Here is a 112,348-nt window from a genome sequence, read left to right as displayed (position 1 = left end):
TCCTAGCCTCGCTGTTCAGCGCCACCCCCGCTTCGGCAGCATCGCCGGCCAACAGCAGATCGGGCGGGCAGCCAACGGCCGTGCAGGCCAAGGCGACGCCTGCGGCGAAACCCACCGTTACCTTGGCCTCGGCCAATCCGGCTGAAAAGCCGGTGCAGTTGGTGTCGACCGGCGATACCAGCCATTTCACGACCGATGCGCTGCCCGGAGTGCGCCAGACGGCGTTGTTCGAGATCAAGCGCAAATCCGGCCTCGACGATGAGAGCGACGTCGATCTCAACGAAGACGAAGGTTCGGGTGGTGCCTACCAGGTCGCCTCCGCCGCCGGCCTCGCCAGGCTCGCGCCCAACGGCCTCCTGAAACAGAACGAAAGCGTCGATGTCGCCTGCTTGAAGCCGTCGCTGGTTCGCGTGCTGAAGACGATCGAAGGCCATTACGGCCGCAAGATGACGGTCACCTCCGGCTATCGCGACCCGGCCCGCAACCGCCGCGCCAACGGCGCCAAGAATTCGCTGCACATGTACTGCGCCGCCGCCGACATCCAGGTCCCCGGCGTCTCGAAATGGGAACTGGCGAGCTATATCCGCACCATGCCGGGCCGCGGCGGCGTCGGCACCTACTGCCACACCGAATCCGTCCATGTCGATGTCGGCCCCGAGCGCGACTGGAACTGGCGTTGCCGCAGGCGCGGCTAGGGAGAGGTTCTTCGGCCACAGCGAAGTCCCCTCGGCGACGTTGCAGCATGCTGCAAAACCACCTTGGCTGTCGGAAAGACGCGGTTTGGAGCCAAAGGAAAAAAGTTGTCGCAGCCGGCGGCAGACGGGTTGCCGGTTTGCCGCGACGCAACTATAAGCGCTCACATCTGAGCGCGCCCATCGTCTAGCGGTCAGGACACCGCCCTTTCACGGCGGTAACAGGGGTTCGATTCCCCTTGGGCGTACCAGCAATTTCAACTCGGCATATGTCTATCGCCAGCGTGACGCTGGCAAACTTGGCCGGACCCCACCCACTCTGATGGGGGTGTCAGCAAAGGGCGAAGACAAACTGCGGATTGTGCCCAGGGCTCCCTACGCCCGCAGCCCCCTCGCCTCGCCGCCGCGCTTGCGCGGAGGAACCATCATGTCCCTGGCAAGCAGGCCGCTCACCCGGCAAAAGGCCATGAAGGCCCGCCATGCGTCTTCGGTCTCGACGATGTCCACCGTGGCGCCAAAACAGGCATTGAACGCAGCCTGGTAGGTTGGCCCCTTCCGGCGAACCGGCCACGTTTGCAGGAAATCGAGCGCCTGCTCGACACTGTAGATTTCCTCGACCGGCTGGCTGGGCACAGGCGCGATACGCACCGGCACCGCAAATTGCAGTCTGTCCATTCGACCTCTCCCGAACCGACACCCCCGCAGCAACATCGTTCGGCATAAAAAGTTGCCGTGGCGGCTTCATGCTTGGGCCGACTTCTCGCCTAGAAATGTGTCGTCACTGCGGTAGCCAAATGAACCGGTCGGGAGCATGGGCAGCTACAGGCAAGGAGAGTGCCCCAAAGACCTGAATATCGCCGGTCTTCGGTCGTCGCCGGCAGTTCGTCCTTGAACCTTGCGCCTTCCAGTGCCAAATCTGGGGAGATTTCTCTGGCGGGGGCTCATCCAGCCCTCGCATCCCTGCAAGACGGACAAAAATGGTCACCTATCTCGACGCCGCCACGGCACCGCTCAGAAACACCGGCCAGATCCGTCTTTACGACGAGGAAGGCTTTATCGGCATGCGCAAGGCTTGCGATCTCACCGCGCGCTGCCTCGACGAACTGGTATCGATGGTGGCGCCCGGCGTCACCACCGAAGCGATCGATCGCTTCGTCTTCGAGTTCGGCATGGACCATGGCGCGCTTCCGGCGACACTCAACTACCGCGGCTACACGAAATCATCCTGCACCTCGATCAACCACGTCGTCTGTCACGGCATACCCGACAGCAAGCCGTTGAAGGATGGCGATATCGTCAATATCGACGTCACCTATATACTCGACGGCTGGCATGGCGACTCCTCACGCATGTATCCGGTGGGCACGATCAAGCGTGCCGCGGAGCGGCTGCTCGAAGTCACGTATGAGTGCCTGATGCGCGGCATCGCGGCAATCAACCCGGGCGCCCGCACCGGCGCCATCGGCGCCGCCATCCAGACCTACGCCGAAGCCGAGCGTTGCTCGGTGGTGCGCGATTTCTGCGGCCACGGCGTCGGCCGGCTGTTTCACGACGCGCCGAACATCCTGCATTACGGCAGCGCCAGCGAAGGCGTCGAGATGCGGCCGGGCATGATCTTCACCGTCGAGCCGATGATCAATCTCGGCCGGCCGCATGTGAAAGTGCTGTCGGACGGCTGGACCGCGGTGACGCGTGACCGTTCGCTTTCGGCGCAGTACGAACACACGATCGGCGTCACCGAAACCGGCTGCGAGATCTTCACGCTGTCGCCAAAAAACCTCGACCGCCCCGGCCTGCGGGCCTAGTGTCTGGCAGATCGGGCGTTACCTTGCCCGGCAAATGCTGGGTGGGCAGCCATGAACGGTGACGACGACGAGCGGGCCTTCTTTCCCGAAAGGCCGGTGCGATCGCCTGCGAAGGCGGTGGCCGCCGACAAGCCGCATTATCTCGGCCATCGCGACCGCTTGCGCGAGCGCTTCGCCGCCAGTCCTAACACCCTCCCCGACTACGAACTGCTCGAGCTTCTATTGTTCCGGCTGATCCCGCGCGCCGACACCAAGCCGGTCGCCAAGGCCTTGCTGGCACGCTTCGGTACATTGGCCGAGGTCCTCGGCGCGCCCGTCGAGCGCCTGCAGGAAGTGAAGGGCATCGGCCCGATGGTGGCGCTCGACCTCAAGGTGGTTGCGGCAACGGCGCAACGCATGGCGCGCGGCGAGATCGCCGGCCGCGAGCTGTTGTCGACCTGGACGCAGGTTCTCGAATACTGTCGGTCGGTGATGGCCTTCGAGGAGCGCGAGCAGTTCCGCATCCTGTTCCTCGACAAGAAAAACGCGCTGATCGCCGACGAAGTGCAGCAGGTCGGCACCGTCGACCACACACCGGTCTATCCGCGCGAGGTGGTCAGGCGCGCCCTGGAGCTCTCTGCCACGGCGATCATTCTGGCGCATAATCATCCGTCGGGAGACCCGACGCCGTCGCGCGCCGACATCGAGATGACCAAGCTGATCATAGAGACGGCCAAACCGCTTGGCATTGCCGTTCACGACCACATCATCATCGGCAGGAAAGGCCACTCCAGCATGAAGGGCCTGCTGCTGATCTGAGGTTTGGCGTTGTTTTCAGCTTTGTCCGCTGTGCGCCTATGTACCGCAACCTCAAGGCGGTCGGCTCGATAAATTCTGGCGCCGAGGCTCAGCTGGCCGTGCGCAGGCGCCGCGATCGGACAAATGTCTTAAGTCCCTCGGAGTCTAACGGGTGGCCGAAGGCATAACCCTGCAATATGTCGCAGCCCAGGCCCTTGAGTAGCCGTGCGTGCTGCATCGTCTCGACGCCTTCCGCCACGACCTCGATACCCAGCGATTTGCCGATTTCGATGATCGACGAGACAACCTGCCTTCTCTGCGGCGATTTGACGATTGGGGTGACCAGCTGCCGATCTATCTTCAGCCGGCGCGGCTGCAACTTCAGCAAACTGACCATCGAAGCGTAGCCGGTACCAAAATCGTCTATTTCGATGTCAATCCCCAGTTCTTTTATTTGCTCGATGTTCCACGTGACAAGATCGTCGTTCTCGTCCAGGAAAATCGACTCAACAAGCTCGAACGAAACTGTTCCTCTCTTGATATCTTGTTCTCGCAGGCTCTTGATAAGCTCCTCGTCTTGAAGGCGCCTCGCCGAGACATTGACCGACACCCGTGGAATGTTAAGTTTTGCAGCGGACCACTCTTCGAAATCCGAAAGCGATTGCTTCAATATGGCTTGGTCGATGATCGAGACGACGTTCAGTTCTTCCGCAATCCTCAGGAAGATGTCGGGTGCCAAAATACCCTTTACTGGATGTTGCCACCTCGCCAGCGCCTCAACCCCAACGATTTCGAGCGTCTTTGCGTCAAATTGGGGCTGGTAGAACGGGATGAACTCGTTGCGCTCGAGGCCGCCGAGAATTTCGTCGGCAATCCGTTTTGTATCGACGATTTCGCTTTGCATCGCGTCAGTGAAGAATTCGTATCGATTGCGCCCTCGGCTCTTTGCTCGGTAAAGCGCGATATCTGCGTTCACCAGCAGGTGTTTGGCTTCGACATCTTTTCCGTTGTCGACAGCTATACCCACGCTGACGCCAAAACGGCACCGGTGGCCCTGATAATAGACGGGCTCGCGCATCTGGCTGATGACCCGATCGGCAAGCAGCGCCAGTTGCTTGGTATCGTCGCGTACCACGCACAGAACGATGAATTCGTCTCCTCCAATGCGGGCGACGAATCCTTCGTCGCCGACCTTCGATCTGAGGACTGTCGACGCGTGAACCAGCATCGCGTCACCGGCGGCGTGGCCCAGCGTATCGTTGATGTGCTTGAACCGATCCAGATCGATGTGAAGCAGTGCCGCACGCCCGCCTGAGCGCCTGGCGTTTGCCGCGTAGTCTTCCAGTACCTGGTCGAGGTAACGCCGGTTGGGCAAGCCGGTCAGCGAGTCATGAAGCGCAATGTGCTCTATGCGCGCCTTGGCCGACTCGAGTTCTGCATTTTTCGACTCCGACAGCTGTTTTGCGCGAACCAGATCCTTGTTCAGCAGGACGTCGGCAGTCACGTCCCATTCCGCGCCGATCATTTTTGGGGTGTCGTTTGTGGCCCGGTAAAGGATCGCCTTGGACCGGACATGACGGACCTCGCCATTCGGGCGCACAATCCGGTACTCCGACAAATATGGTCGTCCGCTGGTCACCGCCGTATCGAAATCTGCGTTGGCGCCAGCCAGATCATCTGGATGGATCGCTCCCGCCCAGTCTGTGTAGCCCCGGTGCTCCCCCGCTGGTTTGCCATATATTTCATTGACGCGTTCATCCCATGTAAGCTCGTTGGTCGCGAGATCGTGTTCCCAAACCCCGATAGCCGAAGCTTCCAGAGCGAGTTCAAGGCGTCGTGACAATCGGCGCAATTCCGCATAATTGCGCTGTCTTTCGCCTATCAGACGACCAGTGACCAGGAAAGGGAACACAACCAAGGCCCCGGCCGTCGCCATGATCGCGCGCAACAACCATGCGTTACTTGGCGTCGAAGGCCAGCCGTTCTTGGGAATGGCAGCGAGCTGCCACGAGCCGGAAGGAAGCAAAACGTCAGCCGTCACCGGATCGCTTTTGCTGATCTCCTCATTGCCGTAGAATTGACCACCTCGGTGACCGAGGGCGTCCCTGCCGATCAGCGCGATGTCGATCCCGAGATCGTCGTCAAGCATGCCGCTCGCTTTGTAAAGGCGCTGCACGTCGACAACGGCGGAAATAATGCCCCAGAACCTTTCCGTGTTGCCCGCGCTGGGCACGAAAACCGGAAAGCGGCCGATGAAGCCCTGTCCTCCCTGCTTCAGCTCGACGGGACCCGCAAGCACCAGCTTGCGTTCGTCTCGCGCCCTCAGCGCAGCCGCACGCTGCCGCTCGTTCTTGCGGTAGTCCAGGCCCATCGCCTGCTCGTTACCCTCCATCGGGTACATCAGGGAAACGACCAGATCGGGCGCGCCGGCAATATTGTTCAATTGCGAGTCGGCGCCAAACAGATTGCTCGCCAGCGAGGCGAAGCGTTGCTGTCCCATATAAGGCTCGGTCACGACCGCGGCGACCAATCCACGCACGAGTTGAAGGTTTCCGTTGATATTGCCTTCGAGCTTGGCGCGGATGAGATTGACCTTGGTCAGCACGTCCGCACGGACGGCCTGGTCCGAGACGACTTTGTTCTGGTGCTCCGCGAACGCTGCGCTGATAAGTATGACGACAAGCGCGATCGCCGCCGGAATATTTGCCGACGAAAAGACGACTTCCTTGATGCCGCCGAACTTAGCGCGGAAAAAAGCCAATAGGCGATTCCTCAAGTGCCATTTCAGGTTCCCGGGTCGACCCGATGAGGAACATTAGCTTTCAATGTTTAATGTCACCTTCACGCCCCTTAGAGCTTTTGCGCTTTCCGACCCGTTGCTGATGCTGCAGGCCCGAGCGGCTGGAGCCAGCTGCCGATTTCCACTGACATCGTCCCACTGATTGAGTTGAGATGCGCTGGCGCCGGCGATCCTTCGGAAGATCGAGGAGCGCGAGCGATTGCAAACTTCGACGCTCCGACCCGAGTACTCAGGAGCGTCGACCTGGACTAGTGCCCCTCGATCGCCTTGGGAGACACAAGGTATGGTATCTTGCCGATGCTGCGCTTCGTCGCGCCAATGGAATAGGCCATCGGTATCTTGGGAGAGTTCTCTGGCAGGCCGTACATATCCTTGCCGGCCCGCACGGCAAATGAAAAGTGCTGCCACGAAACAGTGTCATGCTCATTGAGAAAATCAAGCGTCAGACCAGCTGAAATCAACGCATTCACCACGTCACTGATCGGGTGGATCCATTCATAATAGCGAGGATGCTTCAGGATGCGGTCATCGCCGGTGTAGGTCAGCTCCTCGTTCCAGGCGAGCGGCCGAGCTATCGGCGTTCGCCAGTCGTGCTTCAATTCCAGGGCCGCGGCCTTTCGATCGCACTGAAACATCAATGGATGGCCCTCGGCCATGTAGAGACGGCCGCCGGGTCTCAGGAGGTCGGCAACCACCCGCGCCCAACGGAACACGTCGTCCAGCCAGTTTACCGAGCCCCATGTAACGTAAGCGATGTCAAAGGTCCGACCGAGCGCTTCCACCGCTTCGAACAGTGGCGCTTCCACGAAGCGCACGTCGGTGCCTGCCTTCGCAGCAAAATCCCGCGCCGCCGCGATCGCCGCCGGTGAAAAGTCGAGCCCCGTCACACTGCCTGCGCCGAGATTCTTCAGGCTGATTGTGTCGAGGCCGATGTGACACTGCAGGTGGACGATATCCTTGCCGGCAATATCGCCGACCTCGCGCGTTTCCAGCTCGTAGAGATTGGATCCGCCGGCCAGCACATTCTCGATGTGGTAGCTGCCCGTTGTGTCGGTCGAGTGCAGTTCGGCCCGATCATCCCAATTAAGGCGGTTCGCACCCAAAAACCGTTCCAAATTCCCCCCACCCCTGACTGACGCATGGTAAACAAGTCGTTAAACTACCTTTGCAGCGAAAGTATCGCGCGTCAATCCGGACCGGGCGGCAGTTTGCCACCGTTCGCGGACACCATAGCTTCTGGAACGCTTGCCGCAGATCAAAGGCTTCTGGCGCAGTCGCCGCGCTTGGCAATAAGACCCTGCAGGCGCACCTGACGCCATCCTCGTGGTCTGCCTGTGGATTAGTCGGTTCCTCGGCCCCCCACGGCCACCATCGCGATGTTTCTGGAGATCTCGTTTGTGGGGTCAACTGCGTCTGCCATGCCGCTCGTGAGTGCTCGGTAGAGTGCCACATAATCGCTGCACATGCGCTCGACCGTGAACCGCTTCTCGAACGTCTGCCGCACTCGTGCGCGATCGAGGCTGTCGATGCGCCGGAGCGCGCCCACAGCTTCCTCCACCGTATCCACGATCCATCCGGACACACCGTCATCGATGATCTCCGGGACGGCGCCACGCCGGAACGCAATCACCGGCGTACCGCAGGCCATTGCTTCGATCGTCACGAGCCCGAAGGGTTCCGGCCAGTCGATCGGGAACAAAAGCGCTTTCGCATTGCCCAGAAAATCCGCCTTTTGCCGCTCATCGATTTCGCCAATGAACTCCACGTTCGAATGCCGCAGCACTTGCGGCTCGACCCTTTCCTTCCAGAACGACTGGTCCACCTTGTCGATCTTGGCGGCGATCTTCAGGGGAAACCCCGCCCGCACTGCTATTTCTATGGCCGCTTCCGGCCCCTTTTCCGGCGAGATACGACCGAGAAACGCAAGATAGCCAGAGGTGTTCGGGTGGAATGGCAGAAGATCGCGGGGCAGGCCATGATGCACGCTTCCAACCCAATTGACGGGCGGCATGGGCCGGCGCTGGTCGAAGGAGATCGAGACCAGGGGAACGTCGTCGAACATCGCATAAAGCTGCGCCAGATCGGGCAGGTCGAGCCTGCCGTGAAGCGTGGTAACCGTTCGTCTGGCAAAATCCCGAATGATGGGGAAGTGCAGAACATCGACGTGGAAATGCAAAACGTCGAACTCATCGGCTCGCCGGCGCACCCGTTCAAGCATCATAACGTGGTGCGCACCACCGTCCTGGACCCTGGGGTTCAGGCGCAGCGCGACGTCGCAACACGGCACCAGCTTGGCTGAGGTACGAGAATCGGCGCTGGCGAACAGCGTCACCTCGTGGCCCTGTCGGACAAGTTCTTCGGTCAGATACGAAACAATTCGCTCTGTTCCACCGTAGGTTCGGGGCGGCACGGATTCGGTTAGCGGCGCGATCTGGGCTATTTTCATTTAGAAAATCTTTTCGGCGGCGACCGCCGTCTTTCAAACAAGCTTCGGCGGCAACCAAGACAAGCGAGAGCTTCTCGCTGCGAAGTATTCTATGCAGAGCATATTTATAGTTGTGCCGTCCGTGCTCCTCCCGTGCAATCAGGTTGCCCTTATTCAACTCCTCTGGATCCAAGAACTGCGATCCATGAGAAATGTTTCACCGGCTCGATAAAAAGACAGAATGAGCTACGCGCCGCCGCCCCGCCGCCCCCTGACAGGCAGCTGTGGATCGCTCGATCACCACCAAGTGATCCAGGCGTGCCGGTGCCGAATGGAACATAAAGCCCGGAATTCAGTTAGATAGCCGGATTTGGCTGGAGTACCGCCAGATGCGGAATTCCAGCTGGGCAGGGCACTACCGTGACACGGAGTGAGCGGCTTCGGGCGCATCTCGCCGAACTCAGGCACCACCTTGCCGAACTCGGGAGCCATAAACGCTCCCCATGGAGGATGCCATGAACCAGTGGACAAACGCCAGGCTCTGTGACGTAGCCAACCTGATCCTTGGGGCAATTCTGTTCTTCTCTCCCTGGATCTTCACGTTTGCGGCAGGCCCGCAGACGCAGAACGCCCTCGGCAGCGGAATCTTGATCGTCGTGCTGTCGGTTGCCGCCCTCGCAGCATTTGCCGTGTGGGAAGAGTGGGTGAACCTGGTCGTCGGACTGTGGGTTCTCGTATCGCCCTGGGTGCTTGGATTCCAAGCGACAACGGCGATGACCGTGCATGTCGTGATCGGCATTCTGGTCGCCGTGCTTGCGGCGATCGAGCTCTGGATGATGTATCAGAACCCGCCGACCCAGTCGGCCGCCTAGCACGCGCAGCCAGCCAGCGCCCTTTTTGGGCCTGACAGATCGATCGGTCGTCTGCCGGCCTCTCGGCAACAGCCGCCGGAGGCCGGGTAGGCGGTTGTCTGGACGAGAACCAAGAAGGATGGCGCATCATGGTCGGTGACAATCCGCGTTCGACGGCCAGGATTGCAGGACATCCTATTCATCCGATGCTGGTGCCGTTTCCGATCGCCTGCTTCGTCGGCACCCTGCTGACGGATCTGGCCTACTGGCGAACAGCGGAGATGATGTGGGCTGACTTCTCCGCTTGGCTGGTTACCGTCGGCGTGATCATGGGCTGCCTTGCAGCGATCGCGGGGCTGATCGATTTCCTGGCCAATCCGCTGGTAAGAGCACAGCCCCCCGCCTTGCCGCACGTGCTAGGCAATCTGCTGGCGCTGGCGTTGTCCATCATCAACATGCTCGTGCACACCCGCGATGCATGGACCTCCATCGTTCCTACCGGCTTGATCCTCTCGGCGGTTGTCGTGCTCATCCTCATCTTCACCGGTTGGCTGGGCTGGTCCATGGTTTACCGGCATCACGTCGGAGTGGCGGATTGATGCGCGTAGAAAGCTCCATCAGACAAGCCGGGCGCATCGCGGCGTCCATCTTTACTTGCACTGCGGCGATCGCTCTTGCAGCGTGCAGTGGCAACGACCCGGATCCCAGCAGTCAGATAGGGCCGAATCCAAACCTGCCCGAGCCGATCCAATATTTCTTCCCGCCCATGCATCTCGCTTCCGTGGTCGGGTGGAAGAACGACGAAAAGCCGACCGTCGCGCAGGGGCTCCAGATCCAGGCCTTTGCCAACGGCTTGCAGCATCCGCGGTCGCTTTATGTGCTGCCCAATGGCGATGTCCTGGTGGTCGAGTCCAAGGCGCCGGGCGGCGAACCGATCAAACGGCCCAAGGATTTGGTGATGGGCTGGATCGAGTCCTGGGTCACCTCGGGCGGCGACAGCGGCCCGAGCAACCGCGTTACGCTGCTGCGCGACGCCGACGGCGATGGCAAGCCGGAGCTGACCAGCGTCTTCCTCGACCACCTGAGCTCCCCCTTCGGCGTGGCGCTGGTGGGAAGCGATCTCTACGTCGCCAATACCGATTCCATCGTCCGCTATCCCTACAACACCGGTGAAACCAAGATCACCGCGCCCGGAACGCCGCTAACCGCCCTGCCCGGCGGCCCGATCGACCACCATTGGGCGAAGAGCCTGGTGGCAAGCCCCGACGGCTCGCTGCTCTATGTCGGCATCGGCTCGAACAGCAACGTCGCCGAAAACGGCATCGAGGCCGAGAAGAACCGCGCCGCCATCTGGCAGGTGGACAGGGCCACCGGCCAGTCGCGCATTTTCGCCAGCGGTTTGCGCAATCCAAACGGCCTGAGCTGGGAGCCGCAGACCGGGGCGCTCTGGGCCGTGATCAATGAGCGCGACGAGCTCGGCCCCAATCTCGTGCCGGATTATCTGACCTCGGTAAAGGATGGCGGCTTCTACGGATGGCCCTACAGCTATTATGGCCAGCATCTCGATCCCCGCGTCATGCCCCAGCGTCCGGACCTGGTCGCGAAAGCGATCGTTCCGGATTATGCGCTGAGTTCCCACGTCGCCCCTCTGGGACTGGCCTTCTATACGGCAAACAGCCTCCCCGAGGCATATCGCGGCGGCGCTTTCGTTGGCGAACACGGCAGCTGGGACCGCACGCGCTTCAATGGCTACAAGGTGGTGTTCGTACCATTCAGCGGCGGCCATCCTAGCGGCGTCGCTACCGACGTGGTGACCGACTTCCTGGACAAGGACAACAAGGCGCGCGGCCGGCCTGTCGGCCTGGCTGTCGACAAAACCGGGGCCCTGCTCATAGCCGACGATGTCGGCAACACAGTTTGGCGGATGACATCTGCCGGCCAATAAAGTGGCCCGCTCCCTTCGTCGAGCTGTCGGTCGAGCAGGTGGAAGGGATCCCCGACGATCGCCGTTCCGTGGTTCTGCCAGGCGCATTCGGTGTGCTCGCCATTGCCTGCCGCTGTCACCGCCGACCGAAGGACCGCCAGCGCCGCGAAATGGTATTTTTGCCCTTCCCACAGCCGGCTCTAGAATTTTCATCGCAAATCAAGTTATGATGCACTTGGTATTTCCCGGGACGGCTTGCGCCGCTTGGAATACCGGGAGGAACCGGGACATGGCCGTTGCGCTTGTACTCGTTCTGATAGTCGTGGGCTCGGTGTTGTTCCACTTCCTGAGCCCATGGTGGTGGACGCCGATTGCCTCGAACTGGGACTATATCGACAACACCATCATCATAACTTTCTGGATCACCGGCGTCGTCTTCGCCGCCGTGGTTCTTTTCATGGCCTATTGCGTCTTCCGCTTCCGTCATCGGGAAGGCAATCAGGCGGCATATGAACCTGAGAACAGGCGGCTCGAATCCTGGCTGACGGTCGTCACCGCGGTTGGCGTCACGGCATTGCTCGTTCCTGGCCTGTTCGTCTGGAGCCGGTTCGTTAACGTTCCAAGCGACGCAACAGAGGTCGAAGTCGTCGGCCAGCAGTGGCAATGGAGTTTCCGCCTGCCCGGCAAGGACGGCAAGCTCGGCACATCCGACACTCGCGACGTCAACGCTGAAAATCCACTCGGCGTCATCGCCACCGATGCCAACGGCCAGGACGATGTCGTAGTGGAAGCGGCCGACCTGCACCTCCCGGTTGGCAAACCGGTCAAGATGCTGCTCCGCTCGATCGATGTGCTGCACGATTTCTACGTGCCGGAATTCCGCGCCAAGATGGACATGATCCCGGGCTCGGTCACCTATTTCTGGTTCACTCCGACCAAGACCGGAACCTTCCAGGTCCTGTGTGCCGAACTCTGCGGCCAGGGACATCCGATGATGCATGGCGTGGTCATGGTCGATACGCAGGAAGACTATCTGGCGTGGCTTGGCCAGCAGCAGACTTTTGCGCAGCTGTCCGCGCCCCAACAGATGGGCTCGGCAGAGTAGGAAACCGAAACGACGGTGCGCCGTCGGGATTGAAAATAGTGCGGCAAGCCCGAACTGTCGGGCTGGCCGAAGAGGGCACGGAGGTGTTCCTATGGTCGATATCACACCTGCAGATGCGGTACCGCCGGCCGAAGTCGCAGAAATGGAACTCTACCATCCGCACAGCTGGTGGACGAAATACGTTTTCTCGCAGGACGCCAAGGTCATTGCCATCCAGTATTCGGCGACGGCGACAGCGATCGGCATGGTCGCGCTGGTGCTTTCCTGGCTGATGCGGCTGCAACTCGGCTTCCCCGGCACATTCGACTTCATCACCCCGGAAGCCTACTACCAGTTCATCACCGTGCACGGCATGATCATGGTGATCTACCTGCTCACCGCACTCTTCCTGGGCGGCTTCGGCAACTATCTGATCCCGCTGATGGTTGGCGCTCGCGACATGGTCTTTCCCTATGTCAACATGCTGAGCTACTGGATCTATCTGCTGGCCGTGCTGGTTCTGGTGTCGAGCTTTTTCGCGCCCGGCGGACCGACGGGTGCCGGCTGGACGCTCTATCCGCCGCAGGCGATCATGACCGGTACGCCCGGCGGCCAGGACTGGGGCATCATCCTGATGCTCGTCTCGCTGATCCTGTTCATCATCGGCTTTACCATGGGCGGCCTGAACTATGTCGTGACGGTGCTACAGGGCCGCACGCGCGGCATGACGCTGATGCGCCTTCCGCTCACTGTCTGGGGTATTTTCACCGCCACCGTCATGGCGCTGCTCGCCTTCCCGGCGCTGTTCGTCGCCTGCGTGATGATGCTTCTCGACCGGGCGCTCGGCACCAGCTTCTTCATGCCGGCGATCGTTGAGATGGGCGAACAGTTGCAGCACGGCGGCGGCAGCCCGATCCTGTTCCAGCATCTGTTCTGGTTCTTCGGCCACCCGGAGGTCTACATCGTTGCGCTTCCGGCCTTCGGCATCGTGTCCGACCTGATCAGCACCCATGCGCGCAAGAACATATTCGGCTACCGCATGATGGTCTGGGCCATCGTCGGCATCGGCGCGTTGAGCTTCGTAGTCTGGGCGCACCATATGTATGTCAGCGGCATGCATCCCTATTTCGGCTTCTTCTTCGCCACCACGACACTGATCATCGCCGTTCCGACCGCCATCAAGGTCTACAATTGGGTGCTGACGCTGTGGCGCGGCGATATCCACCTCACCATTCCAATGCTTTTCGCCCTCGCCTTCATCGTCACCTTCGTCAATGGCGGGTTGACCGGCTTGTTTCTCGGCAATGTCGTTGTCGACGTTCCGCTGTCGGACACCATGTTCGTCGTTGCCCATTTCCATATGGTCATGGGGGTCGCGCCGATCCTCGTGATTTTCGGGGCGATCTACCACTGGTACCCAAAGGTCACCGGCCGGATGCTGAACGAGACACTGGGCCGGTTCCACTTCTGGATCACCTTCCTCGGCGCCTATCTGATTTTCTTTCCCATGCACTATCTCGGCTTGATGGGCGTGCCGCGGCGCTACAACGAATTGACCGACATGACGATCATGACGGAATCGGCCCACCACCTGAACTCGTTTATCAGCATCATGGCTTTTATGGTCGGTTTTGCCCAGATTGTGTTTCTGTTCAATCTCATCTGGAGCATCCGCCATGGCCGTGAGGCTGGCGGCAATCCGTGGCGGGCAACGACGCTCGAGTGGCAGACGCCGCAAACACCGCCCGCCCACGGCAATTTCGGCAAGGATCTGCCGATCGTCTATCGCTGGGCCTATGACTACAGCGTACCGGGAGCCAAGGAGGACTTCATACCACAAAACGTTCCGGGCTCCTTCGCGCCCTCCAGGGAGCCGGCATGAGCGTAATCCTGGTCTTCCTGCTCGTGATCGCCGGTATTGCTGGGTGGTGGCTTTCCCATCAGCGGCTAATGACGAAGCCGTGGCTCGAGCAAAGCATGGCCGGGGATTTTGTCGCTCTGGACCGATCGGCGCTGCCGACCGCAAAGATCGGTCTCGGCGTCTTCCTTGCCGTCGTCGGCTGCCTGTTCGCGCTGTTCACCAGTGCTTACTTCATGCGCATGGCGCTGTCGGATTGGCGGCCTCTGCCCATCCCGCCCCTGCTCTGGCTTAACACCGGCGTACTGGTCTTGAGCAGCATTGCGATACAGTGCGCTTCGCTCGCGGCGCGCAAGGGTCAAGTGGACATGGTCAGGCTCGGCCTCGCCACAGCTGGACTCACGGCGCTCGTCTTCCTGATTGGACAGCTTGTGGCATGGCGGGAACTGAGTGCGGACGGCTATTTTCTGGCATCCAATCCGGCCAACAGCTTCTTCTACCTGCTAACGGGAATGCACGGCCTGCATATACTGGGAGGACTGGTCGGGCTGGGCAGAACGAGCGTCGGCGCCTGGAACGGAGCGCAGCCGCAGCGGCTTCGCCTCAGTGTCGAGCTGTGCGCGATGTACTGGCATTTCCTGCTTTTCGTCTGGCTCGCCATCTTTGCGCTTCTGGCCGGCTGGGCTTCGACTTTAATCGACATTTGCCGAGGGTTGCTGACCTAGGAGGAACGGGCGGATGGCAGAGACGACACTGGCCCACATCGGCCGAACAGAGCCGCGACCCGCAGGCTGGCAAGGCATCGCCGCCGACTGGTCCTCGGATCAGCGGGCGTTCAAAAACGTGTCCTGGGGCAAGGCCATGATGTGGATCTTCCTGCTCAGCGACACGTTCATCTTCGGCTGCTTCCTGCTCTCCTACATGACCGCGCGTATCTCAACACGCGTGCCGTGGCCCAATCCGAGCGAGGTTTTCGCCCTGCGCATCGGCGGCTCCGACATTCCACTGATCCTTATCGCCATCATGACCTTCGTGCTGATCTCTAGCAGCGGAACGATGGCCATGGCGGTCAATTTCGGCTACCGCCGCGACCGCCGCAAGACGGCAGTCCTGATGCTCTTGACCGCAGCACTCGGCGCGACCTTCGTCGGCATGCAGGCCTTCGAATGGACCAAGCTGATCACCGAGGGCGTGCGGCCTTGGGGCAATCCCTGGGGCGCTGCACAGTTCGGCGCATCCTTTTTTATGATTACCGGCTTTCACGGCACGCATGTGACGATCGGGGTGATCTTCCTGATCATCGTGGCGCGAAAGGTCTGGCGCGGGGATTTCGATGTCGGACGGCCCGGCTTCTTCACCAGCCGGAGGGGGCGCTACGAGAACGTCGAAATTATGGGGCTCTACTGGCATTTCGTCGACCTGGTCTGGGTGTTCATTTTCGCATTTTTCTATCTTTGGTGAGAGGCAGGACATGGCTGAAGCAACCGCAAACGGCCTGGGACAACACGCACTGGACAGCGCCCATAGGCATGATGCGACGACGACCGGCGTTACCCCGGCGGAGGTTCATCAGGAGCACCCGATCAAGCTCTATCTGGTGGTGTGGGCGTGGCTGTTCATCCTCAGCACCTGCTCCTATCTGGTCGACTATTTCGGTCTCCATGGCTATCCCAGATGGTCGCTGATCCTGATCTTCATGATGCTCAAGGCCGGACTGATCGTCGCCATCTTCATGCACATGGCCTGGGAACGGCTGGCGCTGACATATGCGATCATCCTGCCGCCGGTGCTGGTGCTGGTGTTCGTGACGATGATGGTCTTCGAAGCGGACTACACGCTTCTCACCCGAATGGCGTTTTTCGGGGCCGGGCCCTGACATGCAATCCGGATCCACGCGGTCCGGTCCTGGAGCCTTGAAACAATCCACGGCTGGTCCATTTCTGTTGGTACTGGAGACGACAGGCGATGCCGGCGTTTCCACATGCGTCGCGAACACCAGCAAGGGGCGCCCAAGATGACCATCGCAAACAGATTGAAGGACTTCATCGATAGGAAAGGAATTTCCTACGACACCGTCGAGCATCACCGCACCGCGACAAGCAGACAATCCGCCATTGCGGCACATGTGCCCGGCAGCATAATGGCCAAATCGGTGGTCGTTCACCACGACCGTGGCTACGCGCTCGCCGTGGTTCCAAGCACGCACAGGATAGAACTCGCGACATTGCAGGATGTCATGGAGAAGCCTCTTGGGCTGGCGTCCGAAGACGAGGTGGTCTCGTTATTCGGCGATTGCGACGTCGGCGCTGTGCCGCCGATCGGCGCTGCCTATGATGTGCCGGTGGTTCTCGATGAAAGCCTCGGCGACGCTCCCGAAATCTATTTCGAGGGCGGCGACCACAAGACGCTTGTGCATGTGAGCGGCAAAGATTTCCGCGACCTGACAAAGGACGCGCGCCAGGCCCGTTTCAGCCACCCCGCCTATTGAAAGCTCTGCCTCACCCTGCCCGCACCGGCACTTTCGCCGGTGCGGGCAGAGTGCATTTTTTCAGCTCACGGTCTGGTCGCCGGCGGCGATTCCACAACTTTCCGGTAAACATGCCAGGTGGCATGGCCAAGGATCGGCAGCACGACTGCCAACCCGGCGAACACTGGCAGCGATCCGATGATCAGGGCGACGGCGACAATAAGGCCCCACACCGCCATCACGATCGGGTTGGCCAGGACAACGCGCACCGAGGTGTGGATGGCTTCGTAGGCGCCGACATCGCGGTCGAGCAACAACGGGAATGCGACGACCGTGGTGCACAACACAACCGCGGCGAACACGAAGCCGATGGCGTGACCCAGGATGATGAGCGTCCAGCCGCGTCCCGTGGCGAATATTTCACTGATGAAGCTGGACAGCGATTGCGGCGGCGCCGGGCCGAACAGGGTCTGGTAAAATATCTGGGCCGTCAAAAGCCAGGCGATGAAGATGGCAAGCAGCATGACGCCGACCGCTGCAATAGCCGGCAGCGCTGGAGAACTCCTGACCTCAAAGGCGTGTCTCCATGAGGCGTCGAGCCCGGCTTCCCGCCGCCGGCTGATCTCATAAAGGCCGATCGCCGCGAACGGACCAATCAGCGCAAAGCCGGACACAAGCGGAAACAGCAACGGCAGCGTGTTGTTGCCTGATGTCCAGACAGCAAGCACGACTCCGGCAATCGGATAGATCAGGCAGAGAAATACGATGTGCGACGGCTTGACCATGAAATCATCGACGCCACGCCTGAGCGCATCAAAAAGATCGGAGACGCCGATTTTTCGAATTCTCGTATGTTCCAGCGTCTCGCTGGCGCCTGCTATCACGTGAAAGCTTGCCATGACCATTCCTCCAGACCAGGTCCGGTAAGGTCGCGTTTTACGGTGCTGCCGTTCTGCATGATTGGCCCACGCAAACCGCGACCTGCACCATGATCAATATACTCTCATGCGGGGGACTTGTCGCGCTTTGTAGGAAGGCCCGGGAGTAGGAGGTCCCGGGTAGCCCGACTAGCTACGGACGTGGTTCTTCGATATGCTCTTCTAGTCGAAGGTGAAGGTCATGGACGGAAGGACAGTTCTCATACTCGGCCTTGGCGTCGTTATTCTGCTGTTGCTGGGATTTTGTGCTCCGCCAACGTGATTTTTTGAGCCGGGGTTAATAGCCGGCTGAAGCGATCACTCGCATTACAATGGTGTCGGCAAGCAACGCCGCAAATATTGCGAAAAGATAGACAATCGAATACGCAAACAGCGCCTTTGCCGGCTTCATCTCCTTGTCGGCGACGAGAACCTTCCAGGCCTGCCAAATGAAACCTGCACCCAACGCGGCTGAAGCAGTGCCGTAGTATCCGCTCGCGAAGCCGAAGCCCCAAGGCAGCACGCCGATTGGCGCCAAGAGCAACGAATAGGCGAAGATTTGTTTTCTGGTCGAGTGCTGGCCGGCCACATTCGGCATCATCGGGATGCCAGCCGCGGCATAGTCGCCGACCTTGAAAAGGGCCAGCGCCCAGAAATGAGGCGGCGTCCAGAGGAAAATAACCAGAAACAGAATGAGACTTTCAATGCCGATTGCGCCTGTTGCGGCCGCCCACCCGATCACCGGAGGAAGGGCGCCTGCCGCGCCGCCTATGACGATATTCTGTGGCGTCGAGCGCTTCAGCCACATTGTGTAGATAACGACATAGAAAAAGATGGTGAACGCCAACAACGATGCGGCAAACCACCCCACCAGCACGCCGAGCGTCATGACCGACAGTGCGGAAAGCACCAGACCGAAGCCGAGAGCTTCGCCAGGCGTGACGCGACCGGACGGAATTGGTCGCTTGGACGTGCGAGACATCAAGGCGTCTATGTCTGCGTCGTACCACATATTGAGCGCGCCGGCGGCTCCCGCTCCAACCGCGATTGCGCCGATGGCGATTACGGCGATAACTGGATTCATCACGCCGGGCGCCACCATCAGGCCGACGAAGGCAGTAAACACGGCAAGCGCCATGACCCGAGGTTTCAAAAGCGCAATGAAATCACCCGCCGTCGCCTCCGAGAGGCGGATGCCGGTATCCTTGAGACGGCTTTCTTCAGTCGACATTCAGACGACCACCGATGGGAACGGCAGCCTAGCCGGCCAATGTCTTTTTTGCAACGAGCCGCCCTCCCCACCGACACTGCCGGCAGATTGCGGCCGAGGCTATGCCTCGAACTGTTTGCGATACCAAGATCCGGCGGAAGAGCCGCGCTATTTGGAGAATTGCTTCAGGTAGGCAATGACATTGGCGATATCCTCGTCTTTCTTGAGGCCGGGAAACGCCATCTTCGTGCCTTTGACCATCGCCTTGGGATCGCGAAGGTAGGTCGTCAGCGTGGCTTCGTCCCATTTGACGCCCGACTTGCCGGCCTCGGTCATGGCCTTGGAATAGCTGAACCCCGGATGCGTGCCGGCCGTTCGGCCGATGACGCCGTTCAACGACGGACCGACCTTGTTCTGGTCCTTGTCTGCGATGTGGCAGACCTTGCATTTGGCGAAGACCTTCTCACCCGCCGCGGCATCCTGTGCCCGCGAGGGGCCGGCAACGACGGTCGCGACGGACATGACGATAAAAAACACAATGGCACGCATGGCATTTCCTCCCTGATCGCCAATTTGCCCTGGCTGACCTGCGCAGGCCGACATTTAGTCCGCTGGCATGCGCTCTTGAATGGCAGAACGGATATCCACTGCTTGGAGTTGCGGCACCTACATACCACGGAACCCGGCCGGCAGGTAGAGTTCGATCATGCAATGGATTAATGCGGACAATCCGCTCAAGGCAATTTGGTGTTGCAGGTGGTGGCGATCCGGCCGACCGCCTCTTCAACTCCGGCGAGGTCAAACTCGGCTTTGCCGCGCCCCGACAGCAGCCCGAACCGCCAGGACAGCAGCAACCGGTCCGCGGAAATCAGTCGCCTGATGCCATCGGCACCGTCGCGGACCAGCATCCTGCTGTGCGGCCCGACCGACCAGCTTTCGTTGAGCTTGGCGGATTGGTCGACAGTCACCGACATGGCGATGGTTCGGCTGGCGGAAACGGTGTCGCTCAGCTGCAGCCATTCGCTCCAACGCGGTTCGCCGGCGGTCCGGCAGGCGATCGTCAACACCGGGCTGTAGCTCAACGCGCCGCCGCCGGTGATGAGCTTGTTGGTCGCGTAAAGCGAAGCGGTGACAAGGCCATCGCTGCTCTTGTCGAACCGCCAGTTGTCGAGAACCGTATCAGCCTGGGCAATGCCGAAGACCGACGCAAGCAGGAACGCCGCCGCCGCCACGCTTCCGATACCGAAGAACTGTCTCAACGATGCCTCCAACAACCGCTGCGATTTCGCAACCCAGCGCAGATAATCATCAAAGCTTCGTATCGCTACCTCGACCGCCAGATACGTGAAATCCGTTGCGTCTGCGCCACAACGAAAAAGGCCGCCTCGAGAAGGCGGCCTTTCGGAATTCAACAGGAACGTTATTCAGCGTCCTTGGCGGCCTTCTTCTTCGGCGCGGCCTTTTTCTTCGGCTCTTCGGCGTCGTCGTCGGCCTTCTTTGCGTCCGCTTTTTTCGCAGCCGCCTTCTTCGCCGGCTTGGCCTTGGTTGTCTCCGTATCCTCGTCGTCGGCCAGCAGCTCTTCCTTGCTGACTTTGACATCGGTGACCGAAATCTGGCCGAGCAGATGGTCGACCACCTTCTCTTCGAACATCGGCGCGCGCAACGTGTTCAGCGCTTCGGGATTGTTGCGATAGAATTCGAAGGCTTCCTGCTGCTGGTTGGCCGGATAGCGGCGTACCTGCTCGAACAGGCCGCGCTGCAGTTCCTCGTCCGTCACGGTGACGCCGGCCTTCTCGCCGATTTCGGCGAGAACCAGGCCGAGACGCACGCGGCGCTCGGCAAGCCGCATATATTCAGCACGCGCTTCTTCTTCCGTCGTCTCTTCGTCGGCAAAGGTGCGCCCGGCAGCTTCGAGATCGCGATTGACCTGGTTCCAGATGTTGTTGAACTCGGCCTCGACGAGCTTGGACGGCGCCTCGAACGAGTAGGCAGCGTCGAGCTGGTCGAGCAACTGCCGCTTGACTTTCTGGCGCGTTATCGAGCCGAACTGGTTCTCGATCTGACCGCGCACCACCTCGCGCAGGCGCTCCAGAGATTCCAGGCCAAGGTTTTTGGCCATCTCGTCGTTGATCTCAAGTTCGCCGGGCTTCGACACTTCCTTGACGGTCACGTCGAAAGTGGCTTCCTTGCCGGCCAGATGCGTCGCCTGGTAGTTTTCCGGGAAGGTAACCGTGACCTGCTTCTCGTCGCCGGCCTTGCTGCCGACCAGCTGGTCCTCGAAGCCGGGGATGAATTCCTTCGAGCCGAGCACCAGCGGCTGATCGGTGCCGGCGCCGCCGTTGAAGGCTTCGCCGTCGATCTTGCCGACGTAATCGATGGTCACGCGGTCGCCCTCGGCGGCCTTGCCGGTCTTCGGCTCGTAAGTGCGGGCGGATTCAGCGACACGCTTGACCTGCTCATCGATCTCTTCATCCGGCACGTCGAACACCTGGCGCGTCACCTTGATCTCGGAGAAATCCTTGATCTCGATCGGCGGAATGACCTCATAGTTCAGGCGGAACTCGAAGTCGGCACCGCCTGCCAGGATCTTCTCGGCTTCCTTCTCGTCCTCGGTCATGATCACTTCGGGCTGCATGGCAGCCTTTTCGCCGCGCCCGGTGATGATCGAACGGGTCGAATCGTTGAGGATCTCGTTGACCACTTCGGCCATGAACGACTTGCCGTAGACTTTGCGCAGATGCTGCACCGGCACCTTGCCGGGGCGGAAGCCGTTGATGCGGACCTTGTTCCTGGCATCGGAGAGCCGCGCCATCAGCTTGGCTTCCATGTCACCAGCCGGCACGGTGATCTTGATCTCGCGCTTGAGACCGGAGTTGAGCGTTTCGGTGACCTGCATCATAAAACCTTTGTTTCCACCAATGAGGCCGTCAAACGGCCCCTGCCGCTTACAGCCTGCCGGTATGATCTTGCCGGGAATGGCTTTTGGTGCGGGACTTGGCGATCTGTCCGCTCAAGGCGGCACAAATCCTCCAGAAATACGCTCCAAAATGTGAATAAGTCTTTGTTTTTCCTACTTCTTATCACATTCTGCAGAAGCGGATCGTCGCGTCCCGTCACATTCGACACGCCTTTTGTCACAGGCGACGCTGATTTTCAACCATCTTTGCATTCCGGCCAAGGATACCGATGTGAGCTCTGACATTGACAGAATGATGGCTACATGGGATTGGCCGGGCAATGCGGATGTGGCGGAATTGGTAGACGCCCTGGATTTAGGTTCCAGTGCCGAAAGGCGTGGGGGTTCGAGTCCCTTCATCCGCACCATCCCTTCGCTCTTCGAGCTTCGGGTGGCAGGCCACTCGAAGCTCCTCCGAAGCCCTGGCGAAGGAGGGTCATTGGCAAGGCAGTAGCGCGATCTAATAAAGCGGTTCCTCGAACAGTGTCTTGTCGCCGTCCACCAGCGCCTTGATCTGCGCCGTGCCGTTGGCCGCGATCGCCACGCGGATGCCGAACGGCCGCACCCGCATGTCGTTCTGGATCGCTATCCCCTCGCCTTCCGGCAGATAGAAGCGCTCGATGCCGTACTCCGGCGCGATCGTCGTTGCTCCCTGGCTGATATCCCAGCCCTCGGAAACGTGTCCGACGATATCGGCTTCGCCGGACGCTGCCGGCGCCGGCGCTTGCCCGAACCAAGCCGCGGTCGGCCCCCAATAGCCATCGGCGCCCTGCTTCAGCCTGACCACGATCGACGTTTCCTCGCTGGAAAGCTTGCCGGCCGGAATGTTGCCGATCAGTTTCACCGGTATGCGCGAAATGTCGTAGCCGAGCAGAATGTAGTCACCGCGCAAGAGATCGCGCGGATCGATCGGCTCGACCCTGAGCAGGACCTGCTTGCCATCGCGCAGGATCGCCGCGCGTCCGGCGATGATCCAGCTCAGAAAGCCGATCTGGACGAGCGCCAGGACCAGCGCCGAGATGATCAGTCTTTTGCCGGTCATCATGCCGCCGCTCCTGTCATGTTCGAGGCGTTCATGCGCTTTTCTATGCGGATGATCATGAAAGCAAGAACGGCGAGAAGCACCGCCGCCGCAAGCAAGAAGCCTGCCGTGTCCAGCATTGATTGCAGCATCACCACATAAATGATGGCGAGTTCGAAGGCGAAGCCCGCATAGGCAACCCAGCGCAGTCCCCGGCTCTCGCGGCCGCCCAGCACGATCGCCCCGACGATGCCGGCCAGCGCAACAGCCGAGGCAATGGCGAAGCCGCCATTGTAGCTGCTTTCATCCGCCAGTTCGAATTGAATCATCGCCAGGCCGGTGAGAAAGCCGATCAGCGCGTGCAAGGGTAACCTGCCGCCGAGTTGCAAAACCCTCTCGACCGGCCCGGCAGCAAAGATCGCAGCGGTAAAAAGCAGCACCGACGCGGCAACGAGCGGGATGGCGACTTGCAGCGTGTCGTATTCCATGGCCAACAGCACGAGATAGAAAAGGACCGACAGGATGATCAGGTGGCGCGCCGCCTGGCTGCGCGTCCAGAACGAAACGGCGAACACAATTAGCGCCATGACCACGAAGAGATGCGGAAATTCCGTGCGCCGGAAGTAGTCGAACCCTCTCAGGAACAGCCAGGCATCGGCGATGCCGACGGCAGCGACGGTCAGCGGGTTTGAGCGCAGCGCCACCGCCGCCAGCGCCGTGCCGGCGCCCCAGGTGATCAAGGCCGAGGCCTCGTCGCCCGACAAATGATACATCTGGCCGATCAGCGCGATCGATCCGCCGAACGCTGCTGCCGCGACGATCCACAGCGCCTCGCCGATCGCCGCATGGTCGCGCATCTTCAGCACCGCCCCGCCGACATAGCCGGCAAGGATAACGGCAAAAAGTGCCGCGACCCGCACCAACCGCGGGATAACTTCCCAGTTGGCGGCGATGAAGATCAGGATAGCGGCGCCGAACAGCAGCGCCGCCATCATCGCCAGGATCGAGCCGAAACTCAGCGATTTGCGTTCGTTTGCCTCGACGTCGCGCGTCAGCGCATCGGCTGTCGGCGCGTCGATCAGGCCGGCCTGTTGCCATCGTGCGATATCCGACCTGACCCGTGACGAATAGCTCGCCATGCCCCTCCCCCTTTGCTTGGTCCTTTTAGCTTGTCCGGCCAAGCGTTTGACCTAACGGCATTTTTCCGATCTGGGCGGAAAACCGGACGCGCGTTAATGTTGCATTGCACAAATTGCATTGCTGCCATGCACCAATAGCGCTTTTAAATCGATATGACCCCACCTATTTTCACGGTGCACACAAAGACGGAATGATCCGAAAGAAAGACGAAACGAGACTACCATGAACCTGATCCGCAACTATCGCAACTGGCGCCGCTATAGGGACACCGTGTCCGAGCTGAGCCGCCTGAGCACCCGTGAACTGACCGATCTCGGCATCAGCCGCAGCGACATTCACTACGTCGCCCGCAAGTCGGTCTAATCCTTCGGGCCGCAAATGGTCCGAACCAGTTTGAAAAGAGAACGACAATGAACCTGATCCGCAACTACCGTAACTGGCGCGTCTACCGCGAGACGGTTACCGAGCTGGGTCGCCTGTCGAACCGCCAGCTCAACGATCTCGGCATCGTCCGCGACGAAATCAAGATGATCGCTCGCAAGGCGATCTAACCACAAGAATTTCGCCAGGGTCGACCTCCTCCCCGACCCTGACGGATACGGTCAGCCTTCACCTCCTCCCGAGGGTTGACCACAAAAACGGCGCCCGCCGGACCTCCTCCCCCGGCGGGCGCTGTTTCCAGGTTGTTTCTAAAAGGGTTTCGCGCCCTTCAAATGGCGAAAAGAATTTCGTCAAAGCCGACCTCCTCCCCGGCAATGACGAATACGGTCGATCTTCACCTCCTCCCGAGGATCGACCAACAAAACGACACCCGCCGGACCTCCTCCCCCGGCGGGTGTTGTTGTTTTGAGGCGGCTTCCCCCGTCAGCCATTCTCCCGCGTGGCAATTGCAATCCTTGCGCTAAGCGACTATTTCGGCGCTCATGAGCAACAATCCCATTCACGTCATCGGCGGCGGTCTCGCCGGCTCCGAAGCCGCCTGGCAGGCGGCCGAAGCCGGCGTTCCCGTTGTCCTGCATGAAATGCGTCCCGTCCGCGGTACCGACGCGCACAAGACCGACGGACTGGCCGAGCTCGTCTGTTCCAATTCCTTCCGCTCCGACGATGCGCAAACCAATGCCGTCGGCCTGCTGCACGCCGAAATGCGGCTGGCCGGTTCACTGATCATGAGCGCCGGCGATGCTCACAAGGTGCCGGCCGGCGGTGCGCTTGCCGTCGACCGCGACGGGTTTTCTGACGCGGTGACCAGAACGCTCGAAACCCATCCGCTCATCACCATCCAGCGTGAGGAAGTGCCCGGCCTGCCGCCGACGGAGTGGGACCAGGCGATCGTTGCCACCGGACCGTTGACAGCGCCGTCGCTCGCCCAGTCGATCGCGGAAGCAACCGGCGCCGACGCGCTCGCCTTCTTCGACGCCATCGCGCCGATCGTCCATTTCGACACGATTGACATGGACATCTGCTGGTTCCAGTCGCGCTACGACAAGGTCGGCCCCGGCGGCACCGGCAAGGACTACATCAACTGCCCGATGGATAAGGAGCAGTACCTTGCCTTCGTGCAGGCGCTGGTCCACGGCCAGAAAACCGAATTCAAGCAATGGGAAGGCACGCCCTATTTCGACGGCTGCCTGCCGATCGAAGTGATGGCCGAGCGCGGCGTCGAGACATTGCGCTACGGGCCGATGAAGCCGATGGGACTGACCAATGCGCATAATTCGTCTGTAAAGGCGTATGCCGTCGTTCAGCTTCGCCAGGACAATGCGCTGGGCACGCTCTATAACATGGTCGGCTTTCAGACCAAGCTGAAGCACGCCGAGCAGGTGCGCATATTCCGCACCATCCCCGGGCTGGAAAACGCCGAGTTCGCCCGCCTCGGCGGCCTGCACCGAAACACCTACATCAATTCGCCGACGCTGCTCGACGCTTCGCTGCAGTTGAAGTCGCGGCCCGGCTTGCGTTTTGCCGGCCAGATCACCGGCTGTGAGGGCTATGTCGAGAGTGCCGCCATCGGCCTGCTCGCCGGGCGTTTCGCCGCCGCCGAAAGGCTTGGCCATGCGCCGTCCCTGCCGCCCTTGACCACCGCTTTCGGCGCGCTGCTCAACCACATCACTGGTGGCCATATTGTCTCTGACGACGAGCCGGGAAAGCGCTCTTTCCAGCCAATGAATGTCAATTTCGGCCTGTTCCCGCCCGTGGAGGCGCCAAAGATCGAAGGCAAGCGGCTGCGCGGCAAGGACAAGACGGTCGCCAAGCGGCACGCGGTGACATCGCGCGCGCTCGCCGACTGCCGCGAATGGCTGGGGCTGCCTGCAACAGCGCAAGCTGCGGAATAGATCTCGGTTTTTGCGGATTTCGCGGCGGAGAAGTAGGATAATATCCTACTTTGTATCGCGAGCCAAATCCCATGGAATCCGCTGAGAAACTGTCCGTCACCGTAACACCCGCCATGGCGCGAATGATCCGCGAAAAGGTCGAGGACGGCTCCTACGGATCGGCGAGCGAGGTCGTCCGCGCGGCTCTTCGCGCCTTCCAGCGCGAAGAGGAAGAACATGCCGAGCGCATGGCCTCGATCCGGGCGCGCGTGAAGGCCTCGATCGAGGACACAAGGCCAAACCTTTCAGGCGAAGAAGTTCGTGCCCGTCTTAGGGAATTCGTCGCGCAGTATTCGAGCCGCGCCGATGATTCGGCGCCTTGAGGTCGAATATCGCGAAGACGCCCAAAATAATTTGGCCGATATTTTCCGGCATATTGTTGAGACTGGTGGAAATCCTGACGTTGCATTGAAATCGTCCTGCGCATCGAAGATCGATGTCAAAACATCGGCAATGCACCGCGTGGCGGCCAGCCGCGCGGCGACATTGCGCCAGGATTGCGAACGGTGCCGTTCGAGCACTCGGCTATCACCCGCCTATGTTGTCGACGATGATGTCGTCCGCATCGTCAACATCTTCTATGGCGGTCGCGACTATGAAATGCTGATGCGCGATGGCGGATCAAGTGATCCATCATGATGGAAACTACTCAGCCGGGCCGATGCTCGCCGCAGGCCGGATTTCCTCATTAGCAATCAGCCTTCACACAGCCGGCCAGCCTTGCGTCGCACGCCGGAACAAGAGCCAATGCCGGCGCAAGGCCGAAAGCCGTACCGCGCCATCAAGCGGTGAATGGCGGGAGCCGTCCATCTGGTCGAGATAGGCGCGCGTCAGAGCCAGCGGCAGAAAGGCCGGGCGCAGTGAAACCGGCAGAGCGAACGCCCCCTGCTCGAAAGCGGAAAGATGCTCGCGTGCCAGCGCGATCATCGCGGCGACCGCGCGTTCCGCGCCCGGCCCGCCGTCACCTGTAACGAACTCTTGCGGCGACGATCCCGCCGCAGCCAAAATATCGGCCGGGACAAAGCACTGTCCCCGCTTGCGATGCAGCGGCAGCAGAAGCAGGAGACCGGTCATCGCCTGCGCACAACCTGCCCTGCCGGCAAGATCGGCAAAGCGCGGCGCTTGGACCGGATCGAGCACCATCGCCGCAAGCTGGATGAGTGCTGCGGCAGTCTCGCCGCAATAGCCTTCGAGGTCGGTGCGTGACGGCATCGGATCGTCATAGAGATCGAAGATGCGCGCTTCGAGCATATTGTCGAAAGCGGCCTTAGGCAGGCGGTGAGCGGAAATCGCCGTCCTCAGCGCGTCCGCCACGGGATGGCCGATCTGAGTCCGATCCTCTTCGGCGGCGATGACGTCGCGCCACCATTGCAGCCGCACCTCGCCCGGCAGCGCCTCGTGGATGCGATCGCGTACGCCGGCGATTTCGGCGTTGAAGGCATAGAGCGAAAACAGCGCGTCACGCTTGTTCTCGGGCGCATAGAGCACGCTGAGATAGCGGTCATGGTCGGCGGCACGCACCGTCTCCATGACGAGTTTGGTGTTTTCGGCCACGTCAGTCGACGGCGATGAGCGCTGCGGCCACGGCGCGATCTTCCGCCAGCAGCACATTATAGGTCCGCACCGCCGCCCCCGTCGACATCGGATCGGCGGAAATGCCCGCTTCTTTCAGTGCCGTACGCAGCGCGGCAGGCAATGGTCTCAGATCCTTGCCGCTGCCAACCAGCAGGATCTCAACCTTGGCGGCCTCGTTGAACAGCTTGGCGAAATCCGCTGCCGTCAGCGCCAACGGATCGGCCGGCTCCCAGCCATAGATGCCCGAAGGCAGGCACAGCAGCGAGCCGCGATGCGACATGTCGGCAAAGCGGAAACCGCCATTGCCGTAAGCCTCGATCGGTGCGCGGCCCGGGAAATGCGCCTCGCGGATGACGATGCCCTTGGCCACTTTTGAGGCAAGCCGTCAGGTAGCTATGGCTTTGCCGCCGCCCACCGGCTTTTCCTCATCGGACGCTGTGGCCTGCGGCCGCAGCTTGAACAGGATAAGCAGTGGCGCGGCGATAAAGATCGACGAATAGGTGCCGAACACGACGCCGAACAGCATCGCCATGGTGAACGAGCGGATCACCTCGCCGCCGAACAGCACCAGCGCCAGCAACGCCAGGATCGTCGTCACCGAGGTCAGCGTCGTCCTCGACAGCGTCTCGTTGATGGCGTTGTTCAGCAGTTGCGGCAGCGGCATTCGCTTGTATTTTCGCAGATCCTCGCGAACGCGGTCATAGACGACGATGGTGTCGTTGAGCGAATAACCGATGATGGTAAGGATCGCCGCCAGCGACGACTGGTTGAATTCCAGGCCGGTGATAACGAAGAAGCCGATCGTCATGACCACGTCGTGCACGGTCGCAACGATGGCGCCGACCGCGAACTGCCATTCGAAGCGGAACCAGACATAGATCAGGATGCCGAGCAGCGCGATAAGCATGGCGATGGTGCCTTGCTTGGCAAGCTCGCCCGAGACCGTCGGCCCCACCACTTCGACGCGGCGGAAATCATACTGATCCTGCAGCTCGCCGCGCACCTTGTCGATGACGGTCTGCTCAGCGTTCTCGCCGCCCGCCTGCGTGCCGACGCGGATCAGCACGTCGTTCGGTTCGCCGAACTGCTGAACCTGCACCTCGCCGACATTAAGTTCCGTCAGCCTGCCGCGGATGTCGGCCAGATCGGCATTGCCGACCTTGGACTGCACCTCGATCAGTGAGCCGCCCTTGAAATCGATGCCGTAATTTATGTCGATGGTCATGAAGCCGATGACCGACAGCACCGAAAGCACGCTGGACAGTGTGAACGTCCAGCGCCGGATACCCATGAACGGAATTTTCGTGCCTGGTGGAATGAACGTCACAGGCGCCCGCGGCAACTCCTTCGGACGGGCGCGGCGAAGCCAGATCGACACGAGCAGGCGTGTGAAGGTGAAGGCGGTGAAGACCGTGGTCAGGATGCCGATGGCATAGGTGACGGCAAAGCCCTTCACCGGCCCGGTTCCGAGCCAGAACAGCACCACGGTCGCGATCAGTGAGGTCACGTTGGAATCGACGATGGTCGCCAGCGCCTTGCTGAAACCGGTATCGATTGCCTGAATGACCGAGCGGCCGGCACGTCGCTCCTCGCGGATGCGTTCATAGATGAGAACGTTCGAATCGACCGCCATGCCGATGGTCAGCACGATACCGGCGATACCGGGTAGGGTCAGTGTCGCTCCAAGCAGCGACAGCAGCCCGACGATCATCGCCACATGCACCGCCAGCGCGATGTTGGCGAGGAAGCCGAGGAAACCGTAGGCGACGAACATGAATGCCACCACCAGGATCGACCCGATGATGCCGGCGACCTTGCCGGCATGGATGGAGTCCTGGCCAAGTCCCGGCCCCACCGTCCGCTCTTCGATTACCGTCAGCGTCGCTGGCAAGGCGCCGGCGCGCAGCAGCACGGCGAGATCGTTGGCGCTCTCGGCGGTGAAATTCCCCGATATCTGTCCGGTGCCGCCCGGGATCGGTTCACGGATCTGCGGCGCCGAAATCACCTGATTGTCGAGGATGATGGCAAACAGCTTGCCAACATTCTGTGCCGTCGCCTGGCCGAACCGCTGCGCCCCTTTCGAATCGAACCGGAACGAAACAACCGGCTCGTTGGTCTGGGAATTGAACGTCGCCTGGGCATCGACCAGGTTTTCGCCGGAAACGATGACGCGGTTCTCGATCAGGTACGGAACCGGCGGGTCGTCCTGCGAATACAGCACCGAGGATCCCGGCGGCGGGCGGCCGTTCAGCGCATCCTGCACCGGCATCGACTGGTCGACCATCTGGAAGGTCAGCTTGGCAGTCTGGCCAAGAATTTCCTTCAGCCGTTGCGGATCCTGCAGACCAGGCACCTGCACCAGGATACGGTCGTCGCCTTGGCGCTGCACGATCGGCTCGGTGGTGCCGAGTTCGTTGACACGACGCTCGACAACCTGGATCGCCTGCGTCAGCGCCGTCGAGGTGCGATATTTGATTCCCGCATCGGTGACGGAGAATTTGAGCAGGCCGGGCTCGGAATCATCCAGCGTCATCTCCTGGATGGAGCCGCCGCTGAACAGGCCTGCGGCCACCGGATTGGTCAATGGTTTCAAGGCTGTCTTGGCAGCGTCGATCTGTGCGGGATCGGTGATGCGGACCTGCACCGTGCGGCCCGTTCCGGAAAGGCCGGTATAGCCGATCTTGGCATCGCGCAGCAGCGTCCTGATTTCGTCGCGCGTCGTCTCCAGCCGATCCTTGATCAGATCGTTCGGATCCATCCTGAGCAGGATGTGCGAGCCGCCCTGCAAGTCGAGGCCGAGCGTCATCTGCCGCTTCGGCACCCAGTCGGGCAACTTGGCCAGCGTGCTGGCGGAAAAAAGGTTGGGCGCAGCGAGGACCACTGTGGCGGCCACGGCCAGCCAGATCAGGATCATCTTGAAGCGCGAAAAATAAAGCATCAGTTCTTATCCGTTCAGGCGTACAAGCGGCAGCATTCCGCCATCGGTCGGTTTGCGGGCATATTTCTAATTCTGACCACGGCCGGCCCTATCGTGCTTCCTCGGCGATTGTCAATCTTGCTGGCAAGGGGCCGGTGCGCAGCAGCAGGGCGAGGTCATTGGCGCTTTCAGCGGTGAAATTTCCCGATATCTGACCGGTGCCGCCTTCAATGGGCTCTCGGATAACAGGCGCCGAAATAACCTTATCGTCTAATATAACCGCAAACGGCTTGCCGATATATTGCGTCGTAGCCCATTTGAAACGCGCCGTACCCCGGGAATCAAGCCGGAATGAGACGACGCGTTCATCGGTCGCCAAATTGCGGGTTGCTTGCGCATCCAGCACATTTTTACCTGAAAGGATAACCCGATTTTCGATCAAGTAGGGAACCGGAGGATCGTCCATCGAATAAAAAACCGCCGAGCCGACGGGCGGGCGGCCGCTGATTGCCTCGTCGACTGGCATCGACAGATCAACGAGTTGGAAGCTCAGGTGACCGGGCCGGGTGAGAATTTGTCCTAGCCTTTGCGGATCGGCAACGCCCGACGTGCGGACCAATATGCCGTCTTCATTCGTTGACCGAACCACCGGGTGGGTGGCGCCCAGGTCGCGGATACGATCTTTGATGACTTCAACCGACTGTGCAAGCGCGGCCGAAGTTCGATACTTCAAACCTGCATCCGTTACGGTGAATTTGAGCAGGCCGGGCTCACTGTCGTCCAGGGTCATTTCCTGGACGCCGCTGTCCGCGACAGGATCGGTCACCGTTTTGATTGCCGCCTTGGCGAGGTCAAGCTGAGCCGGATCTGTTATGTGCACCTGAACGGTCCGAGCCGAACTGGCAAGGCCGGTATAGCCGATCCTTGCTTCGCGTAGCAGCGACCGGACCTCGTCGCGTGTCGCTTTCAGCCGGCCCTCGATCACGTCGGTCACATCCAACCTGAGCAGGATGTGTGGACCATCTTGCTGGCTTGCTTCAACTATTGACTGGCTTTCGGCAAGCCATTCGGGTCGCGTGGTATGCAAACCGGCGGCGAAGATATTAGTCGCGTGGAAGACAACCGTGCCGGCCAAGGCAAGCCACTTCAGGATCATCTTCAGGCGCCAAAGGTGGAACATATGCCGTCGTTCGTCAGAGCCCTGCCCGCGGATCGTTCCGCCGACAATTCGGTTATTTCTTGGCGTTCTGGTTCGCCACCGGCTCGCCCTTGACGCGCACGTCGGCGATCGTCGATCGCAGCGCCGTCACCTTGGTGCCACCGCCGAGATCGATCTCGAGCTCGTTGTCGTCGATGACCTTGGTCACCTTGCCGACAAAGCCGCCGCCGGTGACGACGGTGTCGCCACGGCGAACCGCCGCCAGCATCTCGCCGCGCTTCTTCAGCTGCGTGCGCTGCGGCCGGATGATCAGAAAATACATGATCACGAAAATCAGAGCAAACGGCACGATCTGGATAAACATTGCGGACGAGTCCCCGCCGATGCCTTGGGCGTATGCCGGTGTCACGAACATCGAGGTACTCCTGAATTTTAAAAACAGCCGCAAACCGTTCTGGGAATTTGACGGCCCCGCCAAATTTGGCCGGAATATAGTCGGTAACGTTGCCAATGCAACTGCGCGGCCGGGCAAATCGGCTGCTTTTCCGGCCTGGTGAGCCGTGTTAGAGGGTGATCCCGAAAAGCGACGCTCGGTTTTCGCAAAAGATGATGCCCGAACAAATGCTTGGGACGAGTTTCGAAACCGCTGAAATCAGGTAGGTTGGCCTGCCGCACCGTCCCGAATGCGAACAAAAAGACAAGAGATGACCGACAGCACCATCGATATCCTGAGCCAGAAGCTCGACCGTCTGATCGAGGCGATCGCCCGCCTCGCGCCGCCGCCGGTGCCGCAAACCGACCTCGGCGACGCCGATTGCTTCGTCTGGCAGGCCGATCCCGGCTATCTGGAGCCGGTGCTCAAGGTCAACCGCGTCGACATCGGCCTGATCCGCGGGGTCGACCGCGTCCGCGACATATTGGTCGACAACACCGAGCGCTTCGCCTCCGGCTATGCCGCCAACAACGTGCTGTTGTGGGGCGCGCGCGGCATGGGCAAATCGTCGCTGGTCAAGGCCGTGCACGCCGCGGTCAACGCTTCGACCAAGCTCGACCTGCCGCTCAAGCTCATCGAGATCCATCGCGAAGACATCGACACGCTTCCGAAGCTGATGAGCCTGCTGAAGGCAGCGCCCTTCCGCTTTATCCTGTTTTGCGACGACCTGTCATTCGACCATGACGACACGTCCTATAAATCGCTGAAGGCAGCGCTTGAAGGCGGCGTCGAGGGCCGCCCGGCCAACGTCATCTTCTACGCCACCTCGAACCGGCGGCATTTGTTGCCGCGCGACATGATCGACAATGAGCGCTCGACGGCGATCAATCCGTCCGAAGCGGTCGAGGAGAAGGTTTCGCTGTCGGACCGCTTCGGCCTGTGGCTTGGCTTCCACAAATGTTCGCAGGACGAATATCTCGACATGATCGACGGCTATGTCCGCCATCACGATCTCGCCATCGATCCCGAGACGCTGCGCGCCGAGGCGCTGGAATGGGCGACGACGCGCGGCAGCCGTTCGGGCCGCGTCGCCTGGCAGTTCACCCAGGACCTGGCTGGCAGGCTCGGCAAGCCGCTGAAGGATTAGCCGCTCAAGGGCTAACAGCAGAAGAAGCCCGCACCTTGCGAAGCGGACTTCCTCGGCGGGCTGAAGGTCAGGTGGCCCGCAAATCGCTTTTCGTCGTCTATTCGAGATAGGTCGAAGGATCGACCGGCGCCGAGTTCTTGCGCACTTCGAAATGCAGTTTCGGCGAGTCGGTGGTGCCGCTCATGCCGGACAGGGCGATTTCCTGGCCGCGCTTGACCTTCTGGCCGCGCTGCACCTCGATCGAGCTGGCGTGGCCGTAGACAGTGACCAGACCGTTTTCGTGCCGCACCAGCACCGTGTTGCCGAATTCCTTGAGGCCGTCACCGGCATAGATGACGACACCGTTTTCAGCCGCCTTGACCGGCGTCCCCTCGGGCACGGCAATGTCGACGCCGTCCTTGCCGCCGCCGAAGCTTGAGATCACGCGGCCGCGCACCGGCCAACGCATCTTGCCGATGCCGGTCGCGTCCGGCGCCACCGCATCGTCGTCCTCGGCCTGCTGGATGACTTTCGCATCCTTCTTCGGCGGCGTGTAGGAGGCGAGCGTCTGCGTCGGCGTGGCCTTGGCCGGCGGCTGGGTGGTAGCCGTCGTCACCGGATCGACCTTTGCCGGCTTCACGCCGGCGACGACAGCGGTTCCGCCTGCCGGCACTTTCAGGGTCTGGCCGATCTTGAGCAGTCCATCCTGCATGCCGTTCGCCTGCTTCAGCGCAACGACGCCGACGCCGGTCTTTCTGGCAATGGCGGACAGCGTATCGCCTTGCTGAACCGTGTAAGTGCCGCCGGTACCGGCCGGTTTGGCCGTCGCCGAAGCCACCTTCGCCGCAGTCTTTCCATCCTTCGGCTGGCTCGCGGCAGCCGAGGCGTCCACCTGCGCGGCAGACTTGCCTTCCCTGAGCTTCGGTTGCTGCGGCAGCACGGCCACCTTCGCCGGCGCCTCGGCCGGCTGGTCGTGCCTGGTGCCGTTCGCGGGCTTGGCGTCGGCGACTTTCGGCGCGGCGCCGTTGCTCGAATACGCATAGGCCGGGATGACGAGCTTCTGGCCGGTCTTCAGCCCCTTGGTCGCGCTCAGCCCGTTGACTTTCATGATGGCATCGGCCGGCACGCCGTAGCGCCGTGACAGGCCGGAAATGGTCTCGCCGTCCTTGACGACGATCTCGGTTGCATGCGGCGCGCCGGCGGCCGTCGCCATGCGCGGCGCGTCGGGCTCGGCGTTCTTGAACGGCCTTGCCGCCGGAGCGACGGTGCCGGTTGCCGTCCTGTCGACACGAGGAGCGGCAGGCGCCAGGGCCGGCGCGGCAGCGGTACGCACCGGCCGGGCGGCAGGTGCCAGGGCGGGAGCCGGCGGTGGCAATTGCTGCGCCGTGACCGGTTCGAGGCTTGAGCGGCTGACCGACTGGGTGTGGCTGCCGTCGATCGGCGCGGCCGCAACATCGCCCGGATAGGGCTGGGCAGCATCCTGCTTGTCGATGATGGCGCGCTGGTTGTTGGTCGAGGCGGTGAACACGTCGTCGACGCTGTTGAACCGCGCCACCTGGGAACTACACCCCGTCGCAGCGCCTGCGATCATGAGGACGGCGCAGCCACGCGCCAGATTGCGTCCGTTTGCCTTCAAAACACTGAATTGCATCGCACTAACCCGCACAGACCCGGTACAACTGAGTGTGATTAAAGCGCGTTAATGTTACCGGTCGGTTAAACCTGTAGAATCAGGCGCAAATTTTCTTAAAATATTCCAGGATCCGGGCGCCGGGTGTGCCGAGATTCAGGTCAGGCCGAGCCGAAAATGGTAGGTTCCGAGAACCGGAGCGGAGCGTACTTTTGGGTACATGAGCACCGGAAGCGGAGGAAACCGCCATTTGCAGGCCGACCTCACCTGAATATCGACACAGCCTAGATCACTGCGGCGACACCGTGCAGGATCGGCTGCAGGCGCACCAGGCCGATATCCTCGCGTTCGAAGCGGCTGCCGACCTTGGTAAGCTTGGCCAGCACCTGCTCGCCCTCGTCGGGTCCGATCGGCGCGATGACGATGCCGCCGCTCGACAATTGATCGAGGAGAAAGCGCGGCAGGCTGTCGAAGGCCGCCCAGGCAACGATGCGGTCGAACGGCGCTTCGTTGGCCAGTCCGTTGGAACCGTCCGCCTGACGCACGATGACATTGCCGATGGCGAGTGCCTCAAGGCGCTGCCGGGCCTGTTCGGCCAGCGTCTTGTAACGGTCGATGGTGACGATCCGCGCGGCAAGCCGCGACATCACCGCCGCCGTGTAGCCCGACCCGGTGCCGATCTCGAGCACGCGGTTGCCCGGCTCGATCGCAAGTGCCGCGATCACCGCCGCCTGCAGGTCGGCGCCTTCGATGGCCTCGCCGCATTCGATCGGCAGCATACGGTCCGACCAGGCTATGGAGTGAAAATGCGGAGACAGAAAGCCGCGCCGCGGCGTCGCCTCAAAGGCGGCGATCAGCGCCTTCGGCACCGTGCCCCTGCCGCGCAGGCGAAGCAGGAAGGCAGCGAAACCTTCGCGCTCGTCGACCGTTGCAGCGTGGTTTGAGTTCATGCGAGCGCCTTGGCCAGTTGATCGCGGATTTCATGCGCGGTGAGATCGAGCTGCAGCGGCGTCACCGACACCAGCCGATTGCGCAAGGCATGGAGGTCGGTGCCTTGCTTGCCCTCGACCGGCTCGCGGCCGAAGCGCAGCCAGTAGTAAGGCAAGCCGCGCCCGTCGCGCCGCTCGTCGACCCACAGGCTGTGGACCAGCTTGCCCTGCGAAGTAACCACAGTTCCGGCGATCTCTTCCGGCGTACAATTCGGAAAATTGACGTTGAGCAGCACGCCGTCCGGCAACGGCATGGCGACGAGCTTTTCGAGCAGCGCCGGCGCCAGCGCTTCGGCGGTCTCGTAGGGAACGACGCGGTCCTCGCCGACATAGGAATAGGCCTGGCTGATGGCGATCGAGCGCACGCCGAGCAGCGCGCCTTCCATGGCGCCGGCGACCGTGCCCGAATAGGTGACGTCGTCGGCGATGTTGGCCCCGGAATTGACGCCGGACAGGATCAGGTCAGGCGCTTCGGGCAGGATCTTCTTCACGCCCATGATGACGCAGTCGGTCGGCGTGCCGCGCACCGCAAAGTGCTTTTCGCCGATTTTCCTGAGCCGCAGCGGCTCCGAGATCGACAGCGAATGCGCATAGCCGGACTGATCCTGTTCCGGTGCCACCACCCAGACGTCGTCCGACAGCGTGTGCGCGATGCGTTCGAGTGATGCAAGGCCCTCGGCATGGATGCCGTCGTCGTTGGTCAGAAGGATGCGCATTATGTCGATTCGATCTTTTCCAGACCGCCCATGTAAGGCCGAAGCGCTTCAGGAATGGTTACGCTGCCGTCCTCGTTCTGGTAATTTTCGATGACGGCAATGAGAGCGCGGCCGACGGCGGTGCCCGAACCGTTCAGCGTGTGGACGAAGCGGTTGCCCTTGCCGTCCTTGTCCTTGTAGCGGGCGTCCATGCGCCGCGCCTGGAAATCGCCGCATACCGAGCACGACGATATCTCGCGATAGGCATTCTGGCCGGGCAGCCAGACCTCGATGTCGTAGGTCTTGCGCGCACCAAAGCCCATGTCGCCGGTGCACAGCGTCACGGTGCGGAACGGCAGGCCGAGCCGCTTCAGCACCTCCTCGGCGCATTCGGTCATGCGCTCATGCTCGGCAACCGAAGTCTCCTGGTCGGTGATCGACACCAGTTCGACCTTGTAGAACTGGTGCTGGCGCAGCATGCCGCGCGTGTCGCGCCCGGCCGAGCCCGCCTCGGAGCGGAAGCACGGCGTCAGCGCCGTATAGCGCAGCGGCAGTTTTTCGTGCGGCGTGATCTCGTCGCGAACGAGATTGGTGAGCGGCACTTCGGCGGTTGGGATCAGGCCAAGCCTGCCGTCCCCGTGCCGAACGAAGAATAAATCCTCCTCGAATTTCGGCAGTTGCCCGGTTCCGAAAAGCACCTCGTCGCGCACCATCAACGGCGGCTGGATCTCTACATAGCCGTGCTCGGTGGTGTGCAGATCCAGCATGAACTGGCCGAGCGCGCGTTCCATCCGCGCCAGGCCGCTTTTGAGTACGGTGAAGCGCGAGCCGGAAAGCCGTGCTGCCCGCTCGAAATCCATCATGCCGAGCGCTTCGCCGATCTCGAAATGCTCCTTCACCCAGTTCGGCCGCGTCGGCACCTCGCCGACGACGCGCTTGACGACGTTGTCGTGCTCGTCCTTGCCGACCGGCACGTCGTCGAACGGCACGTTTGGCAGCACAGCCAACACATCGTTCAGCGCCTTGTCGAGCTCGCGCTCGCGCGCCTCGCCATTCTGGATGAAGGCCTTGATCTCGCCGACCTCGGCCTTCAGCCTTTCGGCAAGAGCGGCGTCGCCCGAGCGCATGGCATTGCCGATCTCCTTCGAGGCGGCGTTGCGGCGTTCTTGTCTGGCCTGCAGCTCGGTCAGATGCTCGCGCCGCGCCTCATCCGCCGCGATCAAGTCGTCGACCGTGGACCGCGCATCCTCAGCCGACCACGAGCGCTTCTGGAGCGCTTCGACAAGGGCCTTCGGGTTGTCGCGAATCCATTTGATGTCAAGCATGGTCTGTTCGTCCTTGAGTAGGCCAGAGGGGGTAAACCGCATCGATGCAAGGCGTCAAGGCAGAGTTCCTTCGCGCCCCCCTCTGTCCTGCCGGACATCTCCCCCACGGGTGGGGAGATCGGCCGTCACTGCGGCTTTCGCCAATCTCCGGCGCTGAAAAAGCAAGCCATCGGCGAAGTTGCCATCTCCCCCCAAGTGGGGGAGATGTCCGGCAGGACAGAGGGGGGCGCTGTCCCGCCGACCTCAGGCGGCAACACCGGAACTTCAAAAGGAAGAAACAAAAAAACCCGCCCTGAGTGGGCGGGTTTTTGGAGCCAATTGGCACCATAGCCAAATTAGTAGCATAGCTGCCGGCACAAAGCAAGAACAAAGTTGCAGCGGCCGGAAGAAAGATGCTGTCCGCTTCAACCGAACCTACGTCGAAGACGCGTCCGCCGGCTTGTCGGCCACCTCTTCCGTGGCGTCCTGTTTTTCGCGAGCCACACGGTCGCGCTCCTTGCTGCGTTCGATCAGCCGGGCCGACCAGATCGAGACCTCGTAGAGCAGGATCGTCGGAATGGCGAGGCCGATCTGGCTCATCGGGTCGGGCGGCGTCAGCACCGCCGCCACGACGAAGGCGATGACGATGGCCCATTTGCGCTTCTCGGCAAGGGCCGTGGACGACAGCATGCCGACCCGCGTCATCAGGCTTGTCACTACCGGCAACTGGAACACCAGGCCGAAGGAGAAGATCAGCGTCATGATCAGACTGAGATATTCGGACACTTTCGGCAGCAGCGAAATCTGCACCTGGTCATTGGTGCCGGTCTGCTGCATTGCGAGGAAGAACCACATCACCATCGGCGTGAAGAAGAAATAGACCAGCGACGCGCCCATCAGGAACAGGATCGGCGAGGCGATCAGGAACGGCAGGAAGGCATTGCGTTCGTTCTTGTAGAGGCCGGGCGCGATGAATTTGTAGATCTGCGTGGCGATCAGCGGAAAGGCTATGACCATGCCGCCGAACATGGCGAGCTTGACCTGGGTAAAGAAGAATTCCTGTGGCGCCGTATAGATCAGCTCGACCTTGTGCGGGTCGAGCCCAGCCCATTGCGTGGCCCATTTGAACGGAATGACCAGAAGGTTGAACAGCCGCTTGGCGAAAAAGAAGCAGACCAGGAAGGCAACAAAAAAACCGCCGATCGACCAGATCAGGCGCCGGCGCAGCTCGATCAGGTGCTCCATCAGCGGAGCCGACGATTTTTCGATCTCGTCCTTTTCCTTGTCCGAAACGCTCACTTGGCGGCTCCCGCCGTTTTCCTGGCGGCCGGCTTCTTCGCTGCTGACGCCGGCTTCTTCGCTGCTGGCGACTGCGGTTTCGGCTCAGCTTTTGCGGCGGCCTTTGGCGCAGCGGTCTTTGCCGGCTTGGCCGGCGCGGCGGCCGCGGCTTTCGCGGGCGCCGGCTTCTTCCTTGCCGTAGATGCTTTTTGCGGCACTGCCGCCGCAGCCGTTTGCGCCTGCACGGCCGGCGCCACGACGGACTCGTCCGTCATCGCCGGAAAGATCGGCGTGGCCGGCGTCGGCTCCGGCGGGCTGACGCCCGGCATCGTCGTTGCGCCGTTGTTCAGCGGCTCGGCTGCCTGCTCCGTCGAAGCGGCGGCATCGACGGCCGGCTTGGGTTTCATCACGGCGTCGACGCCGGAACGGACGTCGGCGGCGGCCTGTTCGAATGGATTGAGCTGCTTCCTGATCTCGGCTGCCGGATTGAGACTTCTCAGCGAATCGACCGACTTCTTGACGTCGTCGAGTTCGGCTTCCTTCAACGCGTCGTTGAACTGCCGCTGGAAATCGGACGCCATGGCGCGCAGCTTCGCCGTCGTGCGACCGAAGGTGCGCAGCATGTTGGGCAAATCCTTGGGCCCGACGACCACGATCATGACGATCGCGATCACCAGCATCTCGGTCCAGCCGACTTCGAACATGGCTATACGTTCCGACTAAAGTTTGGGCTCAGCCTTTGCTGGCCTTTTCCTTCGGTACCGAAACGGTTTCGTCGGCACGGTGTTCGACGGTACGCTTGTCGTCGGCAGCGTCGTCGTCCGCCATGCCCTTCTTGAAGCTCTTGATGCCCTTGGCCATGTCGCCCATCAGCTCGGGGATCTTGCCGCGGCCGAAGACCAGCAGCACGATCACCAGAACGATCATCCAGTGCCAAATCGAAAATGAACCCATAGCAAATCTCTCTCGAACGGTTTCCCAGACGCTGATCTATGCGCTTTCGGGTTCGGATTCAAACAGAACTGCGACAGAGTTCATGAATGAGTGGCCGAAGTCACGCACTTTCGGCACAGCGGCCCGCTACCAATCGGCGCAGTTCCATCCTGCCTGTGGCTTTAAGATGGCGCTTGGCTCAATCTTCCGTGACGCGCGGCGTCAAAAGGCCGAGTTCCTCGAGGTCGATATCGGTCAGCGGATCCTCGTCGTCGGTGAGCGCATCGGGGTCGGCCGGCGGCAGCGGCACCGAGAAATTCGACGGCATACGGCCGGACAGCAGCCCCGCACCCTTCAATTCCTCCATGCCGGGGAGATCGCGTATCTCCTCCAGTGCGAAATGGTCGAGGAAAATATCGGTCGTGCCATAGGTGACGGGACGGCCGGGCGTGCGGCGCCGGCCGCGCATCCTCACCCATTCGGTCTCCATCAGCGTGTCGAGCGTCCCCTTTGACGTTTCGACGCCGCGGATGTCCTCGATCTCGGCGCGCGTTACCGGCTGGTGGTAGGCGATGATCGCCAGCACTTCGAGGGCAGCGCGGGACAGTTTGCGCTGCTGCACCGTGTCGCGGCTCATCAGGAAGGCGAGGTCGCCGGCGGTGCGAAACGCCCAGGCATCGCCGACGCGCACCAGATTGACGCCGCGCCGCGCATAGATCTGCTGCAGTTCGGCCATTGCCGCGGCAATGTTGATGCCGTCGGGCAGCCGCGAAGTGAGCTGTTTTTCGCTGACCGGCTCGGCGCTGGCGAATACGATCGCCTCGGCCATCCGTACGGCCTCCGCCATATGCAGCCGCTCGCCAGGATTCCGCGACAAATTTTGCCCCTGATTTTGTGCCGGGTTCTCGGCGACCGCGCCTTGCTCGGCGTCGTCGTCGACCTTGAACGGAATGACCGAAGCGTTGGCGCGTTCGCTCATGATGTCACCTCGACTATCTTGATGGCCTGGGCGCGGCCGCGCAGATAAAGCGGCGCGAAAACCTGGTCCTGCCGCATTTCCATCTTGCCTTCGCGCACCAGTTCCAGTGTCGCCGCAAACGAGCTGGCAACCGCGGTGCGCCGGTCTTCCGGGCCGGCCAGATATTCGACCAGGAAACTGTCGAGCGCCGTCCAGTCGCGCAGCGACCCGATCAGCCTGGTCAGCACGTCGCGCGCATCCTTGAGCGACCACACGCCGCGCCTGGCAATCGTCACATTGGTGATCGCCTGCTTCTGGCGCTGCTGGGCATAGGCGGTCAACAGGTCATAGAGCGAGGCCGAATAGGCATTGCGCTTCTCGACGATCACCATCTCCGGCATGCCGCGTGCAAACACGTCGCGTCCGAGCCGGTTGCGGTTGACCAGCCGTGCCGCCGCGTCGCGCATGGCCTCCAGCCGCTTCAGCCGGAACTGCAGTACCGCCGCCAGTTCCTCGCCGCTTTCGCCTTCGTCGCCGGGCTGCTTGGGGATCAGGAGCTTCGACTTGAGAAACGCCAGCCACGCTGCCATCACCAGATAGTCGGCGGCAAGCTCCAGCCTCAGCGCCCTCACCTTCTCGACGAACGCCAGATACTGTTCGGCCAGCGCCAGGATCGAGATGCGCGACAGGTCGACCTTCTGATTGCGGGCAAGATGCAGCAGAAGATCGAGCGGACCTTCGAAACCGGCCACATCGACGACCAACGCCGGATCGCCGGTCAGCCGGGAATCGTCGTTCTCGGCCCACAAGCGGTCCATCGGTGCGGCCTTGCCGGCCTTCAGGTCCAATGCTTCCGCCACTTCGCTTCCTTCGATGCTAGGCTACCGCGTCGAAATAACTGGCAAATTCGGCCCGAATCTCGGTCTCGTCCGCAACGTCACGGTTCCTGATATAGGTCAGCGCCCGCTCCGCGCGCTCAAACGACTTGCCTTCAAGCCCGGTCGTTCGCGATGCAATGCCGGCCATCTCCTCGAACACGCCGTTGCAGTGAAGGACCAGATCGCAGCCCGCCGCAAGGATAGCGGCCGCCTTTGACGGGAAATCCCCAGAAAGTGCCTTCATCGAAGTGTCGTCGCTCATCAACAGACCGTCGAAGCCGATTTCGCCGCGGATGATCTTTTCGATGACCTTGCCGGATGTGGTGGCCGGGTTCTTCGGGTCGATCGCGCTATAGACGACATGCGCCGTCATCGCCATCGGCAAATGGTTGAGCTCCCTGAATGGCGCAAAATCATGCCGCTGCAGGTCGCCGATCGAGGCGTCGACGGTCGGCAGTTCGAAATGCGTATCGGCGAAGGCCCTTCCATGACCGGGAATATGCTTCATCACCGGCAGCACGCCGCCCGCCATCAGGCCTTCCGCCGCGGCGCGACCCAATTCGATGACGGCGCGCGGCTCCTTGCCATAGGCGCGCGCGCCGATGACGTCGCTGGCGCCCTCGATCGGCACGTCGAGCACCGGCAGGCAATCCGCCGTGATGCCGTAGCGCAGTAGGTCGAAGGCATGCAGCCGCGCCATCAGCCATGCGGCACGGGTGCCGGCGTCATGGTCGTCGCGCCACAAGGCGCCGAGTGCACCGGCAGCCGGATAGTTTGGCGCCAGCGGCGGCCGCAGGCGCTGCACGCGGCCGCCCTCCTGGTCGATGAATACCGGCGCGTCCGCACGCCCGACGCAGTCGCGCATGGCGGCGACCAGATCGCGGATCTGCTCGGTCTCGCCGATATTGCGCGCAAACAGGATGAAACCCCACGGGCATTCGTTGCGGTAGAAACGGATCTCGTCGCGGCTCAGTGATTTCCCGGCGCAGCCGAGGATCATGGATTTTGATTCGGTCATGCGGAACAGTTTAGAGCTTCGCGACGACAAAGGGAATCGCCCGCGATTGCCTCCAAAGGTTTCCTTTCACGCAAAAAAGCCGGCGCGGGCGCCGGCTTTTCGAGGGCTTTGGTGCCGCTAGTGGGACACGAAGCAATTGCCGCCGGCAGCCTTGTAGCTGGTGCACAGTTTGATCGCCTCGTTGCGAGACTGCGCCGGAACGCGGACGCGGTAGAAGGTGCCCTTGCCGGCAATCTCGGCCTTGACGATGTTGGCGGTGCGGCCGGAAAGCACGCTGCCGTAGCGGCGCTGCAGATCCTGGTAAGTCGCCTGGGCGCTTTCGACTGTCGGCTGCGAAGCGATCTGTATCGACCAAGAACCAGCGCCGGCCGCGGCCGGATCGATGGAAGCAACCTGATCGGGCTTGACCTCGCCGACCACGTCGACCGGCTGGTCGGACGGGCGCTGCGGCGCCACCGGAACCGTGGCCGGGGTGGTGGCCGACTGCTTGCTGGCTGACGCCTGGGCCTTGGCTTCAGCCTTTGTGTCGGGCTTGGGCGCCGGCTGCAGCTTGGAGGTTTCGGCCTGATCGCCGCTCGCCCGATCGCCGCTCGCCTGATCGCCACTCGGCTGGTCGCCAATCTTCGGGTCGCCAATCTTCGGATCGCTTGTCATTTGGTCGATCAGGGGCACGGTGCCGGTCTGCGCGGCGGCGTCGGCCTGGGCGGCCGGAGCCACGTGCTGCGGCGCCGGATCGGCCGGCTCGGCAGCAGCCATCTGCGGGGCGGCTGGCGCCGGATCTTCGCGCGCCACCAGCGAGCCGTCAGGTTTCACGACCATGGTCCGTACCTTGCGCGGCGCAACGGCGACGGTCTCGGCACCCTTCTCGGCCTCCTGCAGAACCTGCGCGATGCGATCCTCGGACTTGGGCGCCGGTGCGGCGGCTACGGTATCGCCAGCCGCGGTGCCAAGCGCATTGGTGTCAGGCGCGCTGGTGTCACGCGCGTTGGTGCCAGACGCATTGCTATCAGACGCCTCGGTGCCGAGCGCGTCGATATCGTCTGCGGCATCGGGGTCATTGGGCGAAAGATCGACGACGCGGCTCTCCGGTTCGTTGGCCTTCAGGTCGACAGGCTCTTCGGTGTTGGTGACCAGCTTCTGCTGAACCGGCTCGGCGGGCTTGGCGCCCTTGGCCACAGCGTCATAAACCTTGTTGTCCTGGTTCGGCACGACAGTGCCGCCTGGATTTTCCGGCTTGATCTTGATCGGCCTGTTGTCGGCTTTGACGATGACCGGCGCATCGCCGCCGCTCTTGCCGCCGAGGGTCAACGCAAAGGCGCCAAGGCCGCCGGCGATCGCAACGGCGCCGACCACCGCACCTATCAGCAGCCCGCGCCTGCGCGGCTGCCTTTCGGCCTCGCGTTCGGCGAGGCCGGGAACCGACATCTCCTCGTCCAGTTCGGGATCGTAGTCGAGCTCATCGAAGGTGAAATCGTCGGCTTGCGAAACCGGCTGGCCGCCGGGCAACGAGCCCAGATCGAAACCGTCCGCTGCATCCGCATAGGAAGCGGCTGCCGGGCTGACAGGGGCTTCCGCAGGCTTGGTGCCATAGGCGCGCGTCTCGCCGCGATCTTGCTTGTAGCCAGACGCGAGGCCGGCATCGTATTCATCGTCATAGCCAGCACTGCGCACCGGGGCCGGCGCTATATCCGTGGCATTCATTTCGGTGAGAAGGCTGGCAAAATCGGCATCGAGATCGTCGTAGGCGGGCGCCACCGGCTCGTCATCGTCGAAGTTGAGCTCCGGAATGTCGAGATCGTCCGCCAGCGCCACGACGCGCTCGGGCACGTCGACCGTCTCGACATCGGGCATCTCGTCATAGGCGGAAGGCTGTTGATGCGAGCTTGGCGCAGCTTCCATGCGGGCGGGCCGACCTTCATACGATGACCTATCTTCACGGGATGCCTGGCCTTCATAGGACGGCCTCTCTTCGACCGGTGCGGCCCGATAGGACGGCGTTGCAGCCGGTTGCGGTGGTGGTGCCGGACGCGCCACCGGCTGGCTTGCAAAGGCGGGTTGAGGCTGTGCAACCGGTGTCACGCGGCTCCACGAGCGGGCCGGCTCGGGCGGCGTGGCGCGTGTCGTCAGCCAGTTCAGCGCATCGAGCGGGTCTTCGTCGGCAGCAGCTGCCGCACTCTTGTCGGCCGAGTCGTGATCCAGGCCGATGTTCCTGGCGAAGTCGGCATCGAGCGCATCGTTGTCTAGATCACCCGCAGGTCCGGCAGCGGCTTCAATACCGAAATCCTCGCCTTCAAGCTCATCGAGGAGGACACTGCCAAGATCGGCGTCATCGGCGGCACTGGACTGCGGCGGCTCAGCGGGCTCGCGCTCGTCGAGTTCCCAATCCAGCTCGTCGACAGCATGCACCGGGTCGTTGGCGACGTCTTTGACCGCCGCCATTGGCTGTTCAGCAGCCACTGCTGGCTTCTGAATTACCGGCGCGATGGGCTGCTGAACAGCCATCACGGGCTTCTGGGCAGGCTGCTGGCTTGTCTGACGTTCCTGCTGGCTTGTCTGAGGTTCGTTGACCGCTTGTGCCGGCCGTGTGCTCATCGCACCCAACAGCGCGTTCAGTTCGTCCTCCAGGCTGCGTTCCTCGGCCACTGGGGCCGTTGGGACGACGGCGGCGGCCTGGGCCGCTGGTTCGGCTGCAACGACCTGCGCTACGGGCTGTTCGGCGTGCTCGGCAGGCGCATCGTCGAAGCTCAGATCGAAATCGTCGTCGAGCGCCGCTTCAGCGGCCGTGCCGGAAAGCCGGGCGGCCTCTGGCTCTTCGATCGACAGCTCTTCGATAAACTCTGGTTCTTCGATTTCGGCAGGCTCGTTCGCACGAACGTCGAAGTCCATGTCGACATCATCATCGGCATGGCCGGCAAAATTCTCATCGGCCGCCTCAACCGGCGATACCGGGGCGGCGTTATCAGCCGGCTCCTGCTCGTCGAACATCAGCTCGTCTTCGAGCGAGCTTGCAACCGCGTCGTCGAACTCAGCATCGAACGCAGGCGCGGCCGCTTGCGCCGCCGTTTCAACGGCGACCGCCTGCTCCATCGGCTCATGCTCTTCGAGCATCAGCTCGTCTTCGAGTGAACTTGCCACGGCGTCGTCGAACTCATGGTCCAAGGCGGGGTCGAAGGCGGGCTGGTCGACCGGCTCGATCGCCTCGGCTGCGGTCCTCGGTTCATCGCCCGTCACCGCGTCCTCGCCCGTCACGTCGTCGTCGAGCCGAAATTCCTGGTCGAGCGAGGCGGCAGGGTCGTCGTCACTCGAAAGGTCGTCCTCGAACGGCGACACGTCTTCGAGCGAGCCGGCGACGGCATTATCGAACTCTTCGTCGAACTCCGGCTCGACAGCGGGAACGAATGCCCTTTCGGGGCCGGAGGCAATTTCGTCGGGGGAAACAGGAGCGGCCGCAACAGCAGCACCATCATCCGCCGCACTGTCGCCGAACGCGAAATCCTGGTCGAACGAGGCGGCAAGCGCGTCCTCCATCTCATCCGTGGTAGCCGGTTCGGGTGCCGGCTCGCGAAGCTCGACAGAGAAAGCATTGTCCTTGGCGTCGGCGCCGAATTCGCCCATCAACTCCTTCTCGAGATCGATCTCGAAATCGCCCTCGCCCACCGACGGTTCGGCGGCAGCGGTTTTCGGCTGGGCCGGCGTTTGCGGTTTGACCGGCTGGCGCGGGTCGAACCCCATGATCCTGGTCAGTTCCGCGAACGGATCATCGTTGGCGATGTCGTTGTGGTCGGCTGCTCTCAGCTGGGTTCTGTCTGCCATTATTGTTCCCGAACTCGCACTCATTCGGACGCCATGGACGTCGCGTAGGGTTGGCCCTTACCAGCGCAATGTGGGCAAAAGGTGACAGGTTTTTTACTCAAACCTAACGCATTTCGGTGGGCGCATTGGCTCCGATCAGCGTCAGGCCGGACGTCAAAACGTCCGAAACAGCCTGCACCAGCCCTAGTCTGGCATGCGTCAATTGTCGGTCGTTAACCTTAACAAAACGTAAGTCGGGATTGTCGGTGCCGCGGTTCCAGTGTCCGTGGAAGCTGGAAGCGAGTTCGTAGAGGTAAAATGCCAGCCGGTGGGGCTCGAGCGCGAGGGCCGCGGCTTCGATCAGCCGAGGATATTCGGCGAGCTTCCTGATCAGGCCGATCTCACCCTCGTCGGTCAGCAAAGCCACTTCGGCGGCCAGCTGGTTGCGGTCGAACATGGCCTCGCCCAATTGCTCGCTCGCCTGCCGGAACACCGAATGGCAGCGCGCCGAGGCATACTGCACGTAGAATACGGGATTATCCTTCGACTGCTCGGTCACCTTGGCGAAGTCGAAGTCGAGCGGCGCGTCGTTCTTGCGATAGAGCATCATGAAGCGGATCGGGTCGCGGCCGACCTCCTCGACCACTTCGCGCAAGGTCACGAACTCGCCCGACCGCTTCGACATACGAACCGGCTCGCCAGCGCGAAACAGCCTCACCAGTTGGCAAAGCAGCACGGTAAGCTTGACCTCGTCGCCGGCAATCGCCCGGGCAAGCGCTTCCAGCCGTTTCACATAGCCGCCATGATCGGCGCCAAGCACATAGATCAGATCGACGAAACCGCGATCGACCTTGTCCTTGAGGTAAGCGACATCGGCGGCGAAATAGGTGAAGGTGCCGTCCGACTTGACCAGCGCCCGATCCATGTCGTCTCCGACTGCGGTCGAGCGAAACAGCGTCTGCTCGCGGTCCTCCCAGTCCTCCGGCTTCTCGCCCTTGGGCGGCGGCAGCTTGCCCTTATAGATGTGGCCCTTCAGCGTCAGGTCGCTGATCGCCGAGCGGATCTTCTTCGCATTGTTGGCATGCAGCGTCCGCTCGGAGAAGAAGACGTCGTGATGCACGTTGAGCAGCGCCAGATCCTCGCGGATCATCGTCATCATCGCATCGATCGTCCTGTCCTTGACGATGGCAAGCGCCTCTTCGTCCGGCATCTGCAGCAGGGAGCGGCCGAATTCGCTGGCCAGCGCCTGACCAACGGGAATCAGATAGTCGCCTGGATAAAGCCCGGCCGGAATCTCGCCGATCTCATCGCCGAGCGCTTCGCGGTAGCGCAGGATGACCGAGCGTCCGAGCACGTCGATCTGCGAACCGGCATCGTTGATGACGTATTCCTTGGTCACGTCGTAACCGGCGAAGGCCATCAGATTGGCCAGCGCGTCGCCGACCACGGCACCCCGGCAATGGCCGACATGCATCGGCCCGGTCGGGTTGGCCGAGACATATTCGACATTGGTTTTCTTGCCGCCGCCGATCGTCGAGCGGCCGTAATTGCGGCCTTCGCCGAGCAGCGCCGTCAGATGCGCCTGCCAGAAGCCGTCCTTGAGCCTGAGATTGACGAAGCCCGGGCCGGCGATCTCGGCGGCCGCGATATCCTCGTCGGCGCGCAGCCCCTCGGCCAGCCTTTCTGCCAGCGCGCGCGGATTCTGGCCGGTCGGCTTGGCCAACACCATGGCAGCGTTGGTCGCGAGGTCGCCATGGCTGGCATCGCGCGGCGGCTCGACAGCGATGCGCGACAGGTCCGGCGACGCGCCATCCTTGTCTTTCAAATCAAGCGCTTCGACGGCCTTTATGATTCGCGCGTTGAAATCGGCGAAGATGTTCATTGCTGTGGCTCTGACGGTTTTGCAGGGGTCCGGCTCGCTGGCCGGCAAAATCGAGCCCGCCCTAGCTCAAATCCGGCGTATGGTCAAACAAACGCCTGTGTTCCTTGAGCGCATAAGTGTCCGTCATGCCGGCCAGGAAATCGGCAACACTGCGCGCCTTGACGCGGTCCTCTGCCCGGTCGAGCCCTTCGCGCCAGCCATCCGGCATGGCGCGCGGATCGGCGAAATAGACGTCGAACAGGTCTCGGACGATCTGGTCGGCCTCGGCGCGCACCCGCATGACGTCCGCGTGCCGGTAGAGATGCTTGTAAAGAAAGGCCTTCAGCTCCTTTTCCGATACGGCCGTCTCGGCGGAGAAGCTCACCATCGTCTCGCCGGCCGCCCTTACCGCTTCGGCGCTGTCAGGCTTGATGCGCGCCAGATTGGCCGTCGTCGAGACGATCACGTCCTCGACCATGATGGTGATCTGCCGGCGCATCAGCTCGTGGCCGGTGCGTACGTCATCGAGCGCCGGATAGCGCTGACGCACGCCCTTGAGGATCGACCCCGGCAGCGAAACGCCCTCCAGCATATCGAGCGTCAACAGCCCTGCCCTCAGCCCGTCATCGATGTCGTGGGTGTTGTAGGCGATGTCGTCGGCAATCGCCGCGCACTGCGCCTCGATACCGGCGAAGCGGTCGAGCTCGAGGTCGTGCAGTTCGGAATAGTCGCGGATCGCCTGCGGCACCGGCCCCTTCAGCCCTTTGCCCTTGGCATCGGTCAGCGGGCCATTGTGCTTGACCAGCCCCTCCAGAGTTTCCCAGGTGAGGTTCAGCCCGTCGAACTCGGCATAGCGCCGCTCCAGCCGCGTCACCACGCGCAGCGACTGCGCATTATGGTCGAAGCCGCCCCAGGCGGCCATCTTGTCGTTCAGCGCGTCCTCGCCGGTATGGCCGAAGGGCGTGTGGCCGAAGTCGTGCACCAGAGCCACCGCCTCGGCCAGGTCCTCGTCGCCGCGCAGTGCCCGCGCCAGAGCGCGTGCGATTTGCGCGACCTCGATCGAATGCGTCAGCCTCGTGCGGTAATGGTCGCCTTCGTGTGCGACGAACACTTGCGTCTTGTGCTTCAGCCGGCGGAACGCCGTCGAATGGATGATGCGGTCGCGGTCGCGCTGGAACGGCGTGCGCGTCGGGCTTTCCACCTCGTCGAACAACCGCCCGCGCGACTTTGCCGGGTCGCTGGCATAGGCCGCGCGCGGCCGATAGCCGAATCCGATGTCGCCCAACTCGTTGGTCATAGCGTATGCCGCAGTTGACTTGCCCCGTCGCGCTTCATACCTATCATACGAAACCGAATGCAAGGTGACGCCCATGGGCGCTGATGCCAAGACTGCCATGAAAGTCGAGATGACCGACGCCGCCGCCAGGCGGATCGCCAAGATTGTGACGAGCGAAGCCGGTAAGACGGCGCTGCGCGTTTCGGTCGAGGGCGGCGGCTGTTCCGGCTTTTCCTACAAGTTCGATCTGGTCGACAGGCGCAATGACGACGACGTCGCCATCGAAAAGGACGGCGCCACCGTACTTATCGACGACCTGTCGCTGGTCTACATGGGCGGCTCGGTAATCGATTTCGTCGACGATCTGATGGGCCAGTCGTTCCAGATCAGAAACCCCAATGCGGTCGCCTCCTGCGGCTGCGGCACCAGCTTCTCCATCTAGAAATGCCTCACATCGGCGCGGTCCGTCAGGTCGCGCTTTCCGCCGGGCGCGACCTCGATGCGACGCTGGCGTTTTGGCGCGAAGTGCTCGGCATGAGCCTGCACGCGCGTTTCGACCCGCCGGGCATCGCCTTCATCCTGGCCGGTGACGTGCGCCTGCTTTTCACCGACGGCCTGCCGGCCGGCACCGTCTATCTCGATATATCGGGCCTCGACGAGTTCCACGCTTCGGCAAAGGCCGCCGGCATCCCCTTCACCGCGCCGCCAGCGCTCGTTCATCGCGACACCGAAGGCCTGTTCGGCCAAGCCGGGGAAAGCGAATGGATGGCCTTCCTAAAGGACCCGGCAGGCAATACGATCGGCCTTGTCGAACGTCATCCACCGGATCGCTAGTCTCCGGACCACCAGCCTATCGAGGCCGCCATGAAAATCGTCACCTGGAACATCAACGGCGTTCGCGCCCGCATCGGCAATTTGACCCACTGGCTGACGGAAAGCGCGCCCGACATCGCCTGCCTGCAGGAGATCAAGACGGTCGACGACCAGTTTCCTCGCGCCGAGATCGAGGCGCTCGGTTACAATGTCGAGACTTACGGCCAAAAAGGCTTCAACGGCGTCGCCATCCTGTCGAAGCTGCGTTTCGATGAGGTCAATCGCGGCTTGCCGGGCGACGATGCCGACGAACAGGCGCGTTTCATCGAGGGCGTATTCTCGACCGACAAGGGCGCCTTGCGCGTTGCCTCGATCTATCTGCCGAACGGCAACCCGATCGACGACGAGAAGAAGTTCTCCTACAAGCTTTCCTGGATGTCGCGACTTGAGCGCTGGGCTGAGGAGCGGCTTGCTCTGGAAGAGCCGCTGGTCCTGGCCGGCGACTACAATGTCATCCCCGAGCCGATCGACGCGAAATATCCGGAAAACTGGCTAAGCGATGCACTGTTCCAGCCCGCGACGCGGCAGGCGTTCCGGCGGCTGAAGAATCTCGGCTTCACCGAAGCCGTGCGTGCCGTCACCGACTCCGCAGACGTCTTTACGTTCTGGGACTATCAGGCCGGCGCCTGGCAGAAGAACAACGGCATCCGCATCGACCATTTGCTTCTGTCGCCCGAAGCCGCCAACTGGTTTTCCTCGGCTTCGATCGAGAAGCAGGTGCGCGCCTGGGAAAAACCCTCCGACCACGTGCCGGTGGCGATCGATCTGGCGCTGCGGCCAGCCTGACCGGACCTGCTGTCCGGCGGCACATTGATAAGTTGACCTCTTATCGCCACAAATCGCGCGCTTGATGCGAAATCATCATGGTGGCTGGGGTTCCCATGACTACTCGATTTGCACTCTGCCCGATTGGCTGCGCGCTTGCGATGGCGGTGGCGACGCCGGCTTTTGCCGATGCAGAGTGCCTTGCCAACGGCAAATCATTCCAGATCGGCCGGGTCGCCTGTCTGACGCCTGCCGGCCAAAGTTACCTCGCCCGTTGCGAGATGGTGCTCAACAACACGTCCTGGACAAAGCAGCGGGATGGATGCCCGGAGGACACGCCGGCCCCGCATTTGCAAGGCACACCGATCTCAACGCCGGCGCCCAGCGGCATGCCGGCGGAACCGAACGAGAATTGATCTCAAAACGGAATTTCTGCCGGCCTACTGGTCGCCGCCACCCTTGGTGAGGATGTCGTCGGCCAGCGAGATCGCGGTGCGGCGGTCGGCTTCGCCGGCGGCGGCAAACGCTTCTTCCTGCATGCCACGGATCCATGGCTGGTCGGCAGGTGAGGCCCGTTCGAGCGCCGCGGTCATCATCGCCAGCCCTCGCACGATCTTGCCGCTTTGGAAGAGCAGATTGCCGAGCGTCGCCTGCGCGCCCGCATGGCCCTTTTCGGCCGCCAGCTGGAACCAGCGTCCTGCCTGCTTGACGCTGGCCTTGACGCCGCCCTCACCCTTGAGGAACATCTGGCCCATCTCGAACTGGGCATTCGGATTGCGGTAGTTGGCGGCGGCACGCATGTAATATTCCTGGGCCGCCACCTCGTTCTCCTCGACGGGGCTGCCGGGAATGCCCTTCCTCAGATAGTCGCCAAGCGCCACCAATGCGTCCGAAACATAGCTTTCCTCGGGCGAACCGGGCTCGACATCCTGGTCGACGATCTCTGAGAAGAACTTGAACGCCGCGTAGTCGTCTCGCGCCACGCCATCGCCTTCGGCATACATGCGCGCAAGCTTCCAGGTGGCGCCGATCTGGCCGTTCTCGGCGGCATATTTATAGGCTTCCGCGGCCTGCTCCTTATGGCCGTTCTTGTAGGCGGAAAAGCCGAACTGGAACACCGCCCACGGGCTCGACTGCGGCTTCACGCCGGTCTTGTCGTCGAACACCTTGTCGTCAAAGGCCATGGCCTGGCCGACGGCGCCCAAGGTCGCGCCAAACGTGGCGAGCGCAACCATTGCCGAAAGGACAGACGACCTCAACAACTCAGATGTCCGCATAGCAGTGTGTTTCTTTGGCACCGCCGGGATGGGTGACCGCGCCGTCGCGGGCAGATCCGACCGTCTGTGCGTATTTCCAGATCGCGCCCGATTGATAGTCGGTCGTGCGCGCCTTCCATGCCTTTGCCCTCGCCGCCAGTTCGGCTTTGGACAATGCAACCTCGATCGTGCCGTTCACCGCATCGATCGAGATCAAGTCGCCATCCCTAAGCAGCCCGATCGGGCCGCCCACTGCCGCTTCCGGCCCGACATGGCCGATGCAGAAACCGCGCGTTGCGCCCGAAAAACGCCCGTCGGTGATGAGCGCCACCTTGCCGCCCATGCCCTGGCCGTAGAGAGCCGCCGTCGTCGACAGCATTTCGCGCATGCCCGGGCCGCCGCGCGGACCCTCGTAGCGGATGACGAGAACCTCGCCTTCCCTATAGTTGCGATGCGTAACCGCTTCGAAACATTCCTCTTCCGAATCGAAGCAGCGCGCCGGACCCGAGAATTTCAGCTCCGTCATGCCGGCGACCTTCACGATCGCGCCTTCGGGGGCAAGGTTACCCTTCAAGCCCACGACCCCGCCGGTCTGGGTAATCGGCCTGTTGGCGGGACGGACCACATCCTGGCTGTCATTCCAGGAAACATGTTCCATATTTTCGGCCAAAGTGCGGCCAGTCACCGTCAGGCAATCGCCATGAAGGTAGCCATGGTCGAGCAGCGTCTTCATCAAGAGCGGAATGCCGCCGGCCTCGAACATGTCCTTGGCGACGTACTTGCCGCCCGGCTTGAGGTCGGCGATGTAGGGTGTCTTCTCAAATATCCTGGCCACGTCGAAAAGATCGAACTTTATCCCGGCCTCGTGCGCGATCGCCGGCAGATGCAGCGCCGCGTTGGTCGAGCCGCCGGTGGCCGAGACCACGGTCGCGGCATTTTCCAACGCTTCCATGGTAACGATGTCGCGCGGGCGGATGTTCCTTGCGATCAGCTCCATGATCTTTTCGCCGGAAGCGAAATTGAAGCGGTCACGCATCTCGTAGGGTGCAGGCGCGCCGCAGGAATAGGGCAGCGCCAGGCCGATGGCCTCAGCGACGGTGGCCATGGTGTTGGCGGTGAACTGGGCGCCGCAGGAGCCGGCCGAAGGACAGGCGGCTTGCTCGATCTCGAGCAGCTCGGCGTCGCTGATGGTGCCGACCGAGTGCTGGCCCACCGCCTCGAACACGTCCTGCACGGTGATCTGCCGGCCACGGTAGCTGCCGGGCAGGATCGAGCCGCCATAGATGAAGATCGACGGTACGTTGAGGCGCACCATGGCCATCATCATGCCGGGCAGCGACTTGTCGCAACCGGCCAATCCAACCAGCGCATCGTAGCAATGGCCGCGCATGGTGAGTTCGACCGAGTCGGCGATGACCTCGCGCGACACCAGCGACGACTTCATGCCCTGATGGCCCATGGCGATGCCGTCGGTGACGGTGATGGTGCAGAATTCGCGTGGCGTGCCGTTGGCCGCCGCCACGCCCTTTTTGACCACTTGCGCCTGGCGCATCAGCGAGATGTTGCAGGGTGCGGCTTCGTTCCAGCAGCTGGCGACACCGACCAGCGGCTGCGCGATCTCGGCCGCCGACAGCCCCATAGCATAGAGGTAGGAGCGATGCGGCGCCCGCTCGGGACCAACGGTCACGTGGCGGCTCGGCAGCTTGGCCTTGGAGATCGCTCTGGTGTCCATACTCGTCCTTGCCGCGGGCGGTGCGGCCTGCCTCTTCGCCTAGCCTTTTGGCGCGTGTCCCGAGACAAATTCGAGGTGCGCCGCGTTTATGGCGGGAAATGGGCAATGTTCCCGGGCGGCCGGGTGGCGCGAGGGTTGTTCAGAAACTGTTGCCAAAACGTCACAATTACAGGAGCGAACATCTTGGGGGCAATTGTTGCGCCGCCGAATGCCGGACGAGCGCCGAACGAACCGACCGGGCAGTGCCCGGCCGTTTTGTCGTTTAAGAATCCGTAGTTAGAACTTGATCTTAACGGAAGCCGAACCGGCCAGAAGCAGGTCGTTGTCGTAGCTATAGGTGACCGCATTTGCCTCGTCGCCGACACCGCTGAAAGTCGATGACCCGCTCGTCAGCACACCGATCGAGCCGCCGAGCCTGACCTCGACCTGATCGTTCGGCGAATAGGAGACGCCGCTGGCCACGGCCCAGGTATCCGACTGATAGCCAGAGGTCGTCGAGGTGCCGCGATCCCAGGTCAGCGAAACCACGCCCGACAATTGATCGGTGAACTTGTGACCGATACCACCGGTAACCGTCCAGCCGTCGCGATAAAGCAGATCGAATGAAACGGGCGAGGGAGCACCGGTCACCGGACTGCGCACGCCATTGATGGCAATAACGCCAAGCTTGCTCCACTCCTGCCAGCGGACGGAACCAAAGGCCAGCCAGCCAGGAGCTATGCCGCTCTGCAGCTTGAATTCCAGAGCTTGAGGTATCTCAGCCGACGCCGAGACTGGGTACACGCCGGTAGAGCCGGGAATCAGATCCGCTGGAAAGGCGCCCCTGAAGCCGGTCGTGTCGACGGTTCCCGACAGCCCGTCATATTTGTAGCTCGAAGAGTACATCAGGCTGGCGCGCAGAGCGATCTCGGGCATCTCATAGGCTGCGCCCGCACGCCAACCCCATGCCTCGTCGGATAGCTTGAAGACGCCGAGGCCGGTATTGCCGAAGGCGAGCAGTGTCTGACGGGAAAGAAACGCGTCTACCTGCTGGTAAGAGACACCGCCGATGAATCGTATGGCGCCCTTGCCGACGTTCACCTTATAGGAGCAGGTGAGACCGAAATCATCTGTGTCGACGGCGTATTTGACCGCTGTCGGCGAATAGGCGTTGTTCATGCCGAAATTTGCATCCGCACCATACGGTCTCGTATAGGTGGCAAGACAGTCTACGGGCTCAAAGATGTTGGCCTTGATGCCGACATGCGGCACCGCATAGTCGCCACCAACATCCACCGCCGATGTCGACAAACCCGAGCCATCGAGACGCTGCACATTCTTGAGTTTGCGCTGTGGCGAAACATAGGTGACGCCCGCATCGAACGAATATGGCGCCGCGTCGAACAGCTGGTCGATGTTGACGCCGCCCCGGTCAAAGCCCCCGGCTTGCACCGTCCCGGCAAAAGCCAGCGAAAAAGCCCCCGCGCCCAGCAGCACTTTCAGACGCGAACAACACATGAATCTCCTCCCCGAAATGTCCTTGCATCAAGCTAGAACCAATTCAGGTTAACGGCGCAACAACGAATTCGCCGTGCGTACACGTATACCTTGGCGGAACGCATTTCCGACAAGGTGTCGGCCTTCTTACCGAGGCGGGAAAATGGCCGCCTCAATACAAATCGACGAGAAAACTCGGGAAAACCGCCTAAATCACCAGGGAACAGGGAATTTTGCCTGCCCGGCCGGCCATTGTTACATTATGGCAACAATGGGGCAAAAACATTCAGTTTGCCTCAAGATTTACGCTGCGGAATGCCTGTTTTCGTGGCAGGCGGCCTAGCTGGAAAGCAGATTCGTGACCGGCGAATCTATTGCGGCCAGCCGGCCCAGTTTGTTTGATCAGCCCGCATCGCGCACCCGCGCCAATGCGACCGAAAGCTTCTCTTGCGCCTCGCGATATTCGGCGAGTTTTTCACGCTCGGCCTCCACCACCTCTTCCGGCGCGTTGGCGACGAATTTCTCGTTGGACAGCTTCTTGTAGAGCCGCGCTATTTCCTCGGTCACCTTCGCAAGCTCCTTGTGCAGGCGCGCTGCCTCGGCGGCAAGGTCGATCAGGCTGCCGAGCGGCAGGCAGATGGTCGCCTCGTTGACGACGATCTGGGCGGATCCCCTGGGTGGCGCCTCGGCGAGCGAGATGTCGCCGACCCGCGCCAGACGCTTGATAGCCGAGCCCTGACGCTCGAGCCTTTCGTGTGTCGCGTCGTTGGCGCCGATCACCACGAGCGGTGCGATAGCCGCCGGCGGCACGTTCATCTCCGAACGCACCGAGCGGATGCCGGAGACAAGGTCGATCAGCCAGTTGATATCGGCGGCGGCCGCCTCGTCCTCGAAGTCGGGCGACGGCCATGCCGCATGACAAAGCAGCGATTGCCGTTGCCTGCCCTCGCCGGCGGTTTCGGCCCACAGTTCCTCGGTCATGAACGGCATCATCGGATGCAGCAGCTTGTAGATCTCGTCGAGTACGAAGGCGACGCATGCCCTGCTCTCGGCCTTGGCCGCCTCGTCGGCGCCCATGAACACCGGCTTCAGCAGTTCCAGGTACCAGTCGCAGAACTGGTTCCAGACGAACCGGTAGGCGGCACCCGCCGCCTCGTTGAAGCGGTATGAGGTGATGCCGTCCGTTATGTCGCGCGCGGCTCGCGTCAGCTCCGTCAGGATCCAGCGGTTGACCGCCAGCTTGGCGTCCCGCAGCCAGAAATCGTCGTCGCGCGCCACTTCGTTCATCTCGGCGAAGCGCGTCGCGTTCCATAGCTTGGTGCCGAAATTGCGATAACCGGCAATGCGCGCCGGATCGAGCTTAACGTCGCGCCCTTGCGCTGCCATCACCGTCAAGGTGAAGCGCAGCGCATCGGCGCCGTATTCGTCGATGAGCTCGAGCGGATCGATGACGTTGCCTTTCGACTTCGACATCTTCTGCCCGTTCTTGTCGCGAACCAGCGCGTGGACATAGACCGTATGGAACGGCTCCTGGTCCATGAAATGCAAGCCCATCATCATCATGCGGGCGACCCAGAAGAAGATGATGTCGAAACCGGTCACCAGCACGTCGGTCGGGTAATAGGTCTTCAGCTCCGGCGTCTGGTCCGGCCAGCCAAGCGTCGAGAACGGCCACAGCGCCGACGAGAACCATGTGTCGAGCACGTCCTCGTCGCGGGTCAGGATCTCGCCAGGCTGGAAATTCTCGAGCTTGTCCTCGACCCAGGCCTTCCACGGCCCTTCCAGCGCCAGATAATATTCGACGGCGGCACCGAGTGCCTCTTCCTCAGTCTTTTCGACAAAGACATGCCCGTCCGGCCCGTACCAGGCAGGGATCTGGTGACCCCACCAGAGCTGGCGCGAAATGCACCAGGGCTGGATGTTTTCCATCCAGTCGAAATAGGTCTTTTCCCAGTTTTTGGGCACGAAATTGGTACGGCCCTCGCGCACCGAGGCGATCGCCGGCTTGGCCAGTTCCGCCGCATTGACATACCACTGGTCGGTCAGAAACGGCTCGATCGGCACGCCGCCGCGGTCGCCGTGCGGCACCGTGTGGCGATGCGGCTCGACCTTCTCGAGAAAGCCGCCCGCCTGCATCAGCTCGACGATCTTCCTGCGCGCATCGAAACGGTCGAGGCCGTCGAGGCTGTCCCAGACGGCCTGGCGCTCCGGCGTCACGTCCAGTCCGGCGAGAAAGTCCTCATTGTCCTTGAGGCTCACCGCCGCATTGACGGTGAGGATGTTGACCGCCGGCAGCCGGTGGCGCTTGCCGACCTCGAAATCATTGAAGTCATGCGCCGGCGTGATCTTGACCGCACCACTGCCTTTTTCGGGATCGGAATACTCGTCCGCCACCACCGGGATCCTGCGGCCGACGATCGGCAGGATGAGGTTCTTGCCGACAAGATGCCGGAAACGCTCGTCGTCGGGGTGGACTGCGACAGCCGTATCACCCAGCATCGTCTCCGGGCGGGTCGTCGCAACGGTGATGAAGGTCTTCGGATTTTCCGGATCGAAGGTCATGCCTTCGACCGGATAGCGGAAGTGCCAGAGGTTGCCGTTGACTTCCTGCTGCTCGACCTCGAGATCCGAGATGGCGGTCAACAGCTTCGGGTCCCAGTTCACAAGGCGCTTGTCCTTGTAGATCAGCCCTTCCTTGTAGAGCGTCACGAACACTTCGAGCACGGCCTTGGACAGGCCCTCGTCCATGGTGAAGCGCTCCCGGCTCCAGTCGGCCGAGGCCCCGAGCCGCTTCAGCTGGTTGAGGATGGCGCCGCCGGACTCGGCCTTCCACTCCCACACCTTGTCGATGAACTCATCTCGGGTCAGGTCGCGGCGGTGGATCTGCTTCTCCATCAGCTGGCGCTCGACCACCATCTGCGTGGCGATGCCGGCATGGTCCATTCCCGGCTGCCACAAGACGTTCTTGCCGCGCATGCGCTCGAAGCGCACCAGAATGTCCTGCAGCGTGTTATTGAGCGCGTGGCCCATATGCAGCGAGCCGGTGACGTTCGGCGGCGGGATGACGATGGTGAAGGCTTCAAGCCCCTCCTCGGCCCCGGCACCGGCCCGAAACGCGTCGGCCTCTTCCCAGATCCTGGCAATCTTCGGCTCGACGGCTTTGGCGTCGTAGGTCTTTTCGAGCATGGGAAAACGGTCCGCGCTGTCCGGAATTTGTGGTCCGGTGTAAATCGGAAGGTTGTTGCCAAGTCAACCGCAAGGGCGGCATGGCCAATAGATAGCGCCGGGATGGTTCGGTGCAACTCGCGGGACTGAATGTTGCAAGGCAATCGCTTCAGGTTTGCGCTGCCCCTCATTGCCCTGCCGGGCATTTCTTCCCGTACAGTGACGGGGAGAAAAACGCCTGACTGAAGTTTTCGCCAGTCACGAACGTTGCGGAAAAGGCGCCTAAATTGCGGTCAACCCCTTCTCCCCGTCACTATACGGGGAGAAGGTGCCGGCAGGCGGATGAGGGGCAGCGCCGACTTCGACAATTCGCCGGTCGAGCGCCGCCCATTGGCGGCTCTCCGAATTGCTACTGCGCGCCGCGCGCGACGCGCTCGATTTCCTCGCGCACCAGCCGCTCGACCAGCGTCGGAAGGTTGTTGTCCAGCCAGTCCTGCAGCATGGGCCGCAGCATCTCCTCGGCCATCTCGTCGAAAGTCTTCTTGCTGCGGCTGGCAAACGCGTCGGAAAGCTCGCCGAAGGCGGCGGCAACCTGCCGGCCCGTATGCTCCGAAAGGATTGCCGGACGTGCGGGCGGCGCCTCGCTGGCCGCCAGACGCGCCAATCCGATTTTCGAAGATTCCGGGCCGATTTTCGAAGGTTCCGGGCCGCTTTCCGAAGGCTTCGGCCCAATTTCCGAAGGCTCCGGCACAGGTCCAGCAGTCGCCTCGTTCTCGAAAACCTCGGCTTTCGGCTCGGCGTCGGGCGTCCGGAGTGGCTCGGCGCGCTCCGGCTTGGCCATCGCGTCGCCGACCGCGGCGATCTCGCGCCGCCAATCGGCGATGATGGTGTCGGTCGTCTCGGCAGCCTTGGCTGCCGCAGGCTGATCCGGCTTTGCGGGAGCGGTGTTCACCTCAGCCAGCGTCACCGCTGCCTTTACCGGGCCGGCGCGCAGCGGCGTTTCCTGGGGCTCAATGACCGGCGCGGCCGTTGGCTGCACCTCGGCGCGCGTGGCCGGCTTGGCGATCTCCAGCCCGCCGCGCAGTTCGGAGCGGAACGCATCCGCCTCTGCTGCCCGTCCGGCTGCCGGCGCCGGTTGCAGATCCTGGCGCAGCTCGTCGGCGTCGCCCGGCTGCTTGCGGCCGGTATCGCTGTCCTCGATGATCCTTCTGATGGAAGCTAGTATTTCTTCCATGGAAGGTTCGCGCTGTACGCTGCTTGCCGTCGCCATCGTCACATCCGCCGCCCTTGTGACTCGTTCTCAGATTTCCTGTCCGGCAATGCCGGATTCGAATCATGGCAACAGCGTAACCGACGGAACGGCTTGCGAGAATCCCCAATCTGGCGACATCTCGGATTTCAACAGATTAGGGTCGGGAGTTGAAAGCCCGCGCGTCGTTCGAGCGCGGGCTGAAAACACGGCCTGGCGATCAGCGGCCGTCCGGCGTGCGCAGACCGATCCACTTGTCCTTGACGGCGTTGTAATGCTCTTCGGGCCTGTACTTCGTCACGTTGAGCGCAAGGCGGTCTGCCGACAAATGGCCAACCGCCGAGAGGATGGCATAGCTCGCCACCACCACGTCGCGTTCGGCGCTGACAAGATTGATCTTGGCGGTGATGAGGGTCGCCTGCGCGTTGAGCACGTCGAGCGTGGTGCGCTGGCCGACATTGCGCTCTTCGATGACGCCGTTCAGGGCAAGCTGCGCGGCGGCGACCACCTGCCGGTTGGCCGTGACGCTTTGCTGCGCGGCGGTGTATTGCGACCATGCCGAGGTCACCGCCTGGCGCACGGTGTCGCGGCTGACATCGACCTCGATACGGGCCTGGCTAAGTGATTCCTTTGATTGGCGAACCAATGCCGAGGTCCGGCCGCCGGAATAGATCGGTATCGTCAATGTCGCACCGATGTTCGCCGAATTGGTTACGCCATCCTGTGTCGAGGAGAGCGAGCCGGGCGCGGTGCCGCGATAGGCGCTCGAAACACCCGCCGACGCCGAGAGTTGAGGCAGCAGCGCGCCTTCGGCAGACTTCACCGAAAACGCCGCCGCGTCGACCAGATGCGCGGTGGCGAGGATGGCCGGATGCTCGGCCGATGCGATCGCGATCGCCGCATCGAGGCTCGACGGCAACAGCTTCGACAGCGGCGAAGCCGGCCTGAGACGGCCGGGCTCATCGCCGACGATCTGGCGATAGGTCGCGGCGCTTGCCAGCGCCGTGGCGCGGGCGGCGCTCAACTGTGCCACCGCGGAGGCACGCTGGGCGTCGGCTTGCGCGACGTCGGTGCGGGTACCTTCGCCGACCTCGAAGCGCGAACGCGCCGCACGCGCCTGCTCGGTCAGGAATTGCAGGTTCTGTTCGGTCAGCACGGCGACCTGACGGTCGCGGATGACGTCCATATAGGCGCTTGCCGCGTTGAAAAGAGTGTTTTCTTCGGCGTTGCGCAGGCTTTCGAACGAAGCGCGGACCCGGGATTCGGCGGCCGCCACATTGTTCCTGGTCTGAAAACCGTCAAACAGCGTCTGGTCGATCTCGACGCCGAAGTTGCCGGTGGTCAACGAGATGTTTCGGTGCAACAGGTTGCTGTGGCTGGCGGTATAATCAATACTTCCGGAACCGGTGATGGTCGGGCGCCAGCCGGACTTGGCGATGGCAACGCCCTCGTCGGTGACGCGAACGCCGGCGCGTGAAGAATTGAGAGAGGAATTGTTCTGATAGGCCTTTGAAAGTGCCCCGAGAATGGTTTCGGCCGAGGCGGCCATTGGAGAAAGCGCGGTCGCCGAAACGAGGACAGCGGTAAAAAGCAACTTGCGTACAGACGGCACGTTATATTCCCTCATTCGTTTTGCACGGGAACTGCGCCACGCTGGCTTCTCCTTCTGATCAGCCGGCGCCGCGTTTTTTATCGTTCCCCCGCTGAAAGCCCCCAAGAAACACCCGGTTATGCAGATCAGCAACGATTGTTCAAACGCAAGCGATCATGACAGCGCCTTCGCTGCAAGGCAAAATCACTCAGAATTCGAAGGCGGGAATGCGTTCGAATCCCGGTAGTGGCTTAATTGCCGCATTAAATGCGCGTCTTCCCGTTACAACCCCTCCAGTCTTAAAAAAAAGCCGGGCTACGCCCGAATTGCCCTGCCCTTCAACGGCGACGAGTCGGCCGCCTTCGGCAAGCTGGTCGAACAGCGCCGCCGGCACCTCGCCGACGCTGCCACCGATCAAGATGACGTCGTAAGGCCCATTGGCGGCATGGCCTTGCGGCAACGGTCCCTGGACCACGGTGACATTGCCGGAACCCAGCGCAGCAAGCGTCGAAGTGGCGGTCTCGGCCAGCGCCGGATCGCTTTCCAGCGCGACGACGGACCTTGCCAGCCGCGACAGGATCGCCGCCGCATAGCCGGTGCCGCAGCCGACATCGAGTGCCGAATCGCTTGGGCCGATATCGGCCAGCTGCATCAGCTTGGCCAATGGCGACGGTTCCATCAGATAGCGCGGACCATCGGCCGTATCGGCAATGCGGATGTCCTCGTCGATATAGGCAAGGTCACGCTGGCCGGGGGCAACAAAGGCCTCGCGCGGCACGACAAGCATAGCCTCGAGCAGCGGTGCGCTGGTCACGTCGGTGGTGCGGATCTGGCCGTCGACCATCTTCACCCGGCGTTCGGCAAAATCAGCGCTCATGTTCCAACCATCCGCTTGCCGCGCAAAGGCCGCGGCTGTTTCGACCGGAACTGAAGCCCCCTGGCGCTGACGCGCGGGAGCTCGGGCATTGGAGGCCTCGCCCGGAATCGAACCGGGGTGCAAGGATTTGCAGTCCTCTGCGTAACCACTCCGCCACGAGGCCTCATTGCTCCCGGCGTTCCACCCGGCTCCAATAGGTTGCGGCGAAAATGCCGTCAAGCGGCCACCATGCATTCCCAACGGTTCTTCCGACATCGAGGCTCTGCTTATCAATGCAATGCCATGCTAGCAATAACATATTAGCTTATCGTTAAGGATGATCCTCGGCGACAGGAACCCGAAACCGGCGGCCACGTTGGGCAGAAAGGAGGGTTCCGCCATGGGTCGAGCAGCTACGAAAGACGGCACACCGCGCGGATTGTCGCAGTCTGCAGAGCTTGTGCGCTATGCCATCGACCGCCTCAGCATAGAAGGCGCAAACAGCCTGCCGCCGCGCGACCGGGCGCGGCTGGCATCGGCTACCGCCGTTCTCAAGGAGCTCTGCGAACGCCTGGAAAGCTGTTTCGACCAGCCTCGGTGATGACCACGCCGCTCTCAAACAATTGCCCTGTTTCCGGCCTGTCAGCAGGGCAACCTCAATCCGGCCGGCGGCGTCGCTCCCACCAGACGACGAAGCGGCGCCGGTGACGGCGCACCAACGCGAATTCGTAAGAGAGCACCAGCAATCCGATCGGCACCATCCAGAAACCCAGGATCGGCAGGAAGCCGAGAATGCCGCCGATGATCAGCACGACGCCGATCGCAATCCGGAGGCCGCGCGAACGCGGCATGGTGAACTGGCGGCCGAAGACCGAGATTTTCCGGGCCGGTGGCTGGTCGTCGCTCATTGCCGTCATGTGAAATGTCGATCCGTTTGCATCAGTAGCACCATCACCCGGAGAAAGCCGCAACGGCCTTTTCCGTTCCGTGACAGGCGAGAGACAGCTCATATGAGGGCGCTTGCCGGCCATTGCCAGAAAGCCCTGCGCCAAAAAGCACCGAAAAAATGCGAAATGCTTCTTTGCAAAGCCGAAACGGGTTTGCTATAGGCTGCCCCACTCACGCAAGAGCCTCTGTTCCCCGGTAGCTCAGTGGTAGAGCAACCGGCTGTTAACCGGTTGGTCGCTGGTTCGAATCCGGCCCGGGGAGCCACTATCACCAGAAAAGGCTTGAAACCCAAGGATTGCAAGGGTTTCCGCTTCCCCAGAGATACACCGCGCGATACACTGCGGGGTACCCTGAGCATGAAGATTGATGTGAAGCACATACAGAAACGTGGCAAGGCAGGCTGGCGCTACAGGCGCAAAATTCCTGAGGAACTTCGGGCCATTCTCGGCAAACGGGAACACCTCGTGCCGCTTGGCGCCACCGAACAAGAAGCCCTTAAGAAGTATCCGAAGGTTCACGCCGACGCCGAGAAACTCTTAGCCGATGCGGTCAAGCGCGCCAGAGGACCGGCCCCGACAGAGTGGGGTCATTTCCGCGACGGTATAGCTGCTGCCCGCAAGATGGGCTTCCGCCAAGACCGCGACTTCCCGTTTGCCGACGAGATCGAGCATGACACGGACTGGCAGGCCAGATTGAAGGCTGTCGAGAAGATTGCCGGCAAGTACGTTCCAGATTTCGACAGTGTCGAGTACGACGACGACGACCTCCCCCTCCCCGATTTCCTCCCGACCGAGGCAGACACCGCATTGGCGCGCGGGCTGATGCTGAACCCTTCGGGTACGCCAGCCCCGACCCTTGAGGATGCCAAGAGGCTCTATCTTAAGGAACGCGTTGGGGACGACGAGACGAAGCAGATGGAGCTTGAGCGGGTCTTCAAGCTCGTCGTGGAGGCACTTGGCAAGGACCGCAAGCTGGCAAGCGTCAAGCGCGAGGACGCCAAGGAAGTTCGCGATCACATGCTCGATGGGCGCAAAGCGTCTTCTGTAGACCGCTACTTGAACGTGGTCCGTGCGGTCATCAACCACGCCATAAGGGAATTTGACTTAGCCGGCGCCACCAACCCCTTTATGAACTTGGAGGCTGCGCCGAAGGACAGGGCAGAGCCCGACAAGGACAAGCGTCGGCCATTCACCCTGGACGAGGTTGCAGCCATAACCGCCCGCATTGCCTACCATGCCAAGACGGACCTTCGACACATTTGGACAATTCTAAATGGAACCGGGTGCCGCCTCGCTGAGGTCTCAGGCCTTCGTGTCGCGGACGTGTGCCTTGACCACGCCATTCCGCACATCACGGTCGAGTGGCATGACGACCGCCGGATCAAGAATAAAGTGTCACGTCGCAACGTCCCTCTGATAGGCGACGCTCTTGAGGCCGCAAAGGAAGCCGTCAAAGCCGCCGGCAAAGCCACAATGCTGTTCCCTGCCTATGGTCGACCCCGTGGTCCCGCGTCAGCCTCCGCTGCCCTCGGCAAGCATGTCCGCGCCTGCGTGTCTGACCCTAAGGCCACCACCCATTCCCTTCGCCACCTGATGAAAGACCGGCTGCGACTGGCCGGCGTCACCAAGTCAGACCAAGACATAGTCCTTGGGCACTCCTCGGGCAGCGTTGGGGAGGACTATGGGGGCGACGAGGCGCGGCTTGAGGTCGCCAGACGGGCGCTTGGGAAGGCAATGGCCTGACGTAGTAACGCCGGACGGGGCCAACTTGTTGCTCGAAGCAAAGAAGCGCTCCTGCCTGGCACTTTTTTGTGTCACCTGTTTGCCATCTCATCGTTTGGCAGGCGACTATCGGCTCGTCCTCAAAGATGAGACAGCTTCCCACGTCACCTATTCATCGAGCACGAATTTCTGGAAGAACTCGGCGTAGGGCTCGCGTGAGTTCGGGAACGAGGTTGTTGCGCAGAGCGCGTGTTAGCCACATTTCGAACTCACCCAATGGTGTGTTCTTGAGATGTCTCGCTACAAGGGCCATCAATCCCTTGTTGTCATAGTGCTTGGCCAGCTCGGCTAAGTCCTGATCTGCGGCAGCGGCGTTGATTCGGGCAGACGCCGCCGCTCCGATTGCAGCCACATCCAATGCAGATGTCTTAACAGCATATTCGGTGGCAATGTCCGCAACCGTGCTTGCGCCGCTGAGATCAATCTTCTTCAATGTGCGGTCAATTCGCCTGCGGCAGTACCGCGCGACACTTGCCGCCGATGCGGGGGTTACGTCGGCGATGACAGCTTGCCGAAATGTATCAAGCCGGTCGTTGAGGTCTGCCCCACGATAGCCCTCGTGCTGCGCGATTGCGCGTCCCACGTCAGGCAGCAGGAAGAGGTTCTCTATCTCCGAAACCGGCAATACGGCGACGCCGAGCTTACCCAAATTGGCAACCTCTTCCGCAGAATAGTCGTCGGCATCGACGATCCCCGAACAGGTCACCCGCGTAAGATGGGCATTGGCCCTCATTGTGACGACGGAATGAATTACTTCTTCGCAAGAACCGCGCGGAATGACAGTCCATTCCGGATAGCAACAGCGAAAAACAGCTGTGTCGAGACTGGTTTTGCTGCCTTCGACAAACAGAATTGCACGTCGGCTGCCGAGGATAAGCGTCGCAATCTCTTCATCAAAACCAGTATCCTCTGGAACCGGTTCGATTATCCAACCGGCCTTAGGGTCATAGTCGCGGATTAGGAATTTTCCGGCAATGCGGGACGCGGCAAACTCGAGGTCATGCGTGATGAAAATGAAAGCGCAATCCGGCCGTGCCGCCTCAAGCTCGTCCCATAGTTTGGCCATGATGGATCTATGAACATGAAGCTCCGGCTCGTCAAAGATCAGAAGTATGTCCGGGTCGGCGGCGAGAACTTGGCCAATCATGTAGAACACTGAGCGCTCGCCATCGCTCATATCCTTAGCGTTGTATTCGGTATCCGATCCCGCGACCTGAACCCGAATGTCATCACCGGAGATCACGAGCCTGCGGTTAGGAAGAAGCCGCTGCCAAATGTCGGCAAGAAGCTCGAACTTCGTCATCTCGGCCGGAGATGTGTCACCGGCTCTGGCCTTTTGGTGGGTCCGCAGCGTCTTATTCATCTGATCGGCAAAAAGGGCTTGAAGCAGGACGTCGAAGTCATTGAGGAGCCCAGTTGCCATGTCCCCATGCCAGCGGCTTCCTACACGGTGATCAAAGCTCGCACCTATGCCAGTATGGCCGGTCCGAAGCCCCAGCAACGCTACCTCCTCGTTGATTTTGGCGACCGTGGGCTTCAGCGAGAGTGCCCTATGGGCGGAAATACGGTGCGCGCGCAGCCGAAGTTGGTTCTCTATTTCGACGGCGAGGCGCGTCTTGCCTCCGCCGTTTGATCCAACAAAGATCAGGGAAGTGCCGGGCAGTATGATGAAAGGGATCGGACCGCCAGGGCTTCGGGTCGTGAACTCAAAGGGCATAGACCATCAATCTTTTGATTGTTGCACCACTGGCAAGCGCGAGGGCTGCCAAATGTGTCGCCCTGAGCCGAACGTATTGGGGTCGAAGTGGGAAGTAAGGCGACTGTCATCAGTTAGCATGGGCCGGTTATCGCGTGCAATCGATGAGCCTTGATTGCCTCAGGTCAATAGCGTCTTTTTCAATCCTCATCCCTCCAAAGGACCCGCCGAACAACCTTTATCTGGGCAAGCCGCCTAATCCGAATGCCCTGCCGCTCGCGCCATTGGGTTGTATGTCTCGGCTGCATGAAGTCGTCTTGCCGCATCGTTCGCAGCTCATTTTGGTCCCGACCAACTCAGCCTCAATGTCCCCAAAGATTTCCTTTAGCCCACCCGGCCACCAACGCTTGACGTTAAAGAGCCCGCAGCGGACCAGCACAAATGATCGTTCGCAACGGGCGCCTTCAGGAACAAACTGACGCGCGCTCTGCTTGGGCCATTCTGTGTTGGTCTGCCGTGCAGTGGCTTGACCGGAGGCGCGGCTGACACGTCACGCGGGCCTGTGCTGTCGCACGATCCTCCACTCGTGCCAGATCAGCACCATGACGACCGCATCGAAGACGGTCAGTACGAGCAGGCCCGGAGAGTGGGTATAGGAATAGCGGTAGACTTGGTAGACCATGAATGCGCCCAGCGCGACGAGGGAGGCCGGGTACGACCAGAGCTTGCCTCGCAAAAGGCCGACGACCAATAGCAGCTTTATCAGGCCGTGGCTGAGCAGGTAGAAGGCGTAGAACTCCTTGCTGGCGACGGAAAAATGGCCTGCCATCTGCGACAGATAGCCAGCTATGAAATCATTCGGATCTTCGATCAATTCCTCTTGGGTGAAGGCATTGACCCACGAGGCAATGGTGTCTGTGGTGACGAGATAAAGCAGGACACCGCCAAGGCATTCGATCAGGGCGTGCGCACCCTTGAGCCAGACGCTGACTTCAAAAATCTGATGGATGCGGCGTTCATCAAAAGCCTTCACAACCCACCTCGCGGTCAATAACGGAACCAAACAATGGATGCAGCTCTCACTCACTGGATCAACGCGGCAGCCGGGCTCAGCCCTTTCCTAGATAGAGCAATGATTGGCGTCTCACAGATCGGCGTTCCGCTGATGGTGCTGGCCGTGGCCCTACAATGGTGGGCGAAGGTCGACCGCTACCATGTCCGTCACGCGGCCTTGTCGGCCGGTCTGGCGTTCCTGCTCGGCCTTGCGATCAACCAGTTCATTCTTCTGTTCGTGCATCGGATGCGGCCCTACGATGCCGGTGTGACCCACTTGTTGATTGCGCCCAGCGCCGACTGGTCATTCCCGTCCGATCACGCGACAGCCGCCATTGCGATTGTTGCGGCCTTTGCGATGCAAGGCCTCCCGCGCCGGACGATTGCGCTCTTCATCATGGCATTTCTGATTTGCTGGTCGAGAATTTACATCGGCACTCACTACCTTACCGACGTTCTCGGCGGTGCCATCACTGGCGTCTTAGGTGCCGGTGTGGTGCGATTGACTTACCGCAAGAACTCCCGGCTGGACAATCTGGTGACCAAAATTCTTTAGATTGATGCGGCTCGAGACGCATCGATAGTGGCAAGGTGAGCGGTAACAGGGCTAGCCAGATTGCCGTAACACCCCTTCCTCCTTGGCAGCAGCCTCGAAGGCCTTACGGGCTTCCTCCGGGGTAGCCCGGTCCCCGACGGCCTCGATGCACACTTGCACAGCCTTCCGCCACTTAGGTCCCATCTTGGTCCACTTCATGAGTTCCTCGGCGGCACCCTCGACATTGTTGCAGCCGTAGGTGACCCCAGGTCGTTGGGTCTTGAGAAAGGCCGGCCGGTGTCAGCAATGGTCAGTTTCCTGCAATGCTAGATCGGTAAGTTCATGTCGGAAGTTGACGCTCTGCTCCCCGGACCTGGATGGCGAAGTAGAGCTGGTCGCCAGCGAACGCCAGTGCGCGATGGCGGCCAGGTGGTCTGAGCGTTATCTCTTCATGCACTGCCCGGAGCCGCCGGGATCGCAGACTTCTCCTACACCGCAATCGAAATCGCGTGTGCAGGCGGGCGGCGACAAGGGCGGGGCGAGGACGATATAAGGCGTATGGACCTTCTCGCCAGGCGGCACGAAAGCCGGCGCTCGCTCGCCTGGGTCACCGAGCGTGCGGATATAGAGATAGAGCGACTTCTTGTCCTCATCGCTCATAGCCCGTACATTATACCGCGGCATCGGTGGATAAGTCTCAAGGCCTCGAAGATATGAAACGAAGCCGTCGGCTGTGAGGTCGGCGGCCGTCAGCCGTAGGTTTGCCGCATAGCTGGTTCCCCACGGTCCCTGAAAGCCGAGTGCATTTCCCTTGAAAGCCTTGGCCGGATCGATCTTGCCGCCACTTTCGCTATATCCTTCGGTGTGGCAATCGTGGCAGCCGCCGATGATGGAGATGTAGAGTCCTCGCTCGACCGAAGGTTCCCCTGCCGCCGGCGCGGCATTGAGAGCAAGCGCGGCAATGCACATCAACCAATATGCACGCATCACATCCCCTTCCTTGGTGCCGAACGGCGGTGCCGAACGGCTTCTGGAAGGGACTTGTGTCCGGCTTTGTCGCGCTTTGTCATGTCGGCCGAGCTTCCCCGCCTGTCGCGCAACTCGGAGATGAGGGAATGGTTGCATTAGGGATCAGGAATGTTTGGGAACTGGGCTCGGGTAACTGGCACATTCGGCCCTATCAGACGAGCGTAGCACCAACCCCTCTTCCTTGGCAGCCGCCAAGAATGCCTTGCGGCACTCCTCAGGCTCCATCTCGTCGGCAATCACAGCGAGGCATACGTGCACCGCGAGGTTCCACTGAAGGCCATGGTTGGTCCACTTCAGGAGTTCCTCAGCGGCTGCTTCAGCGTTGCTAACCTTCCGCGTCGAACCGCTACCCTCGGTGCTGACAGGGACCGGCGGGGAGAACCAATGGAGCGCCATGCAGTCACTCTTTGTCGGCCCGATCACGTTCCTGCAGCAAATGCTTTTGCTCAGCCGGCAGCTCCCGTTCTACGGGCAGATTTAGCAGGTTGCGAAGGTAATTGCGGATTACCTCTGAAGTGATCCACCGCCGCACAACTTCGGCAATAACCTTCCGTTTGGCTGCGTCAATTTCGACCACGTTCGGTGCGGACCCGTAGGTCGGACCTATCCCCCATGTTTCCCACATCTTTGGTCACCATCCCCGGCGAAGATACGGACACCGCCCCGCTCACCTTAACGTTGACCGTATAGGTTCTTCTAGGCGTCTTCTCCAATTCTCGCTTCCTGTAGATCTGGAAACGAATCGACGGGGTTAAAGCTTTGACCTGCCGGCGTGGCGCGGTGTCTATGTCGACAGTCACCTCGCCTGCCACGTCCGCCTTGGCCGCCTCCAGCGATGCAATCACGACGTCGTTTAGCCAAGCCATTGCTTGATCGCTGAAGTCCGCCATGGGGCCATCTCGCTTCCCCATCTCCGCGCCGCCGACGGGCTCCTCCTGCTGACGGCGAGCTTTCTTCCCGCGCTCAAGGGCTTCTTTAAACTTTGCCATCCCTGTTGCTCCGATTTGTCATCAGGCCACCCCCGTCAGATCGGCTATGGCGCTCTCCCATTTCACTAGAACGCGCACAGTCGGGGTACGTTGCGTTGGGGAGCCTTTGGGTTCGCCGCTATTCAGCGTTTGGTCAGGCACAACGAACGTTGACGTTAGACAATGCTTCGGCCACTACCTTGTCAGGCACAACGCTTGAACTGGACAAAGCCGTGAAGCAGTACGTCATCTACACCCGCGTTTTGACGGACTGGCTTTGCGTTTCGTCCGTGCTTATGAAGCAGCTCGCTCACCAGCTGGTTGCAATTGCCGTTGGCGCAACTTTCTGATGTGAATGACCCGACCACTAGCTATGAAGGCGATTTCCGCGCCTTCGCGCGGACCGGCCGCCTGGAAGAAGGTGACCTTGCTTTCCGGCTCGATCGTGATGATTTCGCGCAGATCAGCACCGGCGATCGTAGCTTCGCGCACGAAGTGGGTCGCGCTCTCCTCCACGACGTCGCAACGGGTGCAGAGGCCTGCGGGCAGGAACAGGCGGGCGTCGCGCGCCTTGAGTTCCAGGCCCTGCCATATCTGCGCACGGGTCAGCTTGGTCTCGCCTCGGGGATTCACCGGAACGGTAGCGGTCGAGTAAATCATGATATGTCTCCTGGACAGAACGTCGGTGATGGGGCTCAGCCGGCAATTGCGGCCGCATAGTCGCGATAAGAGCGCAACGGTCGGCCCAGCAGCGCGGTCAGCCGATCGACATCGCCGGCGTCGGGGACCATGCCGTCCGTGAGGAAGCGCTCCGCCATCAGGCGCATGTCGAGCGCCATCCAGCTCGGCATGAACTGCCGCAGGTTCTGTTCGAAGCCGGTGGTGTCGTCGCCGGGATACGCGACATGGCGTCCCAGGACATCCGCCCAGATGGCCGCGACATCCGCGCCGGTCAGCGTGTCGGGGCCGACCAGGTTGATGCGGTCGAACGGCAGCGGCGCCGCGGCCTGCTCGCGGCGGATGAGTTCGATCGCGGCGATCTCGCCGATGTCCCGCGCGTCGATCATGGCGATGCCCTTGGCTCCGATCGGCATCGGATAGATGCCGTAGCCGATCACCACGTCGTTGATCGTGATGTCGTTGTCCATGAAGTAGGCGGGCCGCAGGATGGTGGCGTTGAGCTCCATCTGCTCGATCATCCGCTCGACGCCGAACTTGCCCGCGAAATGCGGCACATTGACGTAGATGTCGCTGTGGATCACCGACAGGTAGACGATCCGCTCGATGCCGGCCTCACGGGCAACGGCCAGCGCTACCAGCGCCTGGGTGTATTCGTCGGCCACCACCGCGTTCAGCAGGAAAAGGGTGGAGACGCCGGAGAACGCCTTGCGCAGGGAATCGACATCGAGCAGGTCGCCCTGCACGACATCTACGCCAGTGGGGAAATTGGCCTTCGAGGGATCGCGAACCAAAGCGCGCACATCGGCGCCACGCTTCACGAGCTGTTCGACTACGTTGCGGCCGACATTGCCGGTCGCGCCGGTAACGAGAATGGTCATGGGATTACTCCTGAGTTGAGCCGGATGGCGTCCCAGAAAATTAGTGATCCACGTTTGTGTCGGTAGGCATTATATCTGAACACGCCGTCCCACAGGTGGAACACATGGATCTACTTGCCCTTGCTGATTTCAATCTGGTCGCCCGCCACGGGGGCTTCGGTAAGGCCGCCCGCGCTGCCGGGCGCCCGAAAGCCACCTTGTCCCGACGCGTGGCGGAGCTGGAGGCGAGTCTGGATCTACGGCTGTTCGAGCGTGGCGCGCGCGCGTTAAAGCTGACGGAAGAAGGACGCGCGCTTTTCGAGCGCGCGGGCCGGTTGCTTTCCGAGCTCGAAGAGACGACGGCGGCGATCGCCTCAGGCGGCGAAAGGCCGCGCGGCCGGTTGCGGATCAGCGCCCCATTGCTGTTCGCACAGACCGCCATGGGGAAGATCGCCGCCGGCTTCGCCCTGAAATACCCGGAGGTCAGGCTCGAGGTCACGACCGAAGACCGCGTCGTCGACATGATCGAAGAGGGATTTGACCTGGTGATCCGGGTCAATCCGGATCCGGATGAGAGCCTCGTTGGGCGAGCCTTTCTGCGTGATCGGCTGGTGGTCGTGGCAAGTCCTGACCTCGCCCTGCCGGCCGAAGGCCTGGCGACCCCGGCCGTCATGCGTTCGACAGATCGCGGGGCTTGGGAGGTGAAGACGCCCACTGGCCGGTTAACAATCGCGATCGAGCCCGTCCTTGCGTTGTCGTCGCTCATCATGGTCCGGGATGCAGTGCGAGCGGGCGTCGGCGCGGGACGCCTTCCCGTGTCGCTAGTGAGCCATGATCTGGCGGACGGAACGCTGGTACTTTGGGGGGATGTCGAGGGACCCGACATCGCCCTGTGGACACTCTATCCCTCTCGGCGGCTGCTGAGCGCGCGCGTCTCCGCATTCCTCGACCATCTGAAACGCGCCTTTCCCATGGGGACACCTGACGAGCTGGCCGCCTATATCGGCAAATGACTCCCACGAAAACTGGCTAACCAAGCTGATGCGTTACTCCATAAATCTTTCAGCGTTACTTCACACCCGAATTACGGTGACAGTGCACTTTTTGCGGCGGCATTCAGGGCCTTTCCGCCGCAAATCTCGAATGCGCGTTTTTTAGCCTTCCCCTGACCGGCAGCGCCTTTTCCCCGGAATCGACCGCCCTATTTCGCCTCGACAGGTGGGTGGCTGCTTGCTGGACGAGTCCTTGCGGCGAGTACGGCATGTGCTTCGAGGTACCCCACATGAACTTCCACGATCGGCACCTATTGAAGTTGCGGGTGAACGGAGAGGATCACAGCCTTTCCGATCTCGATACCCGCGTCACGCTGCTCGACCTGCTGCGCGAGCGGCTTCATCTGACCGGAACGAAAAAGGGATGCAATTTCGGCGAGTGCGGCGCCTGCACCGTGCATCTCGACGGGCGGCGTGTGAATGCCTGCATGATACTTGCCGTGTCCTGCGAGGGACGCGAGGTTACCACGATCGAAGGGCTGGCAGACGGCGATGCGCTTCATCCCGTGCAGCAGGCGTTCATCGATCATGATGGTTTTCAGTGCGGATTCTGCACGCCCGGCCAGGTGATGTCAGCGGCGGCGCTGATCGAGGAGGGACATACCGGCTCCGATGCCGAGATCCGCGAATGGATGAGCGGGAATCTGTGCCGCTGCTCGGCCTATCCGCAAATCGTCGAGGCGGTGCGCGCAGCGGCCGGGAGGGCGAGCCAATGACCCCATTCGTCTATGCACGCGCCGACAGCCTGGGTGACACGATCGCAGCCGGTGCCGCGCCGGACAGCGCCTTTCTCGCCGGCGGCACCGAATTGCTCAACTGGCTGCGCCTTGGCATTGCCGAGCCGACCCGGATCATCGACATCTCCCGCCTCGACGGGCTGGATCAGGTCGAAACACTGCCCGGCGGCGGCTTGACGATCGGCGCGCTGACGCATCTCAACGATGTCGCGCAGCATGCGTTGGTCGTGCGCGACTATCCGGTGTTGAGCCAGGCGATCCTCAACGCCGCATCGCCGCAGCTGAGAAACCTGGCAACGATAGGCGGCAATCTTCTGCAGAAGACGCGCTGTGCCTATTTCCGTGCCGAAGAGCAGTTGCCATGCAACAAGCGTCAGCTCGGCTCCGGCTGCTCGGCATTGCATGGCATCAACGACAATCACGCGATATTCGGCTGGACCGAGGATTGCGTCGCCACCCAGCCATCCGACCCGGCCGTGGCGCTGGCAGCACTTGATGCGGTCATCGTCACCGCGCACCGCAGCGGCGGCCGGCGCATTCCGGCAGCGGAATTCCACCTGCTTCCCGACACGCGGCCCGAGGCAGACAATGTGTTGCAGCAAGGCGAACTGATCACGGCAATCGAGCTGCCGGCGCCGGCGCCGCGATCGGCTTACCTCAAGGTGCGCGAGCGCGAATCCTACGAATACGCCATCGTCTCTGCCGCCGCTGTGCTGGAGATGGACGGCCAAACTATCCGTCGGGCCGCCCTGGCGCTGGGGTCCGTGGCGCTGCGGCCGTGGCGGCTGAGCGCCGCCGAGGAGCAGCTCGCCGGTGCCGAAATCGGCGATCGCGAGGCGTTGAACACCGCTATCGAGCAATCCTTCGCCCAAGCGCGTCCCTTGTCGCAGAACGCCTACAAGATCGAACTGGCCAAGACCGCCGCTTTGCGGGCGATCGAAAGAGCAGCGAGGATGTCGTCATGATGATCAGCCAGCCTGTTGCCCGCCCTGACGGCGGCGTCAAGGTCACCGGCCGCGCCCGCTATGCGGCCGACTATTTCGCCCCCGACCTGCTCTATGCGGTACTCGTGACCGCGCCCGTTCCGGCCGGCCGCATGACGTCGATCATGGTCGACGACGCGCTCGCCGAGAAGGGCGTCGTGCGTGTGCTCACGCATGAGGACATGCCCAAATTCGGCCGGTTCGCATCGCCGAGGGCCGAGCCCGATACGCAGATGCAGCAGGCCGAAGGCCCACCGGCAGCGCAGAGCTTCATGCCCATGCAGGGCGACGAGATACGTCACGAGGGTCAGCCGCTTGCCATTGTGCTGGGCGAGACGCTGGAGGCGGCGGAGGCCGGTGCCCGCCACGTCGCATTGCGCTTCGAGTTCGCCGAGCCGGAATTGCCGGCACCGCCGAAGTGGACCGCCATCGACAAGGCTGCGGTCGTGCCGAGGGAGAGCGGCTTCCTGTTCCTGGAGCCGACATTTACCAAGGGCGACGTCGACCGCGGGCTTAGCGACGCAGCCGCCATGGTCGAAGCCGTCTACCTGCAGCCGTCGCGCCACCACAACGCCATGGAGCCCTCGGCGACGCTCGCTGAGTGGAACGACGGAGAGCTGACGCTGCACGACGCCACGCAGCACGTCTATGGTGTCCGCCAGGTGCTTGCCGCCCGTTTGAATGTCCCCGCCGGGAAGGTCCGCGTGATTTCCCGCCATACCGGCGGCGGCTTCGGCGGCAAGGGTTGGATCTGGCCGCATCAGGTGCTGGCCGCCGCCGCGGCGCGCATCATGCAGCGCCCGGTCAGGCTGGCGCTGAGCCGCGCCAATGCCTATTCCTGCCTCGGCTACCAGCCGCGCATGGCACAGAAGATCGTGCTGGCTGCGGACAGGTCGGGCAAGCTGACCGCCGTGCAACAGGACGTGGTCAACCTGACCACCGTGAGCGACGATTTCGTCGAGTTCGCCACCGAAGCCTCGAAGGGTCTCTACGCCACGCCGGCCATGCGTCTCAGCCAGCGTGTCGAGCGCGCGAACGTCGCCATGCCGACGGCGCTGCGCGCGCCGGTCGAGGGTCCGGGTACCTGGGCCCTCGAAAGCGCGATGGACGAGCTCGCCCACCGCCTCGGCATCGATCCGCTCGACCTGCGTCTGATCAACCATGCGGACACGGATCCGGCCACCGGCCAGCCCTGGTCATCGAAGAAGCTGCGCGAGGCTTATGAGGAAGGCGCCCGCCTGTTCGGCTGGCGCGAGCGCCCGCGCAAGCCGCAACGCGATGGCGATTGGCTGATCGGCTACGGCATGGCGACCTGTACCATGGGCTGTTTCCGCCACCCGACGCCTGCAGCCGAGGTCAGGCTGCACAGGGACGGCAGAGTGCTCATCCGCACCGGCACCCAGGACATAGGGACCGGAACACTCACCATCTTTCCGCAGATCGCGGCCGATGTGCTGGGCCTGCCGATGGAGAAGATCGAGTTGGAAATGGGCGATACAGAGCTGCCGGAGGCGGGACCGACCTATGGCTCGTCATCGACCATGGGGGTGGGCGCGGCGGTGCTTGCCGCCGCCGAAGATGCGCGTTCGCAGCTTGCCCGTCTTGCCAATCTGCTGCCGGACGAGGTGGAGATGCAGGACGGCAAGATTCGGCGCAAAGGCGCTGCCGGCGGTCAGACGATCGCCGACGTTATGAGGCATACCGACATCGGCGAGATCATCGGCTCCGGCTCGTTCGATCCGGCGCAGCATGGCAAAGGCCTCGCCATGCGCACTTTCGGCGCGATTTTCATGGAGGTCGGCGTCGATCCGGGGCTCGGCCTGCTCAGGCTTCGTCGCGCCGTCGGCAGCTACAGCGCCGGCCGCATCGTCAATCCCCGCACCGCCCGCAGCCAGATGACGGGCGGCATCATCTGGGGCTGGGGCATGGCGGCGATGGAGCAGAGCAGGCACGAACCAGTGCTTGGGCGGTTCCTGTCGAAGAACCTTTCCGGGGTCGCCATTCCGGTCAATGCCGACATTCCCGGCGACATCATAATCCACTTCGTCGACGAGGTGGATGAGCATGCCAGCCCGATCGGCGGCAAGGGCATCGGCGAGCTCGGCGCCACCGGCGTTGCCGCTGCGGTGGCCAATGCCGTCTTCGACGCCACAGGCAAGCGGATCCGGGAGTTGCCGATCACGCCGGAAAAACTGCTGTAGAAGGACCGGCCCGCGCAAGCGTCTGCTCGACGAGGTTGAGGTAATAGCGCATCACCGTCGGCACGATCTCGTCGTTGAAGACGTAGCGGTCGCCATGCAGGCCTTCGCCCGGGCCGACCTCGCCGGCACCGATCCACGCATAACAGCCGCCGGCGTCGCGGATCATGAAAGCGAAATCCTCGCAGCCGAGACTGGGGCTGAACTCGGTCAAGACATTCTCCCGGCCGACGACGGAGGCCGCCGCCTCGACGGCGCGGGTCGTCGCGTCCGCCGTGTTGATCAGCGGCGGATGGCCCTTCCTGTAGTCGAGCCTGGCGTTGAGCGAATACGCGGCGGCAATGCCTTGTGCGATCTCCCCGATCAGCATCTCGCAGTGATCGGAAAGGCCGGGCTCGAAGAAGCGGCAGGTGCCTTGCAGCCAGACCTTGCCCGGCACGATGTTGCCGACATTGCCGCCATGGATCTGCGTGAGGCTGACGACAAGCGCGCTTTGCGGGTCGACCGAGCGGCTGACGATGCGCTGGACGGCTTGCACAAAGGCGCCGGCGGCCAGGATCGGGTCGTCGCCGAGCTGCGGCATCGCGGCATGCGCGCCAAGACCCTCGAAGATCAGTTCGAAATTATCCACGGCCGCCATTTGCGCACCAGCGCGGGCGGCGACCGTTCCCAGCCTGACGCCCGGCCAGTTGTGGACCGCATAGACCGCCTCGACCGGAAAGCGCTTGAACAAGCCGTCCTCGATCATGCGCATGCTGCCGCACTCGTTTTCCTCGGCCGGCTGAAAGATGAAAGTGACGGTGCCGTCGAAGGTGCGCGATTGACTGAGCAGTTTGGCGGCGCCGAGCAGCATGGCGGTGTGGCCGTCATGGCCGCAGGCGTGCATTACTCCTTCTTTCCTTGAGGCATAGGCCAAGCCGGTTTTCTCCAGCACCGGAAGCGCGTCGAGCTCGGCGCGAAGGCCGATGGCGCGTGCGCCGCCACCGCTGCGCAGGACACCGACGACGCCGGTGCCGCCGATCCCTTCATGCACCTCGTCGACGCCGAAGGAGCGCAGCTTCTCTGCAACGAAACGCGCCGTTTCGTATTCATTGAATCCGAGCTCCGGATTGGCATGGATATGGTGCCGCCAGCCTACGACCTCTGGTGTCAGGGCGGCGATGGGGTCATTATGCAGCATGATGCCTCCTTCACGCCGGCAAGGCGGCGCGCTTTGATCCTGCCAGCCATAGAAGGCCCGACGAAAAGCGTCTTGAACCGGATTGACCATGGCAAAGACAATCGAAGCGGCAGAGACCGGGAAATACTGGCGCCATCCGTGCTTCCCCGACCTGGGCCTGTTCAAGGCGCGCTTCACCCAGCACCGCTACGACCTGCACACGCACCCGACCTATGTGATCGCCCTGATCACCGCCGGCTGCGAGCGCATTCGCATCGGCCGTCAAAGCGTTCTCGCTCCGGCGGGCGCCATTGCCGTCGTCAATCCTGAAGAGTGGCATGACGGCGAACGCGGGGCGGATGAAGGCTGGGCCTACCGGACATTTTATCCTTCGGTGCCGATGATGACCGCGCTTACCCGCGAACTCGGCCGCGACGGCGCTCCGGCGTTTTCGCGCGCGACGATCGAAGACAGCAGTCTCGCCGCAGCATTGACGGCAGCGCACCAGGGCTCGACATCCCCGGACACAATGACGGCAGAGACGTCCCTGCTCGTGGCGCTTCGACAACTGATCGTTCGGCATGGCGACTCGAGCGGACCGGCCGAAGAGATCGAAAGCTGCGGATCGCAGCGAAGATTTTCGCTGTACCGCGATCTTGTCGAAAGCGAGCTTGGCTCGCAGCTCGACCTCAAGCGGCTTGCCGGCGCGGCTGGCGTGACCCGGTTCCAGGTCATCCGCGATTTCAACAAGGCAATTGGCCTGACGCCGGCGGCCTATATCCGCGACCGGCGATTGCGCCGGGCGAGCGCGCTGATCGAACAGGGATTTGGCCTCGCCGACGCCGCTATTACGGCGGGTTTCGCCGACCAGAGCCATTTTTCCCGTACATTCCGGGCCATGCATGGTATGACGCCGGGCATGTTCAGAAGAGCGGGATAAGGCGCTCCTGAACAGACAACCTTGCGCCTCAAAGCTTGCTGCGCAATGCTGACGCAGTTCGGGGGGAATCATGCGAAAAATCTTGGCACCGACGCTGCTGCTCACGGCTGCACTGTTTGCAAACAGCGCCCAGGCGCTGGATGCCAGCGGGACGCCGGTTGTCGTAACCCCGCTTGCCTCTCGCACCGAGACCGCGTCCGGCCAGCCGATCACGCTGCCCCAGAAGAACGTCCAGGTCCTGGTCTCGGCCTATCAGATCGCGCCGGGCGCGACCTTGCCGGTCCACAAGCATCCGTTTCCGCGCTATGCCTATGTCGAGGCTGGCACGCTTCAGGTCACCAACGTCGAGACCGGCAAGAGCAACACCTATCAAACAGGTGATTTCATCATCGAGATGATCGGGCAATGGCATCAGGCGACCAATGTCGGCGCCGATCCGGTCAAGCTGCTGGTCATCGACCAGGTCGAAGAAGGCACCAAGAACACCGTGTTGCGCCAGTAGCTGCCACGTCTGAAAATGGCGTCCGGGGGCGGATCCAGCACAGCGCGCAACAGACGTCAGAACGCGAACCCCTCCGGCAAATTGTGATTCCAATAGCCTTCCTCGACAAGTTCACTTATGCGCCAGCCCTCGGACGTGCGTACGACGCGGTCTCGATACCAAAGCCCCTGGAAGAAGACCTGCCTTTTGCCTTCGCCGAGGTCGACCACCATCGGGCATGAACAATGCACGCGCGCGCTGGCCTCATCCCCTCGGAGGTCCAGAAGGATTGTCGAAATGGCGTGTTGCGAGATCAATATCTTCGAAAGGGCGCCTTTCATGTAAGCAACATGGTCATCCACACCGCTCCTGATTCCACCTGTTACAGTGTCGTCAAGCACGGCATCGAGTGTGAATATTTTGCGATAGGCGTCCCAGTCGCGATCGTCCACAGCGTAGCAATAGCGAACAAGCAGCTGTTCGATCTCGAGCCGATCCGAAACCTCTTGCAATGAAAGGGTCATGTCCCGTCTCCGCGGTTGGCGGCACTAATGCCGCATGCGCCAAGCCTGCCCCGACATTTCGATCAATATTCACGTTGCCGATGCTCCGAGCAACCTCGCCGCGCGACTGGGCATGCGCAAACCCGAACACTCATTTGGCCTCCGCCTTTACCCGGTCGGCCGCAGCGGCCAGAACGGCGCGATCCCCCTCTTCGTACAAGCGGCGGATGGAGATTGCCTTGACGCGCCAGCCTTCCGGCGTCCGCACCAGCCAGTGGAGATAGCTGCCACCGACCGTCCAGAACCGCCCGTGATCCAGTGGGCTGCGCGGACATGGCTGCGTGCAACCGCGTCATTGCCCGCGCCTTCGACAATGATGTTGGTGATGAGGTGCTGGGTGGCGTCGAAACGCGGCAGCAGTCCTTGCCACTGGGCGATCAGCGCGTCGCGGCCGCTGGTCGCGGCTTCGCCGCCGAAGAGGCTGGTATAGTCGGTCGTGACGGACAGCACTTAGTTGGCGGCATGGTGCGACCCTAGCTGCCGCTTGCTGATAGCTCGGGCAAGTCCGGATCTGGTGCTCGGCATACGGCACGATGAATGGCCCGGTTTGGCCTTTGCGGACATCAACGCGGATACAAGAAAGCCGTCTTAGGTCTCCGACGCCATTTCTTTTGCCAATTCGCCGATCATCGAACGCAACCACCTGTGGGCTGGGTCGTGGCGGTAGCGAATGTGCCAAGCCATCTGCACTGGAAAAGTGCCGAGGTCGACGGGCGGCGGTAGTATCTTCAGGCGCGGATCCCTCTCAAGGCTGCGGCAGATCAGTCTCGGCAGCGTTGCGCAGTAATCCGTGACGGCAAGCATCTCTGGCACGGCCAGGAAGTGCGTGACAGAAAGGGCAATCTCTCGCTTGAGGTTTTGTTGCTCCAATGCCTGGAAGAGGCCCGCCCGCAGCCGGCCCGGCGGGAGCACGTTCACGTGCTTGAGCCTTTCATACTGTTCTCGGGAAATATGGTCTCGAACGTCGGGATGATCCTTGCGCACCGCGCAGGCGAGCCCATCGTCCATAAGATGCTGGACGACAAGATTGCCCGGCGGATCGACGATCCGGCCAATCACCATGGCCGTGGTACCGGAAATGACGCCGGTCTCGGCGAGATCGTTGCCAAATGCTGTCATGCGGAGCTTGATACCAGGCGCCAGCTCACGCGTCCTCGCGACGAGGGCCGGCATCAACACAAGCTCCACGTAACTGTTGGGGGCAAGCGTGAACAGCCGTTCGGCCTTTGCTGGCTGAAATTCCTGCTGGTTCAAATGAGATCGTCCAGTTGCGCCAGCGCTGCTTCGATCGTCGGAGCGATCTCCTCAGCCAATTGCGTCGGCTTTATGCCATACCTTTCCCGGATGAATAGCGGATCCCGGAGGGTGTCGCGCAGGCGGTTCAACGAATTGGACAGCGCCGGCTGGGTGATGCCCAGTCGCGCTGCTGCCCGTGTCACGCTCCGCTCTTCCATCAGGGCGAGGAAAACCGGGAGCAGGTTCAGATCGTATCTCATCGAGATATAATCTGACATGAATATATAAAATAAATGAAATAAATTTCTGAAATACATGGGCAGGTGCCATTATCCGTGCATCGACAGGCCGACGCGGCCGATCGAGCTCCAAATCAACCAACTACGACGCCTCATTGGCGCGGCATCACCTGAGAAAAGGATCCGACAATGAAAGTCCTGATGGTACTCACCTCCCACGACACTCTCGGTAACACCGGCAAGAAGACCGGCTTCTGGCTCGAGGAACTGGCAGCCCCCTACTACGTCTTCAAGGACGCTGGCGCCGAGATCACCCTCGCCTCGCCGAAGGGCGGCCAGCCGCCTCTCGATCCGAAAAGCGACGAGCCTATGTTCCAGACCGACCTTACACGGCGCTTCAGTGCTGACGATGTTGCCAAGGCGCAGCTCGCAGAAACCGTGCGCCTGGACAGTGTCGACCAGAAGGACTTCGACACGGTCTTCTACCCCGGCGGCCACGGCCCGTTGTGGGATTTGGCCGAAGATCCGAATTCGATCAAGCTGATCGGATCCTTCATCGCGGCCGGCAAGCCGATCGCCCTCGTTTGCCACGCACCGGGCGTTCTGCATCGCGTGACCAGTCCCGACGGCACGCCGTTTGTGCAGGGACGCTACGTCACCGGCTTCACCAATAGCGAGGAGGAGACCGTAGGTCTCACGAATGTCGTGCCGTTCTTGGTCGAGGACGAGCTGATCAGCCTCGGCGCGGTTTTCTCCAAGGTCAAGGACTGGGGCGTCCACACAGTCGTCGATGGCCAGCTTATCACGGGTCAGAACCCAGCATCATCGAGCGAGGCAGCTGAGGCGCTGCTAGGCGCTTTGAGCCAGAGGAAGAGCAAGACCGCCTGAGCGGTCTGGAACAACCGTGATCTGCCGACGGCTCGCGTCGGCGGATCAACTTCAGAACCCGCTACAGTCTCAAGCCGATCCGAAACGTCTTGCAGTGAAAGGGTCATGTCTCGTGTCCGCGGTGGCGCCACTAATGCCGCATGCGCCAAGCCTGCCCCGACATTTTCGATCAATATTCACGTTGCCGATGCTCCGAGCAACCTCGCCGCGTGGCTAGGCATGCGCAAACCCGAACACTCATTTGGCCTCCGCCTTTACCCGGTCGGCCGCAGCGGCCAGAACGGCGCGATCCCCCTCTTCGTACAAGCGGCGGATGGAGATTGCCTTGACGCGCCAGCCTTCCGGCCCCCGCACCAGCCGGTGGAGATAGCGGCCGCCGACCGTCCAGAAACGCCCGCCGATCCAGTGGGTTGCGCGGACATGGCTGCGCGCAACCGCGTCATTGCCTGCGCCTTCGACAATGATGTTGGTGATGAGGTGCTGGGTGGCGTCGAAGCCTGGAAGCAGTCCTTGCCACTGCGCGATCAGCGCGTCTCGGCCGCTGGTCGCGGCTGCGCCGCCGAAGAGGCTGGTATAGTCGGTCGTGACGCGGGCCGCGAAATAGGATTTGACCCGGTTCCAATCACGCAGATCGGCATACAGCCCGATCCCCGCCACTGCCTCGGCGATGGCCATCCTGTCTTCAACCATCAGCGCAGCTCCCGAGGCGCTCGAAACGGACGCCGAGACGGCGGAAATCATCGCGGCGGAAACCGCCGCGGCCAGGATATGCCGGCGGGTGACGACGCTCATTGTCCCGCCTCCCCCGCACTGCCCAGTGTCGCGCGGAAGTGCGCGGCGACGGCGTCGCTCGCCGCCTTCACCGGCGCGGCGCGATCGTAGAAATCGAATTGGGTGACGTTGTCGAGCCACAGCTCCTGCCTGGAACTGGTCAGCCGCGCGTAGAACTTGTGCGCACCCTGCGGAATGGCAGCCGCCTCGCTATGCACCATCAGAAAGGGCTGGTGCAGGCGCGGGGCAGCCTGGATGGCGTCGAACCTCAGCCAGCCGCGCCAGAAGGCCGGATCGGCCTCGTTACGCCAGGCCGGGATCATGCCGCGATCGGGTTCGGTGTAATAAGGCACCTTGAACATGATCGCGCGATCGTCGCTCAAGCTGGCGGCCGGCAGCAACGCCTGTCTGCCGGTGCGGCGATACGCGGCCTCTGCCGCATCGCTCGCGGCCTCAAGCCTGGCGACGCCTTCCTTGCCGCCATAGGTCTGCTCGACCACTTCGGCATCCTGCAACCAGGGCGCGACGAGAGCGACCGACTTGATCGCGGTATCTTCGGCGGCGGCAGTGACCATGTAGCCGGAGCTGGCGCAAATGCCGAGGCCGCCGATGCGGTCCTGATCGGTCTCGGGCCGGGTCGCGAGATAGGCGACCGCCGCTTCTATGTCGGCGATCTTGGCCTTAGGATCCTCGTACTGGCGGCGTATGCCGCCGCTTTCGCCCCAACCGCGAAAATCGAAGGTCAGGGCGACGAACCCGCGATCCGCCATCTCGCGGGCGTAGCGGGCCGGCATCTGTTCCTTCACCGTCATCCAGGCGCCGGTCACGACCAGCGCGGGCCGAGGTTTTGCCGCGTCCAGATCCTCCGGCAGATAGAGTTCGCCGACGATCTGCTCACCGTGCGAGGAGAATGTGACGCGCTCGACGCGCGGTGCGGCGGCGGCATTGGACGCGGCGAGCGCTACGGCGGTTGCTGCAGCAAATGTCAGGGCTTTAAACATTGCAAGTCTCCTTTAGCTTGGAGTGAGAACCGCGGCGTTGCGAAAAAGACCGCCGTCTCAGCGCTCGCCAGCAAGTCGGCCGGGCAATGGCTTCAGCAGGTAATGCGCCCAGTAGAAGGCGTCCGACTGGTACATGTCGGTCAAAAAATTCTGTGCCTCGGTGATCTTGCCGTCCTTGATGCGGAACATCAGGGCGTAGAGCTGGTCGATCTCGGGACCCGAGCCGACATTCGACCAGCCGCGATGGACATCGACGACAAGGTCGCCTTGCGCCTGGAAGAAGATCGGCTCGGCCTTGAATTTGCCGTCGGCCAAGCCGCGGAAGAAGGCGACCACCTCGTCCGGCCCGCGCTTGTCGCCGGCAAGCGGATGATGGCCGGGAATGCGCCACACGATGTCGGGTGCGAGGAAGGGCCGGACGGCCTCGGGATTCCCGGTCGCATAAGCGGCGTAGTAGTCCTTGACGAGTTGGATGTTGCTGTCTTCCAGCGGGCCGCCATTCGCCGGGGCGGCAGACACCGCCAGAAGAGCGGCGGCGGCGAGCGAAGCAAGCCTGGTCATCGGTCCTGTTTCCTTCCCTGTTCGAGCCGTTCCCAACACCGAGGCCCGTTCGTCGGATTCAACATGACGCCTTTTGTTCACCGGAAAAACCAGTAGAATTCGACAGGGCTATTTGGAAAATCCTTACAATGCGCCTCGACCAGTTCAGCGGCATCGTCGCCTTCGTAAAAGTTGCGGAGGCCAAAAGCTTCACCCGCGCCGCCGCCAAGCTCGGCGTCGCTCCGGCCTCGTTGAGCGAGGCGGTCAAGGGGCTCGAGGAGCGTCTGGGGGTGCGGCTGCTCAATCGGACGACTCGCAGCGTTGGCTTGACCGAAGCTGGCGCTCAATACCTCGACCACGTGCGCCCGGCAGCCGAAGATATCCGGGCGGCTGGTGCGGCACTGCGCGAAGCTCGCGACCGTCCCGCCGGCACGCTGCGCCTCAGCCTGCCCTGGATCGCCGCCCCGCTACTGATCGAGCCACTGATGCGGCCGTTCATGGATGCTTATCCCGAAGTGCGGCTTAGTCTGATTTTCGACGACAGCTTCGTAGACATCGCCGCCGAGGGCTTCGATGCTGGCCTGCGCATCGGCGAGCTTCTCGACAAAGACATGATCGGCGCGCGTCTGGGCGGGCCCTTGCAGATGGTCGTGGTGGGCAGCCCAGACTATCTGGCGCGCAATGGTACGCCGAAGCGGCCGGCCGACCTCGCCGCCCATCGCTGCATCGCATTCGCCCTCACCCGCGCGATTTCGCCCTGGGAGTTCATCGTGGAGGGACGCGAAGTCGCATTCACGCCGGACGCATGTCTGGTCGTGAACACGCTTCCGCTGTGCATTACCGCCGCCGAGCAGGGGCTTGGCCTCGCCTTCGCGGTCGAGGGCCTCGCCGCGCCGCTTCTTGCCTCAGGCGCGCTGGTCAAGGTGCTGGAGCCTTTCTGTCCCGCTTACGAGCCGCTCCACCTCTATTATCCCAGCCGCCGCCTCGTACCGCCGAAGCTGCGGGCCTTCATCGACTTCGTGCGCGCGAACGCTCACAAGCTGCGTATCTGATGTGACCTTTCGAGAACCCGGCCCCGTTTAGCCCCAGGCGCCGACCATCTGCCTGGTAGTTGCGTTGAGCCGGTTGAATGCGTTGATCAGGGCAATCTGGATGACCAGGGCGGCAAGGGCCTTTTCGGCACCGGATCCGGCCGGTCAGCCAACCGGGTTGCCGCCTCGGTCAGCGCCAGCGCGCCGCGCTCGGCGTCGGTGAAGTAAGGTGTTTCCCGCCAGGCGGACACGGTGAAGACGCGCTCGTCCTTTTCACCGGCCTTCTTCAATTCGCGCGCATGCATATCGATACAGACGCTGCATCCGTTGATCTGGCTGGCGCGCAAATGGACGAGCTTGCGCGTCACATAGGACAGATCGGCCGTTTCCGTCGACTTGTCCAGCGCGAACAGCGCCTGCAGGGCCCGGGGAATGAGCATCACATCCGGGGTCTCGACATCCTTGGCTCTGTCAGTTCGCCGGCCGCCGCGTTGCGGCGAGCGCAGGGATCTTCAGCTTTGCGAGGCAGTCACCTGCTCAAGCCGCTCGAGAATGCGCGGCCAGCCGCTTCCCATTCCGATGTACCCGCGCTCGTCCTCGGCCCGGAACCCGGAATGCTCCATGCGCACCCGGGTCGCCGTACCTTCGGGCGTCAACGACCATGTCACGACGGTCTTCAGACCGCTGTCGGATTCGGTGCCGTCGCCCCAGCTGTAGGCGAGTAGGCGCGGCGGCTCGATCTTCAGCACCTCGCAGTTCGTCACGCCCGACCAGCCCGGTACCGGCGTCGCGCGAAAGGTGAAGCGATGGCCTTGCACAGGCGCAAAGTCGTTCTTCATCAGCCATTCGGCAACCAGATGCGGCACGGTCAGTGCGCGCCATATCTTTTCAGCCGCGTGCGGTATGAGACGCTCGACGACAATGGATTTGGTTTCGACTGTAGTTGCTCCAGTCATAACTTCGGACCCGTTGTTTGCGGTTTGGCTGGTCTGTTCACCAACGCGCTCTCCACGAGAACCAATAACCCACCAGCTATCGTTTACGTATAACTCTGAGGTTATGAATGTGTCAAGCGGCGGAATGGCCGGCGCCATCGCAAGCACTTAGCCAACAGTTGCGGCTTTCATCGCACCATGCCCGATGCTACCGCTGGCCAGCTGAAATCATGAACGGATCCCCCATGCCCGAGACCGAACGCCCTCGCCTGCCGCTGATCGAGATCTGCGTCGAAGGCATAGACGGCCTGCTGGCCGCGCAAGCCGCCGGCGCCGACCGTGTCGAGCTCTGTGCCAGCCTGATCGAAGGCGGCGTCACGCCTAGCTTCGGCACGGTGCGCACGGCGCTCGAGCTGGCGACGATCCCGTTCCACGTCATCGTGCGGCCGCGCGGCGGTGATTTTCTCTATAGCGAAGCCGAATACCGTTCGATGCTCGCCGATGTCGGCGCGCTTGCCGACACCGGCGTCGCCGGTGTCGTTATCGGCTGCCTTAATGCCGACGGCACGATCGATGAACAGCGCATGAGCGAACTGGTGCAGGCGGCGGGGCGATTGAACGTCACCTGCCACCGCGCCTTCGACATGACGCGCGACCCGACAGAGGCGCTGGAGACACTGATCCGCTGCAAGGTCGGCCGCGTGCTGACCAGCGGCCAGCGCGACACGGCGCTCGAGGGCGCTGACCTGCTCGCCGATCTTGTCAGGCAGGCCGGCGACCGCATCATCATCCTCGGCTGCGGCGGGCTTGACCCAGAGAACATCGGCAAGGTGCGGAGGAAAACCGGGTTGAGCGAAATGCATTTCGCCGCGCTCAAGGACGTGCCGAGTGCCATGCGTTACCGCAACCCAAGGGTCGGCATGGGCGGCACCGATCTCGACCGCGAATACCGCAACACCGTGACCGACGGGGCGATGGTGGCGGCGACCATCGCCGCCGCCCGGCTATGATGCCGGATGACAGAAGAAAACATGATTGAAACGCATTTGCCGATCGAGCAGGTCTCGCCGCAGGATGAGCCCGCCGTCCTCGCGCTCAACAACGAGCATGCCGCGGAATTGTCGTGGCTCGAACCCGAGCACCTTTCCTTCCTGCTCGGCGAAGCGTTTTACGCGCGCCGTATCGGTTCGCTCGAAGCCTTCATCATGACCTTCGACCAGGACGCCAGCTACGATAGCCCGAACTTCCTGTGGTTTCGCGATCGTTACCCGCGGTTCGTCTATGTCGATCGCGTCGTGGTCGCCGCCGCAGCGCGCGGGCGCGGCCATGCCCGCCGGCTGTATGAGGATCTGTTCGAGCAGGCGTCACGCGCCAGCCAGGCGATCGTCACCTGCGAAGTCAATGCCGAGCCGCCCAATCCGGCTTCGGACGCCTTCCATGCCGCACTCGGCTTTGCGGAAGTGGGCGACGCGGTAATCCACGGTGGCAGGAAAGCCGTGCGGTATTATGCAAGGCGGATCGCCGGCTAAAATGGCGGGCGCCGTTCGCCCTACCAATTGCGGTTCAGCCAGGAGCGGGCCGGCTTTTCGATGATGTAGTAGCTGCACAGCGCGCAAGCGAACGCCGCCGCCAGCATCAACCACGGCGAACTGCCTTTTATGTCGACGAATTGATAAAAGGGCTGCTGCCAAAGATAGAGCGAATACGACCATAGGCCCAGCATCGTCATTGGCAGGGACGACAGAAACCCGGTCAGGTAGCGGCTGCTGAAGTCGAGCAAATTGACAGCGAGCGCCAGCAGCGGCACCGCGACCAGATAGTGAATGGGGGTTGGCACGGCAGCCATGAAAAGGAGCACAGCCACGACTGTGGCCGCCAGGGCAACATGCGGCCCCTTGAGCAGCGCCGGCAGCCTGTCGTCGGCCTTGAGCAGGCATAACACCGCCGACAGCAGGATCGAGGCGATGTGCACATCAGTGCGCCAATAGGTGCCCTCGTAGCCTATTGCGAGCACCCAGTAGGAGATGGCGCCGTTCGCCATGGCCAGCAGCGACAAAGCGCCGAGCAGCATGATGACGCGGGACCGTCCCCGGACGACGACGCTGATCAGAGCCAGAATGATATACGCATGCTCTTCGACGCAGAGCGACCAGATATGGTCGAGCGCGCCGGCGCGGGTAACGAGAACTCCGGCGTAATTGTAGGTGAACGTCAGCGCCGTCAGCGCCGCCTTCCACTTGAAGGCGATGAACGTGCCGGACAAGGCGATCATCGCGACGACGACGAAAACCAGCAGTGCCGGATAGATGCGGGAGAACCGGCGCTTGAAGAATTTCTTCAGCGGATAGTATTCGACGAACAGGATCTCGGCCATCAGCCGGCCGCTGAGCACGAAGAAGAATTCGACGCCCAGGACGCCGAGATTGATGCCGGGGACGGGGAAGAAATGGCCGATCAGCACCAGCGCGATCGACAGGCCGCGCCAGCCGTCGAGATAGGCAAGCCTCGCCCTTGACGATGTGTCGGCGACAGGCCTGGCCACGACAAGACGCGTCGCGGAGATGTCCGTCATGCCGGTCCCCTCTGCGAAAGGCGGGCTCAAGGCCGCATTCTCAGCTATATTGCAGTGCACTACAACTTTGTGCAAGTGCGAGATAACGACACGCCCGACGGGACGCACACCTTCCGTCCGTGAGCGGCTGCGCTGACGCCGTCAAACGGTAGAAACTTCAAATCCATCATGTTGGCTCATTGCCAAAGCGCCGCTTCAAGACAACAATGACCTCGACGCCGGCGCGCCAGACGCGCACAAAAAAAGCGTCGGAGGAAATGGAGGAGGAAGCCGCTGGCCAAGTCACGGACGCGCTATGCATGCGGCCTTTCGGTGCTCACCACCGACGAATCTGACGCGGATGCGTTCGCCCGGGCGGTGGCAGCGGAAGCAGCGGCCATTGACGCCGGGTTTGCCCTCCTGTTTTTCTCGCAGAGCCTCATAGAGGCCGTCGCCCTGTCGGAAGCGCTGAAGACCCACGCGCCGGCGCTCCACTATGCCGGCTGCTCGACGGCCGGTGAGATAACGCCCAAAGGGCTGGAGGAAGGCCAGATCCTGGCTATGCTGCTTCCCTCCGCATCGTTTTCGGCAGCCAGCACCATGGTCGAAAATCTGTCCTCATCGGGCATGGACGGGATTACCGGCGAAGTAGAGGCGCTGAGGCGTTCATTACGCGAGCGCCTCGGGCACGAGCGAGCCGACACCACGTTCGCGCTCTGCTTGATCGACGGCCTGTCTTATGCCGAAGAAGCGGTGACCTCCGCCATCCATTGGGGGCTCGACGATATTCCATTGATCGGCGGGTCGGCTGGCGATGATTTGAAATTCGAGACAACGCGGCTGATCTCGAACGGCAAAGTGACCTCCGACAGCGCCATCATCGTGCTGATCACCACGGAAATTCCTTTCCACGTGTTCAAGACCGACAATTTCGTTCCCACCGACGAGAAGCTGGTGGTGACGGCATCCGATCCCGACCACCGCATCGTGCGCGAATTCAACGCCACCATTGCCGCCGAGGAATATGCCGCCTCGGTCGGCGTCGTCGCGCAGATGCTGACGCCACTGAGTTTTGCCTCGCACCCGGTGGTGGTGAAAGTCGGCGGCGAATTTTACTGCCGTTCAATCCAGAAGATGCACGCGGACGGCTCGCTGTCGTTCTTCTGCGCCATCGACGATGGTGTCGTGCTTGCCGTCGCCCAGCCTAAGGACATGGTCGAGGCGACCCGCGCCGCTCTCAGCGACGTCAGTGAAAGGCTTGGCGGCATCGACCTGATCCTCGGTTTCGACTGCGTGCTGCGCCGGCTCGACGCGCGCAATCGGCAGGTCTATCGCGAGATTTCGGAACTCTACAAGGTCAACAACGTCCTCGGCTTCGGCACCTATGGCGAACAGTACCGTTCGATGCATCTGAACCAGACCTTCACCGGCATCGCCTTCGGTGAACGCAATGCGGCCGAAGCGGCGGAGTAGGAAATCCGGCATGCCGCTCAGGAACATCGACGACCTGGAAAGGCTGAAGAAGATCAACGCCGCGCTGATCAGCCGCGTCGAGCGCTCCATGGACCAGCAAGGCAATGCTTTTTCGCTGTTCCAGACCGCCATTTCGCTCGAGAGCCGGGTGCGCAGCCGCACCGAAGAGCTGCATTCGACCTTGCGCCGGCTGGAGCAGTCGAACATCGACTTGAATGCAGCCAAGGAAAACGCCGAGCTGGCGAACCTGTCCAAGACCAGGTTCCTTGCGGCCGCCAGCCATGACGTGCTGCAGCCGCTGAACGCCGCGCATCTGTCGGTCTCGGCACTTGCCGAAGTACAGACCAGCGAGGAAGGCAGAAACCTGGTCCGCCAGGTCGAGCGATCGCTGGAGACGATGGAGGACCTGCTCCGCACCTTGCTCGACATTTCCAAGCTCGATGCCGGCGTCGTGCAGCCCGACATCACCGATGTCAGCCTGGAGACGCTGTTTTCCTCTCTGCGCTCGGATTTTCAGCCGGTCGCGGAGATGAAGGGGCTGACGCTGAAGTTCCGGCCGGTCGATGCGCTCGTTCGTTCGGACCGAACCTTGCTGCGCCGCATCCTGCAGAACATCCTTTCCAATGCACTGCGCTATACCCGCTCGGGCGGCGTGTTGGTCGGCACCAGGCATCGCGGCGACACGATCCGCATCGACGTCGCCGATACCGGCTGCGGCATCCCCGACGACCAGCGCGAGGCGGTGTTCGAGGAATTCCATCGGGGCGTGATCCCGACGGATGCCGGGCTTGCCGCCGGCGGGCTGGGGTTGGGGCTGGCCATCGTGCGCCGCATCGCCGCGGCACTCGGCCATCCCGTCACGTTTTCGTCGAAGGTCGGACATGGCACGATTTTCCATATCGACGTTCCGGTCGGGATCGGCGACACGGCCGATCCAATCGCCGGCACCGTCGACATGGAGCGGCCGCGCGGCTACGGTCTGTTCGGCACAAGGGTGCTGCTGGTCGAGAACGACATCGAGGTGCTGCAGGCGATGACCTCCCTGCTCGAGCGCTGGCAATGCCTGGTGCGCCCCGCCACCTCGACCGGTGACGCGCTCGACATGCTTGGCGATACCGACTGGTTGCCAGACATTGTCATAGCCGACCAGCATCTCGACGGCGGCGACCTCGGCACCACCACAATCGCCGAGGTCCGTGATTATCTCGGCCGCGCCGTGCCGGCGCTGATCGTCACCGCCGACGGTTCGGAGACCGTCGCCAACGCCGCCCGCGCCGCCGGCATCGAGCTGATGCGCAAGCCGCTGAAGCCCGCGCAGCTACGGGCGCTGCTGGCGCATCTGCTGGCTTGAACTGGTCGTATCTTCCCAGCACACGGGTCACCGTATTCCAGCCATTACTTGTGCCTAGGCGGTAATTCATATGAAGCAGGTTCACTTCTTCGCGCTAAAGGATGATCTTCTCCCTGTGTTGGAAGCTGTAGAGCATGTAATTCCGATAAAATACATTCTCATGGGTCAGTTTCCCACGATGGAATTTGAAACTTTTAGCAATGGAAGGCAAATTCCCAGTCTTGCGCAATCAGCCACTGGATCGGCTTCCAGCGCTCAATCATTTCTTGTCACTCGCCGCGACATTCCGATTGAGGTGAGGCCGATAAAAACAGTCTCGGGTATCCGATATTTGTTAGATCAGCTTAGCAATCCGGACACAGTGACGCTGTCCCCCGGTGGGCGATGGGGTGAAGATGTTGTCATAAATGGCCGCGTGGCAACAGCCTCCGACGCGCCGCTTGCTCAGGAGCTGATGAAAATTTTTAACAGGGTATTCAAAAAGCAATTTAGTAAAATTAAAGCATTCTACGTGGGACCCGGGGCCGCCATTTTACTAGACGCGGGAAAGCGGCTAACTGCTGCAGAGCAATCGCCGCGTGAATTTGATCTGACTAGAGAGGCGCGGGTTGCTTAGCTGGTGTCAGGAACGTGAGAGCCGCCGTTAGTCTAGTCCGATTGCGGTGACACGAGTGCGGTGGACTACAGTGACAGTGCGCTTTTTAGCGAGCCCTCTCAAAACCCCGCCGGATCGCGAAACAGCTCGGCATTGTCCAGCTTCGAGACCTCGATCACCGCCTGGGTGCGGCTGTAGACGTTGAGCTTGCGCAGAATTTCCGAGACATGCGCCTTGACCGTGGTCTCGCCGACCTGCAGCTCGTAGGCGATCTGTTTGTTGAGCAGGCCCTGGCGCAGCATCTGCAGCACCTTGAGCTGCTGCGGCGTCAGCGTGGCCAGGCGCTGTACCATCTCGGCGCGGTCGGTGCTGTCGGCGTCGGGCGGTCGGCCCTCATAGGTCTGGGGAACATAGATCGCACCTTCCATCACCGAGCGGATAGCCGCGGCAAGATCGCTCTTGCGTGCCGATTTCGGGATGAAGCCGGCCGCGCCGTAGGACAGCGCCTCGGAAATGATCTTCGGCTCCTCATAGCCGGAGACGATGACGACCGGCAGGCGCGGATAACGCGTCCTGAGCTGCAGCAGCCCGTCAAAGCCATGCACGTCGGGCATACTGAGATCGAGCAGTGCGAGGTCGAACGGCTTGGCATCCGTCAGAAGCTCGAGCGCCTCGGCAATCGAGCGCGCTTCCACCGTGTCGACCTCCGGATAGGCCATCTGCACTGCGCTGTGCAGGGCCTCGCGAAACAGCGGATGGTCGTCGATGATGAGGAACCGGGCGCGATCGTTGACTGCGGTCATTAGCTTCACTTCGGTTCGGTCTGGTCTGGTCTGGTCTGGTCTAGAATAGTCCGGCAACCATGGCCAGCTTATTGCCAAATAGTACATTGCCATCTTGGCTGGCTAAAGCAGAATGGACCGACGATTTCCGCGGCACCGTGCGGCAGGCCTGCTCCTCCGCCATCCAATGCCTTGCCCGTTTGCCCAAATCGGCCGAATGTGCCGGCGACAGATCCACTGAACAGAGACAGTGCATGACCGGCTTCGTCCTTCCCCTGCCCGCAACCCCGTCGGTGGCCGTGGCCAGCTCGCCGGAGCGTTTTGCGGTGCGCCGGATCTTCTGCGTCGGCCGCAACTACGCCGCCCATGCCCGCGAGCTCGGCAATGACGAGCGCGACCCGCCCTTCTTCTTCACCAAACCGGGCGACGCAGTGGTCGACGCGGCAGTCGGTTCGGGCGCCACGATCCCCTACCCGCCGCTGACCCGAAACCTGCACCACGAAATCGAGCTGGTCGTCGCGATCGGCAAGGCCGGCTCTCGCATCCCGCGCCAGCGGGCGCTGAACCATGTCTGGGGTTACGGCGTCGGCGTCGACCTGACCCGCCGCGACCTTCAGGACGAGGCGAAAAAGGCGGCAAGGCCGTGGGACTGGTCGAAAGCCTTCGACCGTTCAGCGCCCTGCGGCCCGCTGGTCCCGGCGCAAAAATCCGGTCATCCCGAAAAAGGCCGCATCTGGCTCGCCGTCGACGGCGAGATCAGGCAGGACGGCGACCTTGCCGAACTGATCTGGCCGGTTCCCGACATCGTCTCGATTTGCAGCGAGGCGGTAGAACTCCGGCCCGGCGACCTGATCTTCACCGGCACGCCGGCCGGCGTCGGCGCCGTTGGGCCGGGCGAAAAGATCACCGGTGGCGTCGACGGCATCGGCGAAATCGAACTGACCATCGGCCAACCGGGCCCATGATCCATGAGCGACATCGTCCTCCATAACTACTACCGTTCCTCGACCTCTTACCGGGTGCGGATCGCGCTGGAGATGAAGGGCCTTGCCTACGAGTACGTGCCGCATCATTTGCGCCACGGCGAACATCGGGAGCCCGCCTACCTCGCGGTCAATCCGCAAGGGCTGGTGCCGGCGGTGGTCCTCAGCGATGGCACGCTGCTGACGCAATCGCTGGCGATAATCGAATATCTCGACGAGACCACGCCCGAGCCGCCGCTGCTGCCCAAGGATGCGCCTGGCCGCGCCCGCGTCAGAATGCTGGCGCAGATGATCGCCTGCGACATCCATCCGGTGAACAATCTGCGCGTGCTGACCTCGTTGCGCACGCTGTTCGGTGCCGGCGACCAGGATGTCGTCAACTGGTTCCGGCACTGGGTCAACGAAGGCTTCCAGCCGCTTGAAAAGATTCTGGCTTCCTCGGCCGAGACCAAGACATTCTGCCATGGCGACACGCCGGGGCTGGCCGACATCTGCCTGGTCGCACAGGTCACCAGCAATTCCCGCTTCGGCGTCGACATGACGCCCTACCCGACGATCGCGCGCATCAATGCCGCCTGCATGGCGCTGCCGGCATTCCGGAAGGCCGCGCCGGAGAACCAGATCGATGCCGAATAGAGAAGCCAAAGATCCAGATGAAGCGAAAACGCTCGCCGACATCGAAGAATATGGCTGCCACATTCTGTATGTGCTGGAAGAAGGCGAGCATCCGCCTTTCAGCTACTCGGTGGGGATAGAGCACAATTTCAATGCTCCTGAACTGGTCGTTGTCGGGCTGAAGCCAGAGCTTTCCCAGTCTGTCATCAACCAATACTGCAGACGGGTGTGCAACGGCGAGATTTTCCGCATCGGGCAGCGATCGTCTGGTTTCATAGGCGGCTTCGACTGTCAGTTCGGCTCGGTCCATGTTGAGCACTACACTGAACATTTCGGTTGGGACATCTGGTTCTACGACGGCCTGGGCTTCCGGGTTGCAGCTTATCTATCCTACGACCGAAGGCATCTGGCCGTGGGATACTGAAGCGAGCGAGTGGTTTCGAAAGCGGCAACCGCTTCTCGACACGCCGCCGGCATCAAGCTAACTCCGAACAACCGCCTGACGAATGCGCCCTTAGTGAATTGAAACTTATGAAAGCCTTGTCATGAAAGCCGTCGTTTTCGAAAAGTTCGGCGAAACGCCAACGATCCAGACGGTGCCGGATCCGACGCCTTCGCCGGAAGGCGTCGTCATCAAGGTGGAGGCGACTGGCCTCTGCCGCAGCGACTGGCATGGCTGGATGGGCCACGACGACGGCATCCGGCTGCCGCATGTGCCGGGCCACGAACTGGCCGGCGTCGTGGTCTCCGCAGGCAACCAGGTGACCCGCTGGAAGGGCGGCGAGCGCGTCACCGTGCCGTTTGCCGTCGGCTGCGGCCGCTGCTTCGAATGCACGTCGGGCAACCATCAGGTCTGCGAGCACCAGTTCCAGCCCGGCTTCACCGCCTGGGGGTCGTTCGCCGAATATGTCGCCATCGACCATGCCGATACCAATCTCGTGCGCTTGCCCGACGAGATGGAATTCGCCACCGCCGCCAGCCTCGGCTGCCGCTTCGTCACCTCGTTCCGCGCCATCGTCGATCAGGGCCGCGTGACGCCCGGCGAATGGGTGGCCGTACATGGCTGCGGCGGCGTCGGCCTGTCGGCGATCATGATCGCCAGCGCCATGGGCGCCAATGTCGTCGCCATCGACCTCACCGACGAGAAGCTGGACTTTGCCAAAAAGATCGGCGCGGTGGCGACGATCAACGCGGCGAACACGCCGAACGTGGTCAAGGCGGTCAAGCAGATCACCAATGGCGGCGCGCATATGTCGATGGACGCGCTCGGCCACCCGACAACCTCGTTCAATTCGATCGCGAACCTGCGCCGCCGCGGGCGCCACGTGCAGGTCGGCCTGATGCTCGGCGACCATGCCAGGCCGCAGATTCCGATGGACAAGGTGATCGCATTCGAGCTCGAAATCCGCGGCAGCCACGGCATGCAGGCGTTTCGCTACCAGGCGATGATGGAGATGATCCGCACTGGCAAGCTCAAACCCGAACTGCTGGTCGGCAAGAAGATCAGCCTCGAGGAAGCGCCGGCCGCTTTGATGGCGATGGGCGGCTTCGAAGGCATCGGCATCGGCGTGGTGACCAGATTCTAGATCACGCCCCGAGTCTGGATCAACGAAACGACGCGCAGACCTCCCGCACGCAGGCTCGCAGCCAGCGCTGCGCCGGATCGACATCGAGCCGCGGATGCCAGAGCATCGAAATGGTGACCTCCTCGATATCGACCGGCAATGGGAAGCTGTGCATGCCGGCGCGTGCGCCTTGCGTGTGCCGTTCGGGGACGCTGGCGATCAGATCAGAGGCGCGCGCCATGGCGAGCGTGGCCGAGAAGCTGGAAACCATGCACGCAACCGTCCGCTGGAGACCCAGCAGTTTCAAGGCCTCGTCGATCGGGCCCTTTTCGCGGCCACGCCGCGACACGCTGATGTGGCGACCGGCCGCATAACGTTCCGGGCTCACCGGGCCCTCGCTCAGTTTATGTCCCGTTCGCACCACACCGATGAAGCGGTCGCGAAACAGCGCCTGAATGCGCATTTCAGGGCTCGTTTCACTGGCAACCCCGATTTCGAGATCAATCGCCGCGTGGCGCAACGACATGTCGCTCTTGTCGGATTTCGGCGCAAAACGCAGCCGCACACCAGGCGCATCCGCTTCGACACGGGTCACAAGAGGCGGTGCAACTCTTCGACGAAGCTTTCGTTGGCGCGCAGCGTGAACACCTTGTCGAGAGCGGAGAGGTCGAGGGGCCTGGCCGGGCGCAGCAGCGCTTCCGCATCCTGCACGACGCGGCCCACTTGTTGCTGCAATTCGAGCGCGCGCGGTGTCGCAACCAGGCCGCGGCCAGCCCGAACCAGCAATGGGTCGCCTGTCGCCTGGCGCAACCGCGCCAACGTCCGGCTCATCGCCGAGGGACTGAGGCGCAGCCGCCCGGCGGCGCGCGCGACGCTGCCTTCGCTCAGCAGCACATCAAGGGCGACAAGCAGATTGAGATCGGGCGATGACATGGAAGGACCGTAGCACAGCTCAGCCGTAATGTGGCGTTTCATGCACGAATAAGATGCAAATACTGCGCCTTCCGCCACATCATGTGAGGGAATAGCCTCCGACAGCTCCGATTTGGGGCTGACGGCAAAGGAGTTCACCTTGGCATCGACCGCTGAAAAGACCTGGGACGAAGTTGCCCCGGTGAGCGCCCGCTCGACCCGATGGGCATTGGCAAGCCTGTCGCTTTCAACGCTGCTGTCGTCGCTCGCCACCAGCATCGCCAGCGTCGGGCTGCCATCGCTGATGCAGGCGTTCGGCGCATCGTTCCAGCTCGTGCAATGGGTCGTCCTTGCCTATCTGCTCGCCATCACCACCTTGGTCGTCAGCGCCGGGCGGCTCGCCGATATATTCGGCCGCCGTCCGCTATTGCTCGGCGGCATTGCCCTGTTCACCTTCGCATCCGTGCTTTGCGGGCTTGCCCCGACGCTCTGGCTGCTGATCGCCGCACGGGCGGCACAGGGGCTCGGCGCGGCTGTCATGATGGCTCTTACGCTGGCCTTTGTCGCGGACACGGTTCCCCGGGGAAAAACCGGCAGCGCCATGGGCCTGCTCGGCGCCATGTCGGCGATCGGCACCACGCTTGGCCCTTCGCTTGGCGGATTGCTGATCGCCGGTCTCGGCTGGCGCGCGATCTTCCTCATCAATCTGCCGTTGGGGGCGCTGGCTTTCGCGCTTGCCTGGCGCGTCCTGCCGGCCGGAAAAAAGATGCCAGATCGGCGCGCTTTCGACGGCATAGGCACGGCTTTGCTCGCGCTGACGCTGGCCGCCTATGCGCTCGCCATGACTCTTGGGCGCGGCAGTTTTGGTTCTCTCAATATCGGCTTGCTGATTGCCGCCGCCGTGGCTGGCCTGCTGTTCGTGATTGCGCAGACAAGGGCCGAGAACCCTTTGATCCAACCTGCGAGGCTCCGCGATCAGGCGTTGAACGCAAGCCTCGCCATGAGCCTGATCGTCGCCACCGTGATGATGGCGACGCTGGTGGTCGCGCCGTTCTATCTGTCGCGCACGCTTGGGCTGGACGCAGCCATGGTCGGGCTGGTTCTGTCGACCGGCCCTCTGGTTACCGCATTGGCGGCGCTGCCGGCCGGACGCCTGGTCGATCGTTTCGGGGCGCACCGGATCACGATCGTCGGCCTGTTCGATCTCGCTATTGGTACTTTTGCTCTGTCGCGGGCGGAATTCGGTATTGCCGGCTATATCGTGCCGATCATCATCGTCTGCACCGGCTACAGCCTGTTTCAGACCTCCAACAATTCAGCCGTGATGACCGGCGTGGCATCCGACCAGCGCGGCGTCGTCTCCGGCCTGCTCAATCTCTCGCGCAATCTAGGCCTGATCACCGGTGCGTCGGTGATGGGCGCGGTGTTTGCCTTCGCATCGGCTGGCGGAAGCGAAGGTAGCGGTCAGCAGATATTAGCACCTGCGGCAGCCGCACGAGGGATGCAGGTCACTTTCCAGGTGGCGACGGCCCTGGCAGTGGCGGCGCTGATCCTTGCGACTATTTCTGGTCGCCGCGGCCAGCGCGCTTAGCTGAGCCGCCGGCGACGAACTCCAGCATCAGTTCAGCAGCCTTGAGCGCATGCGTCTCCAGGAGGAAATGTCCTGTGTCGAAGACGTGAGCCTCCATCCGGGGAAGATCCACAAGCCACGATTGAACCTCTGCAATGTCGAAGAAGGCATCGTGGCGACCCCAAAGAAGCATCGCTCGGGGCTGATGCTTCGCCAGATAATCAGCCACCTCCCCGAACCGGTCGACATATCGGCCGTAGTCGGCAATGAGCGCCTTCTGCAGATCAAGTCGTCCCGGCAGGCACATGACCCGCCAGTCTTCAATCCAACCACCTGGATCGATCTGCGCCGCGATCTCGCCGGGCAGGCCGGCGACATACTGGTCGCGGGTTCCCTCGAGGGTCAGATGGGCGGTGGCGGCCTGCTCATTCGCCGCATTCGGCGCAGCCCAGAAGTCCAATGTGTCTGCCCATTGCGGACCAAAACCGGAGCGGTGGGCATTGGCATTCTGGATAACGAGGCCTTCGACGAGTTCCGGCGCGCGCATGGCGAGATGAAGCGCTACCGGGGTTCCGAAATCATGCAGATAAAGAAACCTGCGGCCAACGTTGAGACGCGAGAGCAGCTCTTCAATCGCGCTGGCCAGCATGTCGAACGATGGCTCGGGCGGCAGATCGGACGCGCCGAAGCCCGGCAGGTCAGGCGCCACGACATAGGCGCTGCCGGAGAGCGGCGCGATCACGTCGCGAAACGTCCGCGAAGAGCTAGGAAAGCCGTGCAGCAGCACGAGCGCGGGCTTGGAAGCGTCACCAGCCGTCCGGACGGCCACCTCGCCGCCGGAGGACAAGACTATCTTCTGGACCCCAGGCACCAAAATCGTCCCTTTTTCCTCCACGCCGAGGTGAGGCCACCTCGCGCCTTTGTGCCACTCTGGCCGACTCGGCACCTCGAGACGTCGTTCCGCCAGGTCGGCAGCTCTTGGTATCAATCGGACGCGATTGTATCGAGTCAAGAGTGCGCTGGCGCACCTATTTCGCATATCTCTTGGCACCGACGACGCAAAGCACGATGGCGGCGGTGACGGCGATCATGGCGGGACTGACCTGCTCACGCAGCAGCGCTGCCGCCAGCCCGAGGCCGAAGAAGGGCTGCAGCAGCTGCAACTGCCCGACCGCGGCGATGCCGCCTTGCGCCAGGCCGCGATACCAGAACACGAAACCGATCAGCATGCTGAACAGCGAAACATAGGCCAAGCCAATCCAGGCGCCCCTGCCGGCACTCTCGAGCGACGGCGGCATAGTGATGAACGTCAGCGCCAGCATGAGGGGCAGCGACAGCACCAGTGCCCACGAAATCACCTGCCAACCGCCGAGTTTGCGCGACAGCGCCGCTCCCTCCGCATAGCCCAATCCGCACACGATGATGGCGGCCAGCATCAGGATGTCGCCGAGCGGCGAGACCGACAGGCCTTGCGTGACTGCAAAACCGGCAACGAGGGCGCTGCCGAGGCAGGAGAACAGCCAGAACGCCGGCTTCGGGCGATCGCCGCCTCGAACCACGCCGAAGATCGCGGTCGCCAACGGCAACAGGCCGACGAAAATGATGGAGTGAGCCGACGTGATGTGCTTGAGCGCCAGCGCCGTCAGCAGGGGAAAGCCGACCACGACGCCAAGCGCCACGATCGCCAGCGGGAACAGATCTCGCCGCTCCGGGCGCTTCTGGCGAAAGAGAAGCAGCAGCGCCAGGCCGAGGATGCCCGCCGAAGCCGCACGGGCGACCGTTACGAACACCGGATCGAAATCCATCACCGCCACGCGCGTCGCCGGGAGCGAACCGCTGAAGATCAGCACGCCGATGAACCCGTTGACCCAGCCACTTGCCGCCCAGCTACTCGCCGCCCAACTGCTCGCCGCCCAGCTACTCGCCGCCCAGCTACTCGCCGCCTTGTCCATAGATGCCCCGCTGATTTCGCCCTCTATCGGGCCGAGCGTATGGCTCCGCCAGAGACAATCAGGTACAGTTTGACAAAACTGTCATGGTGGGGCGAGCAGTACGGATGGACGAGCAGACGACAACAGATGAAGGCAGCCGAACGCTTGTCGAAAGCGTCATGGCGACGATCAGGCACAGGATCGCCTCGCGCAGCCTGACACCGGGAATGCGGCTGCCTTCGATCCGGGCTTTCGCCAAGGCCATGCAGGTTTCCAAATCCACCGTGGTCGAAGCCTATGAACGTCTTGCGGCGGAAGGCATGATCCGCTCGCGGCCAGGCTCGGGCTTCTATGCCGCCGGACCGCTGGCTCCGCTGTCGCTGGCCGAGATCGGCCCCAGGCTCGACCGTGCTGTCGACCCGCTCTGGGTCTCGCGCCAATCGCTGGAAGCCGGCGACGGCGTCCTGAAACCGGGTTGCGGCTGGTTGCCGGCGTCATGGATGCCCGAGACCGGATTGCGTCGCGCGCTGCGGACGATGGCCCGCGCCGACGACGCAGCGCTGACCGATTACGGCACGCCGCTCGGGTTGCCGGCGTTGCGACATCTGCTGGCGCGGCGCATGGCCGAGCACGGCATCGAAGCGTCCCCGGAACAGATCATGCTGACGGAATCGGGCACTCAGGCGATCGACCTGCTGTGCCGGTTCCTGCTCGAACCGGGTGACACGGTGTTGGTCGACGATCCGTGCTATTTCAACTTCCATGCCCTGTTGCGCGCCCATCGGGCCAAGGTGATCAGCGTCCCCTACACGCGCTCGGGGCCGGACACCGAACTGTTCGCGCAGGCGCTGAACGAGCACCGGCCGCGCCTCTACATCACCAATTCGGCGCTCCATAATCCGACCGGCGCGATATTGTCCCCGGTCGTTGCCCATCGGGTGCTGAAGCTCGCCGATCAGTCGGGGCTGACGATCGTCGAGGACGATATCTTCGCCGATTTCGAACACACGCCCGCCCCCAGGCTGGCGGCCTTCGACGGCCTCAGCCGGGTCATCCATATCGGAAGCTTTTCCAAGACGCTGTCGGCATCGGTGCGCTGCGGCTTCATCGCCGCTCCTCGCGACTGGATGGAAGGTTTGACCGATCTCAAGATTGCCACATCCTTTGGCAGCGGGCGACTTGCATCCGAACTGGTGCTGATGCTGCTGAAGGAAGGCCTCTATCGCAAGCACGTCGATCTGCTGCGCGCGCGGCTCTCGCGCGCCATGGAAGAAACCGGCACTCGGCTCAGGGCAATCGGCATCGTGCCGTGGATAGATCAGCCGGCCGGCATGTTTTTATGGTGCAGGCTGCCGGAGGGAATAGATGCCGCGGACGTCGCCCGTCACGCTTTGTCGGCCAACGTCGTGCTTGCGCCCGGCAATGCGTTCAGCCTGTCCCGTTCGGCCAGCCGTTACATGCGCTTCAACGTCGCCCAATCGGGAGACGACCGGATTTTCAGGGCGCTTGAAGAGGCGATGTCGCGTTGATTGCGCTGCCGGAAGCCTGCTGGCCTGAGGCTGTGCCCTCAGGCCCCTGCCCGCTTGCGGCGTGCATAAAGCATGACGAGCGTCTCGGCGGTCAGCGCCGGCTTTTGCTCGCCTTCGATCTCGACTGTATTGGCGGCCTTCATCAAATACTGCCCCGGACCTTTGTCTTCCATCGACAACAGCGTGGTGCGCAGCCTGATTCGCGAGCCGACCCTGACTGGCGCTACGAAACGCACTTTGTCGAAACCGTAGTTGAACGCGGCCTGCGTGTTTTCGGGCACGATCCCCATCTCGAGCGCCAGCGCGCCGATGATCGACAGGGTCAGATAGCCATGCGCGATCGTGGTGCGGAACGGGCTTTGCCGCTTCGCCCGTTCGGGATCGACATGGATCCATTGATGATCGCCAGTGCATTCGGCAAACTGGTCGATGCGGTGCTGATCGACCAACGTCCAGTCCGAAACGCCCAACTCCTGCCCGGCCATCGCCCTGAGTTGCTCGAAGGTCGGCGGCGTCCTCGGCCGTATCTGCGTCATTCCTGCTTTCCCGATCGCTTGCCTGTTCCGGACCACGACCGGCCGCCCCTGTCAATTCGCCAGTGCGATTCCAGCCCATAATCTTCGGCCGCGAACCGCCGGTCTTAGCTGCCGGCAAGCGTGCTGCCGGGGAACAGCTTACCCCTTATGATGGCCGGCGCGGATCTCCTCCATCGCCTCGTTGATGCGGCTGCGCAGGATTTCGATCGATTCGGTACCGGACGCCCTCGCCAGTTCGGCCATCTCGCCGGCATTCTTCAGCGCGGTCTCGAAGGATTTCCTGGCGAACGCCGCCTGCTTCTGCATCATTTCCTGCGGATTGCCGGGCGCTCGGTAGTTTTGTGCCATGTCGGTGATTTCGCGCAGCGTGTCCTGCAGCATCTCGCGTTGCCTTGACAACAGCGCCGACGCTCCGGCGGCACTCGCCCGGGCCGACTTCTCCAGCGCTTCCAGGTTCCTGGCGTGGTGGGCAAGGATCGCCTCGACGTCGACATTCGGCAGCTTCAGGTCGCGGCCGAACTTGCCGAACATGTCGATGAAGGACTCAGGCTCCGGTCGTTTTGCCATGCTGGTTCTCTCCCCCTGTTGCCGTGAACGCCGCCACTGCGCCGATGATAGTGCAGCGAAGCTCAGCGGTCCATTCGGACGAGTCAGCCGACGAGAAACAGCCGTTCGGCGATGTAGAGCACGAGCCCGGCGAGGCCACCGATGATCATGCCGTTGAAGCGGATATATTGCAGGTCCTTGCCGATGTTCATTTCTATAAGCCTTGTCAGTTGCGCGAGGTCCCAGCGCTTGACCTGGTCGGCGATGAACTTCGACACGCCGCTTTTCTGGCTTTCGACGAAGGAGGCCAGCGCCACGATGAAGCCCTGGTTCATGTCGGCCCTGATCTGCGCGTCGTCGGCAAGATGGCGGCCGACCTCGACGAACATGGTGGCGAGATGGTCGCGGATCATCGAATTCGGCGCCTTGGCGTCCTGTTCGATGAACAGCCGCAGGCTGTCCCACATATCGCCGGCCAACGCGCTGAGCTCCGGCCGGGCAAGGAAATCGCGCTTCAGCTTTTCGGCGCGCCTGGCATATTGTTTGGATGTCCTCAACCGCTCGACGAAGGTTTCGACGAAAAGGTCGAATTCGGCTCGCATCGGGTGGTGCGGATCGGCCCGCACCTCATCGAGCAGCGAGCCGGCCGACGCAACGATCTTCTTCAACAGATAGGCGTCGGCGCGAAACAGGTTGAACAGCGACGGCAGTTCCTCGCGGATCTTCTCGCGCATCGTCGCCAGCGCCTGCTCGTCGCTCAGGAAGCGGCCGACCACCTTGGTGAACTCGTCGAATAATTTCTGGTGGCGGCGATCGTCGGTCAGCGCCGACAGCAGCTCGGCGGCAAGCGGCGCCAGCGGTACCTTCTCGATCTGCTCCAGCATGCGGCTGGTGACGAATCCGCGCAGCCCGGATTGCTCGACCGCTGCCAGCGTCTGCGGCACCAGCCGGCCAACGAAACGCGACAAATCGGCGGCGCGGTTCGGGTCGGCCAGCCAGTCCGCGACCAGCGCCGAAAAGTCCACCTCGGCGAGCTTTTCGCGCACCGGTTCCGGCGCCAGGAAATTGACCTCGATGAAGCGGCCGAGATTGTCGGCGATGCGGTTCTGGTTTTCCGGGATGATGGCCGTATGCGGGATTGGCAGGCCAAGCGGCCGCCGAAACAGCGCCACCACCGCATACCAGTCGGCCAGCCCGCCGATCGTCGCCGCCTCGGCGAAAGCGGCGACGAAGCCCAGCCACGCATGCCGGCTCTCGAGCGATTTCGCCACCGCAAAGACCAGCACGCAAAACGCAAGTGCTGCGGCGGCAACGAACTTGGTGCGCCTGAGCGCCGAAAGCTTGGCATCGGCATCGAACCGGGCGGACGCGACAGATGCAAATGCCGGGGCTGGTCGAGACATGATGGGCCGCTCCTGATCGTGTATGCGAACTTATCTAGTGCCGCCTGCCCCGGAAAGCGCGCCGCTGGTTTCAGCGCGCGCAATCGTGCACGCAAACTTGAGGCCGAAATTCATCTATTATGCAGCGCCAGTCTGGAATTGTTCCAAACTATAGGCCATATTGACGCCAACCACTGCTATGTGAGGACACGATGCGGCTTACCCGTCAGACAAACTACGCCATGCGCATTCTGATGTATTGCGCCGCCAACACCGAACGGTTGAGCCGCATCCCCGAGATCGCCGCCGCCTATTCGGTATCGGAACTTTTCCTGTTCAAGATCCTGCAGCCGCTGGTCGAGCACGGGCTGATCGAAACGGTGCGCGGCAGGAATGGCGGCGTCAGGCTCGGCCGTGCGGCCGAATCAATCAGCCTGTTCGATGTCGTGCGGGTGACTGAGGAAAGCTTTGCCATGGCCGAGTGCTTCGAGAACGATGCCGCCGAATGCCCGCTGGTCGACAGCTGCGCCTTGAATTCGGCATTGCGCGAAGCGCTCAACGCCTTCTTCGCGGTACTGTCGCGCTACACGATCGCCGATCTGGTGGCGGCGCGCCCGAATGTGCGGCACCTGCTCGGCATCGACATGCTGGTGCAAAGGGCGCCGGCCGCTTGAGTTCTCTGATTGCCTAAGCCGCCGATTGCGGCAGTACGAACGGCATGTTTGCCGCCGGCAACACGCCGACCTTCAGCCGGCAATCGAAGACCTTTTCGATCAGCTCGTCGCTGAGCACCTGTTGCGGCGAACCTTTAGCGGCAAGCCTGCCGTGATGCATGACCAAAATCCGGTCGGCATACATCGCCGTCAAATTGAGGTCGTGCAGGATGGCGACCACGCCGCCGCCGCGTCTGGCGAAATCGCGAGCGATGTCCATGATGATTAGCTGGTGCTTGATGTCGAGGCTGGACACCGGCTCGTCGAGGAACAGATAGCGCGGCTTGCCGTCGAGCACCGGCGCCCAGACCTGGCACAGAACGCGGGCAAGCTGCACGCGCTGCTGTTCGCCGCCGGATAGCTCCTGGTAGAAGCGGCCGGCAAAACCCTCGAGGTCGACGCGAGCCAGCGCCCGTTCGGGCAGGCGCTGGTCCTCGCCGGGCAAGGCGCCGGAGCGCCCGCCGACCAGGCCTAGCCTGACGATCTCGCGCACGGTGAACGGGAAGGACAGCGTCGTCGCCTGCGGCAGCACTGCACGGACCGTCGCCGCCTCGACCGGCTTCATCGCCGATAGATTGCGGCCGTTGACGGTGACCTCTCCCGAATAGCCAAGATCGCCGGACATTGCTCTGAGGAAGGTCGTCTTGCCCGAACCGTTGGGGCCGACAATGGCCGCGATTTCGCCCGGCCGCGCCTCGAAATCGACATTGGCGACAATGCGCTTGCCGCCGATCGCCACCGAGACATCGCGCGCTTCGATCATAAAAACCCTCTTAGAGACTGTTTCGAAATTCGCTCTGGCGAGTCATATGGTGGTGGTTTCGAGAACCGGAGCGGAGCGGACATTTGGGTCCGTGAGCACCGGAAGCGCAGAAAAACGCCATCAGATGGCCGCCAGAGTAGAGTTTCCAAACAGTCTCTCACAGGTCGATGACGCCGCGCTTACGCAGCAGTATCCACAGGAAGAACGGTGCGCCGGCGACCGCGGTGACGATGCCGATCGGCAATTCGGCCGGGGCGACGATGGTGCGGGCGACGGCGTCGGCCAAAAGCAGCAGCGCCGCACCAAGCAGTGCCGATGCAGGCAGCAGATAGCGGTTGTCCGGGCCAATCAGCAAACGCAGCAAATGCGGTACGACGATACCGACGAAGCCGATGCCGCCGCTGACCGCGACGGAGGCGCCGACCGCTGCCGAGACGCCGATGATGGCGGTGTATTTCAGCCGCTGCACCGGGATGCCGAGATGGCCGGCGGTGGCCTCGCCAAGCGCCAGCGCGTTGAGGCCGCGCGCCAGGAACGGCATTGCCGCCAGCGCCAGCACGATGACCGGCCCGACCGAGCCGATCTTCTGCCAGGTTGCGCCGCCCAGCGAACCGAGCTGCCAGAAGGTCAGGTCGCGCAATTGCCGGTCGTCGGCCATGAAGATCAGGATGCCGGTCAGCGCCATGGCAAGCGCCGCCAGCGCGATGCCGGCGAGCAGCATGGTGGCGACCGAGGTCCGGCCTTGTCGTGTCGCGACCCGATAGAGCAGCAATGTCGTCGCCAGCCCGCCGCAGAACGCAGCCAGCGGCAGAGCCAGCGTGCCGAGCGCCGAAGTTAGCGGCGCCAGCATGGTCGAACCAAGCACGATGACGGCGACCGCACCGAGGCTCGATCCAGCCGAAACGCCGATCAGGCCGGGGTCGGCCAGCGGATTGCGGAACAACCCCTGCATGACGGCACCGGAGACGGCAAGCGATGCACCGATCAGCACGCCCAGAATGATGCGCGGCAGACGGATGTCATGGATGATCAGGCGGTCGCGGGCGCTCAACGCCGCGTCGCCGGGCAACGCGCCGAACAGCCAGTTGTGCATGACACCGATGGCCGAGGCATCGGACGCGCCGGAGGTCAGCGACAACAGCACGGCGATAACCAGCCCGACGCAGAGTAGCACGATGACGAGGCAGGCACGCCGCGAACGGTCACCTGCCGTCGCCATGATGCCCGTCGCACCGGCGATCGAATGATCGGCCATCGCGCTCAATCCGCGACCTGGCTGCCATAGAGCGAGACGGCGAGATCATGGATGGCGTCGGCCGTGCGCGGGCCGAAGCCGAGCAGATAGCCGCCGTCCATGCGGATCAGCTTGCGGGCGGCACCCGCCGGCGTCGAAGCCACGGCAGGGTTCGAAAACAATTCGTCATCCGCGGTGGCCGGCCCGGCATTGTTCATCATCAGGATCACGTCGGGCCTGGCGGTGATGACTGCCTCGTCCGACAATTGCTTGTAGCCGGCAAAGCCATCGATGGCGTTGATGCCGCCCGACAGCTTGATGATGCCGTCGGCGGCGGTGTCGCTGCCGGCGGCAAGCAGCCTGCCGCCCTGGATCGACAGCACGAACAGGATGCGCTTGCGCTCCTTGATCGAGGCGGTCTGCTTTTCAGCTGCCTTCAGCTTGGCGTCTGTCTGGGCCGCCAGCGCATCGGCCTTGGCCTCGGTGCCGAGCGCCTTGCCGACGATGTGGATCTTTTCGAGAATGCCTTGATTATCATAGCGCTCGGGCACCTCGATGAACGGTATGCTTGATTTCTTCAAGACGTCGACGGCTTCCTTCGGTCCGCTGCCGTGCAGGGCCAATATGCCCGACGGATTGACCGACAGCACACCCTCCGGCGAAAGCTGGCGCATGTAGCCGACATCAGGCAGCTTGAGCGCCGCCTCGGGGTAACGGCTGGTCGAATCGCGGGCAACCAGCCGATCCTGCTCGCCGAGCGCGTAGACGATCTCGGTGATCGAGCCACCAATAGCCACGATCCTCGAGCGACCGGCGAAAGTCGCGATGCCCTCGGCGGCTTGAGCCGTCATCAGCGTGGCGAATGCCAAGAAAACGGCGGCCGCAGGACCAAGCGCCGGCCTGGAGACCGATGCCAGCCTGGAGACAAGAACCATCGTCGTTTTTCCTCAGGCTGCGGTCGGGCTTGGGATACGCGGCAGGTTTTCGGCCAGAAAGCGCCAGTCTTCGCGCTCGCTTTCGCCTTCGTGCCGCTTCCCGAAGAACTGGATGATCATCTTGCCGTCGGCGCCATAGACTTCCAGCGACGTGACATGGCCGTCCTTGGTCGGCTTGCGCACGGCCCAGACCTCATCGATGTGGTCGGTCCGCAGGTGCAGATGGAAGGTCTCGTCGAGCACGTTGAGCCATGGTCCCATCGGCTTGATCGAGGCGACGGGGCCGGAATGGATCTGGATGCAGCCGCGATTGCCGACAAAGCACATGATCGGAATGGCGCCGGCAGCGGCGTGGTTGAACATGGCGTTCACTACATCCTTGTCCACCAGCCAGGCGTAGTCCTGGCCGACCATGCGCACCGCCTGTCGGCGGTTGATCTTCAGTGTCTTCAGCATGCCGAAGAACTGGTGCACGTCGGTCAACTGGCTCCAGCGGTTGCGCAGATCGTCGACGCTCGCCGAATTGTCCGCAGTCTCGGTCTCGTCAGCCGTGCCCGCTGAAATCGCCACCGTCGGCTCCTGGTTCGGCGATTCCAGCCCGGCCACCAGTTTCTGATAGGCGTAGAGGTTGGAGGCTGGCCTGAGATGCACCTTGTGTACCGCCTCGCCTGCGGTGTCGAAGAACTGCAGGCTGCGGCGGATGTCGGCGCCATCGCGCTTTTCCACGGCAAAGCCGTGCGCCCAGACTTTCGGGAAGATGCGCAGGTCGATGTTTTCGCCGAGCACCATGGCATTGTGATTGCCGGTGACGACCTTGTCGTAGACGCCAATCTTCTCGTGCACCGCGCTTTCGTTGCGGGTCAGCGCCATCACCTCACCGACAGCTTCGAGGCCAGTCAAGAGGTCGTTGACACGCGGCTCGACGCGCACGACCCCGTCGCCGCAATGCGCGGCGACCAGTTCGGCCTCCGAAATCCTCAGCTGGGCGGCGAGCTCACGCTCGCGCATCTTCGGATTGTCTGCCCGTGCCCGCCGGATCTCGTGCGGGGCGGGTTTTACGCGCTGGTCCATTTCTACCACCTACTTGTTGAGGATGAGCTTGCCCTGCCGGGTGATCTTCAGCCGATACAGCGCACCATGATGCTCGATGCCGATCTCGTGCTCACCCTGGAACAGCGTGTTGCTGGACAGCGTTCTCACGGCCGATTGGACCCGGTCGAAACGGATGGAATTTTCGTCGGAACGGCGGACGCGATAGCGAAAGTCGCTGGGATTGTGCGTGTTCATTGGTTTCGATCCCTTTCCTGTGCCGGGCATCTGGCTCGGCGCCTGCGTGAATGCCGATTCAATTCTTGACTTGAATGGTCATGTTATCTAGCAGTGCAATACCGGAGTAAATTAGTCAACATAAGGCGCCGGACGCGATGAAAAATGCCAGCGAGCCCCAAGCCAGCCAGCATCGAACATGGATTCTTGGAGTTGCAGCATGGGGTTGGCGAATTGGGGACGGCCGGCGGGCAGCGGCCTGGCACACTGGTCGACGGCAAGAAAAATGGGTTCTATGGCAAGCAAAATGGCCGCGTTGCTGGCCGGCGCGGCGGCGATCCCGCTGCTCGCCACACCGGCCGGCGCCCAGCAGGCCGCCCAACCGGCAACCGGCCAGCAACGGACTGACCCGTCACAACAGCCCGAACAGGCAAAGCCGGCTCCGACGGGTACCACGCTGCTCGACAAGATCCTGATCCTCAGCCGCACCGGCGAGACGGCGATCGAATCGCTTGCGTCAGCCAGCCATGTCGACGAGGAACAGCTCGAGCGCCGCATGGCGACGACGCCCAACGAAATGCTGTTCGGTGTGCCGGGTGTCGCCGTCCAGGCCGACGCAAGGCGTGTCAGCTCCAGCATCAACATCCGCGGCCTGCAGGATTTCGGCCGCGTCTCCGTCATCGTCGACGGCGCCCGTCAGAATTTCCAGCGCTCGGATCATGGCACGCAATCGACCTTCTACATCGATCCCGAATTAATCAAATCCGTTGACGTGATCCGCGGCCCGGTCGCCAACACCTATGGCTCCGGGGCGATCGGCGGCGTCGTTTTTTTTGACACCAAGGATGCGCAGGATTTCCTCAGGTCGGACGAGACCTGGGCAGCAGCAGCGACCGGGCGCTACGAAACCAACGGCGAAGGCTGGACCACCAGCGCCAGCGGTGCCTATCGGATCAACGAGAATTGGGACGTGCTCGGCAACATCGTCTACCGCGATTATGACGACTACAGGCATGGCGGCGGCGACACTGTAGCGGGCACCGGCTTCGATGTCTTGAGCGGGCTGCTCAAGACGACCATCCGCCCCAGCGACAACAGCGAGCTGAAGCTCGGCTGGATCGGCTCGAACGACGGATGGACCGAAACCAGCGGCAGTGCGCCGGTGAACGACGCCGACCTGAAGGCGAATACCTTCACGGCCCGCTACAACATCACCGACGAAGACAAGAGCTGGCTCGATCTCCACATCAACGCGTCTTACAACAAGACCAAGCTCGATCTGACGACCCTTGTCGCGCAAAACCGGTTTGATCCGGTCACCGGTCTTCCGATCATCCTGCCAGCGGGTTCGATGTCGACATTCGATATCGGAACTTCCGGCATCGACATCTGGAACACGTCGAGATTCGAGACCGTTGGAATCGCGCATGAGCTGTCCTATGGCGGCGACTGGGTCGGCGACGATGTCGAGACAGGCGGCGCGGCGGGCGGCGACAGTTTCTACACGCCTTCGGGCGATAGAAACGTCTCCGGCGCTTACGTTCAGGACAAGCTCACCTGGCACTGGCTCGAGGTCATCGCCGGGCTGCGTTACGACAGCTACAAGCTCGACAGCGATGTCGGCGAAACCTCTGGCAACCGGCTGTCGCCACGCATCACAGTGGGCGTTTCGCCCTTCGAAACCGCCGGCCTTTCCGGGCTGCAATTCTACGGCACCTATGCGGAAGGCT

109 protein-coding genes, 4 tRNA genes and 5 pseudogenes (2 of these 118 only partly in view) are annotated in these 112,348 nt (G+C 62.2%); 50 read left to right on the top strand and 68 right to left on the bottom strand.

Annotation, left to right across the window (positions count from 1 at the left end; genetic code table 11):
• Both NKH78_RS13455 and NKH78_RS13450 read left to right on the top strand, forming a co-directional pair.
• Window positions 1-695, top strand: partial view of a YcbK family protein gene (locus NKH78_RS13455; protein ID WP_352737213.1) — the 3' portion only. 418 nt of this gene lie to the left of the window's left edge; 695 of the gene's 1,113 nt are visible here — the last part of the coding sequence; the start codon falls outside the window, past its left edge; the stop codon is at window positions 693-695.
• A 173-nt stretch (window positions 696-868) separates the two neighbouring features.
• Window positions 869-943, top strand: a tRNA-Glu gene (locus tag NKH78_RS13450).
• A gap of 124 nt (window positions 944-1,067) precedes the next feature.
• Here the strand turns inward: NKH78_RS13450 and NKH78_RS13445 are convergent.
• Window positions 1,068-1,367, bottom strand: coding sequence for a DUF982 domain-containing protein (locus NKH78_RS13445; protein WP_254818355.1), 300 nt, complete (start codon window positions 1,365-1,367; stop codon window positions 1,068-1,070).
• A gap of 302 nt (window positions 1,368-1,669) precedes the next feature.
• Here NKH78_RS13445 and map point away from each other — a divergent pair, with 302 nt between their 5' ends.
• Together map and radC are read left to right on the top strand one after the other, a co-directional pair.
• The gene (map, locus tag NKH78_RS13440; protein ID WP_352737135.1) at window positions 1,670-2,497 is read left to right on the top strand and encodes a type I methionyl aminopeptidase; all 828 of its coding nucleotides are present in this window, start codon (window positions 1,670-1,672) and stop codon (window positions 2,495-2,497) included.
• 51 nt (window positions 2,498-2,548) lie between these two features.
• Window positions 2,549-3,295: a RadC family protein gene (gene radC, locus NKH78_RS13435; protein ID WP_254818353.1), complete on the top strand. Its 747-nt coding sequence runs from the start codon at window positions 2,549-2,551 to the stop codon at window positions 3,293-3,295.
• 88 nt (window positions 3,296-3,383) lie between these two features.
• On the opposite strand, the gene NKH78_RS13430 is transcribed toward radC, so the two are convergent.
• The 3 genes from NKH78_RS13430 to NKH78_RS13420 all read right to left on the bottom strand — a co-directional run bounded on the left by NKH78_RS13430 (window position 3,384) and on the right by NKH78_RS13420 (window position 8,520).
• The gene (locus tag NKH78_RS13430; protein WP_352737214.1) at window positions 3,384-5,963 is read right to left on the bottom strand and encodes a bifunctional diguanylate cyclase/phosphodiesterase; all 2,580 of its coding nucleotides are present in this window, start codon (window positions 5,961-5,963) and stop codon (window positions 3,384-3,386) included.
• A gap of 359 nt (window positions 5,964-6,322) precedes the next feature.
• The gene (locus NKH78_RS13425) at window positions 6,323-7,177 is read right to left on the bottom strand and encodes a class I SAM-dependent methyltransferase (protein ID WP_352479767.1); all 855 of its coding nucleotides are present in this window, start codon (window positions 7,175-7,177) and stop codon (window positions 6,323-6,325) included.
• A 236-nt stretch (window positions 7,178-7,413) separates the two neighbouring features.
• A complete protein-coding gene (locus NKH78_RS13420; RefSeq protein WP_352737136.1) occupies window positions 7,414-8,520 on the bottom strand; it encodes a glycosyltransferase family 4 protein in 1,107 nt (368 codons plus the stop codon).
• Between the two features lie 494 nt (window positions 8,521-9,014).
• On the opposite strand from NKH78_RS13420, the gene NKH78_RS13415 reads away from it, so the two are divergent.
• The 9 genes from NKH78_RS13415 to NKH78_RS13375 all read left to right on the top strand — a co-directional run bounded on the left by NKH78_RS13415 (window position 9,015) and on the right by NKH78_RS13375 (window position 16,704).
• Window positions 9,015-9,371, top strand: coding sequence for an SPW repeat protein (locus tag NKH78_RS13415; RefSeq protein ID WP_254818350.1), 357 nt, complete (start codon window positions 9,015-9,017; stop codon window positions 9,369-9,371).
• A 128-nt stretch (window positions 9,372-9,499) separates the two neighbouring features.
• A complete protein-coding gene (locus NKH78_RS13410; protein ID WP_352508761.1) occupies window positions 9,500-9,949 on the top strand; it encodes a DUF2231 domain-containing protein in 450 nt (149 codons plus the stop codon).
• Complete coding sequence (locus NKH78_RS13405) at window positions 9,949-11,295, top strand: PQQ-dependent sugar dehydrogenase (protein WP_352737137.1); 1,347 nt, start codon at window positions 9,949-9,951, stop codon at window positions 11,293-11,295. Before NKH78_RS13410 ends, NKH78_RS13405 begins: the two co-directional genes overlap by 1 nt.
• A gap of 268 nt (window positions 11,296-11,563) precedes the next feature.
• A complete protein-coding gene (coxB, locus tag NKH78_RS13400) occupies window positions 11,564-12,379 on the top strand; it encodes a cytochrome c oxidase subunit II (RefSeq protein ID WP_254818347.1) in 816 nt (271 codons plus the stop codon).
• Between the two features lie 91 nt (window positions 12,380-12,470).
• Window positions 12,471-14,240, top strand: coding sequence for a cytochrome c oxidase subunit I (ctaD, locus tag NKH78_RS13395; protein ID WP_352508763.1), 1,770 nt, complete (start codon window positions 12,471-12,473; stop codon window positions 14,238-14,240).
• The gene (locus NKH78_RS13390; RefSeq protein ID WP_352508764.1) at window positions 14,237-14,941 is read left to right on the top strand and encodes a cytochrome c oxidase subunit 3; all 705 of its coding nucleotides are present in this window, start codon (window positions 14,237-14,239) and stop codon (window positions 14,939-14,941) included. The genes ctaD and NKH78_RS13390 overlap by 4 nt, the downstream gene beginning before the upstream one ends.
• A gap of 13 nt (window positions 14,942-14,954) precedes the next feature.
• On the top strand, window positions 14,955-15,677 hold the full coding sequence (locus NKH78_RS13385; RefSeq protein ID WP_254818344.1) for a heme-copper oxidase subunit III family protein: 723 nt from the start codon (window positions 14,955-14,957) through the stop codon (window positions 15,675-15,677).
• 10 nt (window positions 15,678-15,687) lie between these two features.
• The gene (locus NKH78_RS13380) at window positions 15,688-16,092 is read left to right on the top strand and encodes a cytochrome C oxidase subunit IV family protein (protein ID WP_352508765.1); all 405 of its coding nucleotides are present in this window, start codon (window positions 15,688-15,690) and stop codon (window positions 16,090-16,092) included.
• A gap of 138 nt (window positions 16,093-16,230) precedes the next feature.
• The gene (locus NKH78_RS13375) at window positions 16,231-16,704 is read left to right on the top strand and encodes an aminoacyl-tRNA deacylase (protein WP_254818342.1); all 474 of its coding nucleotides are present in this window, start codon (window positions 16,231-16,233) and stop codon (window positions 16,702-16,704) included.
• Between the two features lie 65 nt (window positions 16,705-16,769).
• Here the strand turns inward: NKH78_RS13375 and NKH78_RS13370 are convergent, their stop codons facing one another.
• The 5 genes from NKH78_RS13370 to tig form a co-directional block, all read right to left on the bottom strand.
• A complete protein-coding gene (locus NKH78_RS13370) occupies window positions 16,770-17,582 on the bottom strand; it encodes a DUF2189 domain-containing protein (protein WP_254818341.1) in 813 nt (270 codons plus the stop codon).
• Between the two features lie 316 nt (window positions 17,583-17,898).
• Complete coding sequence (locus tag NKH78_RS13365; RefSeq protein WP_352737138.1) at window positions 17,899-18,831, bottom strand: heme o synthase; 933 nt, start codon at window positions 18,829-18,831, stop codon at window positions 17,899-17,901.
• Window positions 18,832-18,978: 147 nt separating this feature from the next.
• Window positions 18,979-19,332, bottom strand: a complete 354-nt coding sequence (locus NKH78_RS13360; protein WP_502899802.1) for a c-type cytochrome — start codon at window positions 19,330-19,332, stop codon at window positions 18,979-18,981.
• Window positions 19,333-19,544: 212 nt separating this feature from the next.
• Window positions 19,545-20,069, bottom strand: a complete 525-nt coding sequence (locus NKH78_RS13355) for a hypothetical protein (RefSeq protein ID WP_352479775.1) — start codon at window positions 20,067-20,069, stop codon at window positions 19,545-19,547.
• A 161-nt stretch (window positions 20,070-20,230) separates the two neighbouring features.
• Window positions 20,231-21,706: a trigger factor gene (tig, locus tag NKH78_RS13350; RefSeq protein ID WP_352883073.1), complete on the bottom strand. Its 1,476-nt coding sequence runs from the start codon at window positions 21,704-21,706 to the stop codon at window positions 20,231-20,233.
• Between the two features lie 343 nt (window positions 21,707-22,049).
• On the opposite strand from tig, the gene NKH78_RS13345 reads away from it, so the two are divergent.
• Window positions 22,050-22,134, top strand: a tRNA-Leu gene (locus tag NKH78_RS13345).
• Between the two features lie 92 nt (window positions 22,135-22,226).
• Here the strand turns inward: NKH78_RS13345 and NKH78_RS13340 are convergent.
• A complete protein-coding gene (locus NKH78_RS13340; protein WP_352646697.1) occupies window positions 22,227-22,811 on the bottom strand; it encodes a GDYXXLXY domain-containing protein in 585 nt (194 codons plus the stop codon).
• Entirely contained in the window at window positions 22,808-23,926 is a 1,119-nt protein-coding gene (locus NKH78_RS13335) for a DUF2157 domain-containing protein (RefSeq protein ID WP_352737140.1), read from the bottom strand. Before NKH78_RS13335 ends, NKH78_RS13340 begins: the two co-directional genes overlap by 4 nt.
• Window positions 23,927-24,149: 223 nt before the next feature.
• Between NKH78_RS13335 and NKH78_RS13330 the strand changes: the two genes are divergently transcribed.
• The 5 genes from NKH78_RS13330 (at window position 24,150) to NKH78_RS13310 (ending at window position 26,938) form a co-directional block, all read left to right on the top strand.
• Entirely contained in the window at window positions 24,150-24,290 is a 141-nt protein-coding gene (locus NKH78_RS13330; RefSeq protein WP_254818335.1) for a DUF1127 domain-containing protein, read from the top strand.
• Window positions 24,291-24,337: 47 nt separating this feature from the next.
• Window positions 24,338-24,478, top strand: coding sequence for a DUF1127 domain-containing protein (locus tag NKH78_RS13325; protein WP_254818334.1), 141 nt, complete (start codon window positions 24,338-24,340; stop codon window positions 24,476-24,478).
• Window positions 24,479-24,850: 372 nt separating this feature from the next.
• The gene (gene trmFO / locus NKH78_RS13320; RefSeq protein WP_352505858.1) at window positions 24,851-26,260 is read left to right on the top strand and encodes a methylenetetrahydrofolate--tRNA-(uracil(54)-C(5))-methyltransferase (FADH(2)-oxidizing) TrmFO; all 1,410 of its coding nucleotides are present in this window, start codon (window positions 24,851-24,853) and stop codon (window positions 26,258-26,260) included.
• A 71-nt stretch (window positions 26,261-26,331) separates the two neighbouring features.
• Window positions 26,332-26,622 carry a type II toxin-antitoxin system ParD family antitoxin gene (locus NKH78_RS13315; RefSeq protein ID WP_352505857.1) on the top strand — a complete coding sequence of 97 codons (291 nt, stop codon included), beginning with the start codon at window positions 26,332-26,334 and terminating at the stop codon, window positions 26,620-26,622.
• Window positions 26,606-26,938 carry a type II toxin-antitoxin system RelE/ParE family toxin gene (locus NKH78_RS13310; RefSeq protein WP_352505856.1) on the top strand — a complete coding sequence of 111 codons (333 nt, stop codon included), beginning with the start codon at window positions 26,606-26,608 and terminating at the stop codon, window positions 26,936-26,938. Before NKH78_RS13315 ends, NKH78_RS13310 begins: the two co-directional genes overlap by 17 nt.
• A gap of 63 nt (window positions 26,939-27,001) precedes the next feature.
• Here NKH78_RS13310 and NKH78_RS13305 read toward each other — a convergent pair whose 3' ends face one another.
• The 5 genes from NKH78_RS13305 to yajC all read right to left on the bottom strand — a co-directional run bounded on the left by NKH78_RS13305 (window position 27,002) and on the right by yajC (window position 32,365).
• The gene (locus NKH78_RS13305) at window positions 27,002-27,829 is read right to left on the bottom strand and encodes a phytoene/squalene synthase family protein (protein ID WP_502896052.1); all 828 of its coding nucleotides are present in this window, start codon (window positions 27,827-27,829) and stop codon (window positions 27,002-27,004) included.
• A 25-nt stretch (window positions 27,830-27,854) separates the two neighbouring features.
• Entirely contained in the window at window positions 27,855-28,244 is a 390-nt protein-coding gene (locus NKH78_RS13300; protein WP_352505854.1) for an Mth938-like domain-containing protein, read from the bottom strand.
• A gap of 15 nt (window positions 28,245-28,259) precedes the next feature.
• Entirely contained in the window at window positions 28,260-30,812 is a 2,553-nt protein-coding gene (gene secDF, locus NKH78_RS13295; RefSeq protein WP_352883046.1) for a protein translocase subunit SecDF, read from the bottom strand.
• Window positions 30,813-30,900: 88 nt separating this feature from the next.
• Window positions 30,901-31,947 carry a SecDF P1 head subdomain-containing protein gene (locus tag NKH78_RS13290; protein ID WP_254818329.1) on the bottom strand — a complete coding sequence of 349 codons (1,047 nt, stop codon included), beginning with the start codon at window positions 31,945-31,947 and terminating at the stop codon, window positions 30,901-30,903.
• Window positions 31,948-32,023: 76 nt separating this feature from the next.
• Entirely contained in the window at window positions 32,024-32,365 is a 342-nt protein-coding gene (gene yajC, locus NKH78_RS13285) for a preprotein translocase subunit YajC (RefSeq protein ID WP_254818328.1), read from the bottom strand.
• Here yajC and NKH78_RS13280 point away from each other — a divergent pair.
• Together NKH78_RS13280 and NKH78_RS13275 are read left to right on the top strand one after the other, a co-directional pair.
• Window positions 32,271-32,507 (top strand): hypothetical protein, encoded by a 237-nt coding sequence (locus NKH78_RS13280; protein ID WP_254818400.1) that lies wholly within the window; start codon window positions 32,271-32,273, stop codon window positions 32,505-32,507. The genes yajC and NKH78_RS13280 overlap by 95 nt on opposite strands.
• Before the next feature lie 147 nt (window positions 32,508-32,654).
• The gene (locus NKH78_RS13275; protein WP_254818327.1) at window positions 32,655-33,530 is read left to right on the top strand and encodes an ATP-binding protein; all 876 of its coding nucleotides are present in this window, start codon (window positions 32,655-32,657) and stop codon (window positions 33,528-33,530) included.
• Window positions 33,531-33,627: 97 nt separating this feature from the next.
• On the opposite strand, the gene NKH78_RS13270 is transcribed toward NKH78_RS13275, so the two are convergent.
• The 13 genes from NKH78_RS13270 to NKH78_RS13210 form a co-directional block, all read right to left on the bottom strand.
• Window positions 33,628-35,160 carry a peptidoglycan DD-metalloendopeptidase family protein gene (locus NKH78_RS13270; RefSeq protein ID WP_352505852.1) on the bottom strand — a complete coding sequence of 511 codons (1,533 nt, stop codon included), beginning with the start codon at window positions 35,158-35,160 and terminating at the stop codon, window positions 33,628-33,630.
• Between the two features lie 263 nt (window positions 35,161-35,423).
• Window positions 35,424-36,089 (bottom strand): protein-L-isoaspartate(D-aspartate) O-methyltransferase, encoded by a 666-nt coding sequence (locus NKH78_RS13265; protein WP_352479785.1) that lies wholly within the window; start codon window positions 36,087-36,089, stop codon window positions 35,424-35,426.
• Window positions 36,086-36,844: a 5'/3'-nucleotidase SurE gene (gene surE / locus NKH78_RS13260; protein WP_352505850.1), complete on the bottom strand. Its 759-nt coding sequence runs from the start codon at window positions 36,842-36,844 to the stop codon at window positions 36,086-36,088. Before surE ends, NKH78_RS13265 begins: the two co-directional genes overlap by 4 nt.
• Window positions 36,844-38,148 carry a serine--tRNA ligase gene (serS, locus tag NKH78_RS13255; RefSeq protein WP_352505849.1) on the bottom strand — a complete coding sequence of 435 codons (1,305 nt, stop codon included), beginning with the start codon at window positions 38,146-38,148 and terminating at the stop codon, window positions 36,844-36,846. Before serS ends, surE begins: the two co-directional genes overlap by 1 nt.
• A gap of 414 nt (window positions 38,149-38,562) precedes the next feature.
• Window positions 38,563-39,426, bottom strand: coding sequence for a twin-arginine translocase subunit TatC (gene tatC, locus NKH78_RS13250; RefSeq protein ID WP_254818322.1), 864 nt, complete (start codon window positions 39,424-39,426; stop codon window positions 38,563-38,565).
• Complete coding sequence (gene tatB / locus NKH78_RS13245; RefSeq protein ID WP_352505848.1) at window positions 39,423-40,109, bottom strand: Sec-independent protein translocase protein TatB; 687 nt, start codon at window positions 40,107-40,109, stop codon at window positions 39,423-39,425. Before tatB ends, tatC begins: the two co-directional genes overlap by 4 nt.
• A 28-nt stretch (window positions 40,110-40,137) precedes the next feature.
• Complete coding sequence (locus NKH78_RS13240) at window positions 40,138-40,359, bottom strand: twin-arginine translocase TatA/TatE family subunit (protein WP_352505846.1); 222 nt, start codon at window positions 40,357-40,359, stop codon at window positions 40,138-40,140.
• A gap of 178 nt (window positions 40,360-40,537) precedes the next feature.
• Window positions 40,538-41,317, bottom strand: coding sequence for an SMC-Scp complex subunit ScpB (gene scpB / locus NKH78_RS13235; protein ID WP_352451389.1), 780 nt, complete (start codon window positions 41,315-41,317; stop codon window positions 40,538-40,540).
• Window positions 41,314-42,114 (bottom strand): segregation and condensation protein A, encoded by an 801-nt coding sequence (locus NKH78_RS13230; protein ID WP_352505869.1) that lies wholly within the window; start codon window positions 42,112-42,114, stop codon window positions 41,314-41,316. The genes scpB and NKH78_RS13230 overlap by 4 nt, the downstream gene beginning before the upstream one ends.
• A gap of 58 nt (window positions 42,115-42,172) precedes the next feature.
• Window positions 42,173-43,192: a beta-N-acetylhexosaminidase gene (gene nagZ / locus NKH78_RS13225; protein WP_352505845.1), complete on the bottom strand. Its 1,020-nt coding sequence runs from the start codon at window positions 43,190-43,192 to the stop codon at window positions 42,173-42,175.
• A 117-nt stretch (window positions 43,193-43,309) separates the two neighbouring features.
• A complete protein-coding gene (locus tag NKH78_RS13220; protein ID WP_352883042.1) occupies window positions 43,310-47,005 on the bottom strand; it encodes an SPOR domain-containing protein in 3,696 nt (1,231 codons plus the stop codon).
• Window positions 47,006-47,108: 103 nt separating this feature from the next.
• Window positions 47,109-48,866, bottom strand: coding sequence for an arginine--tRNA ligase (gene argS / locus NKH78_RS13215; protein WP_352737149.1), 1,758 nt, complete (start codon window positions 48,864-48,866; stop codon window positions 47,109-47,111).
• Between the two features lie 61 nt (window positions 48,867-48,927).
• Complete coding sequence (locus tag NKH78_RS13210; RefSeq protein WP_352689945.1) at window positions 48,928-50,142, bottom strand: deoxyguanosinetriphosphate triphosphohydrolase; 1,215 nt, start codon at window positions 50,140-50,142, stop codon at window positions 48,928-48,930.
• Window positions 50,143-50,215: 73 nt separating this feature from the next.
• On the opposite strand from NKH78_RS13210, the gene erpA reads away from it, so the two are divergent.
• The 4 genes from erpA (at window position 50,216) to NKH78_RS13190 (ending at window position 52,175) form a co-directional block, all read left to right on the top strand.
• Window positions 50,216-50,563 carry an iron-sulfur cluster insertion protein ErpA gene (erpA, locus tag NKH78_RS13205; protein ID WP_352737150.1) on the top strand — a complete coding sequence of 116 codons (348 nt, stop codon included), beginning with the start codon at window positions 50,216-50,218 and terminating at the stop codon, window positions 50,561-50,563.
• 2 nt (window positions 50,564-50,565) lie between these two features.
• Window positions 50,566-50,955: a VOC family protein gene (locus tag NKH78_RS13200; protein WP_352479794.1), complete on the top strand. Its 390-nt coding sequence runs from the start codon at window positions 50,566-50,568 to the stop codon at window positions 50,953-50,955.
• Between the two features lie 30 nt (window positions 50,956-50,985).
• A complete protein-coding gene (xth, locus tag NKH78_RS13195; protein ID WP_352737151.1) occupies window positions 50,986-51,780 on the top strand; it encodes an exodeoxyribonuclease III in 795 nt (264 codons plus the stop codon).
• A gap of 77 nt (window positions 51,781-51,857) precedes the next feature.
• Window positions 51,858-52,175 (top strand): hypothetical protein, encoded by a 318-nt coding sequence (locus tag NKH78_RS13190; RefSeq protein ID WP_254818311.1) that lies wholly within the window; start codon window positions 51,858-51,860, stop codon window positions 52,173-52,175.
• 24 nt (window positions 52,176-52,199) lie between these two features.
• Here NKH78_RS13190 and NKH78_RS13185 read toward each other — a convergent pair whose 3' ends face one another.
• From NKH78_RS13185 to NKH78_RS13150, 8 genes are all read right to left on the bottom strand, one after another.
• Window positions 52,200-53,036 carry a tetratricopeptide repeat protein gene (locus NKH78_RS13185; RefSeq protein WP_352505838.1) on the bottom strand — a complete coding sequence of 279 codons (837 nt, stop codon included), beginning with the start codon at window positions 53,034-53,036 and terminating at the stop codon, window positions 52,200-52,202.
• Window positions 53,023-54,747 (bottom strand): dihydroxy-acid dehydratase, encoded by a 1,725-nt coding sequence (gene ilvD / locus NKH78_RS13180; protein WP_352505837.1) that lies wholly within the window; start codon window positions 54,745-54,747, stop codon window positions 53,023-53,025. The genes NKH78_RS13185 and ilvD overlap by 14 nt, the downstream gene beginning before the upstream one ends.
• Before the next feature lie 276 nt (window positions 54,748-55,023).
• Window positions 55,024-56,244: an OmpP1/FadL family transporter gene (locus NKH78_RS13175; RefSeq protein ID WP_352737152.1), complete on the bottom strand. Its 1,221-nt coding sequence runs from the start codon at window positions 56,242-56,244 to the stop codon at window positions 55,024-55,026.
• A 381-nt stretch (window positions 56,245-56,625) separates the two neighbouring features.
• Complete coding sequence (locus tag NKH78_RS13170) at window positions 56,626-59,409, bottom strand: valine--tRNA ligase (RefSeq protein WP_352737153.1); 2,784 nt, start codon at window positions 59,407-59,409, stop codon at window positions 56,626-56,628.
• Between the two features lie 388 nt (window positions 59,410-59,797).
• The gene (locus NKH78_RS13165) at window positions 59,798-60,658 is read right to left on the bottom strand and encodes a PopZ family protein (RefSeq protein WP_352777454.1); all 861 of its coding nucleotides are present in this window, start codon (window positions 60,656-60,658) and stop codon (window positions 59,798-59,800) included.
• Window positions 60,659-60,857: 199 nt separating this feature from the next.
• Entirely contained in the window at window positions 60,858-62,249 is a 1,392-nt protein-coding gene (locus tag NKH78_RS13160; RefSeq protein ID WP_352737155.1) for a TolC family outer membrane protein, read from the bottom strand.
• Between the two features lie 187 nt (window positions 62,250-62,436).
• Entirely contained in the window at window positions 62,437-63,105 is a 669-nt protein-coding gene (locus tag NKH78_RS13155; protein WP_352689942.1) for a protein-L-isoaspartate O-methyltransferase family protein, read from the bottom strand.
• Between the two features lie 89 nt (window positions 63,106-63,194).
• Window positions 63,195-63,268, bottom strand: a tRNA-Cys gene (locus tag NKH78_RS13150).
• A gap of 216 nt (window positions 63,269-63,484) precedes the next feature.
• Here NKH78_RS13150 and NKH78_RS13145 point away from each other — a divergent pair.
• Window positions 63,485-63,685 carry a hypothetical protein gene (locus tag NKH78_RS13145; protein ID WP_352505831.1) on the top strand — a complete coding sequence of 67 codons (201 nt, stop codon included), beginning with the start codon at window positions 63,485-63,487 and terminating at the stop codon, window positions 63,683-63,685.
• Between the two features lie 55 nt (window positions 63,686-63,740).
• Here NKH78_RS13145 and NKH78_RS13140 read toward each other — a convergent pair whose 3' ends face one another.
• Entirely contained in the window at window positions 63,741-64,001 is a 261-nt protein-coding gene (locus NKH78_RS13140) for a hypothetical protein (RefSeq protein WP_254818304.1), read from the bottom strand.
• Window positions 64,002-64,221: 220 nt separating this feature from the next.
• Here NKH78_RS13140 and NKH78_RS13135 point away from each other — a divergent pair.
• Window positions 64,222-64,296: transfer RNA gene (locus NKH78_RS13135), tRNA-Asn, on the top strand.
• A gap of 92 nt (window positions 64,297-64,388) precedes the next feature.
• Window positions 64,389-65,774 (top strand): tyrosine-type recombinase/integrase, encoded by a 1,386-nt coding sequence (locus NKH78_RS13130; protein ID WP_352777455.1) that lies wholly within the window; start codon window positions 64,389-64,391, stop codon window positions 65,772-65,774.
• Between the two features lie 151 nt (window positions 65,775-65,925).
• Here NKH78_RS13130 and NKH78_RS13125 read toward each other — a convergent pair whose 3' ends face one another.
• Both NKH78_RS13125 and NKH78_RS13120 read right to left on the bottom strand, forming a co-directional pair.
• Entirely contained in the window at window positions 65,926-67,530 is a 1,605-nt protein-coding gene (locus NKH78_RS13125; protein WP_352883033.1) for an AAA family ATPase, read from the bottom strand.
• A 529-nt stretch (window positions 67,531-68,059) separates the two neighbouring features.
• The gene (locus NKH78_RS13120; RefSeq protein ID WP_352737158.1) at window positions 68,060-68,542 is read right to left on the bottom strand and encodes a DUF2127 domain-containing protein; all 483 of its coding nucleotides are present in this window, start codon (window positions 68,540-68,542) and stop codon (window positions 68,060-68,062) included.
• A gap of 33 nt (window positions 68,543-68,575) precedes the next feature.
• Here NKH78_RS13120 and NKH78_RS13115 point away from each other — a divergent pair, with 33 nt between their 5' ends.
• Window positions 68,576-69,118 (top strand): phosphatase PAP2 family protein, encoded by a 543-nt coding sequence (locus NKH78_RS13115; RefSeq protein ID WP_352737159.1) that lies wholly within the window; start codon window positions 68,576-68,578, stop codon window positions 69,116-69,118.
• Window positions 69,119-69,169: 51 nt separating this feature from the next.
• On the opposite strand, the pseudogene NKH78_RS13110 reads toward NKH78_RS13115, so the two are convergent.
• The 6 genes and pseudogenes from NKH78_RS13110 to NKH78_RS13085 all read right to left on the bottom strand — a co-directional run.
• Window positions 69,170-69,349 (bottom strand): annotated as a pseudogene (locus tag NKH78_RS13110) (DUF982 domain-containing protein); the annotation flags it as partial.
• A gap of 189 nt (window positions 69,350-69,538) precedes the next feature.
• A complete protein-coding gene (locus NKH78_RS13105; RefSeq protein WP_352737160.1) occupies window positions 69,539-70,084 on the bottom strand; it encodes a hypothetical protein in 546 nt (181 codons plus the stop codon).
• Window positions 70,085-70,228: 144 nt separating this feature from the next.
• Window positions 70,229-70,522, bottom strand: a complete 294-nt coding sequence (locus NKH78_RS13100) for a DUF982 domain-containing protein (RefSeq protein WP_352704558.1) — start codon at window positions 70,520-70,522, stop codon at window positions 70,229-70,231.
• A 167-nt stretch (window positions 70,523-70,689) separates the two neighbouring features.
• Entirely contained in the window at window positions 70,690-71,115 is a 426-nt protein-coding gene (locus NKH78_RS13095) for a hypothetical protein (protein ID WP_352883030.1), read from the bottom strand.
• 360 nt (window positions 71,116-71,475) lie between these two features.
• Window positions 71,476-71,754 (bottom strand): annotated as a pseudogene (locus NKH78_RS13090) (AtaL-like protein); the annotation flags it as partial.
• Between the two features lie 35 nt (window positions 71,755-71,789).
• Window positions 71,790-72,653, bottom strand: a complete 864-nt coding sequence (locus NKH78_RS13085) for an SDR family oxidoreductase (protein WP_352737161.1) — start codon at window positions 72,651-72,653, stop codon at window positions 71,790-71,792.
• A 104-nt stretch (window positions 72,654-72,757) separates the two neighbouring features.
• Here NKH78_RS13085 and NKH78_RS13080 point away from each other — a divergent pair, with 104 nt between their 5' ends.
• From NKH78_RS13080 to NKH78_RS13065, 4 genes are all read left to right on the top strand, one after another.
• Complete coding sequence (locus tag NKH78_RS13080; RefSeq protein WP_352646766.1) at window positions 72,758-73,645, top strand: LysR family transcriptional regulator; 888 nt, start codon at window positions 72,758-72,760, stop codon at window positions 73,643-73,645.
• 269 nt (window positions 73,646-73,914) lie between these two features.
• Window positions 73,915-74,400 carry a (2Fe-2S)-binding protein gene (locus NKH78_RS13075; RefSeq protein WP_352737162.1) on the top strand — a complete coding sequence of 162 codons (486 nt, stop codon included), beginning with the start codon at window positions 73,915-73,917 and terminating at the stop codon, window positions 74,398-74,400.
• Complete coding sequence (locus tag NKH78_RS13070; RefSeq protein WP_352737163.1) at window positions 74,397-75,386, top strand: FAD binding domain-containing protein; 990 nt, start codon at window positions 74,397-74,399, stop codon at window positions 75,384-75,386. The genes NKH78_RS13075 and NKH78_RS13070 overlap by 4 nt, the downstream gene beginning before the upstream one ends.
• The gene (locus NKH78_RS13065) at window positions 75,383-77,605 is read left to right on the top strand and encodes a xanthine dehydrogenase family protein molybdopterin-binding subunit (RefSeq protein WP_352704567.1); all 2,223 of its coding nucleotides are present in this window, start codon (window positions 75,383-75,385) and stop codon (window positions 77,603-77,605) included. Before NKH78_RS13070 ends, NKH78_RS13065 begins: the two co-directional genes overlap by 4 nt.
• On the opposite strand, the gene NKH78_RS13060 is transcribed toward NKH78_RS13065, so the two are convergent.
• Entirely contained in the window at window positions 77,583-78,782 is a 1,200-nt protein-coding gene (locus NKH78_RS13060) for an amidohydrolase (protein WP_352505820.1), read from the bottom strand. The genes NKH78_RS13065 and NKH78_RS13060 overlap by 23 nt on opposite strands.
• 88 nt (window positions 78,783-78,870) lie before the next feature.
• On the opposite strand from NKH78_RS13060, the gene NKH78_RS13055 reads away from it, so the two are divergent.
• Both NKH78_RS13055 and NKH78_RS13050 read left to right on the top strand, forming a co-directional pair.
• On the top strand, window positions 78,871-79,701 hold the full coding sequence (locus tag NKH78_RS13055) for a helix-turn-helix transcriptional regulator (RefSeq protein WP_352737165.1): 831 nt from the start codon (window positions 78,871-78,873) through the stop codon (window positions 79,699-79,701).
• A gap of 70 nt (window positions 79,702-79,771) precedes the next feature.
• Window positions 79,772-80,203, top strand: coding sequence for a cupin domain-containing protein (locus NKH78_RS13050; RefSeq protein ID WP_352477692.1), 432 nt, complete (start codon window positions 79,772-79,774; stop codon window positions 80,201-80,203).
• 56 nt (window positions 80,204-80,259) lie between these two features.
• On the opposite strand, the gene NKH78_RS13045 is transcribed toward NKH78_RS13050, so the two are convergent.
• The 3 genes and pseudogenes from NKH78_RS13045 to NKH78_RS13035 all read right to left on the bottom strand — a co-directional run bounded on the left by NKH78_RS13045 (window position 80,260) and on the right by NKH78_RS13035 (window position 82,241).
• The gene (locus tag NKH78_RS13045; protein WP_352737166.1) at window positions 80,260-80,706 is read right to left on the bottom strand and encodes a nuclear transport factor 2 family protein; all 447 of its coding nucleotides are present in this window, start codon (window positions 80,704-80,706) and stop codon (window positions 80,260-80,262) included.
• A gap of 147 nt (window positions 80,707-80,853) precedes the next feature.
• Entirely contained in the window at window positions 80,854-81,195 is a 342-nt protein-coding gene (locus NKH78_RS13040) for a nuclear transport factor 2 family protein (protein ID WP_352505816.1), read from the bottom strand.
• A 138-nt stretch (window positions 81,196-81,333) separates the two neighbouring features.
• A pseudogene (locus NKH78_RS13035) lies at window positions 81,334-82,241 on the bottom strand (LysR family transcriptional regulator).
• A 168-nt stretch (window positions 82,242-82,409) separates the two neighbouring features.
• On the opposite strand from NKH78_RS13035, the gene NKH78_RS13030 reads away from it, so the two are divergent.
• On the top strand, window positions 82,410-83,108 hold the full coding sequence (locus NKH78_RS13030) for a type 1 glutamine amidotransferase domain-containing protein (RefSeq protein WP_254818257.1): 699 nt from the start codon (window positions 82,410-82,412) through the stop codon (window positions 83,106-83,108).
• Window positions 83,109-83,345: 237 nt separating this feature from the next.
• On the opposite strand, the gene NKH78_RS13025 is transcribed toward NKH78_RS13030, so the two are convergent.
• From NKH78_RS13025 to NKH78_RS13015, 3 genes are read right to left on the bottom strand one after another with little or no spacing between them, the layout of a single operon-like run.
• Entirely contained in the window at window positions 83,346-83,900 is a 555-nt protein-coding gene (locus NKH78_RS13025) for a nuclear transport factor 2 family protein (RefSeq protein ID WP_352505815.1), read from the bottom strand.
• Complete coding sequence (locus NKH78_RS13020) at window positions 83,897-84,880, bottom strand: alpha/beta hydrolase (protein WP_352505814.1); 984 nt, start codon at window positions 84,878-84,880, stop codon at window positions 83,897-83,899. Before NKH78_RS13020 ends, NKH78_RS13025 begins: the two co-directional genes overlap by 4 nt.
• A gap of 57 nt (window positions 84,881-84,937) precedes the next feature.
• Window positions 84,938-85,441, bottom strand: coding sequence for a nuclear transport factor 2 family protein (locus NKH78_RS13015; protein ID WP_352505813.1), 504 nt, complete (start codon window positions 85,439-85,441; stop codon window positions 84,938-84,940).
• A 128-nt stretch (window positions 85,442-85,569) separates the two neighbouring features.
• Here NKH78_RS13015 and NKH78_RS13010 point away from each other — a divergent pair, with 128 nt between their 5' ends.
• Window positions 85,570-86,472 (top strand): LysR family transcriptional regulator, encoded by a 903-nt coding sequence (locus NKH78_RS13010; RefSeq protein ID WP_352737167.1) that lies wholly within the window; start codon window positions 85,570-85,572, stop codon window positions 86,470-86,472.
• A 27-nt stretch (window positions 86,473-86,499) separates the two neighbouring features.
• On the opposite strand, the pseudogene NKH78_RS13005 reads toward NKH78_RS13010, so the two are convergent.
• Together NKH78_RS13005 and NKH78_RS13000 are read right to left on the bottom strand one after the other, a co-directional pair.
• A pseudogene (locus NKH78_RS13005) lies at window positions 86,500-86,891 on the bottom strand (carboxymuconolactone decarboxylase family protein).
• Between the two features lie 72 nt (window positions 86,892-86,963).
• Entirely contained in the window at window positions 86,964-87,407 is a 444-nt protein-coding gene (locus tag NKH78_RS13000) for an SRPBCC family protein (RefSeq protein ID WP_352477683.1), read from the bottom strand.
• A 224-nt stretch (window positions 87,408-87,631) separates the two neighbouring features.
• Between NKH78_RS13000 and NKH78_RS12995 the strand changes: the two genes are divergently transcribed.
• Window positions 87,632-88,396, top strand: coding sequence for a copper homeostasis protein CutC (locus NKH78_RS12995; RefSeq protein WP_352737168.1), 765 nt, complete (start codon window positions 87,632-87,634; stop codon window positions 88,394-88,396).
• 21 nt (window positions 88,397-88,417) lie between these two features.
• Complete coding sequence (locus NKH78_RS12990) at window positions 88,418-88,915, top strand: GNAT family N-acetyltransferase (RefSeq protein WP_352737169.1); 498 nt, start codon at window positions 88,418-88,420, stop codon at window positions 88,913-88,915.
• A gap of 20 nt (window positions 88,916-88,935) precedes the next feature.
• Here NKH78_RS12990 and NKH78_RS12985 read toward each other — a convergent pair whose 3' ends face one another.
• Complete coding sequence (locus NKH78_RS12985) at window positions 88,936-89,958, bottom strand: acyltransferase family protein (protein ID WP_352737170.1); 1,023 nt, start codon at window positions 89,956-89,958, stop codon at window positions 88,936-88,938.
• Between the two features lie 312 nt (window positions 89,959-90,270).
• Between NKH78_RS12985 and NKH78_RS12980 the strand changes: the two genes are divergently transcribed.
• From NKH78_RS12980 to NKH78_RS12970, 3 genes are all read left to right on the top strand, one after another.
• Window positions 90,271-91,410 (top strand): FIST N-terminal domain-containing protein, encoded by a 1,140-nt coding sequence (locus NKH78_RS12980; RefSeq protein ID WP_352477679.1) that lies wholly within the window; start codon window positions 90,271-90,273, stop codon window positions 91,408-91,410.
• Between the two features lie 10 nt (window positions 91,411-91,420).
• Window positions 91,421-92,761 (top strand): ATP-binding response regulator, encoded by a 1,341-nt coding sequence (locus NKH78_RS12975; RefSeq protein ID WP_254818247.1) that lies wholly within the window; start codon window positions 91,421-91,423, stop codon window positions 92,759-92,761.
• Between the two features lie 70 nt (window positions 92,762-92,831).
• Window positions 92,832-93,377, top strand: a complete 546-nt coding sequence (locus NKH78_RS12970) for a hypothetical protein (protein WP_352737171.1) — start codon at window positions 92,832-92,834, stop codon at window positions 93,375-93,377.
• Between the two features lie 98 nt (window positions 93,378-93,475).
• Here the strand turns inward: NKH78_RS12970 and NKH78_RS12965 are convergent, their stop codons facing one another.
• Window positions 93,476-94,159 (bottom strand): response regulator, encoded by a 684-nt coding sequence (locus NKH78_RS12965; protein ID WP_254818245.1) that lies wholly within the window; start codon window positions 94,157-94,159, stop codon window positions 93,476-93,478.
• Window positions 94,160-94,392: 233 nt separating this feature from the next.
• Between NKH78_RS12965 and NKH78_RS12960 the strand changes: the two genes are divergently transcribed.
• From NKH78_RS12960 to NKH78_RS12945, 4 genes are all read left to right on the top strand, one after another.
• Entirely contained in the window at window positions 94,393-95,103 is a 711-nt protein-coding gene (locus tag NKH78_RS12960) for a fumarylacetoacetate hydrolase family protein (RefSeq protein WP_352704598.1), read from the top strand.
• Window positions 95,104-95,106: 3 nt separating this feature from the next.
• Window positions 95,107-95,757 (top strand): maleylacetoacetate isomerase, encoded by a 651-nt coding sequence (gene maiA / locus NKH78_RS12955; protein WP_352704600.1) that lies wholly within the window; start codon window positions 95,107-95,109, stop codon window positions 95,755-95,757.
• A complete protein-coding gene (locus NKH78_RS12950; RefSeq protein WP_352737172.1) occupies window positions 95,747-96,160 on the top strand; it encodes a DUF4262 domain-containing protein in 414 nt (137 codons plus the stop codon). The genes maiA and NKH78_RS12950 overlap by 11 nt, the downstream gene beginning before the upstream one ends.
• Before the next feature lie 121 nt (window positions 96,161-96,281).
• On the top strand, window positions 96,282-97,322 hold the full coding sequence (locus NKH78_RS12945; RefSeq protein ID WP_352737173.1) for a zinc-dependent alcohol dehydrogenase family protein: 1,041 nt from the start codon (window positions 96,282-96,284) through the stop codon (window positions 97,320-97,322).
• 19 nt (window positions 97,323-97,341) lie between these two features.
• Here the strand turns inward: NKH78_RS12945 and NKH78_RS12940 are convergent.
• A pseudogene (locus NKH78_RS12940) lies at window positions 97,342-98,234 on the bottom strand (LysR family transcriptional regulator).
• A 139-nt stretch (window positions 98,235-98,373) separates the two neighbouring features.
• On the opposite strand from NKH78_RS12940, the gene NKH78_RS12935 reads away from it, so the two are divergent.
• Complete coding sequence (locus NKH78_RS12935; protein WP_502899801.1) at window positions 98,374-99,804, top strand: MFS transporter; 1,431 nt, start codon at window positions 98,374-98,376, stop codon at window positions 99,802-99,804.
• Here NKH78_RS12935 and NKH78_RS12930 read toward each other — a convergent pair.
• Window positions 99,773-100,570, bottom strand: coding sequence for an alpha/beta fold hydrolase (locus tag NKH78_RS12930; RefSeq protein ID WP_352883021.1), 798 nt, complete (start codon window positions 100,568-100,570; stop codon window positions 99,773-99,775). The two genes, NKH78_RS12935 and NKH78_RS12930, sit on opposite strands and share 32 nt — an antisense overlap.
• Before the next feature lie 241 nt (window positions 100,571-100,811).
• Entirely contained in the window at window positions 100,812-101,735 is a 924-nt protein-coding gene (locus tag NKH78_RS12925) for a DMT family transporter (RefSeq protein WP_352737176.1), read from the bottom strand.
• A 104-nt stretch (window positions 101,736-101,839) separates the two neighbouring features.
• On the opposite strand from NKH78_RS12925, the gene NKH78_RS12920 reads away from it, so the two are divergent.
• The gene (locus NKH78_RS12920; protein WP_352737177.1) at window positions 101,840-103,243 is read left to right on the top strand and encodes an aminotransferase-like domain-containing protein; all 1,404 of its coding nucleotides are present in this window, start codon (window positions 101,840-101,842) and stop codon (window positions 103,241-103,243) included.
• Between the two features lie 38 nt (window positions 103,244-103,281).
• Here the strand turns inward: NKH78_RS12920 and NKH78_RS12915 are convergent, their stop codons facing one another.
• The 3 genes from NKH78_RS12915 to NKH78_RS12905 all read right to left on the bottom strand — a co-directional run bounded on the left by NKH78_RS12915 (window position 103,282) and on the right by NKH78_RS12905 (window position 105,728).
• Window positions 103,282-103,779 carry a MaoC family dehydratase gene (locus tag NKH78_RS12915; protein ID WP_254818237.1) on the bottom strand — a complete coding sequence of 166 codons (498 nt, stop codon included), beginning with the start codon at window positions 103,777-103,779 and terminating at the stop codon, window positions 103,282-103,284.
• Between the two features lie 138 nt (window positions 103,780-103,917).
• On the bottom strand, window positions 103,918-104,346 hold the full coding sequence (locus NKH78_RS12910) for a phasin family protein (protein ID WP_352737178.1): 429 nt from the start codon (window positions 104,344-104,346) through the stop codon (window positions 103,918-103,920).
• Between the two features lie 83 nt (window positions 104,347-104,429).
• Window positions 104,430-105,728, bottom strand: a complete 1,299-nt coding sequence (locus tag NKH78_RS12905) for a DUF445 domain-containing protein (protein ID WP_352477666.1) — start codon at window positions 105,726-105,728, stop codon at window positions 104,430-104,432.
• 191 nt (window positions 105,729-105,919) lie between these two features.
• Between NKH78_RS12905 and rirA the strand changes: the two genes are divergently transcribed.
• Entirely contained in the window at window positions 105,920-106,381 is a 462-nt protein-coding gene (rirA, locus tag NKH78_RS12900; RefSeq protein WP_352477664.1) for an iron-responsive transcriptional regulator RirA, read from the top strand.
• A gap of 13 nt (window positions 106,382-106,394) precedes the next feature.
• On the opposite strand, the gene NKH78_RS12895 is transcribed toward rirA, so the two are convergent.
• From NKH78_RS12895 to hemP, 5 genes are all read right to left on the bottom strand, one after another.
• Window positions 106,395-107,183 (bottom strand): heme ABC transporter ATP-binding protein, encoded by a 789-nt coding sequence (locus tag NKH78_RS12895; RefSeq protein WP_352505796.1) that lies wholly within the window; start codon window positions 107,181-107,183, stop codon window positions 106,395-106,397.
• Window positions 107,184-107,340: 157 nt separating this feature from the next.
• Window positions 107,341-108,438 carry a FecCD family ABC transporter permease gene (locus NKH78_RS12890; protein WP_352505795.1) on the bottom strand — a complete coding sequence of 366 codons (1,098 nt, stop codon included), beginning with the start codon at window positions 108,436-108,438 and terminating at the stop codon, window positions 107,341-107,343.
• Between the two features lie 5 nt (window positions 108,439-108,443).
• Window positions 108,444-109,352, bottom strand: a complete 909-nt coding sequence (locus NKH78_RS12885) for a heme/hemin ABC transporter substrate-binding protein (protein WP_352505794.1) — start codon at window positions 109,350-109,352, stop codon at window positions 108,444-108,446.
• A 12-nt stretch (window positions 109,353-109,364) separates the two neighbouring features.
• On the bottom strand, window positions 109,365-110,423 hold the full coding sequence (locus NKH78_RS12880) for a hemin-degrading factor (protein WP_352688203.1): 1,059 nt from the start codon (window positions 110,421-110,423) through the stop codon (window positions 109,365-109,367).
• Window positions 110,424-110,432: 9 nt separating this feature from the next.
• Window positions 110,433-110,639 (bottom strand): hemin uptake protein HemP, encoded by a 207-nt coding sequence (gene hemP / locus NKH78_RS12875; protein ID WP_352477658.1) that lies wholly within the window; start codon window positions 110,637-110,639, stop codon window positions 110,433-110,435.
• Between the two features lie 286 nt (window positions 110,640-110,925).
• Here hemP and NKH78_RS12870 point away from each other — a divergent pair, with 286 nt between their 5' ends.
• A protein-coding gene (locus tag NKH78_RS12870; RefSeq protein ID WP_352737179.1) for a TonB-dependent hemoglobin/transferrin/lactoferrin family receptor crosses the window boundary here: on the top strand, window positions 110,926-112,348 show its 5' portion. Its footprint extends 725 nt past the window's final position; only the first 1,423 of its 2,148 coding nucleotides appear in the window; its start codon is at window positions 110,926-110,928; its stop codon lies beyond the right edge, outside the window.

Origin of the sequence: Mesorhizobium sp. M0910 (assembly GCF_040319465.1) — a bacterium.
Classification (GTDB): domain Bacteria; phylum Pseudomonadota; class Alphaproteobacteria; order Rhizobiales; family Rhizobiaceae; genus Mesorhizobium.
This window is presented reverse-complemented; position numbering and strand designations above follow the sequence as displayed.

Coding starts and splice junctions, on each gene's coding strand:
- NKH78_RS13305 (WP_502896052.1), bottom strand. CDS start 27,829: ATGGAGACGGTGCGTGCCGCCGACCATGACCGCTATCTCAGCGTGCTC.
- NKH78_RS12920 (WP_352737177.1), top strand. CDS start 101,840: ATGGACGAGCAGACGACAACAGATGAAGGCAGCCGAACGCTTGTCGAA.
- NKH78_RS13030 (WP_254818257.1), top strand. CDS start 82,410: ATGAAAGTCCTGATGGTACTCACCTCCCACGACACTCTCGGTAACACC.
- NKH78_RS13360 (WP_502899802.1), bottom strand. CDS start 19,332: ATGTCCGTCGCGACCGTCGTTGCCGGCCCCTCGCGGGCACAGGATGCC.
- NKH78_RS12910 (WP_352737178.1), bottom strand. CDS start 104,346: ATGGCAAAACGACCGGAGCCTGAGTCCTTCATCGACATGTTCGGCAAG.
- NKH78_RS13185 (WP_352505838.1), bottom strand. CDS start 53,036: ATGCGGACATCTGAGTTGTTGAGGTCGTCTGTCCTTTCGGCAATGGTT.
- NKH78_RS13375 (WP_254818342.1), top strand. CDS start 16,231: ATGACCATCGCAAACAGATTGAAGGACTTCATCGATAGGAAAGGAATT.
- NKH78_RS13165 (WP_352777454.1), bottom strand. CDS start 60,658: ATGGCGACGGCAAGCAGCGTACAGCGCGAACCTTCCATGGAAGAAATA.
- NKH78_RS13385 (WP_254818344.1), top strand. CDS start 14,955: ATGGCAGAGACGACACTGGCCCACATCGGCCGAACAGAGCCGCGACCC.
- NKH78_RS13125 (WP_352883033.1), bottom strand. CDS start 67,530: ATGCCCTTTGAGTTCACGACCCGAAGCCCTGGCGGTCCGATCCCTTTC.
- NKH78_RS13265 (WP_352479785.1), bottom strand. CDS start 36,089: ATGAACTCAAACCACGCTGCAACGGTCGACGAGCGCGAAGGTTTCGCT.
- NKH78_RS13050 (WP_352477692.1), top strand. CDS start 79,772: ATGCGAAAAATCTTGGCACCGACGCTGCTGCTCACGGCTGCACTGTTT.
- NKH78_RS12995 (WP_352737168.1), top strand. CDS start 87,632: ATGCCCGAGACCGAACGCCCTCGCCTGCCGCTGATCGAGATCTGCGTC.
- NKH78_RS13365 (WP_352737138.1), bottom strand. CDS start 18,831: ATGTCGACTGAAGAAAGCCGTCTCAAGGATACCGGCATCCGCCTCTCG.
- NKH78_RS13335 (WP_352737140.1), bottom strand. CDS start 23,926: ATGGCGAGCTATTCGTCACGGGTCAGGTCGGATATCGCACGATGGCAA.
- NKH78_RS13190 (WP_254818311.1), top strand. CDS start 51,858: ATGGTGGCTGGGGTTCCCATGACTACTCGATTTGCACTCTGCCCGATT.
- NKH78_RS12890 (WP_352505795.1), bottom strand. CDS start 108,438: ATGGCCGATCATTCGATCGCCGGTGCGACGGGCATCATGGCGACGGCA.
- NKH78_RS13130 (WP_352777455.1), top strand. CDS start 64,389: ATGAAGATTGATGTGAAGCACATACAGAAACGTGGCAAGGCAGGCTGG.
- NKH78_RS13310 (WP_352505856.1), top strand. CDS start 26,606: ATGATTCGGCGCCTTGAGGTCGAATATCGCGAAGACGCCCAAAATAAT.
- hemP (WP_352477658.1), bottom strand. CDS start 110,639: ATGAACACGCACAATCCCAGCGACTTTCGCTATCGCGTCCGCCGTTCC.
- NKH78_RS13340 (WP_352646697.1), bottom strand. CDS start 22,811: ATGATGACCGGCAAAAGACTGATCATCTCGGCGCTGGTCCTGGCGCTC.
- NKH78_RS13420 (WP_352737136.1), bottom strand. CDS start 8,520: ATGAAAATAGCCCAGATCGCGCCGCTAACCGAATCCGTGCCGCCCCGA.
- NKH78_RS12880 (WP_352688203.1), bottom strand. CDS start 110,423: ATGGACCAGCGCGTAAAACCCGCCCCGCACGAGATCCGGCGGGCACGG.
- NKH78_RS13220 (WP_352883042.1), bottom strand. CDS start 47,005: ATGGCAGACAGAACCCAGCTGAGAGCAGCCGACCACAACGACATCGCC.
- NKH78_RS13025 (WP_352505815.1), bottom strand. CDS start 83,900: ATGAGCGTCGTCACCCGCCGGCATATCCTGGCCGCGGCGGTTTCCGCC.
- NKH78_RS13210 (WP_352689945.1), bottom strand. CDS start 50,142: ATGACCAACGAGTTGGGCGACATCGGATTCGGCTATCGGCCGCGCGCG.
- NKH78_RS12985 (WP_352737170.1), bottom strand. CDS start 89,958: ATGACGGACATCTCCGCGACGCGTCTTGTCGTGGCCAGGCCTGTCGCC.
- NKH78_RS13170 (WP_352737153.1), bottom strand. CDS start 59,409: ATGCTCGAAAAGACCTACGACGCCAAAGCCGTCGAGCCGAAGATTGCC.
- NKH78_RS13010 (WP_352737167.1), top strand. CDS start 85,570: ATGCGCCTCGACCAGTTCAGCGGCATCGTCGCCTTCGTAAAAGTTGCG.
- NKH78_RS13075 (WP_352737162.1), top strand. CDS start 73,915: ATGAACTTCCACGATCGGCACCTATTGAAGTTGCGGGTGAACGGAGAG.
- NKH78_RS13145 (WP_352505831.1), top strand. CDS start 63,485: ATGGGTCGAGCAGCTACGAAAGACGGCACACCGCGCGGATTGTCGCAG.
- NKH78_RS13000 (WP_352477683.1), bottom strand. CDS start 87,407: ATGACTGGAGCAACTACAGTCGAAACCAAATCCATTGTCGTCGAGCGT.
- NKH78_RS13410 (WP_352508761.1), top strand. CDS start 9,500: ATGGTCGGTGACAATCCGCGTTCGACGGCCAGGATTGCAGGACATCCT.
- NKH78_RS13380 (WP_352508765.1), top strand. CDS start 15,688: ATGGCTGAAGCAACCGCAAACGGCCTGGGACAACACGCACTGGACAGC.
- radC (WP_254818353.1), top strand. CDS start 2,549: ATGAACGGTGACGACGACGAGCGGGCCTTCTTTCCCGAAAGGCCGGTG.
- NKH78_RS12990 (WP_352737169.1), top strand. CDS start 88,418: ATGATTGAAACGCATTTGCCGATCGAGCAGGTCTCGCCGCAGGATGAG.
- NKH78_RS13095 (WP_352883030.1), bottom strand. CDS start 71,115: ATGGCAAAGTTTAAAGAAGCCCTTGAGCGCGGGAAGAAAGCTCGCCGT.
- nagZ (WP_352505845.1), bottom strand. CDS start 43,192: ATGACCGAATCAAAATCCATGATCCTCGGCTGCGCCGGGAAATCACTG.
- NKH78_RS13270 (WP_352505852.1), bottom strand. CDS start 35,160: ATGCAATTCAGTGTTTTGAAGGCAAACGGACGCAATCTGGCGCGTGGC.
- NKH78_RS13155 (WP_352689942.1), bottom strand. CDS start 63,105: ATGAGCGCTGATTTTGCCGAACGCCGGGTGAAGATGGTCGACGGCCAG.
- NKH78_RS13060 (WP_352505820.1), bottom strand. CDS start 78,782: ATGCTGCATAATGACCCCATCGCCGCCCTGACACCAGAGGTCGTAGGC.
- NKH78_RS13445 (WP_254818355.1), bottom strand. CDS start 1,367: ATGGACAGACTGCAATTTGCGGTGCCGGTGCGTATCGCGCCTGTGCCC.
- NKH78_RS13115 (WP_352737159.1), top strand. CDS start 68,576: ATGGATGCAGCTCTCACTCACTGGATCAACGCGGCAGCCGGGCTCAGC.
- surE (WP_352505850.1), bottom strand. CDS start 36,844: ATGCGCATCCTTCTGACCAACGACGACGGCATCCATGCCGAGGGCCTT.
- NKH78_RS12945 (WP_352737173.1), top strand. CDS start 96,282: ATGAAAGCCGTCGTTTTCGAAAAGTTCGGCGAAACGCCAACGATCCAG.
- rirA (WP_352477664.1), top strand. CDS start 105,920: ATGCGGCTTACCCGTCAGACAAACTACGCCATGCGCATTCTGATGTAT.
- NKH78_RS13055 (WP_352737165.1), top strand. CDS start 78,871: ATGGCAAAGACAATCGAAGCGGCAGAGACCGGGAAATACTGGCGCCAT.
- NKH78_RS13080 (WP_352646766.1), top strand. CDS start 72,758: ATGGATCTACTTGCCCTTGCTGATTTCAATCTGGTCGCCCGCCACGGG.
- yajC (WP_254818328.1), bottom strand. CDS start 32,365: ATGTTCGTGACACCGGCATACGCCCAAGGCATCGGCGGGGACTCGTCC.
- secDF (WP_352883046.1), bottom strand. CDS start 30,812: ATGCTTTATTTTTCGCGCTTCAAGATGATCCTGATCTGGCTGGCCGTG.
- NKH78_RS12915 (WP_254818237.1), bottom strand. CDS start 103,779: ATGACGCAGATACGGCCGAGGACGCCGCCGACCTTCGAGCAACTCAGG.
- NKH78_RS12885 (WP_352505794.1), bottom strand. CDS start 109,352: ATGGTTCTTGTCTCCAGGCTGGCATCGGTCTCCAGGCCGGCGCTTGGT.
- NKH78_RS13275 (WP_254818327.1), top strand. CDS start 32,655: ATGACCGACAGCACCATCGATATCCTGAGCCAGAAGCTCGACCGTCTG.
- NKH78_RS13330 (WP_254818335.1), top strand. CDS start 24,150: ATGAACCTGATCCGCAACTATCGCAACTGGCGCCGCTATAGGGACACC.
- argS (WP_352737149.1), bottom strand. CDS start 48,866: ATGAACATCTTCGCCGATTTCAACGCGCGAATCATAAAGGCCGTCGAA.
- serS (WP_352505849.1), bottom strand. CDS start 38,148: ATGCTTGACATCAAATGGATTCGCGACAACCCGAAGGCCCTTGTCGAA.
- NKH78_RS13200 (WP_352479794.1), top strand. CDS start 50,566: ATGCCTCACATCGGCGCGGTCCGTCAGGTCGCGCTTTCCGCCGGGCGC.
- NKH78_RS13230 (WP_352505869.1), bottom strand. CDS start 42,114: ATGGACCGCTTGTGGGCCGAGAACGACGATTCCCGGCTGACCGGCGAT.
- xth (WP_352737151.1), top strand. CDS start 50,986: ATGAAAATCGTCACCTGGAACATCAACGGCGTTCGCGCCCGCATCGGC.
- tatB (WP_352505848.1), bottom strand. CDS start 40,109: ATGTTCGAAGTCGGCTGGACCGAGATGCTGGTGATCGCGATCGTCATG.
- NKH78_RS12895 (WP_352505796.1), bottom strand. CDS start 107,183: ATGATCGAAGCGCGCGATGTCTCGGTGGCGATCGGCGGCAAGCGCATT.
- NKH78_RS12905 (WP_352477666.1), bottom strand. CDS start 105,728: ATGTCTCGACCAGCCCCGGCATTTGCATCTGTCGCGTCCGCCCGGTTC.
- NKH78_RS13315 (WP_352505857.1), top strand. CDS start 26,332: ATGGAATCCGCTGAGAAACTGTCCGTCACCGTAACACCCGCCATGGCG.
- tig (WP_352883073.1), bottom strand. CDS start 21,706: ATGCAGGTCACCGAAACGCTCAACTCCGGTCTCAAGCGCGAGATCAAG.
- NKH78_RS13290 (WP_254818329.1), bottom strand. CDS start 31,947: ATGATCCTGAAGTGGCTTGCCTTGGCCGGCACGGTTGTCTTCCACGCG.
- NKH78_RS12965 (WP_254818245.1), bottom strand. CDS start 94,159: ATGACCGCAGTCAACGATCGCGCCCGGTTCCTCATCATCGACGACCAT.
- NKH78_RS13140 (WP_254818304.1), bottom strand. CDS start 64,001: ATGACGGCAATGAGCGACGACCAGCCACCGGCCCGGAAAATCTCGGTC.
- NKH78_RS13370 (WP_254818341.1), bottom strand. CDS start 17,582: ATGGCAAGCTTTCACGTGATAGCAGGCGCCAGCGAGACGCTGGAACAT.
- NKH78_RS13100 (WP_352704558.1), bottom strand. CDS start 70,522: ATGGCGCTCCATTGGTTCTCCCCGCCGGTCCCTGTCAGCACCGAGGGT.
- NKH78_RS13175 (WP_352737152.1), bottom strand. CDS start 56,244: ATGTGTTGTTCGCGTCTGAAAGTGCTGCTGGGCGCGGGGGCTTTTTCG.
- ctaD (WP_352508763.1), top strand. CDS start 12,471: ATGGTCGATATCACACCTGCAGATGCGGTACCGCCGGCCGAAGTCGCA.
- NKH78_RS13045 (WP_352737166.1), bottom strand. CDS start 80,706: ATGACCCTTTCATTGCAAGAGGTTTCGGATCGGCTCGAGATCGAACAG.
- maiA (WP_352704600.1), top strand. CDS start 95,107: ATGAGCGACATCGTCCTCCATAACTACTACCGTTCCTCGACCTCTTAC.
- NKH78_RS13070 (WP_352737163.1), top strand. CDS start 74,397: ATGACCCCATTCGTCTATGCACGCGCCGACAGCCTGGGTGACACGATC.
- NKH78_RS13405 (WP_352737137.1), top strand. CDS start 9,949: ATGCGCGTAGAAAGCTCCATCAGACAAGCCGGGCGCATCGCGGCGTCC.
- NKH78_RS13105 (WP_352737160.1), bottom strand. CDS start 70,084: ATGCGTGCATATTGGTTGATGTGCATTGCCGCGCTTGCTCTCAATGCC.
- NKH78_RS12925 (WP_352737176.1), bottom strand. CDS start 101,735: ATGGACAAGGCGGCGAGTAGCTGGGCGGCGAGTAGCTGGGCGGCGAGC.
- NKH78_RS13390 (WP_352508764.1), top strand. CDS start 14,237: ATGAGCGTAATCCTGGTCTTCCTGCTCGTGATCGCCGGTATTGCTGGG.
- NKH78_RS13085 (WP_352737161.1), bottom strand. CDS start 72,653: ATGACCATTCTCGTTACCGGCGCGACCGGCAATGTCGGCCGCAACGTA.
- NKH78_RS13065 (WP_352704567.1), top strand. CDS start 75,383: ATGATGATCAGCCAGCCTGTTGCCCGCCCTGACGGCGGCGTCAAGGTC.
- coxB (WP_254818347.1), top strand. CDS start 11,564: ATGGCCGTTGCGCTTGTACTCGTTCTGATAGTCGTGGGCTCGGTGTTG.
- NKH78_RS13015 (WP_352505813.1), bottom strand. CDS start 85,441: ATGACCAGGCTTGCTTCGCTCGCCGCCGCCGCTCTTCTGGCGGTGTCT.
- NKH78_RS13415 (WP_254818350.1), top strand. CDS start 9,015: ATGAACCAGTGGACAAACGCCAGGCTCTGTGACGTAGCCAACCTGATC.
- NKH78_RS13240 (WP_352505846.1), bottom strand. CDS start 40,359: ATGGGTTCATTTTCGATTTGGCACTGGATGATCGTTCTGGTGATCGTG.
- scpB (WP_352451389.1), bottom strand. CDS start 41,317: ATGAGCGAACGCGCCAACGCTTCGGTCATTCCGTTCAAGGTCGACGAC.
- trmFO (WP_352505858.1), top strand. CDS start 24,851: ATGAGCAACAATCCCATTCACGTCATCGGCGGCGGTCTCGCCGGCTCC.
- NKH78_RS12970 (WP_352737171.1), top strand. CDS start 92,832: ATGAAGCAGGTTCACTTCTTCGCGCTAAAGGATGATCTTCTCCCTGTG.
- NKH78_RS12950 (WP_352737172.1), top strand. CDS start 95,747: ATGCCGAATAGAGAAGCCAAAGATCCAGATGAAGCGAAAACGCTCGCC.
- NKH78_RS13280 (WP_254818400.1), top strand. CDS start 32,271: ATGATCACGAAAATCAGAGCAAACGGCACGATCTGGATAAACATTGCG.
- ilvD (WP_352505837.1), bottom strand. CDS start 54,747: ATGGACACCAGAGCGATCTCCAAGGCCAAGCTGCCGAGCCGCCACGTG.
- map (WP_352737135.1), top strand. CDS start 1,670: ATGGTCACCTATCTCGACGCCGCCACGGCACCGCTCAGAAACACCGGC.
- NKH78_RS12960 (WP_352704598.1), top strand. CDS start 94,393: ATGACCGGCTTCGTCCTTCCCCTGCCCGCAACCCCGTCGGTGGCCGTG.
- NKH78_RS13325 (WP_254818334.1), top strand. CDS start 24,338: ATGAACCTGATCCGCAACTACCGTAACTGGCGCGTCTACCGCGAGACG.
- NKH78_RS12975 (WP_254818247.1), top strand. CDS start 91,421: ATGCCGCTCAGGAACATCGACGACCTGGAAAGGCTGAAGAAGATCAAC.
- erpA (WP_352737150.1), top strand. CDS start 50,216: ATGGGCGCTGATGCCAAGACTGCCATGAAAGTCGAGATGACCGACGCC.
- NKH78_RS13020 (WP_352505814.1), bottom strand. CDS start 84,880: ATGTTTAAAGCCCTGACATTTGCTGCAGCAACCGCCGTAGCGCTCGCC.